We start from the raw sequence: 115343 nt of genomic DNA, 5'->3' as shown, positions 1-115343 counted from the left end.
ACTCCTCCAGCTTCCCGAGATTGGCCGGCGACGAGAGGATCGCCATCAGCTGCGGTCGCCCTTCGGCCGTCGTGCCGATCGTGTCGAGCTCCATCCGCGGCGATTCCACCGCCAGCTTCTCCCACCACCGTTGCAACTGGGTGTAGGTCGCCAACTGGTAGTCGGCGCCGATCTTGAAGCCGAGCGCCTGCTCCGGCGTCGTCAGACGGGCCTGGGCCGGGAGCGAGAACGGAAGCGCGAGCAGAAGCAGGAGACGGAGTGGGAGGCGCATGCGTGGCTCGAGAAGAGAAAGGGATGATCGATGATCGATCATCGATGATCGATCCGTGCTGGTGAACTACGAGACTCGGATGGGCGGCGTGGGACTCGGATCACCGATCATCCATCATCAACCATCGATCATCGATCATCGATCATCGATGCCACCGCGCCCAACCCCGCAAGGCGGCCGGTGACCCACGCCCAGACAAAGTTGTAACCCCCAATCGGCCCGAACGCATCCAGCAGTTCGCCGGCGAGGAAGAGTCCGGGATGGATACGGCTCTCCATGGTGGCCGGTTGGACCTCGCCCAGAGCCACGCCGCCGCCGGTGACCTCGGCCTTCTTGTAGCCCTCGTCGCCGCTCCAGGGGAGCGGGTAGCGGGTCAGGGCGGCCACCAGCGCCTTGCGCCCATTGCGCGGGAGCTGCGAGAGCTTCCGGGCCGGGTCGATGCCGACGTCGGCGAGCAGGCGGTCGGCGAGGCGCGTGGGCAGCTCCCGGCGGATCACCGTCCCCACCTGGTGCACGGCCGGGGCGAGGAACGCTTCCCACGTCGCGGCATCGTAGGCGGTCCACTGCACCGTGATCGTCGCCGGTGGCTCGTCGGCGAGGCGACCGCGGACGGCGACGTGCGAGATGTCGAGGACGGCCGGCCCGCTGTAGCCGCGATGGGTGAAGAGGAACCCGCCACTCGCCTCGCGGCGTTCCGTCGCGTTCTTCGCCTCGATGGTCACCGGGAGCGAGACGCCGGCGAGGTCCGCAAAGATCGGCGGGTCGAGTGTCAGCGGGGTGAGGGCGGGGTAGGTCGGATGGATGGTGTGGCCGAGGCGCGCCGAGGGCACGCCGTAGGCGAAGCCGTCCGAGCCCGTCTTCGGGACGGAGAGGCCACCGGTCGCCACGATCACGGCGTCGGCGCGGATCGTCCGGCCACCCGCGAGGGAGATGCCCCACCCGGGCGTGAGCGGATCGAGCGCAGTGACTTCGACGCCTGACTGCCAGTCCACGCCGTGGGCCTTCGCGGTCCGCACCAACCCGTCGCGCACTGCGCGCGCGCTGTTCGCCACCGGGAAGAGCTTGCCGGTCTCCTCTTCGAGCCGGAGCGGCAAGCCGACCTCCTCCTCAAAGAACAGTCGCTGGTCCTCGAGCGGCCACCCGCGCAGGATCATCCGGAGCGAGTTGGGGGAGGAGGCCGTGACATAGCGGGTGGTGTCGAGATGCGACGGCAGCACGTTGCAGCGCCCGCCCCCGGAAATCAGGATCTTGCGTCCCCCGTCCGGGGTACGCTCAAGCAGGACGACGCGCGCGCCGCCCTTGGCCGCATGGATGGCGGCGAGGAGCCCGGCGGCGCCGGCGCCGAGGACGGCGACGAGCGGAGGTGAAGTGGACACTCGCGAAACCTAGCCACCTGCGGGGCTATTTTTCTCCCATGACCCAGCCAGCCCTCCCCCGGCGCCCCGCCCCGTCACCTGTCCGACCATCGCCCCTGGTCGATGTCGCGGCGCTCAAGGCGCTGCTCGACGGCCCCGAGGTCGGGGTTCGGGACTACGTTCGCCAGCGGCTCACCGATCCGCGCTTTGCCTACGTCTATGGGCTCTCGCACCATGAGTACCGCGAGGTCGTTCTCGGTTGGCTGCGCGAACTGGCGAAGGATGGCCTGGGTGCGTTGGCGGTGGCACCCCAGTACGGCGGTGCCGGCCGGCCACGGGACTTCCTCGCCTCCTTCGAGACGCTGGCCTTCCACGACCTCTCGCTGACCATCAAGTACGGCGTGCAGTTCGGGCTCTTCCAGGGCAGCGTGATCCTCCTCGGCACCGAGTGGCACCACCGCACCTTCCTCCCGAGCATCTCCAGCGGTGAACTCCTCGGCGCGTTTGCGATGAGTGAGCTCGGCAGCGGCTCGAATGTGCGCGACCTCGAGACCACCGCCACGTACGACGCCGCGACCGAGAGCTTCGTCATCCACACGCCGCACGGCGGCGCGCACAAGGAATGGCTCGGCAACGTGGCGTGCCACGGCGCGATGGCGACGGTCTTTGCGCAGCTGATCGTCGGCGGCACGCGCCACGGCGTGCACGCCTTCCTGGTGCCGATTCGCGAGGCCTCGGGGGCCGCCGCGCCGGGCGTGCGCATCGGCGACACCGGCATCAAGGAAGGGTTGAACGGCGTCGACAATGGCCGGCTCTGGTTCGACCAGGTGCGCATCCCCCGCCTGCACCTCCTCGATCGTTTCGGACACGTGGCCGCCGACGGGACGTACAGTTCGCCGATCGAGAGCCCGGCGCGGCGCTTCTTCACGATGATCGGCACGCTCGTCGGCGGCCGGATCACCATCGGCCTGTCGGCACTCTCTGCGGCGAAGAGCGCGCTCACCATCGCGATTCGCTACGGCAATCGGCGGACCCAGTTCGGCCCCGAGGGCGGCAACGTCACCAAGCTGCTCGATTACCGCACGCATCAGCGGCGACTCCTCCCGGCGCTGGCGTCGTCGCTCGTGCTCGACATCGCGCTCTCCCGCCTCGTCGATCGCTTCGCCGCCTTGCAGGATGGCGGCGGGCACGAAGGCGAGAGTCGCGAGGTCGAGGGACTGGCGGCGGGCCTCAAGGCCTACACCGCGTGGCTGGCCCAACAGGCCGTCACCGACGCGCGCGAATGCTGCGGCGGGCAGGGCTACCTGCAGGTGAATCGCCTCGCGGTGCTGCGCGGCGACATCGATGTCTGGACGACGTTCGAGGGCGACAACACCGTCCTGATGCAGCTGCTCGCGAAGGGACTGCTGACGGGGTACAAGCAGGAGTTCGCCGAGATGGGGGTGATCCGGTTGCTCACGCGGCGGGCCCGGGCAGCACTCAAGGCGATGAACCCGGTGACGGCGCGCCGTGACGACGAGGACCACCTCCGCGACCCGGTGCAGCAGGCCGACTTGCTCCGCTACCGCGAGGAACGGCTGCTTGATGCCGCCGCGCGCCGGTTGCGCGCCGGGATGAAGAAGGACCCCCTCGGGGCGATGCAGGATGTGCAGGACCACCTGATGCACCTCGCCACCGCGCATGTCGAACGCGTCGCCTTCGACGCCGTGCAGGAAGAGATCGAGCGGGCGCAAACCTCCCTTCGTCCGTTGCTCATGCTCGTCCGCGACACCTTCTGGGCGTCGGCGGTCGAGCGCGACATCGGCTGGTTCCTGATGAACGGCGTGGTCGAGACGCCGAAGGCGAAGGCGATCCGCTACCTGGTGAACAACTGCATCCAGGAGATGCGACCGATCGCCGAGCAGATCACCCAGGCATTCGCGATTCCCGACCAGGTGCTGGCGGCGCCGATCGCGTTTGACGCGCTGCCCACGCGGGACGCATGATGGCGGACGGCGAACAGCGAACGGCGAGTCCGCTGCGATGCCATCCTTGTTCACGCCAGGGGGAATTGCACGCTGGCAGGCGCACCTCAACGGCTCGGCGGTGTTCGCCGAGGCCGCCGCGGGATGGGTCGGGACGCTGGTGCTCGTCGCCTCGGATGTGGAACCACCGTCGCACACCCTCGTCCGCGTCGATGATGGGCGCTGCACTGAGGCGAGAACCGCGGATGTGGCTGATCGGGATCCCGCCGATTTCGTGCTCGCCGCGACCACCACGACCTGGCTCGCGCTCATTGCCGGTCGCACGACCCCGACAATGGCTGCGATGACCGGTCGCCTCCACCTCGAGAAGGGCGACCTCTTCGCCCTGATTCCGCATGCGAAAGCGGCGGCCGAGCTTCTCGCTGCGGCCGCCGACTAGATCCGTTCACCCCGCGGCTGAAGCCGCGCATCACCGCGGCTAAACATCACCCTTTCTTGAGGGTGATCCCACCGTTCACCGTCTCGATGCTGAGCCGGCGCCCACCACGACCGATCTTGCCGTTGAATGACTTCGGGCCCCACTTCCCCTCGATCGTGACCGGGAAGTCGCTGGTGATGCCGCCGTTCACGGTTTCGCCGCTGATGTCGGCATCGAGGCCGGCGGGGAAGACGAGGTCGACGCCGCCATTCACCGCCGAGACCTTCAGCGTGCCGTCCCAATCGGCCTTGGTGAACTTGGCCTTGATGCCGCCATTGACCGTCTCGAGGTGGCTCGCCGTCGTTCCGCTGAAGATGATCGCGCCGTTGACGGACTGCAGCGCGGCCGATGCCTCGAGCCCGGTCGCGGTGATGTTGCCGTTCACGCTCTCGGCATCGACCAGCACACCGGCCGGGACGCGCACTTCGTAGCGCATCTCGACCTGGTCATAGTTGTCGCGGCCGCGCGACGGGGAGGAGTTCTCCCCCTTGCACGTCTTCCGGTTCGGATCGCGGTTGGTGTAAATGGTGCAGATCCGCACCTTCCCGCCGCTCTCCTCCATGATCGCCTTCACGTAGGAGCCGTCGCCCTTGATCACCCGCTTGGTGACGATCACCTCAGCGGTGCGCCCGGTGCCCTGCGTGATCACCATCGGCCCGTTGATGTTCTCGAGGGCGAGCGTGCCCCCGGCGGCGATCGTCGGGGTGAAGCGGGTCTCCTGGGCCGCCAGGGGGGCGGCGGCCACGAGGAGGGAGGCGAGCAGGGTGCGGCGCATGGGCAAGCTCCGAAGAGGGAGAATCGGGGTTCCTGACTGAGACGTGGGCGACCCGTGAATGGTTGCAGGCTACCGCTTCTGCAGCCGGATCGCCCCATCCACGGTGCTCAGCCGCAACGCTGGCCCGCCGTCGCCGAGCGTGCCGCGGAACTGGCGCGGGCCCCACTTCCCCGAAGTGGTCAGCGGGAAGTCGCTGCTGAAGGTCCCGTCGACGGAGGAGCCGGAGACGTCGAGGCCGACACCAGACGGGACTCGGACGGTGATGGCGCCGTCGACCGTCCGGTAGTGCATGCCCGCCTTCGGCATCTCGTCCATCGTGACGTCGATCTCGCCGTCGACGGTCGAGATCGATTCCGGCGCCCGCCCGGAGACGATGACGTCGCCGTCGACGGTGGTGATGGTCGCCTTCCCGGTCAGGTCGGAGACGTGAACGTCGCCGTCGACCGTGGCCACCTGCAGCGCCGCACCCTCGGGGAGCCGCACCTCGTACGCCATCTCGACATCGAGCGGATCGCGATATCCGGCTGCGGTTGCGGTCGCGGCGGCCGGTGCAGCTCGTGCGATCATCATCGGTGTCGTCGAGGTAGAGGGTGCAGACGCGGATGCCGTCATCAGCTTTCCTCCATCACCGCCTTCACCAGGGCACCATTGCCCTTCCGGACCGTCTTCCGGGCGATGATCTCCGCGGTGCGGCCACTCGCCGGCGTGACGCTGATGTTGCCGTCGATGTTGCTCAGGGAGAGTGTCGCACCGCGCGCCAAGGCGTGGGTGAAGCGGGTCTCCTGCGCGGTGAGCGGGGCACTGCTCGCGAGGCTGCCGAGCAACAGGACGGTCAGGGCGATCGGGCGGGACATGGCTTCTCCTTGGCGGTTCGGTCGGAACGGAGTGATGATTCCCTCTGACGCCGGAGCCCCCCCGCAGGGTTGTCACCCCAGGAGCCAGCCATGTCCCAGCACTTCGACCGCCGGACCTTCCTCGGCCTCGCCACCGCCGCCGGCCTCCCGATCGCACTGGCCGACCAGCTGTGGGCCGATGTGGTCCCGCCGGCTGCCAACGCACCAGAGGCCGTTCTGGCACTGCGGGCACTCACGAAGGAGCAGCTCGCCGCCGCCGAGGCGGTGCTGGGGATCAGCTTCACCGATGCCGAGCGCGAGATGATGCTCTCGACGGTCGACGGGACGCTTGCCTCGCTCGCCAAGCTGCAGCAAGTGCCGCTGCCGAACTCGGTCGTACCGGCGCTCCACTTTGACCCGCGCCCGGCGGGGGCGACGGCCGTCGGTCAGCCCATCACTGCGCGGGTGCCGCTCCGACGACCCAATCCGCTGGTGCTGCCGACCACCGACTCGGACTTGGCGTTCGCCTCGGCGGAACAGCTCGGGCGCTTGATCCGAGCCGGGCACGTGACCTCGCGGCAACTGGTCGATCGCGCGCTCGCGCGCTACGCGCAGTTCGACCCGATCCTCAAGTGCGCCATCACGCTCACGCCGGAGCGGGCGCGTGCGCAGGCCGATGCGCTCGACGCCGAGGCGAAGCGCGGGAGCTTCCGCGGGCCGCTGCATGGCGTGCCCTACGCGGCGAAGGACCTCTTTGCGGTGCCGGGCTATCCGACCACCTGGGGGTCTCCACTCTTCAAGGAGCAGCGGCTTGAGGAGACGGCCGCGGTGGTCGAGCGGCTCGACAAAGCGGGCGCCGTGTTGGTGGCGAAGAGCTCGCTCGGCGAATTCGCGCAGGGTGATGTCTGGTTCGGCGGAATGACGCGCAACCCGTGGAACACGGAGCAGGGATCGAGTGGGTCCTCGGCCGGGTCGGCGAGCAGCGTGGCGGCGGGCCTCGTCCCGTTCGCGATCGGCACCGAGACACTCGGCTCGATCGTCTCGCCCTGCACGCGCTGCGGCGTGAGCGGTCTGCGTCCGACCTTCGGCCGGATCTCGCGGCATGGGGCGATGGCGCTCTCGTGGACAATGGACAAGGTCGGCCCCATTGCTCGCCATGCAGGTGACTTGGCACTCGTCTTCGACGCCGTGCACGGCGCCGACCCGCGCGACCCGTCGACGCGGACGATGCCGTTCCGCTACGAGCCCGATCGGTCGCTCGCGAACGTGCGCATCGGCGTACATCCCTCGCTTGTCGAGCCGGCGGCGGTTGCCCTCGGCACCGCAGCGCGCTGCCTATGCGGCGCAACGGCCCGTGCTCGACGCGCTGATCAAGGCGGGCGCAACGCTCACGCCGATCACCTGGCCCGAGACGCTGCCGACCGATGCGATGCGCACCATCCTCACGGTCGAGGCGGCCGCGGCGTTCGAAGAGATCACGCGCACCAATCGCGACGACCAGATGGTGCAGCAGAATCGAGGTGCCTGGCCCAACACTTTCCGGGCGGCGCACATGGTGTCCGCGGTCCAGTACGTCCAGGCCAACCGCGCGCGCACGCTCCTCATGCAGCAACTCGCGACACTCTACGCGACGGTCGACGTGATCATCGCGCCGACCAATGCCGGATCGGTGCTGACGGCGACCAATCTCAGCGGCCATCCGACGGTGGTGGTGCCGAGCGGTTTTTCGGAGCAGGGAGCGCCGCGGGCGATCACGTTCGTGGCGGCGCTGTGGCGGGAGGATCTGGCGTTGCGGCTGGCGGCGGCGTGGCAACAGGCGAGCGACATCCACCTGCGTCGCCCGCCCAAGTTCAGCTGAGGTCTACTTCGCGGTCTTGACGCGAATCGGGCCGTTGAACGATTCGACGCTGACGCGCGCCTCGCCCTTGCCGTAGGTGATGGTGAAGTCCGATTCCTCCCTGAAACCCGGCACCGGCGGGACGGGCGGCGGTGCCCGCCCCTTCCCCGGGCGTGGCGTGGCGGGCGGGGCCATCGGTGCCTGCCGTCCCCCGACGTCAGCATCCCCTTCAATTCGGTCTCGAAGTCGCCCATCACCGTCGAGACGCGCATCTTCGCGCTGGTGTTGCTCGGCAGCGTCAGCGTGATGCCGCCATTGTGGCTCTCGAAACTGTAGTTCCCGTCCGGGTCGAGACTTCCCGTGAAGTCGACGGTGGAGTTGACCGACGACGCGGTGACCGACGCCGCGTGCACCCCGCGCATCCGCACGCCGGCGTTGATGCTCTCGGCCTCGAGCCGGCCCTCGACATCGACATTCTCGAGCGAGACGACCCCGGCGACCGCGTTGATCGAGAGCGACGCGCCCTTGTAGTCGACCACCGTCACCGTCCCCGCCACCGTCTCGAGTGCCGTGCGTCCGCTGCCGTTGAGCAGCCGGATGGAGCCGTTCATGGTGGTGATGTCGAGACGATCCGTGGCGCCGGTGACCGTGACCCCGCCCGAGATGCAGTTGATCTCGAGGCGACTCGACGGCGGAACGGTGATGGTCAACATCCCCGACGGCGATCCTTCGCGGCCGCGCCCCATCGAGAGGATGTCGCAGTTGACCTCGGCACTGCGGCGGTCGGACTCGAGGCTGCCGCCGGTCACGTTCAAGCGCTCGTCAGTGCCGACGCGGACCGTCACGCCGCAGGTCGGCGCGTTGATCTCGATCGTGGCCCCGCTGCCGAGCCGGACGGCAGTGTCCGGCGCGGTCAGGCCGCTGGCGGCGACGGTGGCGAAGAGCAGGGTGGCGAACATGGCAATCTCCTCGGGACCCGGTCAGGTCCGAATGGCCGTGCGGCGCGTCACGGTGCGCAGCACCTCGAGCTTCTTCTGCAGCGCGGACGTCAGGTAGTGGGCGCTCCGCGGATCGTCGGGCGTCGCGCGTCGCCGGGTGGCGGCATCGGCGATCACCTGGTCGAGTGCGGCGAGCGAAGCACGAATTCCCTCGCGGGTCTTCGGGTCGAGCGTCGTTTCGGTGCCGGCGAGATGCGCCTCCAGCTGACCGATGGCCTGCTGGAGCGCCTGATCGGCCGGCGTGTGCGACGCCGCCACGCTACTGGCGGGCGTGACCAGGGCCGCCTGCGCGGACGTGGCCGCGGGCGGCACCACCGTGCCCGATCGGAGCAGGAGCATCGTGCCGCCGATCGACGCGGCGGCGATCACCAACCCGGCCGCAATCGCGGTCGGCCAGCGCAGCAGGAACGTGCCAGCCGGATGCCGCGGCGTCAGCTGCGGCGCGATCTCGGGCCAGAGATCCTCGGCGGGTGGCGTGTCGCGCAAGGTCGCGACCGCCTCCAGTAGCCGGGGATCGAGCGGGTCGTCGTCGTTAGTGGCCATCGAGCATCCTCCGGAGCGCGGCGCGGGCGCGCGACAACTGCGACTTCGAGGTGCCGACCACCAGCCCGAGCCGGTCGGCGATTTCTTCGTGCGTCCATCCTTCCACGTCGTGAAGGATGAACACCTGGCGCGAGCCATCCGGAAGCCGACGGATCGCGGACTCGAGATCCATCGCCACGGCCGGGTGCGGAGTGTGCCCAGCGGCCTGCCCGAGGGCGAGCTCGTCGTCCTGGATCCACTTCCGCTCGCTCTGCCCGCTCCGATGCCTGGAGAGCACCACGTTCACGGCCAGCCGGTGCAACCAGGTCGAGAAGGCACTCTCGGCCCGAAAGGTCGGCAGCTTCTGCCACGCCCGGATGAAGACGTCCTGGGTCAGGTCATCGGCCAGGTCGTCGCCAGCCATCCGCCGCACCAGGGTGTGGATTCGCGCCACATGCCGCCGGTACAGCCGCTCGAACGCCCCCTCGTCGCCCCCCGCCGCCGCCCTGGCGAGGGAGACTTCGATGTCGAGGGCCGGCGTACCAGCCAGGGGGGTCGAGAGCGTCATGGCGGCGGTCACGGAACTGAGACGGGGCGGGGAGCCCGAATGGTTGCAACGGACGGCGAACAGCGAACGGCGATGGACCGCCCTTCAGGCGCCAGCTGTTCGCTGTTCGCCGGCCGCCGTTCGCCGTCTACTCAGGCCCCTGCTGCGTCAGGCAATGAAACGCCCCCAACCCCCAGATCAGCGCCGTGCAGTCGATCACCACCACCGTGCGGGTCGGGAAGAGCGCCTGCAGCGTGGCACGGGCGATCTCGTCCCGCTCGGCGTCGTAGCCGGGGAGGAGGACCACCTCGTTGCCGATGTAGAAGTTGGCATAGGAGGCAGGGAGCCGCTGGTCTTCGTAGACCACCGGGCGCGGCATCGGCAGCGTGACGATCCGGAACGGCTCGCCGTCGACGTCCGTCATCGCCTCGAGGCGCATCAAGTTCGCCAGCAGCAACGCGTAGTTCTCGTCGGACGGGTCATCCTCGAGCACGGTGACGATCGTGTGCGGATCGACGAAGCGGGTGATGTCGTCGATGTGGCCGTCAGTGTCGTCGCCGACGATCCCCTCGCCGAGCCAGAGGATCTTCTGCACGCCGAGATGGTCCTTGAGCGACTGCTCGATGTCGCCCTTCGAGAGCTCCGGATTGCGATTCGGATTGAGGAGGCACGCCTCGGTGGTGAGCAGCACGCCCTCCCCGTTCACCTCGATGCTGCCGCCCTCGAGGATCATCCCGGGCGACAGCCGCGCGATGCCGTACTCCTCGGCGACGAGGCGCGGGATCTCGTTGTCGAGATCGTACGGCGGATACTTGCCACCCCAGGCGTTGTAGCCCCAGTCGAGGATCAATTGCTCGCGCGTGCCGTTGGCGTCGCGCTGCACGAAAATCGGGCCGTGGTCGCGACACCAGGCGTCATTGGTCGGGAAGTGATGGAAGAAAACGTTCGCGGTCGGCACCTTCGCCTCGGCGAGCACCGCACGCGCCTCCGCCTCCATGGCGTCGTCGGCCACGTTGACGTGCACCTCCTCGCCAGGAGCGAGGTGGCGGATCATCTCCGCGATCACGTAGGGCACCGGGAAGAAGTTCCCGGGCCAGCTCGATTCGCGGTGCGGCCACGACAACCAGGTGCCCCGGTGAGGCGCCCACTCCGCTGGCATCACGAATCCGCGCGCGGCGGGAGTATCAGTCAATGTACCGCCGTGTCAGGTCGCCGTAGGCATCGATGCGGCGGTCCCGCAGGAACGGCCAGTGCGTGCGCACCACGTCGACATTGCCGAGATCGCAGTCCGCGACGAGGATCTCCTCGTCCTGACCGGCCTTGGTCAGGATGCGGCCGTTCGGGTCGGCGATGAACGAGCCGCCCCAGAACTCGATCCCCGGCGCGTCGGCCGCGCTCCCCGGCAGTACTTCGTGGCCCGTCCGGTTCACCGAGCAGACGAAGCAGCCGTTGGCCACCGCGTGACTTCGCTGGATCGTCTCCCACGCCGCCTGCTGTCGTTCGCCGTACTCCGCCTTCTCGGGTGGCAGCCAGCCGATCGCCGTCGGATAGAAGAGGATCTCCGCGCCGCTCATCGCCGTGAGGCGGGCCGCTTCCGGATACCACTGGTCCCAGCAGATCAGCACGCCGATCTTGCCGTACTTCGTGTCCCAGGAGCGGAAGCCGAGGTCGCCGGGCGTGAAGTAGAACTTCTCGTAGAACAGCGGATCGTCGGGGATGTGCATCTTGCGGTACTTGCCGAGGTAGCTGCCGTCGGCGTCGATCACGGCGGCCGTGTTGTAGTAGAGTCCCTGCGCGCGTCGCTCGAAGAGCGAGGCGACGATCACCACGCCGAGTTCCTTCGCGACGGCCGAGAGACGGTCGGTCGAGGGGCCGGGGATCGCCTCGGCGAGCTGGAAGAAGTCGTGGTCTTCCCGCTGGCAGAAGTAGTACCAGCCGAAGAGCTCCTGCAGGCAGATGATCTGGGCGCCCTGGGCGGCGGCCTGGCGGATCCCCTCGATGGCACGATCGAGGTTGCCGGCGGGGGTGGCCCCCACCCGCTGCTGGACCAGCCCGACCCGGACGGTTCGCGAAGTAGTCATGGCGACTAAAATAGTGCTGGCTCCCGGCGGCGGCATCCATTGGCCGGGATTGGCTTCCTTGGCGCTCGAGGCTCCCATTCGCGTCCCGACCCGACTCCTGGCCCTCTCGCTCCTCCTCCTGGCCCCCGGCGTGGCCACCGCGCAGCGCCTCGACTGGCGTGCCCGGGTGGCGCTCTATGGCGACAACACCGAGTTCTTCACCCCCTATCGGGTGGGCGAGACGATCCTCGGCACCCAGCTCCAGACGTGGCTCGAGGCCAAGCCGGGGCGGCGGACCGAACTGCGTCTCGGCTTCTACGCCGACCGCCGGCTCGGCAGTGAGCAGTTCACCGACACCCTGCTGCCCATCGTCGCCTTCCGCTATCGGACCGAGCACTCGCAGGGAATCATCGGCACCCTGGAGACGGTGCGGCGGCATGGCCTGCTTGAGCCGCTGATGGTCACGACGCGCGAGCTCACCACGCCGGTCGAGTCCGGCATCCAATGGATCGAGACGCGCGGCATCTTCCGAGGCGAGGCCGGGTCAACTGGCAGCAGCTCAACACGCCGACGCAGCGCGAGGCGTTCGAGATGGGCGCCGTGCTGCGCGTCGAGCCGACCGACTGGGCCACCATCGAGGCGCAGCATCTCTGGTCACACCGCGGTGGACAGCTCTACGACGCCGGTGTGCCGGTGAGCAACAACCGCGTCACCGCGCTCGGTGCCACCGCACGGCGCACGCTGCCCGCGCTCGGCGCGTCGTCACTGTCGGCGTGGCGGTTCTGGAGTGACGGGAGCATCGATCCGAACTATCCTGCCGACCGCGCCTCGAAGGGGCACGGCACCTACCTGCGGGCGAGTGTCACGCCGCGCGGGTGGGTCGAGGTCTTCGCGATCCATTGGCGCGGGCACGACTTCGTCGCCGCGGCGGGCGACAACAACTACAACTCGACTGGCCACGATCCGGCCTTCTACCGCAGCCAGCGGAAGTACACGGAGCTCGGCCTGCTGCGGCGCACCCCGATCGGCGGCGGCGTGACCTTCGATGCCGAGGCTCGGTGGCACCGGATCGACAACGAGAAGAGCATCGCCTTCTTCAACACGCCGTGGGAGCTGAGCTACCGCTTCATCGTGCGGGCACCGATCGACGTGGCGGTGCGGCGGCGCTGACTGCGCCCTCGCGCCCTCGCGCCCCCGGCGCTATTCTCCCTCCTCTACCCGACACATCCTGCTGGAGCCCCGCCATGAAGGCCCCTTTGCCGTTCGCCCTGCTCGTTGCCGTGTTGCTGGCCCCCGGCTGGCGGCCCGGCCCCGGCACGCACCGGCAGCTCGGCCGCCGACGTGAAGTTCATCACCGGAATGATCCCCATCACGCCCAGGCGGTGCAGATGGGTCGCTGGGCGCCGACGCACGGGGCGAGTGCCGCGCTGAAGCGATTCGCCGAGCGGATCGTGGTGGCCCAGCGCGACGAGATCGCGGCGATGCGCACTGGCTCCGACAGCAGGGCCAGCCGGTGCCGGACACCAACGCCACCCATGTCATGATGAAGATGGACGACATGGACCACGCGATGCTGATGCCCGGCATGCTGACCGATGAGGAGATGGCCAAGCTCGATGGCCTGCGCGGCGTCGAGTTCGATCGCTTCTTCCTCTCGTCGATGATCAAGCACCACGGCGGCGCCATCTCGATGGTGGATGAGCTCTTCGCGTCCTACGGCGCAGGGCAGGACGAGTTCGTCTTCCGCTTCGCTTCCGACGTCTTCGCCGACCAGACCACCGAAATTGAATTCCTGCAGGGAATGCTCGATGCCCTGCCGCCGCCTGCCGCACGTCCCTAGTCCCTCCGCCTCTCTCCCGCCCCCGCCGAGGATTCCGCGATGTTCCCTTACTGTTTGTCTGTTCGCCGAGCGTTGCCGCTGCTCGGACTCGCGCTCGCACTGGCTGCCGTCCCCGCGGCCGCGCAGCAGAAGATCAAGACCACGCCCTCGCCCGATCCGCGCGAAGGGCTCAAGGCCGGGAAGTTCGACGCCGGCATCGCGATCTGGAACATGAAGATGCTGTCGACCACGCCGTCGCCGGGGCCGTTCGCCCTCAACACCAACAGCGACCTCGCCTTCTCCGGCACCAAGGTCTATCAGGGCAACTACGACGGCCTGATGATCTGGGACATCGCCAATCCCGCCAAGCCGTATCTGGTGAACTGGGTGCACTGTCCGGCGTCGCAGAGCGACGTCTCGGTCTACAAGAACCTCGCGTTCGTCTCGGCCGAGGGGCTCACGGGGCGGATGGACTGCGGGACGGGGGGCGTCCCTGACCCGGTCAGCAAGGACCGCGTGCGCGGCATCCGGATCTTCGACATGACCGATCCGCTCAAGCCGAAGTACGTCGGCAACGTGCAGACCTGCCGTGGCTCGCATACGCACACCGTGGTCACCGACAAGAACGACCCCGACAACGTCTACGTCTACATCTCCGGCTCTGCGGGTGTCCGTTCGGCCGACGAGTTGCCGGGCTGCTCGGGGCTCGCCCCCGATGCCGATCCGAACTCGGCGCTCTTCCGGATCGAGGTGATCAAGGTGCCGCTGGCTGATCCGTCGAAGGCCGCGATTGTCTCGTCACCGCGGATCTTCACCGACCTCGCGCCGGCACCGACGCGGTTGACGCCGGCCGCGCCGTCGCCGAATGCGGCGGCGCGTGGCGGGGCGGGTGCCCCGGGTGCCCCGGGTGCCCCGGGTGCGGCTGGTGCAGGTCGCGGGGCCGGCGGCGGTCGTGGGGCCGCGGGTGGCGCGCCACGCGTCCGCACCGGTCCGAACCAGTGCCATGACATCACCGTCTATCCGGGCGCCGGGCTCGCTGGTGGCGCGTGCGGCGGCTACGGTCTGCTGCTCGACATCAGCAACCCGGCCAATCCGCGGCGCATCGATGCCGTCGCCGACACCAACTTCTCCTTCTGGCACTCGGCCACCTTCAGCAACGATGGCAAGGCCGTGCTCTTCACCGACGAGTGGGGCGGGGGTCGTGCGCCACGCTGCCGCGCGAGCGACCACTACGAATGGGGCGGCAACGCCCTCTTCAAGATCGTCGACGGGAAGATGGTCTTCCAGAGCTACTACAAGATGCCGTCGCACCAGACCGACTGGGAGAACTGCGTCGCACACAACGGCTCGCCGATCCCGATCCCGGGGCGCGAGGTGATGGTGCAGGGGTGGTACCAGGGCGGCATCTCGATCTTCGACTGGACCGATCCGGCGTCACCGTTCGAGGTCGCGTTCTTCGACCGTGGGCCGCTCAAGGATGGCGAGCTCACCAGCGCCGGCTCGTGGTCGGTGTATTGGTACAACGGCGTGATCGTGAACTCCGAGATCGCGCGCGGCCTCGACGTCTTCGAGCTGGCGCCGAGCAAGTACATCTCGCAGAACGAGATCGACGCGGCGAAGACGGTGGTCTTCACCGAGCTCAATCCGCAGGAGCAGCCGAAGATGGTGTGGCCCGCGAGCTTCGCGAAGGCGCGCGCGTTCGTCGACCAGCTCGAGCGGTCGAAGGGGCTCAGCGCGGCGCGGATCGGTGCAGTTCGCGGTGCGCTCACTGCCGCCGAGCGAGCGAGCGGCGCGGCGCGGAAGACGGCGCTGACCAGGCTCGCGGGGCAGGTCGATGGTGATGCCAAGGCGTCGAGCGACAAGGCGAAGGTCGCCATGCTCGGTGAGGCCGTGCGGGAATTGGCCCAATAGCGGCCGAGTCGCGGCTTTAGCCGCGTTCCATAGGGCGCGGTAGATAGGCGTAAAACGGTGTGAGGCACTCCGACTTGGAGTGCCTCACACCGTTCGCTTTGGCGGGCGAGGCGACCACCTGTGCTTCATACCGACGCGTGTCAGGAGCCGATACGATACCGCACCACGTTCTCCAGGCCGTCGGCGTCTTCCTCAGTTCCCCAAAGCGCCGTTCGAGTGCCCGCCCAGAGGAAGAAGGTTGGCGGCAGCGTACGTTGACCGAGCGGCGCCCCGGTCGGAGACAGCACCAGCCAGAAACGCCGGGCCGAATCGGGGCGCCGTCGATCCAGTTCCGTCAACCGGCGCTGTAGACCAGGACGCGATTGTCGTCCCGCCGACCGACGGCGCTCCAGCCGCGGAGGGATACGCAGAGGGAGGAAACGGGCTCGGGTGACGGGTGACCCAGGAGACCGCGGACGACGGATAGTTGCCCAGGCGCAGCCCGCGCCATGGCACTCGGACAGCGGAACAGGGTCACCAGGCAGATCACCGTCGTTTCGGGCGGAGCACATTGGGCAGACAGGTTCACCTGCCTATTCGATATCGCACCACGCTTTCCACGTCATCGGAATCGCGCTCCGTACCCCAGAGTGTGGTTTGCGTTGCCGTCCAGAGGAAGAACGTTGGCGGCAGCGTCACTTCCCCGAGGGCCTCGCCTCTGCTCGATACCAGGAGCCAGTGACGACCCCTGGAATCTGGTCTAAGCTCGAGCAGTATGGAGTCGTCCATCCCCAGTACCACTCGGGAAAAATGTCGCAGGGATGGTGCCACACCGAGGCGCTCGCAAGCGCCCTGACGCTCGGGCTGGGGATTCTGCTTCTTGCAGAGCTGTCTCGCACTGTCAGCCACATGGCGCGGAACAGGTTGGCCGATGTAAGGGAGGTCCCGCCTGATCAGTGTGTCCCCGCTCGCGTCGATCCGCAACAAACGAAGCACGGTGTTCCGAGTGCCCCGTGTCGCTGGAGTTGCCGACACGAAGCCTTCGCCGCTGGGCGAGAAGGCCGTCAACCCGACCTGGCACTCAATGGTGACAAAAGAGAACGGCCCCTCAGTGCAACCGCTGTTCCGTGTCGGGAGTGTGCCAAGAAATGCCTGCCTGCGACCACCGTCGGTTGCGGACCAGACCGTGTAGAGAGCACCTTCAAGCTCACCTCGCCACAGGTCGGTCTGAGGAACTCCGGCGATCCCCGCAGCGAGCAGCAGTCCTCCGTTTCGCCGAACACCGGCCACATAGACATCACCTTGTCGTGGGGGCGTGGGCGGAGAAGTCTGGCTGGCCGAGTTCGACGCAGGGAAGGTAGTCACCCGCGCCAGGCGGCCGGTGGGCCCGATGAGAGAGACGCGGCGGAGTGCTGCGTCCACCACCCATACCGAATCCGCATTCCACCCCGACCATGCACCTAGTTGACGAAACTCTCCGGGGCCCTCGCCGCCGCGCCCGAACTTGAACAGCTGCTGACCGTCGGCGCGGAAGACGAGGACGCGATTGTCGTCCCGTTGACCGACGGCGATCCAGCCGCGAGGGGAGACGGCGATCGAGGAGATTGGACTCAAATCGCTCACGGTGCCGGAGATCTCGAGTTCGCGCACGACAGGGAGCTGTCGGTGTGCAGACTGCGCTGCCGCGCGCGAGCCGTGGACCACGGTCACGAGGTAGATCAGAGCCACCGCAACCCTAGTATGTGCGACAGACAGGGTCACCTCCCAATTCGATACCGTACCACGTTCTCCAATTCATCAGCGTCGGTCTCCGTGCCCCATGCAGCCGTTCGGCTGGCCGCCCAAAGGAAGAAACGCGTCGGGAATGTCATCCTGCCGATCGGCTCACCAGTGGGTGAAAGCGTGAGCCAGTGACGCCCTCTCATGTCTGGCTGCAACTCTAGCCAGATAGTGCTGTCGAGCCCAAGCATCACGCGATGGATGTACCGGAGCTGTGGGGAATGCGACAAATCGTTGCACGCGGCCATTCGTGCGGCCGTCGATTCCCGGGCCCGGCAAGCTGCCTTGCTGCTGTCGACGAAACTGCGTGGGATGGGAGTGCCCGAGTACCGGACAAGTCGGTGGACGAGTGAATCACCGCGCGTGCCTGTGACGGTCAGCCAGAAGCTTCCGTCTTTGGCCGTGACTCGCCCCGGTCTTGCGACGACATACCGGTCGCCAGTCGGGCTGAAGGCAGTGAGGGTCAATGGACAGGCGATTTGGTAGTAGCTATACGCCCCTTCGGTGCAGCCGTTAGTCCGGTTCGGCTCGAAACCCAGGAATGTCGCCTCCGTGCCGTCGAGCGACTGAAGCCAGATCGTTGACTGGAGCGCCTTGGGGTCCGCTCGCCAGAGGACGCGATTGATACTCCGACGAGGCTCGAGAATGCCATCGCTGTGCCGTTTGCGCCAATCCCCGTGATGTACATTTCCCCTTGTCTTGGAGCGGAAGCAGGAATTCTTCGTGAGGCAGAGTTGGGTGCCGGATTTCTGACAGTCCGCAGCAGCGTACCATCAGGGTGAATAAAAGTCAGTCGTCGAAGGGACACGTCTGTGGCCCAAAGCGTGTCTCCCACCCAGCCGACGAAGCCACCAAGCATCTGGAATTCGCCGGGCCCCGCCCCCCTTCGACCGAATCGGAAGAGCGGGCGCCCGTCCTCGCGGAACACGAGGATCCGATTGTCGTCGCGCTGGCCGACAGCAATCCAACCACGTTGTGAGACAGCCACGGACGAAATCGGACTCAGGTCATTTTTCGTGCCGGACAGCTCCAGGTCGCGCACGACTGGCAGGTTGCGGTAGGGCGTTTGGCCCTGCACCGGCGACGTGACCGTGAGGCAGACAAGCCCAGGCCAAATACCTCTCCGCGAAAGCGCGCGACAGAGCCTGCGGTGGAGGCCGCTTTGGCATCGTCCAGCTCTTGTTGACTTGTTCAACCGCGCCTCCGATATCTGGGGTATGGCGAACTGTTGGAACCCGATACGGTGTGCGTCTGGTCCGTCTCCACCACGAAGGGTTGAACCGGTATCCTATAATCTATCAATCCGCCCCCGGCCATTCTTGCCGCTCCGGCAGGGATGGCCGGGCGCTACCGTAGTAGGTCCCCTAGTAAGCGGTTGTGAGTCAATGGCTTACAATTCGCCTCCCGGCGGTGTAGTTCTTGCGATTTCGCACGGCGACCTCTGATCGGAGTCGCCGTGCGTCGTTTCGTCCTGCTCGCTGTTGCCGTCCTGCTGGTGCCCACCACCCGGGCCGCCGCCCAGACCACCACCGATACCACCGCGGTGGTCTGCCCGACCGGCCTCTCGGCGGCGGGCACCAAGGTCTGCACCGCGGCCCTCGACGGGATCACCATGATCCACCCGCTCGCGGCGCTGCTGATGAATGGCGGCAACCCGCGACTCGGGAGTGCGGGGGTCATCGGCCGCTTCGGCCACATTGCGCTCGGTCTCCGCGCCACCACGGCGATGGCCGTCGTCCCCGACCTCACCTGGGCCGGCAATACCGACACCGTTCCCGTCGGCCGCCGCGTGCAGCTCTATGCGCCGCGCGTGGACCTCGCGATGGGCCTCCTCCAGAAGCAGATGCCCACCGGCGTCGTCGGCATCGACTTCATGCTCTCGGCGCTGGTGATCCCGCGGAACCGCACCAACCTCTTCACGCCGGTCCCGGGGAGCCGCACCATCCAGGACGCGACCGTCGCGCTCGACTGGGGCATTCGCGCCGGGATGTCGAGCCCGAAGCTGCCGACCGTCTCGCTCTCGATCATGAAGCGCTCGACGCCGACGGTGCAGATGGGCGGCACCACCAATGGCCAGACGACGGCGTGGACCTTCAACGCCTCGGCGATCGACGTGCGGCTCTTCACCGGCAAGCGCTTCGGCTGGTTCGAATTCGCGGCCGGCGCTGGCGTGGATCTCCTCTCGGGGAAGGGCGAGGTCGCCTACCGCGATCCTGGGACCGGCACCGTCGGCGAGGTCCTCGAGCCGAAGCTCTCCGGGATGCGCATCGTCACGGCGCTCAACCTCGGCGTGCACGTCGGCCCGCTGCATTTCGTGGGAGAGGGGGGCTACCAGGTCGGGTCGAACCTGGCGCTGACGACGCGCTACGCCGAGAACAACCCCAACGCGGGCAAGTTCTTCGGCGGGCTGGGAGTCGTGCTGGCGCGGTGACCGATGATCAGCTCACCGCCGCCGCTTCACCCACGCCTTGCGTGGATTGTTCAGGATGTAGTGGTGCACGCGGATGGAACCCGTCCGCGACAGGATGAATCGCACGTCGAAGCTGCGCTGCCAGAGGCGATCCTCAGGTTGGAGCAGCCCGGCGGCGCGCGCGCGCCTGGTGGCATCGCACTTCATCCCGTTCACCACGATCGATAGCGATCCCGCGCGGTCCCGTGGCACCGATATCCACGACAGGACGCCGTGGATGTGGTCCGGCATCAGGGTGAATGTTCCCAGGCGGACCCACGGACGAAAGGTCGGGATCGCCAGCCACGCGGCCTCGACGACGCTCCCGATCGGGGACGGGATCAACGCGGCATCTCGGACACGACCAAGCAACGCCCGACGCTCCGCCGTCACGATGGTGACGAAGTAGCAACCGGGCGCTGCGTAATCCATTTCGGGAAGTCGGTGCCTGCGGCCCATGCGGGAACATCGCGCGACGCCGTGAAATCCGCCTGACCGGCGAATGCGCGCTGGCACTGAATCGCGCGCCGCACGCAGATCGCGCCGCGACCAGCCGCGGCCGTCAACGCGCCATCGTCGGCGTCGCGGACAGATCGTCCCGCCCCAGCCGCGGCCGTCCACGCGACATCGTTCGCGCCGCGGACAGATCGTCCCGCCCCCAGCCGCGGCCGTCAGGCCGCGGCAACCTTCCGAATGCGCCGCGGCCTGACGGCCGCAGCTGGGGCCGGTACGATCGCAACGTGTCGCGGGCTATTTCGCCTTCCCCATCCCCGACACCGTCAGATCGACGTTATGCGTCACGCGGATGCCGAAGATCCCGTCCGTCGACGCCAGCTTGTCCGGCCCGACCGTGATCGCCTTGTCGAAGCTCTGCACCGCCGTGCCGTTGACCACGCACGACGCCGTGCCGCCCTTCACGCGCCAGCCGACCGTGTTGGTCGACTTGCCGGACGCGTCGGCCTTCTTCACCGCGGCGTGCTCGACCGGCCCGGCGAGGGTCGTCACCTTGGCGCCGTGGAAGGTCTTCACCGCGTAGGTGCCGTTGCCGTACACGATGCAGTACATCAGCGACTCGGTGTCGGTGTCGAGCCCCGCACCGCCGATGAAGAGGCCGTACGAGTGCGGGTGTGACGCCGTCATCTTCGACTCGGTAAAGGTCGCCTTCACCTCGTAGTCGCCCTTCGCCACGTCGGTGTCGCGCCAGTAGTCGCCGGCGGGACCGATGGTCAGGTGAAGGTCATTCCCCATTGCCATGAACTTCGAATCCTTGATCGTCTTGCCGGAGGCGGCCGCCTTCCGGTCGATCCGGCCCTTCCACCCCGGCGCGCTGATGCCGCCACCGGCCACCGAGCGATCGGCGTCCTGGGCTGCGAGCGAGGTGGCCACGCACGAGGCAACCAACAACAAGGCGAGTGAACGCATGCGGAAACTCCTGAGGGGGGGAGGGGAACAGCGGCAGGCCATGCAGGAAGAATACGCAGGGATCCGCGGCTCGGTGTCACCCCGGCCAGCCGAACCCCCCGTGGCCTCCCGACCGGGGCCGTTCCGGGCTATCCTCAAGGCCTCACCCTGAGGATCCCCCATGCGCCTGTCCCGTCGAATCGCCCTTGCCCTCACGCTCGTCGCGGCCGCCCCGCTCCCGGCCCAGGAGCCGGTCAAGCCGGCCGGACAGGCAGAGATCCGCCCCAACCAGTTCCGTACCCCCGAGTTCCCGGCGCCGTCGATCCTCGATTACCTCCCGCGCAACACCCTGGTGGTGCCGACCCACATGGTGCCGCGGGCCAAGTATCCGGTGGTGGACCTCCATGGCCATCCGCCGACGCTGGTGCTCCCCGAGATCATCAACGGTGTGGTGCGGTCACTCGACTCACTCAACGTGCGCGTGATGATCAACGCCTCGGGGTCGTCAGGGACGCGGCTCACCCAGCAGATCGCGGGCGTGCAGGCGGCCGGTCAAGCCGAGCGGTTCCGCTTCTTCACCACGCTCAACCTGCGGGATGTTGGACCAGGGTCGGGCGCGACGATCGCCGCGCAGCTGGAGACCGACGTGAAGGCCGGCGCCGTCGGGGTGGGCGAGATCGGGAAGCAGTTCGGCGTCTCGACCAAGAAGCGCGACGGCACCCGCCTCCAGATCGACGACCCGGAGCTCGACCCCGTCTGGGAGATGGCCGCCAAGCTCAAGATTCCGGTCTTCATCCATGTGGCCGATCCGGCCGAGTTCTGGTCGCCGTTGGACTTCCGCAACGAGCGCTGGCTTGAGCTCGCCCTCTTTCCGGACCGCCGCTACCAGGACCGCAGTCGCTTTCCGGATTTCGAGACGCTGATGGGCGAGCGCGATCGGTTGTTCGCGAAGCACCCCAAGACGACCTTCGTGATCGCCCACCTCGGCTGGCATGCCCAGGACCTCGCGCGCCTCGGCAAGCTCTTCGACCGTTTCCCGAATCTCCACTCCGAGATCGGCGCGGTGCTCTATGACCTCGGCAGGCAGCCGCGCGCCGCGCACGCCTTCTTCGTGAAGTACCAGGATCGGATCCTCTTCGGGAAGGATGCGTTCTACCCGGAGGAGTACCCGTACTACTGGCGCGTCCTCGAGACCGAGGACGAGTACTTCGATTACTACCGCGGCTATCACGCCTTCTGGAAGATGTACGGCATGGGCCTGCCCGACAGCGTGCTGCAGAAGCTCTACTTCCGGAACGCGCTCCGCATCATCCCCGGCATGCCGCGCATCGGCTTCCCGAAGTGAGTGGCGCCGACACCTCGCGCTTCCGGCGCACGGCGGGGCAGGTCCTCCTGGTGCAACTGGTGACGCTGCTGCTCCTCTGGTGGCTGCAACAGCACTTCACCTCGTGAGGCGCGCCCCATGCATCCGCTGAACTGGGCGATCATCATCGGCTACCTGGTCTACGTGATCTGGGATGGCCTGCGCCGCTCGAAGAACACCACGAATATCGAGGGGTACTTCCTCGCCAACCGCTCGCTCCCCTGGTGGGCGGTGGGGCTCTCGGTCATGGCGACGCAGCTCTCGGCCGTGACGATGATCGGCACGACGGGGCAGGGCGCCACCGATGGCATGCGCTTCGTGCAGTTCTACTTCGGGCTGCCGCTGGCGATGGTGATCCTCGGCGTGACGCTGGTGCCCTTCCTCCACGGCGCGAAGGTCTTCACCGCCTACGAGTACCTCGAGAAGCGCTTCGACGCCAAGACCCGCTCGCTCACCGCGTTCCTCTTCCTGCTGTCGCGCGGGATGTCGTGCGGCACCATCATCGCGGCGCCGGCTGTGGTGTTCTCGGCGATTTTCGGCTGGAACATCGCCTGGTGCGTGGCGCTGATCGGCATCCCCACTGTGATCTACACCATGTTCGGTGGCGTGCAGGCCGTGACCTGGGCCGACGTGAAACAGATGGTGCTGATCGTCTTCGCGCTGGTCGCGATGGTGATCGTGTTGCTGGTCAAGATGCCGGTCTCGCCGGTGGACGCGTTCGAGCTGGCCGGTGCCACGGGGCGGCTCCGCGTCTTCGACTTCTCCTGGGACCTGACCAAGACCTACACCTTCTGGTCGGGCATCCTGGGCGGCACCTTCCTGATGCTCTCCTACTTCGGGACCGATCAGTCGCAGGTCCAGCGCTACCTGACCGCCAAGTCGGTCGACGACGCTCGCACGTCGCTGCTCATGAGCGCCTACTGGAAGATCCCGCTGCAGGCGCTCGTACTGATCATCGGTGTCCTGATCTGGGTGTTCAATCTCTTCAACACGCCGCCATTGCTGGTGAACCCTGCCGCAGAGCGGCAGGTGCAGGCTGCGCGTCCGGCGGAGTATCAGGCACTGCAGCAGCGCTACGTGGCCGCAGCGAACACGCGCCGCGCAGACGCCAACGGTGCCATCGCCGGCGACCTCGGTATCGGGGCGGACCGGAGCCTTCCCGACCGGGCGGCGTTCGTCGCGTCCGAGGCGAAGGTGAACGCCATCCGTGGCGAGGCGCTCGCACTGGTGACGGAAGTCACGGGTGAACCGTCCAGGGACGTCAACTACATCGTCCCCTATTTCGTGCTGCACTGGCTGCCCCTCGGCCTGGCCGGACTCTTCATCGCGGGCGTCATGGCGGCGGCGATGTCGAGCATCGCGGCGGAGTTGAACTCGCTCTCCACCGCGACAGTGATCGACTTCTATCGCCGCTGGTGGCGTCCGGAAGGCAGCGAGGCCGAACTGCTCCGCGTCTCCAAGCTCTCGACCGGCCTCTGGGGGATCTTCGCCTGCGTGGTGGCGTCCTACGCCGCCAACCTTGGCTCCCTGATCGAGGTCGTGAACCGCTTCGGCTCCTTCTTCTACGGCTCGATCCTCGGCGTCTTCATCCTCGCCATGCTGCCGCGCACGAGTGGGACTCCCGCGTTCCTCGCGCTGCTGACCGGCATGACGGCCGTGGGAGCGGTGTCCTTCGGGATGCCGGAGGTGTCGTTCCTCTGGCACAATGTGGTGGGGGCGGTGACGGTCGTGGTGGTGGGATCGCTGCTGTCGGTGGCGATGCCGCGGAAGGCGGTCGGCTGACGCGCTAAAGCGCGATCAAGAGCCGCGCGGCGAGGGTCTCGCGCGTGGGTGTCGCGCCCAGCGGGGCGAGTGCCTCGTACGCAGCAATCCGCGCCGACTCCGGGAGCGGGACCTCGGCGAGATCGAAGAGGTCGAGCGCCGCGTGCACGACGATGCCGGCGTCGTCGAGGCCATCCCGGGCCACGAGTGTCCACGCACCGGCGAGTGCCGCCGCCAGCGCGTCGGGCAACGGAAAGAGCCCATCGGCCAGCGCATCGCGCGCGGCCGGTCCGAGCGTCGCGTCAAACACCATCGGGTGCGCCGCCTGCGCGAGCAGCGCGCGGACCGGACGCGGCAGGCAGGCCAGCGGCACAACGTCGGCCGGCAGTTCCGGGGCGTCGACACGCCGGACGTGCACCCGCACCGGGATGACGCCGGGGATCACCGACTCCGCGCGCCAGCGGAGCTCCTCGCCCGTGCGCACCTGGCGGATGACGATGTCGTCGCCCTCCAGTCGGAAGGTGTGCACGGGAAGCACCAGGTCGTCCAGCGCATCGGGGGTGACGTCGCGCAGGGCCGCAATGCCGGCAGCGAGGCGCGCGGGCCCGTGCGCGTCACCCTTCACATCCCGCTGCCAGATGGTGATCCCGTCGCCCTTGGTGGGGTCGTTGCTCTGGGCGCGGCCGAGCATCTCGAGCAGCGTTGTTTCCGCGGCAGGCTGTGCTGTCGGTGGCAGCCACTCGATGGCGCGCGCGGCGTGCCGCATCACGATCGGCGGTTCGATGCGGGCGATGTCATCGAAGAACCAGCCACACGAGGTGAACATCGCCAGCGCGTGACGCTCCGCCTCGAGCAAGCGCCTCGCGGCGCTCGGCAGCTCGCCCGCCCCGTCGAGCTCCGGCCCGGCGAGGTCGCGGGTCGTCCACGGATCGCCGTGCCCTTCGGGCCAGACCCCCTCGACCACGGTGTGGACCATCTCCGCCAGCCGCTCCAGCCCGACCCGGAGCGGCGTCCGCCACGCCTGCGAGGTGTTGCCATCCATCCGGCAGCCGCAGTCGCCTTGCCAGCGCCCCAGCGAATGCGGGCAACTCCAGGCGGTCCGTTCGACCAGCACGACATCCTGCACTGGCGGGTGCGCGGCGAGCAACGCGCCGAAGTTGGTCATCTGCGTGGTGGGGTCCTGCTCGACCTGGTCGATCAGCGCGGCAAGGGCAAGATCTCCGCTGTGATGGTGATGCCCGAAGGTCTCGCCATCGGTGGCCACCGAGGTGATGGTGGGGCCGTCGTCGGCCATCGGCATCGCGGCGATGCGGGCGTGCCACCCAGTCGTGTCCCGGAGGACGTCGCTGAAGGCGATGTCGTGGGCGAGCGCGCCGTCATAGCAGAAGATCGCCAGCTCGTGCGCGCCGCTCCGCCACCGTCCCGGTCGGCCGTGCGGGGGCGGCGACGTGACCTGATGCGGCGAGAGGACGGTGAAACGAATCCCCTCCTGTGCCAGGACCTCGAGCGTCTCGCTGTCCACCGCAGTTTCGGGAAGCCACATCCCTTCCGGATCGCGGCCGAAGCGGCGGCGGAAGTCGCGGATGCCCCAGCGGACCTCGGTGACCTTGTCGCGACGCGAGGCGAGCGGGAGGATGATGTGATGGTACGGCTGGGCGATCGCGTTGCCGACGCCGAGCCGGGCGACTGAGGCGCGATCGCCGTCGACGATGGCGGCGCCGACGTCGGGGGCGTGCCAATCCAACCAGCGGAAGAGCGTCGGGCCGACGTCGAAGGAGCACCACGCGTAGGCGTTCACGGTGCGCCGGAGCAACCCCTGCGGCGTGAGCACGCGCGCGGCGGCCAGCGGCGCATAGCATTCGCGATTGATCCGTTCGTTCCAATCGTGGGCCGGGGAGGCGCTGCGCTCGCGCCGGACGAGTTCGAGCCAGGGCTCTTCGCGCGGTGGCTGATAGAAGTGACCGTGCACCACGACATCGCGCTGCGGAACGGTCATGGGTCGACGACGTCCGAGGCGGCCGCGATCGCGCCGATCAGGTCGGGGAAGGGACCGTCGATCAGGGCGAGCTCCGCGGCCAGCGTGAGCGCCGCCTGCCGATCGTGACCCGGATCTTCAAGGGCGGCGAGCAGGCGTGCCAACGCCTCGCAGTGCTCGACGAAGCGCTTGGTGGCGTAGTCACCGGCCGCGCCGGTCGAGATGATGAACTGCCAGTCGGATGATTGCGCCAGGAGCAGTTCGCGCGCGGCCTGTTCGAGCACCGGCCAGAGCCCGGGATCGTCGAGTGCCTGCGGCGCGGCGTCCCAGAAGCGCTCCTCGAGCGGCCAGAGCATCTCCCAGGTCCAATTCGTCTGCGGGCCGATCCACATCGAGAAGTCACCGTTCGCGCCCCATGAGCCCGGGCCCAGACGGATGGTCGTGTTCGGCGGCGACTCGTCGAGCATCGCACCCGCGCTCAGCGCACGGACGCGGCTGCCGTGCGCCAGTTCGCCGAAGAGCGCCTCCAGGAAGTCGACGCCCTCGAACCACCAGTGGCCGAAGAGCTCGGTGTCGAATGGCGCGACGATCGCCCGATCGCCCGGGCGGGCGGCCTGATTCACCGCCTCGAGCAACGAGGCGAAGTGCTTGGCATGGAGCCCCGCGGCGACCCGCGCCTGATCGGGGTGGTAGGGTCCCTTCTCGGCGAGATCGGCCTTGGTATCGGTGACGCTCCAGAGCTTGAGCCCACCGGGATACCGGATCTTGTGGAACTCGAGGTAGCGGCCGTCGCCCGGGTAGCCACCATGCCGGCTCCACACCTGCTCGGTCGTGCGCGGGTCGCGGACCAGGACGTGCAGCGGGCGCCCGCGCACGGGCGTGCCGAGCTGATAGGCCCGATACGGCGAGCGCGGTCCGCCCAGCCGAGGCTTGGTCGTGCCACCACCATAGAGCTCCGACGCCTCACCGGCCTCGGCGAGGTGCGCGTCGACATAGAACCAGCGGAAGCCGGCGAATCGGAGGTGATCCTCGATGCCACGACGTACGGGCACGGCGCGCGCCGACGGCAGCGGCTGCCATGGCCCGCGCGGGCGATAGGCACACTCCGGCACCCAGCAGCCGTGCGGGAGTTGGCCGAAGTGCCGCTGATGCTCCGCGCGGCCCACCAGGAGCTGGAAGCGAATCGATTCGTCGCGCCCAAGCAGCGGGAGGAAGCCGTGCGTGGCCGCGGACGAGATCAGCTCGAGGCGTCCCGCCTCCGCATGGCGTCGGAACTCGCCGATCAGGTTGCGGTCGATGGACTCCCAGATGCGCTGCAGGCCGCGCAGGTGCTGCTCCCACCAGGGGACCACCTCGAGCAGATCGAGGTCGCCGGTCTCGCGCAGCGAGGCAGGGGCTTCGGCCAGCGTTTCGAAGCGGTGGGCGAAGTAGGTGTCGAGTTCCTCACGGAACGAGGGATGCGCCAACTGCGCCGCCAGGATCGGCGTGATGCCGAGCGTGATCGGCGCGGCGATCCCCTCCGCCTCCAATCGGCGGAGTGCGCCGACGAGGGGGAGATAGGTGTCGAGCGCGGCCTCACAGATCCAGTCGCTGCCATGGGGCCAGCGACCGTGATGCAGCACCCACGGCAGGTGGGAGTGCAGCGTGAGGACGAAGCCGAGGCTCATCCCGGGCGACCGGCCCGATGGGCGATCGCGCTGGTGTAGATCGAGAGGTACTTCTCGGCGACGCGATCCCAGCCGAAGTCGCGGGCCATCGCCTCGCGCTGCATCGCCTGCCAGGCGCGATGGTCGCGCTGCTCGGTCAGCGCGCGCCAGACGCCACCCACCACGGCACGATCCTCGTAGGCATCGAAGAGGAAGCCCGTCACCCCATCGTCGATGGTGTCGGCGAGGCCGCCGACGCGCCGTGCCACCGGAATGGTGCCGTAGCGTTGCGCGCGCATCTGCGTCAGCCCGCACGGCTCGTACTGCGACGGCATCAGGAAGAGGTCGGCGCCGGCCATCAGCACGTGCTCGAGCTCGTCGGAGAACTTCCCTTCCACGCCGATGCGATGCGGCATCGCGCCCCGCAGTTGCTGCATCGCCGTTTCGTAGCGCGCCTCGCCGCTGCCGAGGAAGACGAACTGCGCCGCCGTCTGGAAGAGGGCGTGGTTCCGCACCACGATGTCGAGCCCCTTCTGCGTCACCATGCGCCCGGCCAGCGCGATCACGGGGATGAACGGATTCTCGGGCAGCCCGAAGCGGCGCTGCATGTCGGTCTTGCAGGCGCGCTTCCCGGCGAGATCGTCGGACGAATAGCGCGCCGCGAGGTGGCGATCGGTGCGCGGGTCCCACGCGTCGACGTCGATGCCATTCAGGACGCCGGTGAAGCGATCGCCCATCGACTGATAGACACCCTGCAGGCCGAAGCCGCCTTCGGGGGTCCGCAGCTCGACCGCGTGCGCCGGCGACACCGTGGTCGCCATGTCGGCGTGCGTCAGGCCGCCCTTGAGGAGGTTGACCTTGCCGTACCACTCGAGCGCGTCCGGCGTGAAGAGCGACCACGGCAAGCCGAGCTCCGGCATGACCTCGGCCGGAAAGTGTCCCTGGTAGCCGCCGTTGTGGACCGAGAGCACGACCGGAATGCGATCGAACCACGGGTCGCCGCCAAACCAGCGGCGCAGATACACCGCGGCAAGCGAGGCATGCCAGTCGTGCGCGTGGAGCACGACCGGGCCGTCCGTGAGGCGAGGAAGCGCGGCCACCGCGGCCGCCGCGAACGCCGCGAAGCGTCGATGGTTGTCGGGGTAGTCGCTGCCACCCTCGCCGTAGATCCCGGCGCGATCGAAGAAGCCATCGTGCTGGATGAAGTACGTCGGGGTCTCGGAGGCCGGGTCGTGGTCACGCCAGAGCCGGAAGCGCTCCTGCCGCCCGCCGAAATCGAGCGTGTACGGCTCGCCCACCTGCTCCATCGCGTGGAGATGCTGGTGCGCCACGCGGTAGAGCGGGAGGATCGCCGCGGTCTCGAGCCCGCGGCGCGCCTGATAGCGGTGCAGGCCCCACGCCGCCTCGGCCAGGCCACCGGTGCGCGCGTACGGATAGTACTCGGCGCTCAGGTGGACGAGCATCGGGGGTGTCCCCTCGATCGGGGGCAGCTCGAGCAGCGGCAGGGTCGTCATGCGATCATCCGAGTGGCGGGTCGTCGGGGAAGGGGTCCCCTCGGAGGATCGGCGCGTAATAGCTGTTGGCGTAGTCCTGCAGCATCCGGCGCGCGGAGAACCGCCGGCCGGCCACCTGGATCGCCGACTTCATCCGCTGGACCCAGCCCCGCGGGACGCCACGGTCGTCGCGATCGTAGTAGAGCGGCACGACCTCCTCGGTCAGCAGCCGATAGAGCTGTTCCGCGTCGGCGACATCGGCGTCCTCGCCCTCGGCCGCCTTGGGGATCGCCCAGCCGTTGCGGCCGGTATAGCCCTCTTCCCACCAGCCGTCGAGCGTGCTGAGCTGGGGCACGCCGTTGAGTGCGGCCTTCATCCCGCTGGTGCCCGAGGCCTCCAGCGGCACGCGCGGCACGTTGAGCCAGAGGTCGACGCCCTGGACCAGCACGTGGGCGAGGTGCATGTCGTACCCCTCGAGGAACGCGACGCGTCCCTCGAACATCGGGTCGCGGGCGAAGTGATACAGCTCCTGCAACACTTCCTTGCCAGGCGTGTCCTGCGGGTGCGCCTTGCCGGCGATCACCAGCTGCACGGGCCGCCGCTGGTCGGTCAGCAACGCCTTCAACCGGTCGATGTCGCGGAAGAGCAGGTTGGCGCGCTTGTAGGTCGCGAAGCGTCGCGCAAAGCCGATCGTGAAGGCATGCGGATCGAGCAGCGTGCCGGCCGCCACCACCTGCGCGGCCTCGTGCCAGTTGCCGGTCCAGCGCCGACGCGCCTCCTCGCGGATATAGCGGAGCAGCGAGCCCTTCAGCTCCTCGTGCGTATGCCAGAGTTCGCGCGCATCGAGGCCGAGCACGGCGTCCCAGGTCTCCGCCTCGTCCAACCGTTCGCTCCAATCGGGGGCGAGGTGGATGTCGAGGAGCCGCAACATCGGATTCGCCATCCAGGTGGCGAGGTGCACGCCGTTGGTGACGGCACCAATCGGCACCTCGTCGACCGGGCGGTCACCCCAGAGGTCGCCCCACAATTCGCGCGACACGACGCCGTGCCGCTGCGCCACGCCGTTCACATGCCCGGCGAGGCGGATGGCGAGGACCGTCATCTGGAACTGCCCCGGCTCGCGCGCGGGATGCACGCCCAGTCGGGGCACCCGCTCGACATCGGCGCCGAAGTCGTTGAGGAAGCTCATCCCCATGCAGGAGAGGACCTGACCCACTTCGAAGGCGTCGTGACCTGCCGGGACCGGCGTGTGGGTCGTGAAGATCGAGCTGGCGCGGACGGCCTTGGCGGCATCATCGAAAGAGACGCCCTCGAGGATCTGCTCCCGCACGCGCTCGAGGAGCATGAAGGCGGCGTGACCTTCGTTGGCATGCCACGCCCCGGGCGTGATGCCGAGGGCACGCAGCACGCGCACGCCGCCGACGCCAAGAATCCATTCCTGGCGCAGGCGCATCGGCAGGCCGCCGGCGTAGAGCTTCGAGGTCAGCTCGCGATCGTCAGGGTGGTTCGCCTCAAGATCGGTGTCGAGCAGATAGAGCACCGTGCGTCCGGCCGAGATCGTCCACGCGCGGACGTGGATCGGCCGACCGAAGGTCTCGAGCACCGTGAGCCACGGCGAGCCGTCCGGTGCAGTGACCGGGACGAGCGGTGTCGTGTCAGGACTGACGGCGTCGTCGCTGTCTTCCTGCCAGCCATCGGGGCGAATGCGCTGGTCGAAGTACCCCTTGGTATAGAAGAGGCCGATGCCGACAAGCGGGATGGCAAGATCGGAGGCCGTCTTGCAATGATCGCCGGCCAGGACGCCGAGACCGCCCGAGTAGATCGGCACCGAGGCATGGAGGCCGAACTCGGCGCAGAAATAGGCGACGGGCCGCGAGCTGTCGAGACCGGGATACTGCTCCAGGAACCACCCGGCGGGCGCCGACCGTTCGACCGCGAGCCATTCCATGACTTCGTCGTAGTGCGCACAGAAATCGGCGTCGCGCGCCAGCGCTTCCAGACGCTCCGGCGGTGCCTTCTGGAGCACGATGATCGGGTTGTGGTGTGACTCGCGCCAGACCGCGTCGTCGATCCGTCGGAACAGCGCCCGGGCCGAGCGGTGCCAGCTCCAGGCGAGGTTGGTGGCCAGCGAGGCGAGCCCCTCCAAACGGGGGGGCAGGGCGGGGATCTTGCTTCGGAGTGGAGTCATATCAGGGGAAAGAGGCGAAAGACGGCACGGGGCGCAAGGTCTTCCTTGCGCCCCGTGTCACGATCGCCCGGAAAGGCGCGTCCCGACTCACTCTTCGTCGGTCGCGATCTTCTTCTTCTCTTCGGCCGGCTTGTTGGCGTTCTTGACGTACTTGTCCAGCCAGGCCACCCAGCGGCCCCACTGGTCGAGGACGGTTTCCTTGGCGATCGGACCGTGGTCCTCGTACGGGTACATGTACAGCGACACCGTCTTCCCGAGCCCTTGCAGCGCGTGGTAGAGGCGGGTCGAGTTGATCGGGTCGGTGCCGACGTTCTGGTCGTCGGTCGAGTGATAGAGCAGCAGCGCCCCGTTCAGCTGGTCGGCATAGAGGAACGGCGACATCTCGAGGTAGGTGGTGCGCCCCTGCCAAAGGTCGCGCTGCTCGCTCTGGAAACCGTTCGGGGTGAGCGTCCGGTTGTAGGCGCCGTCACCGGCGATGCCGGCCTTGAAGAACGGGGTGTGCACCATCGCGTTGACGGTCGAGAAGGCGCCGTAGGAGTGGCCGCCGATGCCGAGGCGATGCCGATCGATGTAGCCCAGCGAATCGAGCGCGTCGATCGTCGCCGCCAGGTTGTTGCGGAGGTCGACGACGTAGTTGTCGTTCGGCAGCTGCCCCTCGGACGCGAAGATCGGCGCATCGGGTTCGATCACCGCGTATCCCACCGTGGTGAGGAACGCGAGCGACCGGGCACCGAAGGTCGGGAATCGGGTGGGCGGGTCGCCGGCGGCGGCGGTCCCGCGGTTGTAGGCCTCCTGCGTGGCATACTCGGACGGGTAGAACCAGAACATCGCCGGAAGGCGCGTTCCCTCCTTCCAGTCCGCGGGCAGGGTCACCTTCACGCGGAAGGTGTAGCCGTCGGCGCGCCGCGCCATCACCGTCTTCTTGATCGTGTTGCGGATCTCCGGCATCAGCTCGTCGTTCCGGGTGAGCTGCTTCGCGTCCTTCGTCGCCAGCGTCAGGAGATACGACTGCGGCACGGCGGTCGGCGATTCGCGCTGGATGATGGCGGTGGCGAAGTCGTCATCGAGCGGTGCCGAAATGGTCTCGACGAGGTCGCCCTTCCCCTCGTAGAGGCGGGTGCGCGTACCCGTCGCGAGTTCGACGCGGTCCACCCACGGCCGAGCGATCTTGGTGGTGGAGTCGGTGGTGCTGCCCTGCAGGAACGTCGACTTGCGGTCGGTGGAGAGCATCACGACCGGCGCACCGCGGCTGCCGAGCCGGGTCACGATGCCCGCGGCGCCGGCCCCACCGCGGCCACCGGGCGCACCACCCGCGCCACGCCCGCCGGCAGCGTTGGCCGTGTCGCCCGCCGCGCGTGGCGCGGGCGTCACCAGGGCGACCTTGCGGTTGCTGTCGGCGAGGAAGACGGCGTACTCGAAGGTGCCGCGCGTCGCCGTCTCGGTGGTGAAGAGGATGCTGCCATCTTCCGAGAACCGCGCGTTCGCAATGCGATTGTCGGTCTGGTACACCAGCGTGGCCGACGTCGAGTCAAACGGTGGCAGCCAGTGCATCAACCGGTCGGGACGCGTCGCGGCGGTGCCGTTCGTGCCGCGTCCACCCGCGGGCGCCGGCGCCGGTGCCACCGCTGTGTCGCCGGCCGCACGCGGCGGGCGGGCGGGTGCCCTGAGCTGCTGCACGTACAGCATCCCGGGCTTGAAGGGGTGCCAGGCGAGGTTGCGCTTCGCCGTGTCGGCGGCCGCGGCCGCAGCGGCGCCGGCGGCAGGTGCGCCTGCGGGACGGTTCGCGGTGCTGTCGCCGAGTTCGTTCTCGCGCAGGGGCCGATTGCTGAGTTCCCGCACGAGCTTCCCGGTTCCGTCGAGGATCACTTCGCGCGATCCGAACGACGACACCGGGAGCACGTACGAGAACGGCTTCTCCTGGTAGGTGATCCGGAAGAACTTCGCATCCGGCGACGCGTCCAGCGTCCGGATCATCCCCGGCGCCCCGATCTTCGTCGCCGCCCGGCTCTTCACGTCGATGACGGCGAGCTGCCCCACGCTGTAGTACTCGACCAATGCCTTGTCGTGGCTGTTCTCGAGCAGGTCAGCGTACGTCCGGGTCTTCAACTTGGCGCCTTCGTTGACGCGAATCATCGGCTCCGTCGCCACCGGTGCCGGCTTCGGTTCGGCCGTGTGACCGTCCGGGAGCAACACTGCCACGATCGACTTCCCATCCGCGGTCCACTCGAAGCTCGTGACGTGCGTCGCAAGGAGCGGCGTCTTCGTCAGCGGCCGGGACCGTCCGGTCGTCGGGTCGGCGAGGTAGATATGCGTCGCGTCGTCGAACAGGGCGTGGAAGGCGAGGGTGCCGCCATCGGGCGACCACGCGGTGGTGCCGACGCGCGCGCCGGCCGGGATCTGAATCGGAAGCGTGGTGCCGCTGGTCCGATCATACAGCTCGATCCCCGCGCGGCTGCTGGTCGTCATGCTCCGGCTGCGATTGCCGCGGATGTCGACCTGGAACCCACCGAGATTGTGATAGGGCTTCCCCATCAGCGCGAGCGTCGGCATCCCGTCGCTCACCGAGCGCACGAACCAGCGGCGCGTCACCGGACTTGGGCTCGCGTAGCTCACCGCGTTTTCGCGCGGCGCCGTCACGAGGCGCGCCACCTCGGCGGGCGGCGTGACGTAACGTTCGGCGACGATTGTCGAATCGGCCCAGGTCTTTGGTCCGGTCGGCGCAGGCTTGGCGTTTTGCGCCGAGAGCGCGGAGGTCGAGAGAAGGCCGATGGCCAGGGCGAACAGCGCTGAGCGACGCATGCGTGGGACTCCAGGTAGATCGGAGGATGGAGCGGGGATGCAGGAAGGTACCGCCGGAACAGAGAGGAGGGAACAGGGCCGTGTGTCCGCTCGGGGCCCGATCGCGTCACCTGAAGAAGCGCGGGCACTGTCCGGTGTCCCGCCGAGGTCATTCCATCGGTGGCGCTCCCCGCTGAGCGCGCCGAGCCCCGTGGAGGAACCACCTATGCTGCAGACCGTCGCCATTGTCCTGATCGTGCTCTGGGCCCTTGGATTGGGGACCGGCTATGCTCTCGGCGGGTTGATCCACATCCTGCTGGTGGTTGCGCTGATCTCGTTGATCATGCGATTCGCGTCGGGGCGGAAGGTCGTCTAGCGAGAAGCGAGAAGCGAGAAGCGAGAAGCGAGAAGCGTGGCCCGGCGGGGAGATCTGTCCGCTGGGCCACGCTTCTCGCTTCTCGCTTCTCGCCCTAGTGCGTCAACTTCCGATACTTGATCCGGTGCGGCTCATTCGCCGCCATCCCCTTCCGGCGCTTCAGGTCGGCCTCGTAGTCCTGGTAGTTCCCCTCGAACCACACCACCTCGGAGTCACCCTCGAAGGCGAGGATGTGCGTCGCGATGCGATCGAGGAACCAGCGATCGTGCGAAATGACCACGGCGCAGCCGGAGAAGGTCAGCAGCGCGTCTTCGAGCGCGCGCAGCGTGTCGACATCGAGGTCGTTCGTCGGCTCGTCGAGGAGGAGCATGTTGCCACCGCTCTTCAGCAGCTTCGCCAGGTGCAACCGGTTCCGCTCGCCGCCCGACATCAGGCCGACCTTCTTCTGCTGGTCGGAGCCCTTGAAGCCGAACCAGCCGCAGTAGGCGCGCGAGTTCACGGTGCGGGTGCCGAACTGCAGGTTGTCGTAGTCGCCGGCGATCTCCTGGTAGACCGTCTTCTCCGGGTCGAGCGCCTCGCGTGACTGGTCGACGTACGACGGCACCACCGTCTTGCCGACGATCAGTTCGCCGCCATCGGCCTGCTCCGTCCCCATGATCATCCGGAACAGCGTCGTCTTGCCGGCGCCGTTCGGGCCGATGATGCCCACGATCCCGGACCGCGGCAACGCGAAGTCGACATTCTCGAAGAGCAGCTTGTCGCCGAACGCCTTGGTGAGCTTCTTCGCGATCACGACTTCATCGCCGAGGCGCGGCGCGGGCGGGATGAGGATCTCGTGCCCGGCCACATCGGCCTTCGCCTCTTCCTCGACCAGCGCCTCGTAGGCGCCGAGTCGCGCCTTGCTCTTGGCCTGCCGCGCCTTGGGGCTCATCCGCACCCACTCGAGCTCGCGCTCGAGCGTCCGCTTCCGCGCCGAGGCCTGCTTCTCCTCGGTGGCGAGCTTCTTCTCCTTCTGGTCAAGCCACGACGAATAGTTGCCCTTCCAGGGCACGCCCTCGCCGCGATCGAGCTCGAGGATCCACTCGGCCGCATTGTCGAGGAAGTACCGATCGTGGGTGATCGCGACGACGGTGCCCGGGAAGTCCTTGAGGTACCGTTCCAGCCACGCCACCGATTCGGCGTCGAGGTGGTTGGTGGGTTCGTCGAGCAGGAGCATGTCCGGCTTCGAGAGCAGGAGGCGACAGAGGGCAACGCGCCGCTTCTCACCACCGGAGAGGGTGTCCACCTTTGCATCGGCCGGCGGGAGCCGCAACGCGTCCATCGCGATGTCGAGCGTCCGGTCGATCTCCCAGGCGTTGGCCGCGTCGATCCGGTCCTGCAGCGCGGCCTGCTTGTCGAGGAGGACGGTCATCTCGTCGTCGCTCATCGGCTCGGCGAACTTCATCGAGATTTCCTCGAACCGCGTCAGGAGCGCACGCGTCTCGGCCAACGCCTCCTCGACGTTGCCGCGGACGTCCTTGGTCGGGTCGAGCAACGGCTCCTGCGGGAGGTAGCCGATCTTGACGCCGTCCGCGGGCTTTGCCTCGCCGAGGAAATCCTGGTCGACGCCCGCCATGATCTTGAGGAGGGAGGACTTGCCGCTCCCGTTCGACCCGATCACGCCGATCTTGGCGCCCGGGAAGAAGGAGAGATAGATCCCCTTGAGGATCTCGCGCTGGGGGGGGACGATCTTGCGAAGATCCCGCATCGTGAAGATGTATTGGTGGCTCATGGACGAGAAAATAGTCGAAGGGGCCCCCCTACGACTTACGACCTACGACCTATGACCCTCCACCGAGACCCAATGCGACTCCTGACCCTGCTCCTCCTCCTCGCCACCCCCCTCTCCGCACAGGGCCGCGACTGCGACGGCTATCTCACACCGCTGGTCGTGCCGGCCGGGTTCTGTGTGCGGCCCTTCGCCGAGAAGGTCGGGCCGGTCCGGCACCTGGTGGTCCATCCGACCGGCGTCGTGATCGCGGCGACCAAGCTTCCCCCCGGACTGGTGTCGCTCGCCGACACGAGCGGCGACGGGCAGGCCGACGTCGTCACCCGCCTCGGTCCCGGGGAAGGGGGCACCGGCGTGGCCTGGCGGGCCGGCTGGCTCTATTTCGCCGCCGACATCGGGATCTATCGCATCCCCTGGCCAGCCACCTCGCGGGCGCCGACGGGAGCCGGCGAGTGGATCGTCGAGCGGCTCCCGGCTGGTGGCAGCGGCTGGGCGCACTACATGAAGGGCATCGTGGCGGCCGCTGATGGGGCGCTCTACGTCTCGATCGGATCGGCCAGCGACAACTGTCAGGCGGGCAGCGGCGAGCGGGCGATGCGCGTCCCCGGACAGTGGCCCTGTCCGGAACTCACCACTCGGGCAGGGATCTGGCGTTTCGTGCCGCCAGCGCCGGGGAAGGCGGGGTGGGTGGGGAGTCGTTACGCCACCGGGCTCCGCAACGCGATGGCGATGACCCAGGACGCTGCGACCGGGACGCTCTGGGCCCTCTCCCACGGCCGGGACTTCCTCAATCGAACGTGGGGCGTCGGCGACGAGGAATCGGCCGACCAGCCTGCCGAACTGCTGGTCCGCGTTACGTCGGGCGCGGACTTCGGCTGGCCGTACTGCATGGGGCGCTGGCGATCCAACTCGCCGGCCACGCTGGTGGTCGCCCCGGAATACGCCAACCAGGCGGGGGCGGCCTGTGCCACGAGAACGCAGCCCGCGCTGGGATTTCCTGGGCACTGGGCGCCGATGGCCGTCGCGATGGCCACCGAAGCGATGCCCGAGGGGTGGCGTCACGGGCTGCTGATCGCCTTCCATGGCTCCCGGAGCCGCTCGCCACTGCCGGAGGCGGGGCACCAGTTGCTCTACCAGCCTCTCGATGCCGCGGGGTTGCCGGCCGGCGAAGCCAGGATCCTGCTTCGGAGCAGCGATCGCCCCGGGACCCTCCGGCTTGCCGGGGTGGCTGTCGCTGCCAATGGCATGGTGTACCTCGCCGACGATGACTTCGGCCGGATCATCCGGATCGAGAAGCGCTGAGCGCTATATTTCGGGGTTCCGCGCTGACCTGCGCGGCCCTTCACCCCGACTCTGATAGGTGGTTCATGCGCCGTTCCTCCCTGCTCGCTGCGCTCCTCTTTGCCCCGGCCGCCATGGCGGCGCAGGGCCCCGCCGTCGGCGACGTCGCGCCGGCCTTCTCGATGACCCTGTCGGGGAAGGACGGGACGATTGCCGAGCCGGTCACCTTGGCGTCACTCAAGGGCAAGGTGGTGGTCCTCGCCTTCTTCCCGCGGGCGCGCACCTCGGGCTGCACCATCCAGATGAAGGCGTACCGCGATCGCTACGCCGAGCTCTTCGGCAAGGACGTGGAGCTGATCGCCATCTCGACCGACACCCCCGAGGCGCAGGCGTCCTGGGCCAAGGATGAGGCGTTTCCGTTTCGCTTCGGCGCGGACGTGAACGCCCGGGTCGGCAAGGCCTACGAGGTCACCACGGCGGCCGGCATGATGGATAGCCGGGTGCTCTTCGTCATCGGCAAGGATGGCAAGGTCGCCAAGGTGATGCGGCCGTTTCGGGAGATCGATCCGACCTCCTACACCGAGCTTGGGGTCGCCATCGCCGCCGCCCGCAAGTAGGCCGGGTGCAACAACTGTCCGGCGCCCCGCGTAGAGCGGGGCATCCGGACCCCCATTCCCACCCACGCAGGAGCTCCACCCCATGATGCAGCGCCTGGCCGGTCGCCCCGGCCTTCTCTTCGGCCTCGTGGTGGCCGGTGCCACCGTCGCCCTTGCCACTCCCGTCGTGGCGCAGGATCGACTCAAGAGCATGCCCGGCTACGAGCAGTACACCCGGATGGCGCCCCAGCTGAATGGCACCGTCAAGCTGGGCACCGTGCTTGGTGGGTGGGTGGATGCTGGCAAGGCCTACGAATACACCGCCGACGGCAAGCGCTATCGCTTTGACGCGGCCACGAAGAAGATCGCCGAGACGACCGTGGCCGGCACGCCGGTGACGCCGCCGGCCGGTGGGCGTGGCGCGGGAGGGCGCGGTGGCGCCGGCATCGAGCGCGGGCGGCAGGCGACGGAAGCGATCTCGCCTTCCGGCAAGCTGAAGGCGGTCTACCGCGACCGGAACCTCGTCCTCACCGACAGCAGCGGTGGCAACGGGGCGCCGATCACGACCGACGGCAGCGAGAAGGAGCGGATCAAGTACGGAACCGCGAGCTGGGTCTATGGCGAAGAGTTGAGTCAGACCACCGCGATGTGGTGGAATCCGGCCAGCACCAAGGTCGCGTACTACCGCTTCGACGAGAAGCCGGTCCCCGATTACTACATCCAGATGGATCAGACCAAGGTCCAGACGTCGCTCGACATCGAAGCGTACCCGAAGGCCGGCGTCGACAATCCGATCGTCGACCTCTTCGTCTATGACGTCGCCTCGAAGCAGTCGATCAAGCTCGACATTCGCGACGGCAAGCCGTGGAGCAACGACGTGGTCGGTCACTACGTCTACAACGTGCGCTGGTCGCCCGATGGCAAGGAACTGCTGGTCAATCGCACCAACCGCCGCCAGAACATCCTCGAGTTTGCGGCCTGCTCGCCCGAGAGCGGCAAGTGCCGCGTCGTCATTCGCGAGGAGTGGCCGACGGGCTGGGTCGAGAATCGCCCCGCGATGACCTGGCTGGCCGACAACAACCGATTCCTCTGGGTCTCCGAGCGGAACGGCTTCAAGAACTTCTATCTCTATGACCTCTCCGGGAAGCTGATTGCCCCGGTGACGCAGCATCAGTTCGAGGTCGTGAACATCGTCAAGCTCGACGAGGCGGCGGGCGTGCTCTGGTACACCGCGCGCGACGGCGACAACTTCCTCAAGGTGCAGCTGCATCGCGTCGGCCTGAACGGCAAGGGCGACGTGCGCCTGACCGACAAGGCCTACACCCACGCGGTGACGCTGTCGCCCGACGCGAAGTTCATCGTCGACGTGGCCCAGGCGCACGACGTGCCCCCGTTCACCCGGATCCTCGATGCCACCGGCAAGGTCGTCGCGGAGCTGGCCAAGTCGGACATGACCAAGTTCAACGAACTCGGCCTGAAGAAGTCCGAGGTCTTTACCTACCTCGCCGCCGATGGCAAGACGCCGCTGCTGGGGATGATCCAGTATCCGTCGAACTTCGATCCCTCCAAGAAGTATCCGGCGCTGCTCTCGATCTACGGCGGCCCGGCCTCCGCGGCGACGCGCGAGACGTGGACCCCGCCGACCGCGATGGCCGAGTACGGCTTCCTGGTCCTGACCCTCGACTCGCGCGCCGCCCCCGGCATGGGCAAGCGCACGCTGGACGATCTCTACATGAAGCTCGGGCAGACCGAGATGAACGACTTCGCCGAAGGGCTCAAGGAGCTCGGCAAGCGGCCCTACTTCGACGCCAAGCGGGTCGGCGTCTTCGGCACGTCCTACGGTGGCTACACCTCGGCGATGATGGTGCTGCGCTTCCCGGATCTCGTCGCGGCCGCCTCGGCCTCGTCGGCAGTGACGGCATGGAATCACTACGACACGATCTACACCGAGCGCTACATGTGGATTCCGCAGGAGAATGCGGAGGGCTACACCAAGGGTTCGGCGATGACCTATGCCAAGGACCTCAAGGGCCGGCTGCTGATCTACTACGGCACCGCCGACAACAACGTGCACCCGAACAACTCGATGCAGCTCATCAAGGCGCTGCAGCAGGCGGGGAAGAGTTTCGAGGTGCAGGTCGGGCCGGACGCCGGGCACACCGGCGTCAACAACCAGCGGATGATGGAGTTCTTCATCGAGAACCTGGTGATGAAGATCTCGCCAGTGTCCTGAGCGTCGACCAGGAGCGCATGCACAACGGGGGGCCGCAGTCGCGGCCCCCCGTTGGCGTTCCTCCTGCTGGCTACTTCGCGAAGATCTGGGTCGGGTCCTGAAACGCCTTGAATTCGAGCGCGTTGCCGGCAGGGTCGAGCAGGAACATCGTGGCCTGCTCGCCGACCTGTCCCACGAACCGGATCCCCGGCTCGATGATGAACGCGACGCCTGCCGTGCGGAGTCTGTCCGCCAGCGCGTGCCAGGCATCCCATCCCAGCACCACGCCGAAATGCCGCACCGGGACGGCGTGGCCGTCGACCTGGTTCGCCGCCGTCTTGCCCAGCTCGTCGGGGGCCAGATGCGCCACGATCTGGTGGCCGTGGAAATTGAAGTCGATCCACTGGTCGGAGGAGCGGCCCTCCGGGCACCCGAGCAACCCGCCATAGAAGCGGCGCGCGGCCTCGAGGTCGTCGACGGGGAAGGCGAGGTGGAACGGAGGGATCGTGGACACGGGGCGCCTGGGTAGAGGATGATCGATGATCGATGAGCGATGGTCGATGGTCGAGAACCGATGATCGGCTGGGCAGCTCGCCCCGTCAATGGGGTCAATGGGGATATCGATCATCGGCCATCGATCATCGATCATCGGCCATCGATCATCGATCATCGATCATCGACCCCCTTGACGACCCTCTCCCCCCTACGTACAATCCATCCACAATCGATGGTATCCGTGGTGATTTGCCGCTGCTTGCAGCCACGTTAAATAAATGCTAAAGTGCACAGGACGCCTGGCGGCAGTATGCCCCCGGCGTTTTTCGTGTGCGGGGGTCCTGATTCATCGACGGAGCAGGGAATGACCTGGCAGCCACGGCATCGCCGAATGCACATGCGAATGCTTCTTGTGACCGGAACTCCCATGGGAGACACGGCCAGGCTGTTGCGCATCCCTGCGTAGCACACACCAACCGACGCAAGTCGGCTCGGCGCCCTGGCTCTCTCTCACGAGACGGCCGGGGCGCTCTGGTTTTCCCCCCATGCACGAGACCGAGGACCCGATGACTTTGACGACGATCTTCCGGCGCAGTCCCGCGACGCCGAGTGCTGCTGAACTTCCTGCGGTTGCCGGCCACCACGGCGGGCTCCTGCCACTCTCCCGCCTGCGCGTCGAGGCGCAGGGCCCCGTCGACGGCCCCGTCGTCGTCGTGCTGGGTGGCATCTCTGCCTCCGCGCATGTCGCCGCCCATGCCGGCGACCCGACGCCTGGCTGGTGGGATGCCATCGTGGCGCCCGGCGGCGCGATCGACACCGCGCGATGTCGCGTCGTCAGCATCGATTGGTTGACGATCCCCGGCCATCCCGTCGACGCCCGCGATCAGGCGCGAGCGCTCGGCGTCGCGTTGGATCGCCTCGGCGTGGCCACTGTCGAGGCGATCGTGGGTGCATCGTACGGCGGCATGGTCGCACTGGCCTTTGCCGCACTCTACCCGGCGCGGGCCGCGCAGTTGATCATCCTCTCCGCCGCGCACGAGAGCCACCCGATGGCCACCGCCCTCCGTTCGATCCAGCGTGGCGTGGTGCGCCTCGGCATCAAGAGCGGCCGCGCCCACGAGGCGGTGGCGCTTGCCCGCGCCCTCGGCATCACCACCTACCGCACGGCGGAGGAATTCGCCGATCGTTTCGGTGCCGCCCCCGTGCGCACCGCGTCGGGCTATCGCTTTCCCGTCGAGGACTATCTGGAGCATGGCGGCACCCGCTTCGCGATCGGGTGCGAAGCGGAGCGCTACGTGGCGTTGTCGGAGTCCATCGATCTGCACCGGATCGATCCGGCCGAGATCTCCACGCCGACGACCTTGCTCGCGGTGGAGGGCGATCAGCTCGTCCCGATCTGGCAGGTGCACGAGTTGTTCGGCCAGCTTGCCGGTCCCGGCCGCGTGGTCGAGATCACGTCGCGCTATGGACACGACGCCTTTCTCAAGGAAGTCGCGGCCGTGGACGGATTGATTCGCGCGGCCCTCGCGCAGGGGGTGCGTCATGCCGCGTAATGGCCACGCGACCGCAACGCGCGCGGTGCGCGCCGGCATCGCGACCGATGGGCAGCACGGCGCCGTGGTGCCACCGATTCATCTCTCCTCGACGTTCCGGTTCCCCGCCTTCGGCGTGAAGGGGCGCTACGACTATTCGCGCTCCGGGAATCCGACGCGCGATCAACTGGCCGAGGCGCTCGCCGTGCTCGAAGGGGGCGCCTCCGCGGTGGTCACCGCCTCGGGGATGGCTGCGGTGACGCTCGCTGTGCAGCTGGTCCAGCCGGGTGAACTGATCGTCGCCACGCATGACTGCTATGGCGGCACGCATCGACTGCTGACACACCTGGCTCGACGCGGCCACTTCGACGTAGCGTTCGTCAACCTGAGCGATCCCGCCGCCGTCGCGCCTGCACTCGCGCGGAAGCCACGCCTTGTCTGGATCGAGACGCCGAGCAATCCATTGCTGCGTATCACCGACATCCGCACGGTTGCCGACGCCGCGCACGCCGCGGGTGCGCTGGTCGTGGCCGATAACACCTTCCTGTCGCCGGCATTGCAGCAACCGATCGCCCTCGGCGCCGACATCGTGGTGCACTCCACCACGAAGTACATCAACGGTCACAGTGACGTCGTCGGCGGCGCGGTGATCGCGGCGCATCAGGGGCTGGGTGAGGAACTGGCCTGGTGGGCCAACTGTCTCGGCCTCACGGGCGCCCCGTTCGACTCCTTCCTCACGCTGCGCGGCGTGCGCACGCTCCATGCGCGGATGCGCATTCACGAGGAGAACGCCCTCGCCATCGCGGCGGCACTCTCTGCGCATCCCCTGGTCGAGGCGGTGCACTATCCCGGCCTGGCCGACCATCCGGGACACGCGCTGGCGGCTCGGCAGCAGCAGGGCTTCGGCGCCATGCTCTCGTTCGCCGTCCACGGCGGCCCGGCGGCGGTGGAGGCCGTGGCGACCGGACTGGAACTCTTCACCTTGGCCGAATCCCTGGGCGGCGTCGAGAGCCTGATCGCCCATCCGGCCACGATGACCCACGCGGCGATGGACCCGGCAGCGCGGACCGCTGCGGGCATCGGCGACGGGCTGCTGCGGTTGTCGGTGGGGATCGAGCACGGAGCCGACCTGGTAGCCGACCTCCTCGCCACCCTCGATCGGGTCGCGGCGACGGCGTTGGTGCAGGCGTCCATTTGAGTCCGCGGTGGGGAGGGCGCGTCGAGCCGCCTCCGGGCTAGATTTCCCGGGTGATGGACCTCCTCCCCAATGCCGATTGCCGCACCCCAGTCGCCCCCGACCACCCCGAGCTGATCGGGGGCGGTCGGCGGTGGACAGGGGTCGGCACGTCTGACCCGGAGTCTGCATGAGTCCCCCGAAGATCCCTGAGGGCAGCCGTCGTGGCTGGATCATCCCGATCGGGGGTGCCGAAGCGAAGGTAGGAAACGTCTCGATCCTCGAGCGTTTCGTCGCCCTCTCGGGTGGCCGTGATGCCCGCATCGGCGTGATCCCGACCGCCTCCCAACTGTCGGACACCGGTCCGCGCTACCACACGCTCTTCCGCGAGTTGGGAGCGGCCGAGGTGCTGGTGATGGACTTCGACACGCGGCGCGACTGCGAAGAGCCCGCACGGCTTGCGGACCTCGCGCGGTGCGACGGGGTCTTCCTGACCGGTGGCAATCAGTTGCGGCTCTCCACCCTGCTCGGCGGAACCTCGGTCTCGCGCTTGCTGCGCACGCTCAACGCGGCCGGGGCGACGATCGCGGGGACCTCGGCGGGGGCCGCCTTTCTGTCCGAACACATGATCGCCTTCGGCGCGGAAGGCGCATCGCCAACCGCACGTGGCGTGACCCTCGCACCTGGTCTGGGCCTCACCAACCGCGTCATCATCGACCAGCATTTCCGGCAGCGCGATCGACTGGGCCGACTGCTGAGCGCCCTCGCGTACAATCCGTTCGCGATCGGCCTCGGGCTCGACGAGGACACCGCGGCCTTCATCGGGCCGGATGAGACGGTGGAGGTGGAGGGCAGCGGCGCGGTCACCGTCCTCGACTCGGGTGGCCTCACCTTCTCCTCGATGGACCGTGTCCAGGAGAACGAGCCGGTCTCTCTGCTCGGGATCCAGCTGCACATTCTCACCCGCGGGGCGCAGTTCAATCTGCACACCCGCGAAGCCGTGGCCGGCTCGCTGGCAACCAGCAAGAGCTGACCGGCGTGTCCTCAGGGGGCGACATGAAGATTCTCGATCGCGCGGTGTATGTCGGTCCCTCACGCTACGCCCATTTCCCGGTCATCCGCCTGCGGCTCGATCTCGGCGCCCTCGAAGCGTGGCCGACCTCCCGCCTCGGCCCCGAGTTCATCGAGCCGCTGTTGGCTGCCCTCCCCGGTCTGCACGAGCACGGCTGCAGCTACGGCGAACCAGGGGGCTTCATCCGCCGACTCACCGAGGATGAGGGGACCTGGCTCGGCCACGTGCTCGAGCATGTGGCGATCGAGCTGCAGAACGTCGCCGGGATCAAGGTGACCTTCGGCAAGACGCGCGGCGCCGGTCCCGAGGGCGTGTACGACGTGGTCTACGAGTACGAACAGCGGGACGAGGGGCTGGAGGCCGGCGAACTCGCGCTGCGCCTGCTGCTCGCGCTGCTGCCGGATGCCTTCCGCCCCGACGGCGCGCGGCCCCCCGATTGGGACTTTGCCCGCGAGCGCGATACCTACATCCGGTTTGCGCAGCGCCGCGCACTCGGGCCGAGCACGGCCTCGCTGGTGCACGCCGCCGAAGCGCGCAACATCCCGTGGATGCGCCTCAATGCGTATTCGCTGGTGCAGCTCGGCCTCGGCAAGTATCAGCAACGCATCCAGGCCACCGTCACCGGCCGCACCTCGCATATCGCCGTCGAGATGGCCAGCGACAAGGAGGAGACCAACAAGCTCCTCGGTGCCCTCGGACTCCCGGTGCCGCGCCAGGAGTTGGTCCAGCGCGTCGAAGATGCCGTGCGCGCCGCCAAGCGCATCGGGTTTCCTGTCGTGGTCAAGCCCTACAACGGCAATCATGGTCGCGCGATCTCGATCCACCTCACCACCGACGAGCAGGTCGCGACGGCGTTTGCCCTGGCGCAGGAGGTCTCGCGCTCGGTCATCGTCGAGAGTTTCGTCACCGGCGACGACCATCGGCTCCTCGTCGTCGATGGCGTGCTGGTTGCGGCGACCCGGCGCACGCCGGCGCACGTGGTGGGCGACGGTCGCTCCACGATCGCCGACCTCGTCACCGAGGTGAATCGCGACCCGCGTCGTGGCATCGGCCACGAGAAGGTGCTCACCCGGCTCGAGCTGGATGCCAAGGCGGTCGAGTTCCTCGCGGCCAATGGCCACAGCCCATCGACCGTGCCGGCGGCCGGCGAGCGCGTCTATCTCTGCGCCACGGGGAACCTCTCGACCGGCGGCACCGCGACGGACGTCACCGACATCATCCACCCCGACAATGCGGAGATGGCGGTACGCGCCATCAAGGCCGTCGGACTCGACGTGGGCGGCGTGGACTTTCTCTCGGCCGACATCAGCGAGTCGTACAAGAGCCACGGCGGCGGGATCTGCGAGGTGAACGCGGCACCGGGCTTCCGGATGCACTCGGCGCCAAGCGAGGGGACCCCGCGCGACGTGGCCGGCCCCGTGATCGACATGCTCTTTCCGAAGGGGACGCCGAGCGTGGTGCCGATCGCCGCCGTCACGGGGACGAACGGCAAGACGACGACGGCGCGCATGCTGGCGCACATCTGCCAGATGGCGGGCTTCACGCCCGGCCTCACCACCACCGACGGCGTCTACATCAACGGCCAGCGCACCGTCGAAGGGGACATGACCGGGCCCGCGTCGACGCGCATGGTGTTGAGCGACCCGAGCATCGACGTGGCCGTCCTGGAGGTCGCGCGGGGCGGGCTCCTCCGGGCGGGCATGGGGACGCGCTACGTCGACGTCGGCGCCGTGCTGAATGTCCGTGCCGACCACCTCGGCCTGAAGGGGATCGACACCCTCGAGCAACTCGCTGAGGTGAAGCAGGTCGTGGTCGAGGTGGCGCGCGACACGGCGGTCCTCAATGCCGACGATCCGCTCGTGCTGCAGATGGCCTCGGAAACCGACGCCAAGCATCTCTGTTACGTCACCACGAACCCGGCGCATGAACTGGTGCGTGAGCACATCCGCGCCGGCGGTCGGGCCTGTGCGCTCGAAGCGGGTGTGAACGGCGAGATGATCACGCTGTACGACCACGGCGCCCACATCCCGCTGCTCTGGACCCACCTGATTCCCGCCACGCTCGATGGCCGCGCGCTGCACAACGTCCAGAACGCCATGTTTGCCGCGGTGATGGCCTTCTCGATGGGAATCAAGCTCGACAGCATTCGCACCGGGCTGCGGACGTTCGACACCTCGTTCTTCCAGGCGCCGGGTCGGATGAACGTCTACTCCGACCATCCGTTCCGCGTGATCCTCGACTACGGCCACAACGCGCACGCGGTCGGGGCGATGGTGGAGCTGGCGGCTCGGCTCGATGTGCGCGGACGCCGGATTGTGGTGGTGGCCGCGCCGGGCGACCGCCGCGACGAGGACATCCGCGCGATCGCCGAGACGGTCGCGGGGCACTTCGACGCCTACATCTGTCGCCGCGACGACACCCTGCGGGGGCGCGATGGCGATGAGGTCCCGCGCCTGCTCGCGCGGGCGCTCGCGGCATCCGGCGTCCCGGCCGATCAGGTCCAGGAAATTCCCGATGAACAGGCCGCGATCGACCATGCCCTGCGGATGGCACGCGCCGGCGACCTCGTGCTGATCTTCGGCGACTCGCTGCAGCGGTCGTGGGATCAGATCACCTCGTTCCGGCCCGACGGCAGTGAAGCGCCGCTCCGCACGACGGGCGAATTCCCGGTCGCCTCCGTGGCGCCAACACGCCAGCCGAGAGTCTCGCTCGATGGGGCCACGCTGGTGCGTGACGAGCGGGGCGTGCGCCTCGCCCGGGAGAGCGACGACTGACCGACATGGCCCAACCTGAGCTGGTGGCGCCGGCCTGGAGTGATTCGCGTCGACTCTTCGGGCCGTCCAGGTGGCTCGAGGCACCCGGTGTCGTGCTCGAGGGCGTCGTCGACGGCGAGCTGGCCTCGACCGCTGCCGATGCATGGCGCGCCACCGTCCAGCGGCTGGCAGCTGCGCTCGGCTGGCCCGCACCGACCTGCAGCGTGACGGGCCGGGCCGGCCATCTGGTGCTCGCCTTCACCGCCCCCGGCGACCGACTGCTGACGGCCACCGAGGTGAACGAGTGGGCCTGGGAGTCGGCGCTGCGTGCCGCCGGGGTCGCATCGGCACCTGCGCTTCTCGCCCCGGGCGACCTTCCCCGCGACGAAGCGTCCGCGGTCAGGCAACTCGCTGTCCTCGCGACCCTCGAGGCACAGGCGCCATCAAGCGACCTCGCGGTCGTCGCGAGGCCCGACCAGCGGGTCGCGCTCGTCACCGGATCCAATGGCAAGACCACCACGACGCGATTGATTGCGGCGATGACCATGGCCACCGGCCAGCATACCGGCTGGTGCTGCACCGACGGCGTCTTCATCGATGGGGTGGCCGTCGAGGCGGGTGACTGGTCCGGCCCGGCCGGAGCCCAACGGGTCGTCGGCGCCCCCGCTGTCGAGTGTGCCATCCTCGAGACGGCACGCGGCGGCATCCTGCGTCGTGGACTCGGTGTCCTCGGTGCCGCGGTCGCCGTGGTGACCAACATCGAAGCCGATCACTTCGGAGAGTACGGTGTCGAGACGCTTGCCGATCTCGCGCTCGTCAAGCTGGTCATCGCGAAGGGACTGCGGGGAGGCGGCGTGCTGGTGCTGAATGCGGACGACGCCGCGCTCCGCGCCGCAACGCTCCCCGCCGGCGTCACGGTGGCGTGGTATTCACCGTCCGGCGCCACACGCCAGGTCGGGGAACAGCCCGCCACCGCATGGCGCGACGGGGACCACCTCTGGCTCGCGGCTCCGCGCGGCGTGGAGGATCTCGGCGACCTCCGCACCATGCCGCTCACCGCGGCCGGTGCCGCCGAGTACAACCTCACCAACATGCTGGCCGCTGCGCTCGCGGCGCATCACCTCGGTGTGGTGCCGTCGACGATCACTACCGTCTTGGCGCGGTTCGGGGCACACCCCGCCGACAACGCCGGCCGCCTGAGTCGTTTCGAGCTGCACGGGGCGACGATTCTCCTCGACTACGCGCACAATCCGACGGGGCTCACCGGGCTCCTCAAGGTGGCCCGCAGCCTCCACCCGACTCGGCTGCTGCTGCTGCTCGGTCAGGCGGGGAACCGCGATGACGGCGCACTCGCCGACCTGGCCGCCGCCGCGTGGGCCGCTCGGCCCGATCGCATCGTGCTGAAGGAACTCGACGGCTATCGGCGCGGGCGCACCATGGGCGAAGTGCCGGCGTTGCTCGAGGGTGCCCTGCGGACACTTGGCGCGCCCACCGACCGAATCGTGACGGTCCTCGACGAAGTCGAAGCGGTCGAGGCCTCCATCGCCTGGGCGCAACCCGGTGACGTCCTCGTGCTGCCGGTCCATTCGCTCGACGCGCGGACCGAGGTGCTGGCGCGCCTCGCCGCCATGGGTGCTGTCACGCCCGCCTGACCCGGACCCCTCTCCTGGAGTTGTGCGATGCATCGCCTTCGAATCCTGTTGGTGCTGACGCTGGGGAGTGCGGCCTGCGCGCAGCCGGCGCCTGCTCCCACCGCCCTCGATCCGATCGCGGTTCGCTACGTCGGCCTCGTCCTGCGACTCGGTCACCACGATGCCAACTATGTCGATGCCTACTACGGCCCCGACTCCCTGAAACAGCTCGCAGACCGTGATTCGATGTCGGTGGCCGCGATCGGTGCCGCCGCCGATTCGCTGATTGCCCAATTGGGCGACACCGTTCCCGCGTACACTGACTCGCTGGTGCAGCTGCGGCATCGCTACCTGCGCACCCAGCTCGGCGCACTCTCATCCAGAGCCGCGATGCTCGGTGGCAGGCGGTTCACCTTCGACGAAGAGGCGAAGGCGTTGTACGATGTCACGCCGCCGACCCTCCCCGATGCTCACTTCGATTCGCTGGTGTCACGCCTTGACGCGCTGATCCCCGGCCCCGGGAGTCTGGCGTCACGTTATCAGCGCTTTCGCGACGGCGCGATGATTCCGGCCGGGCGAGTGGATACCGTCTTCAAGGTAGCGATTGCCGCGTGTCGGGCCCGCACACTGGCGCATCTCCCGCTCCCGGCCTCGGAGCGGTTCGACCTGGAGTATGTGAAGGGGACGTCGTGGAATGCCTACAACTGGTACAAGGGTGAGTATCACTCGCTGATCCAGGTGAACCTCGACTTCCCGATTCCGGTGGATCGCGCGGTGGATCTGGCGTGCCACGAGGGCTATCCGGGGCACCATGTCTACAACGCGCGCCTCGAGGAGGCGTTGGTGCGGGGGCGCGGCTGGGTGGAGATGTCCGTCTATCCGCTCTTCTCGCCGCAGTCGTTGATCGCCGAGGGGAGTGCCAATTACGGGATCGAGATGGCGTTCCCGGGCGAAGCACGGACCGCCTTCGAGCGTGACTCGCTCTTCCCGCTCGCCGGGCTCGACCCGGCGCTGGCAACCCAGAACGCCGACGTGCGCGCCGTGATGGAGCAGCTGAATCATGCGCGCAATGCGGTGGCGCGCCGCTACCTGGACGGCGCGCTCGACTCGGCGGGTGCCGTGGCGCTGATGGAGCGGTGGTGGTTGCAGTCGCCCGAGGCGGCGGCGAAGACATTGCGATTCATCCAGACCTATCGCAGTTATGTCATCAACTACAACCTGGGCCGTGATCTGGTGGCATCGTACGTCGAGCGGGCGGGGAACGATCCGGCGGCGCGGTGGCAGGCGTTCGGGGCGCTGCTGTCGTCGCCCCGGCTTCCCGGCGGCCTGCAGTAGCCGTCAGGGGACGATGAGCAGATAGACCGCCACGCAGACGCCCACGCCGAGCCCAAGGGCGATGAGGCCGAGCGTGCGGCGCTTCGGCAGCGCGATCCAGAGGGTGATCCCGGTGAGTGCGCCGAGCAGCAGCAGGATGGCGGAGAGATCGATCAGCCAGCTCCACGCGGTGCCGCTGTCCTTGCCGCGGTGGAGATCATCCATCCGGATCAGGAAGGGACGCATCTCCTTCGTGATCGTCATCGCGCCGGTCGCGAGCGTGATCACCGCCTCGAAGCGGCGGCCGGGGCCGCGCAGCTCCACGCGAAGTTCCTCGCCATCACTGTCGAAGGTGGAGAGTGCGCCCAACGCGCCGTAGGTGGTGCGCAGCGTCTCGATGATCCCGGCGGTGTCCGGCTCATGCGTCAGCAGGGCCATCGGCAGCGTGCCGGTGGTCTCGACCGGCGCGGCCTCGCTGGCGGACACCCACTCCTCGTGATTGAGGAGCAGTCCGGTCGCGGCGAAGAACACCATCAACAGCATCGCGAACACGGTCAGGTAGATGTGCACCGTGCGGGTGGCCGAGACCACCCGGTTCCACTTGCGGGACATCGCTTACTTCGCGGCGCTGCAGGTGACCGTACCGCCGGCGAAGGCGGGGGTCGTCTCGAACTTGCCCGTCACCGCGCCATTGGTGCAGTTGAGTGCGGCGCTCCGGAGCGAGTGCGGGCCATTCTCGAACGACTCCTCGAACCAGAACGTGTATTCGCCGGCCTTGACCGCCGTGCCGTGGTCATCGAGGCCGTCCCACTCGAGGGTGTACTCGCCGACCGGACGGGTCGCGCGGGTCACGGCATCGATCACGTCCCGGGCACCGGCGGACATGACGCCGTACCACTTGCTCATGTCCGGGATGTACTTCCGCTTCGTGCCCCAGAAGGCCAGCGTGCGGACCGGCTTCCCCTCGGTATCGGTGACCCACACCGCGACATAGGGGCGGTGCCGGTTCGGGTTCGTCGGCGTGATGTCGATCGTCACGGTCGCGGTGACGTTCCCCGTCGCCGTCGGTGCCGACGAAGCGACCTCATAGGCCGCGAACCCCGCCGTGCGGTGCAGCACGCCGTCGGCCCCGACGATCATCGCCTCGACACCGGGCGTGGCGGCGGCGAGCCGCATCCCCTCGGCCGGCGTCAGCACCGATAGCGTCGTCGCGAGCGCATTGGCCGTGGCGTTGTCGCGCGCGATGACCGTCGTGGCCGCGACGGCGTTCGCCGGCAGGCCCGTCCGCGGATCGAGGATGTGCGAGTAGTGCACGCCGTTGATCGTGAAGCCACGTGCGTACCGACCGCTGCTCGAGACGGCCCGATCACTGATCTCGAGGACCGTCAGCGGCGCGGCGTTGTCGGCCGGCGCACGTGGGTCGGCCACGCCGATCCGCCAGGCGGAACGCTCGGCCGACGCGATGCCCCACGTGCGAATGTCGCCGCCGAGGTTGATCACGCCGCCGAGCAATGTCGGCACGGCGGCCTGCGCGGCGGCCAACGCGTGATCGATGATGTAGCCCTTGCCGAGCGAATTGAGGTCGAGGCGGTCTGCCGTCAGCAGCCGCACGCCATTGGCGTCGATGGTCCAGGCCGGAGTCGCAATCCGCGCGGTGACCGTCGTCAGCTCATCGGCTGATGGCAGGCGGCCAGCGGCTTCTGCGGCGCGCCACAAGGCGGAGAGTGGCGCGACGCGGGCCGAATAGGCGCCGCCGCTCTGCTGATTCCAGAAGGCATACCGGTCGAGGACGGCCGTCAGGTCGGCAGAGGGCCGCGCTGACCCGCCAGACACCAGCAGTCGGCTGACTTCCGAGGAGGCGTCATAGCTGCTCAAGACCAGCCGCAGGCGTTCAATCTCCGCCAGCGCGGCGCGCTCCGCCTGGGCGGCGGCTTCCGGGGTCGCGGCGGTGAAGGTCAGGTCGAGCGAGGTGCCGAGTACGCCGTCATGGGCGAAGTGATATGCCTGCATCGTCGGCGCCGGGGTCGGGCCGAACAGGGTCGTCAGCAACAAGGCCAGATGCGAAGCGAAGGGCAGCGCCACGAGTCATATCCGAGTGAGGGAGTCGGCTAAACACCAATGCAATCAATGAGATACGCGGTTCCGAGGCTCGAAGTTGCTCCGCGCTCGTCAGTGCCCGGCCGCCGCCGATTCCGCGGCAATCGTCTCTAGCGCTTCCCAACGCGTGGTCAGTTGGGTCAATGCGTGTTCGACCGCGGCGAGTCGGGCACGCGCCGTCGCGACGGCCGCACCGTCGCGGAGCACGCTCGGGTCGGCCAGGGTCGCAAAGAGCTGCAACTTCTCCGTCTCGCGGGCGTCGATCTGCTCCGGGAGTGCGGCAAGCTCCTGCTGCTCCTTGAAGGAGAGCCGACGCACCTTGCCCGCCTTGGCGGCCTTCGACGCTGGTGCCGCCGCAGTCGCCTTCACGGTCCGGCTTGCGCTGGCCGCCGCAATCACGGCCTGGCGCTGCCGAGCCCAGTCGCTGTAGCCGCCGACATACTCGCCGACCTTGCCACCGCCTTCCATCACCAGCGTGGAGGTCACCACGTTGTCGAGGAAGGCACGATCGTGGCTCACCACCAGCAGCGTCGCCTTCAGGTTGGACAGGAGATCCTCGAGCAGGTCCAGCGTCTCGATGTCGAGGTCGTTGGTCGGTTCGTCGAGAATCAGCACGTTGAAGCGCCGGGTGAAGAGGCGCGCCAGCAGCAGGCGATTGCGCTCACCACCGGAGAGCACGCGCACCGGCGTGCGGGCGCGCTCCGGCGAAAAAAGGAAGTCCTGCAGATAGCCGAGCACGTGCTTGCGCGCGCCGTTGATCTCGATGAACTCGGTACCGTCGCCGATGCTGTTGACCACGGTCTGCTCGGGGTCGAGCTGTTCGCGCAGCTGGTCGAAGTAGGCCACTTCGAGATTGGTGCCGAGGCGGACCGTCCCTTCCTGCGGCTCGAGCTGTCCAAGCAGGAGGCGGATGAGTGTCGTCTTGCCCGAACCGTTGGGGCCGATCAGGCCGATCCGATCGCCGCGCGCGATGGTGGTCGTCAGATCGCGCACGATGGTGCGCTCGCCGTAGCCGAAGGTGACGCCCTTCGCCTCGATCACCAGCCGCCCCGAACGCTCGGCCTCCTGCGCCTGCAGCCGCACGGTGCCGACCTTCTCCCGGCGAGCGCTGCGCTCCAGGCGCAGCGCTTCGAGTGCCCGCACGCGCCCCTCGTTGCGCGTCCGCCGCGCCTGGATGCCGGTGCGGATCCACACTTCCTCGCGGGCGAGCTTCTTGTCGAACTCGCTCCATTCCTTCTCCTGACTCGCGAGCGCCGCCTCTTTCCGTTCGAGGTAGGTGTCGTAGTCAGTGCCCCAATCAATCAACTGCCCGCGATCGAGGTCGACGATCCGTGTCGCCACGCGGCGCAGGAAGGTCCGGTCGTGGGTGACGAAGACCAGCGTGATGTTCCGCGCGATCAGGATCTCCTCGAGCCACTCCACCGCCTCGACGTCGAGGTGGTTGGTCGGTTCGTCGAGGAGCAGCACGTCGGGATCGCGGACCAGTGCGCGCGCCAGCAGCGCCTGCCGCTTCCGACCGCCGGAGGCCGCGGCGAACGGCGCCTCGGGGTCGAGGCCGAGGTGCTCGAGCACCGTCTCGACGCGGCTCTTCACTTCCCAGGCGTTGGCGGCATCGAGGGCGTGGTGCAGGCGGTCGAGCTCGTTGAGCGCGGCGTCGCTGTGGTCGGTCGCGACGCGGTGCGAGGCGTGCTGATACTTGGCGAGGAGGCGGCCGGCATCACCGAGGCCATCGGCGACGATGTCGAACATCGTCCCGGCGACGTCGCCGGGGACTTCCTGCTCGAGCCGGGTCACCGACACGCCGGTCTGCCGGACCAGTTCGCCGCGGTCGGGACGGATGGTGCCGTCGAGCAGCTTCATCACGGTGCTCTTCCCGGCGCCGTTGCGGCCGAGGAGGCAGACGCGCTCGCCGCGCTCGATGACCAGGTTGGCCTGATCGAGCAGAGGGGCCGCGCCAAACGCGAGGGTGATGTCCTGCAGGGCCAGCAATGCCATGCCACGTCCGACGCCGGGGTCTCCCTCCGTGCGACGGCGGGGCGCGCGTCGCGGGGAGGGAGGGGGAAACTAGCGGGGTCCCGGCACCGCGGCCCCGGAGGGGGCGTCCCGGTTGAGCCAGAGCGACACGGAGAAGGTCCGCTCCCGGGCGGTGTTCTTCCCGGCGATCCCGCCGTAGTACCCGGCCTGGATGCCCACCCCCTTCGACACCTTCCAGACCGCCGACCCGCCCACCTTGGTGGCGCTGTAGGCCACGCCGCCGTCCTGGAACGCCGCCACGTTGAACGACTGCGCCATGAGCAGCAGCCTGGGTGCGGCGTCGAGGCCGATCGTCAGGTCATAACGAAACTCGTCGGCACCGGTGCGCCAGGCCGCCCCACCCGCCGAGGCGCTCACGAAGCCGCGCGTCCCCAGCGCCCCGAAGCCGTTGCCATAAAGCAACCGGATTTCGGCGTCGGTGCTCACGGGCCCGAGCACCGGTCGGGCCTCGGTGTCGTAGAGCAGCGGGATATCGACTCGAGGCTGGATCGAGAGGATGCCGCCCTTCCCCTGCGCGAGCCGCTTCATCACGAAGAGGCCGGTCGCCCCGAAGCCGGTCGTGACGGTGGACTGGCCATTCCGCTTGTCCTCGAGCCGGGCATAGCCCTGCCCGAGGCCGAGCGAGAGGCCCTCCTTCCAGCCGTAGATGAAGTACATCCCCCAGTCGCGCTTCTCGAGGGCATTCTCGGTGGCACCGGGGCCGGCCGAGAAGCGATCCGGAAAGCGGCCCGCATTGAAGCCGTGTGACATGAACCAGCCGCCAGGCTTCACGGTCCACTGCGCATGCACCGCGGTCGGAGCCAACAGCAGGGCGATCAACAGGCGATGGTTCATTCGGTCGGACCTCGCGCCTCGGGAACGATGGTGGCATCGAACCGCACCGGGAGGCGCGGCGCGGCAGGACGTCGGTACAGCGTGTAGCCACTCCAACTCCACTCCTCGATGAAGCCCACCGGCGGGCGACGATCGGCGTCGAGCGTCAGCCCATCGTCGTCGGCCGTGACGAGGACATACTGCACGGCATTGGCTGGCAATGCCAGCGCAATATCGAATCCGGTATCGCGCGTGGTAAGGTACGGCGCAAACGAGGGCGTCCACTTCAGCAGTCCCTCGGCCCACCGGTCATCCAGCAGGATGCTCCGTGGTGGTGCCACCGCCAGTGCCTGCGCGATGGCACGATCTCGGCGGTCGGCATCGGTCGGCGTCGGCCACGGCAGCACGACCCACGCGGCAATCGCCTGCGCGCCGCCAATCACCGCCAGTGTCCAGCGCTGCCACCGGGGCAGGTCACGCGGCAACGCCACGATCGCCACCAGCATCAGCAGCATCGCCGCGAAGGCCAGGGAGAAGTGCCAGCCGGTCGTCGTCGCGGCCGCCAACAGGAGGAAGGGCAGTAGCATCCCGGCCGTGGTCGCTTTCGGGCGCGCCAGCGCCATCGCGGAGACCACGAGGTAGGGAATGGTCCAGCGCAGGATTTCCACCACGTCGGGGGAAGCGCGCTCCCACGGCGTGAACGGGAAGGCCACGCGTCCGGTGAAGATCCACGAGAGGTAGGCCCACGTCACCGTGGCGGCGAAGCCCGGGAAGACGAGCAGCACCATCTGCGACGCGAACGGCGGGATCTGCAGTCGCGGGAAAAGAATGGGCAGCACGGCACCGGCCACCAGCGCGAGGCCGAGGCCGAGCGGCGAGGTGTAGAACGCGAGGCCGAGCCACAGTCCCGTGTAGAGGCCATGAATCGTCTTGCGGGTCGCCCACCAGCGCCGATAGTGGCGCCAGCCGATGAAGAGCGCCGCGAGTCCGAGCCCTTCGTTGAAGTTGCCGGCGGTGAAGTGCAGCCCGAGCGGTGTCCAGAGGACCGCGAGGAAGAGCAGGTACGGCAGCAGCGTGCGCCGGGAAGTGCACTCGTCGATGATGCACCAGGCGAGTCCGGCCATGCCGAGGGTGCCGAGCACGATCGTCCACGCATCGGTCGGCGATGGCAGCAGCAGCAGAAAGGGCAGGGGCGGATACTCGAATCCCAGCAACTCGAGGCGGCCTCGGTCGGCCGCGAAGAGCACCCGCTGCAGGAAGGCGCCGTGCGGATCGCTGCGCCACCCCTCCCCGGTCAGCAGCCACGCCGCAACCGCGGGCGGGGCTGCGGCCAGCACGGCCAGCAGCGCCCGGACCCACCAGGCCGCGCGCGGCTCAGTGGCTGCTGGCGGGGTGTCTGGTGAGACCATGCGTGGTCTTCTCCCAGTAATAGGGGCGGGTGAAGAGCTGGCCGAGTGCCTTGTACGAGGCGATCGAGTGCAGCATCCAGTAGAGCGGATTCAGCAGCGCAAAGAGCACCAGCGGATGGAGCCGGCGCTTGAAGACGGCGAACATGTTGATGTAGATCGCCAGCGCGTTGCCCAGCAGCAGGTTGAAGAGCGAGAGATAGAGGATCGCCGGCGGAAAGAGCGGATCGAGCGCGGTGGTCCGCGTCACCACCCACACCAGCGTCAACAGGATCGAGATCGGCTGGAAGAGAAAGATCAGCGGCGTGCCGCCAATCAGCAGCGCGAAGCCCAGCGCCTGCCGCAGCCCGGCGCGGCGCACCAGGCCGATCGGGTCGCGCGAAAAGACCAGCGCGGTCTGCATGTAGCCCTTGATCCAGCGCGAGCGCTGCCGGAGCCAGTTGCCGAGGTGCTTGTTCGCTTCTTCGTACGTCGTCGAATTGACGATGCCGACACGATAGCCGTGCATCGCGGCCCGAATGCCGAGGTCGGCGTCCTCGGTGACGTTGAAGGGATCCCAGCCGCCAAGCTCGCGGAGCACCGGGGTCTTGAAATGGTTGCTCGTGCCGCCCAGCGGGATCGGCATCCGCAACTTGTCGAGCCCCGGCAGCAGGTAGTCGAACCAGAACGAGTACTCGAGCGTGAACATCCGCGTGAGGAAGTTCTCGTTCCAGTTGTAGTAGTTCAGCGCGGCCTGCAGGCAGATCAATTCCTTCGGCCCGCGGCGGAAGGCGAGCACGGCCTTCTTCAGCTGGTCCGGTTCCGGCTGGTCCTCGGCATCGTAGATCACCAGGTATTCGCCCTGCGCGAACAACAGCCCGACGTTGCACGCCTTCGGCTTGGTCTGCGGTTGGCCGCTCGGCACCACCAGCAACCGCACATTGGCCCCCGGCGACGCCGCCTTCGCGGCGGCGAGCGTATCGGCGTCATCCTCCTCGAGCAGCAGCAGGATGTCGAGCTTGTCGGCGGGATAGTCGAGGGCCTTGAGCGAGGTGAGCAGGCGTCCGATGACCGCCGCCTCGCGATAGGCCGGCACCAGGATGCTGTACGACGGCAGGTCGCGATCCCGCAGCGCCTGCACCTCGTCGTCGGTGATCGTCACCGTCGTTTCGGCCGCTGCGCCACTCACGCCCACGACGGTGCGGAACGCCACCACCGTGACGAAGAAGAGCGTGATCGGGACGTTGAGGGCGAAGAGCGTGGTCAGCGGCGCGGCCCAGAGCCCGAGCATCAGGGCGATCAGCGCGGTGCCGAAGAGCAGGTACTGCGGCAGCGTGAAGACCGTGAAGGCGCTCTCCGCCTGGTCGCGGAAGTAGAGGCCGTAGATCGAGGTGTCGACCACCTTGCGGCGGTTGGCGATTGCGATCGCCTGGTCGATGTCCCATTCCGTGGTGACCCGCACGTCGAGCACACGCCCCGGATAGACGACGGCGAGGGTCTCGCGCAGGTCGGCCGACGGCTGGTCGGCGACCGCCACCGTGAGCGTGGTGCCGTCGTCGCGGATCGGCACGGCGCGGAACTTCAGCGTCGCCTCGAGCGGGAAGCGCTGCGCCACCGCCGGCGACACCGTCTCCGGGGTGATCATGATGAACGGGAGTTGCCAGAGCTCGGCGAGGGCGCGCCCCAGATCCAGGCGGCGGATGCTGCCGAGGATCAGGAGCAGACGGCCGAGTCGCTCGCCGGTGCGCTCCTGCTGCTGGAGCGCCACGGCGAGCTGCATCTCGGTGATCAGCCCACGCTGGACGAGATGATCACCCAGCCGGGTCGAGCTCACGCCTCACCACACGCGGGTAGAGCCACCAAAGCAGGCCGAGGACGACGAGAACGGAGACCACCAGGATCACGGTGCGGTACCGCGCAAGCCAACTCGACGTGGTGTCGGGGAGCCGTTCGATCCGCCAGCCGGCGTTCGCCAGCGTCAGCGGCCGCGCCGGCCCGTTCACACCGCGGACGACGACGTCCCCGCGCGTCCCGAACCAGCCGTACGAGGCGAGTGTCTCCTCCAGCAGTTGCTGCAACGGCATGCCGTTGTCGCCGGTGTGGTGGAGGAGGAGAATGTCCCGGCCTCCCGCCGACCAGCCCTGCATCGCCGCATAGGGCGCATCCGGCGTGAACTCATCCCACAGCCGGCCATCCTTGTCGCGGAGTCGGAAACCCCCGGAGTGAATCGGGGCCACCAGCACATCCGCGAGGTTGCTGGTGCCGACCGCGAGCAGCGGCCCCACCGCTTCCTTGGCGTCGCGTGCGAGTGCCGGGGCCAACGGCGTGTGCGTGGTCTGCTGCATCGCGCCGATCGTGGCCGCGGCCAACTCGACGCGGAAGCGGTCGCGCGGCTCGAGCAGGACCGAGAACGCCGGGACGAACGACGACGGGAAGCGAGCGAAGCCCGGCGCGAGTGGTGCGCCGCGTTCGGTGACGAACGCAGACGCCTCGTCGATGGTGGCCGTGAAGACCGACCCGCCGAGGACGCAGGCGCCGTCGCCAAGGGTGACCTGGAAGCGCACTTCGAGCACGTTGTCACGACGCAGCAGATAGGTCGGCAACGGCACCGTGACATCAAGCGCCGCGCGGTCGAGGGCGCGGGACTGGATCAGGCTCCCGTTCAGGTGAATGCGCACCGAGCCGTTGCCGTTCGGCGGGAGCACCGAGTGGCGAGCGACAAGGCGGAACGACGTCGGCATCGTGCCGCCGCCGAGGTCCGCGAGGGCGAACGGATAGGCGCCGATGAGCAGCGAGCTGCCCTCGAGGGTGCGGCTCGCGAAGCCCAGGTCGGCGAAGGTCAGGCTGCCGGCCCCACCAATGGGCGTGTTGTGGTCCAGCGAGACGGTCGTCCCGCGGAAGCCGTTGGCCGCCACCAGCGCATCGCCGTCGGCAAGGGTGAACAACTGCCGGGCGTCGCGGCGTGCGGAGAGTGCGAGCATGGTGCCGTGGGTGCCGTTCTCCTGCACCAACGCCGTGGTGCCCGCCGCCGACCAGACCAGGGCGCGCGAGAACGGGCCCGGTTCGGTGATCGGCGTGCCGTCGGCCGGCAGCGGCTTGATCACGAAGCGGGTGGCCATGCCGCGATAGCGTCGCGCGACGAAGGCCGATGCATCGAGCGCGGCCTGGGCCGCGTCGAGCGAGGGCTGTTCGGCGAGGTAGAAGGTGACGGTATCGACCCACGGGGCGAAGAAGCCGTTGATGCCGCCCGGCGCCGTCGGGACACCGGCGAAGGCCACGCGGCTCTCGCCCGTCAACACGGTGCGGTAGTAGCGCTGGGCTTCGCAGACATCACGCCCGGGCACGGCCAGCGCGAGCGAGAGGCTCGCCCGGCCGTCGACCACGGTGACGCCGGTCAGCGGGAAGGTGATCGAGGTCGTCGTGTCGGAAAGCGCGCGCTGGGCCAGAATGCGATCGCGTTGCTGCAGGATCAGGGTCGCGGCGGGCATCCCCGGCGTCGGAATCACCGTGAGCGTGAGTGACGTCGGCGCGAGTCCGGGATTGACGGGGATGGTGAGCGCGGCTTCGTCGAGCGAGCCAAGGAGCGTGATGCCACTGGGGTAGCCGATGGCCTCGAGTCGCAATCCGAAGGGCGTGGTGGCCGCTGCCGTCCAGGCACTGTCATGTGGCAGCACCGTCGGGCGCGTCTCGCTGGAGGCCGTGGCGACTCCGCCGCCGGCGCTCGCGGCCGCCGTGCCCGCGAGGGAATCGGTGGCGGCCGGTGTCGGCGCCTTCGCGCCTTCGGGCTCGGGTTCCTTGCGGCCCGTGCCGCAAGCGACGATCGACATCGTCGCCGTCAGCAGCGCCAGGCGGGACAGGCCGAGCAAACTCCATCGTGTGTGCGTCACGGCTTCCTCCATTCCGTCATGCGGCACTATCGGCGCCGCCAGATTTCCAGTCCATCCTGCTCGAACCGGCGATCAAATCGCTCCGCAAAGGCCGGGCGGTTGGTGATGGCATCCGCCACCACGTTCGGTCGGGCACGGCGGTCGACGATGACCCAGTCGACCTCCTGATCGGGTGCCGCCAAGGCGGCTGGCCCCAGTTGCCACGTCCAGCTGTAGATCCGGTCGCGCAGCGCGATCCGGCTGCGTGGCGAGATGTTCACCGCCGGGTCGACGAGGACGCGGCCCCGATCGTACTGCGCCGCGAGCCAATCCGAGGCGGCCTGCTGCCGTGGATCACCGTCGCGGATCGCGAGGCCCTCGCGCAGGGCGCCAATCTGGCGCGTCCCCGCAAGGGTCCAGAGCCCACCCTGGGCCAGGACGACCACTCCAAGAGCGAGGAGCGTGCCCCGATGCCAGCCCGGCCCGCGCTGCATCAGAGAGCGGGCGGCAAGGACGATCCCGGCGGCGAGGGCAGGGAGGAGCATCAAGCCATACCGGAGATTGGCCAACCCCGGCGGATCGGACCACGGCAGGGAGAGCGCGCTCTGCCCGCCCACCAGCGCCAGGATGTTGAACGGCAGCGCCGCGTAGAGCAGCAGGGCGCCCGCAAAGCGGCGTGGGTGGCGGAGCAGGACGAGCAACCCGAGCAGTCCGAGAGCGCCGAGCACCATCCCGGAGGAGAGACCGACCGCGCCGAGGTAGGTGTTCGTCGCCACGCCGAGGTGGCCCTTGGTGGGCAACAACCCCTGCGCCGCGAGCGCCGCCTGTTGGCTCTGGGCGGACCAGGCGCCGCGCTGGAAGGCCAGCGGGTCGCCGAAGTAGGCCGCGTTGTAGCCGAGCCAGATCGCCACCATCGCCGCACTTGGCCAGCCGAAGCGCCACGCGGCCCGGAACCACCCCTCGCCTCGCCGATGGGCCAGCCACGCGACGACCGGGGTCGCCAGCATCACGTAGAACCAGCCATCGTACCGTGTCCCGACGGCAAGCGCCGCGCACCACCCCGCGAGCCCGAGCGAACCCCCCGGGTGGTCAGGATCGGCCCAGCGATCCAGCGCCGCGACCGAGGCGGTGAGGAAGGCGAGGAGTAGCGGTTCCGTCATCGCGGTGGTCTGCAGGTACAGCAACGACGGATTGGCGACGACCATCACGGTACCAACCCACGCGAGGCGCGGATCGCCGGTCCGACGAACCAGCAGGTCGTGGATCGAGGCGGCGATCACCACGAATGCTGCGAGGCCCACCAGACCCCCGGCGAGGCCATTCCACCACCAGGCGTCGACGAGCGTGAAGGGCAACAGCAGGAGATGCGGTACAGGCAACCACACCGTCCCCAGCATCTGCACGCCCGGGGTGACCGAGTCGACCACCCGACGCGCGATGTCGAGGTGTGCCTGCGCATCCCAGAAGGCGAAGACGAGATGCCGTTGATGGGCGACGACTTGCGCGAGGACGCCGGCCACGAAGGCAACGAGGCCGGCCTGCATGGCCGGCCTCGTCAAGAGTGCCTGGGTGCCGGCGCGAACGCCTGCACGTGCATCAGACATCCGGAGCAATCCGGCGCCGCTTGCGGGCTGCCGCGAGGCCGATCAGGCCGGACCCGATCAACGTCATCGTCGCCGGTTCCGGGACGACATCGGTCGGCGGGGAAATGCCGTCGCCGTTGACCGCGAAGATCGCGTTGTCGAAGTCCCAGTCGCTGTTGTTGTAGTAGACGTCCTCGAAGCCGAACGCATACAGGCCCTGGGTGCCGGGGATCACCCCGACGCCCTGGTTGCCCGCGACCCCGGCGGTGCCGAAGTAGCCGACGTGGCCGAGACCATCCGCATTGCGCGAGGCGGCGCCGGAGAAGAACCACATCCAGTTGTTGTTCATGTTGACTTGCAGCGCCAGCACCAGCTCGCTGCCCGCCAGCCACGTGAGGTTGTAGGTCAACGGCGGGGCGGGGTTCGGCTGCACGAGGTATGGATTGGTCGCCACGCCGTAGTTCTTGGTGAACATCGCCGTGCCGGTGCAGCTGCCGCCGCCAGCCCACGCGTAACAGTTGCTGCCCAGGTTGTTGCTGTAGTCGGCAACCGTCATGGCCCAGAGGGTGTGACCGTAGACCGTCGTGTTCTCCCAGCCGTAGTACGAGAACGTCAGCGGATCGCCCGTCGCGATCAACGGCGTCGTGGTGCCGAAGTTCGCCGGCAGCTGCCCGGAAGCCCCTTGGGGGGTCATGGGGACGAGCAACGCCGTCAGGGCGAGGAAACGAGCGTATGTGGACAACCGCATATAGACCTCGGGTCTCGGCACCGGGATGGCGCCTCGCCCCTCCTCATTTGCAAGGCCGGGGCCAGATCCGGGGACCAGCGCACAAACCATTGGCTGAGCGAGTCTTATGCAACACATGTTGCTCTGGAGCCACCACGATTCACCGCAGGTTGTTGCGGTGTTGCGCCGTCTGAGCAGGTACGTGTTGCGGCGGCGCTACAGAATTGTCATTCCTCTCCCGCGAGCGCCGCATCGAGAACACGGCGGACCGCCTCAATCTCGGGCGCGATGCGGATCGGGCGATTCGCCCAGGCCGGCGGGGGTTCGGTCTCCTGGTGCATCGTCTGCAGAATTCCGGGGTCCTTGAGGACGTGCCCGGTGAGGACGCCGACCACCCGCTCGCCCGGCCGGATCACCCCCTCCGCCCGGAGCTGGCGAATCCCGGCAAGGGTGGCGGCACTGGCCGGCTCGCACCCCACCCCGGCCGCATCGATCGCCGCCTTGGCCGCCAGGATCTCCGCATCGGTGACCGAGCGGACCACGCCATGGGTGGCTCGGATCGCTCGAACCGCCCGGTCGTAGCTGGCCGGCGCGCCGATCTTGATGGCGGTGGCGACGGTATGGGCCGCCATCGGGACGAGCCGATCGAAGTCCCGGGCAAACGCCTGGGCAAACGGCGAGGCCCCCTCCGCCTGGATCGCCGCCAGCCGGGGCAGCCGCGGGATCAGCCCCCACTCGTAGGCCTCCAGCAACGCCTTCCCGAATGCCGCCGTGTTGCCGAGGTTGCCGGCCGGGAGGACGATCCACTCCGGCACGTCCCACGCGAGCTGCTGCAGCATCTCGAGGACGATGGTCTTCTGGCCCTCGAGGCGAAACGGATTGATCGAGTTCAGCAGGTAAATGCCCAGCGCCTCACTCGCGTGCTGCACCAGTTGAAGGCAGGCGTCAAAGTCCCCCTCGACCAGCAGCGTCTGTGCGCCGTAGGCCAACGACTGGGTCAACTTGCCGAGGGCGATCTGCCCCTCGGGCACGAAGACGAGTGCCGGCAGCCTGGCCTGTGCAGCATACGCGGCGAGCGAGGCGGACGTGTTGCCGGTCGAGGCGCACGCCACCGCTCGGGCGCCGATCCGCTTCGCCTGCGTGACGCCGACCGTCATGCCGCGATCCTTGAACGACCCCGTCGGGTTGTGTCCCTCGTGCTTCAGCAGCAGCTCATCAACGCCGGCGAACGCGTCGAGTGCAGTGCGCGTGATCAGCGGGGTGTTCCCCTCAGGGTGGGTGACGGCGACATGCGCGGCCGTCGGCAGCACCACCTCGGCGAACCGCCAGACGCCGGACGCGGTGCGGCTGGGCCGCGCGCAACACGCCGCATCGAATCGCGCGCGGATCGCGCGGGCGTCGCCCAGTGGCGCCGTATGCACGATGGCGAGCAATCCCCCGCAGGCGCGGCACCGCGGCGCGGCATCGCGCTCGTCGTACTCCGCGGCACATGCGTCGCAGCGCTGCCAACTCTGTCGGACCTCGCTCACAGCTCCCTCGCTCCCTGAAAGTCCACCTCGGCCACCCGTCCGCTCGTCGGCATCCCGGCTGCTGCGTAGGCCCGTTGCATCGCGTCGAGGACTCGCGCTCCGATGATGTCGTCCTCGACCAACGCGAAGGCGGTTGGGCCCGCGCCGCTGATCGAGCCGCCCAGGGCGCCCGCGATGCGTGCGGCACGCTGCGCCTCCTCGAAGCCCGGCAGCAGGCGGCGTCGCGCCGGCTCCGCGATGCGATCATCGAGCCCGCGTCCGAGCAATTGCAGGTCGCCGAGACAGGCGCCGGCCACCATCGCCGCCACGTGTGCCGCTTGATGCAATGCAATGTCACGAGAAACGTCTGCCGGCAGGACCGCGCGCGCATCGCGCGTATTGAGGCGCTGCTCCGGCTGCACGAGTACGACGCGCAGCGACGCGGGGAGGGGAAGTTGCACGACATCCATCGGCTCGACGCTGCGCACCAGGACCAGGCCGCCGAGCAGCGATGGCGCCAGGTTGTCGGCGTGGCGCCCGGCGACGCTCGCCTCGGCCTCCATCGCACACTCGAGCAGCGCGTTGCGGTCGAGCCCGGCCCCACAGAGAAGGTTCGCGGCCACCGCGCCGGCGACCGCCGAGGCGGCGCTGCCACCTTGGCCGCCGGAAAGCGGCAATCCCTTGGTGATGTGCAGGGCGATCCCGCCAGCAATGCCGGCACGACGCACCACTGCCTGCGCCGCGATCGCCGCGGTGTTGCGCGTGGGATCGGTCGGGAGGTCGGGGTGTCCGGCATCGCGCACCACGATGCCGCGCCCCTCGGACCATTCGGCGCGCACCGTGTCACCCGCGCCGGCAATCGCGAGGCCGAGGATGTCGAGGCCGGGGCCGACATTGCCGACCGACCCAGGCGCAAAGACCGAGACCGACTCGCGGGCCGTCATCCCGCCAATGCCCGCAGGTCGGCGAGGACCCCTGTTGCGGTGACCTCGGGGCCGGCGCCGGGGCCGGTGATGACGAGGGGCGAGTCGTGATAGCGGTCGGAGGTGATCACCAACTGATTGGCGGCACCGCGGAGCTGGCCGAGTGGTGATTCGCGCGGGACCGCGCGCAGGCCGACCTCGATGCTGGTCGGCGTGACCGCCGCGACATAGCGCAGCGCGGCGCCCTCGGCGCGTGCCGCCGCGGCGCGTTCGGCCCACCAGGCGTCGTCGCGTGCGAGGCCACTCAACCACTTCTCGACGGAGAGCGACGCGCCCCGGCGCACCAGCGACTCCGGCGTGATTGCGTCGAACTCGCGTCGTTGGCCCAACATGCGGCCGAGAATCAGCGCCTTCCGCGCCACGTCGAGGCCGCTGAGGTCGTCGCGCGGATCGGGCTCGGTGTAGCCGCGCGTCAGTGCATCCTGGACGGCGACCGAGAACGGCGTGCCTGCCTCGAGCGCGGAGAGGACCACGCCCAACGTGCCCGAGAGGCAGCCTTCGATGCGTCGCACGCGATCGCCGGTGCCGACGAGTTGTTCGATCGCGGCGATGGTCGGGAGGCCGGCGCCGACGGTCGCCTCGAAGCGGAGGGCGCCCCCTCGTGCAGCGATGACACCCCGCAGCGCCTCGACGTCGGCGAAGGCGGCCGCCAGCGGCTTCTTGTTCGCGAGCACCAAGTCGAAGCCCGCATCGGCGGCGTACTTGAGCAGCGACAGCGTCTCGTCGGCCGTGACGTCGGCGAGGATCGGCCGCACCAGGGCGCGATGCGTGAGGTCGTGGAGCACCTCGCGGGGTGTGCCATGCCGCGCCCCCGGGAGATCGCCGAGCGATCGGCCCTCGCGCTTCGCGGCGGCGATCGCGAGGAGGGTCTCGCGCGACAGCCCCTCGGCGTCGATCAGCGCGCCGCGGCGATCGACCACGGCCACGATGCGCAGTCGCTCGAAGCGCGCCGGATGCGCGGCCAGGAGGTCGAGCACGGCACGCCCGATGGTACCCGCCCCGAGCAACACGACGTCACGGCCGGCACGACGCCGCGGGCGCCCGCCGCCGACCTTGCCGAGCTGGAAGGTGTCGTGAATGCGTCGCAGTCCCTCGGCGGCGGAGCGCTCGTCCACGGCAACCGAGATGTTGCGCTCGCTTGAACCCTGCGCAATCGCCACCACGTTCACGCCACCCTCGGCGAGCGCATCGAAGACGCGCGCCGCGATGCCGGGATGGCCGGCCATGCGCAATCCGACGATGGCGATGATGGCAATCCGGTTGCGGACCTCGACGCCGTTGATCTCACCGGTGCGGATCTCCGCGCGAAAGGCGCGCCGCAACACCTGCACCGCCTCGGTCGACACCGACGCCGGCATGGTGAAGTCGATGGTGTATTCCGACGACGCCTGCGCAATGAGCGAGACCGAGATGCCGGCTTCCTGCAGTGCGGCGAAGGTGCGCGCGGCCATCCCCGGCACGCCGAGAATGCCGGAGCCCGAGATGGTGACCAGCGCCTGGTCGGCCACCGCCGAGAGGGCGCGCACCGGCGAGCGGTCGTCGTCGCGTCGCGCGGAGATCTCCGTCCCGGGCGCGTCCGGCTCGGCAAACGGCCGCACGAAGAGCGGGATGCGGCGCCCGGCGAGCGGCAGCAGCGCGCGCGGGTGCAGCACCTTCGCCCCGTAGTACGCCAACTCGGCCGCCTCATCGAGGTGGAGATGCGGCAGCAAGCGGGCGTCGGGGACCACTCGCGGATCGGCCGTCAGCAAGCCGGGTACGTCCTTCCACAACGTCACCTGCGAGGCGTCGAGTGCCCGCGCGAGCAGAGTCGCCGTGAGATCGGAGCCGCCGCGGCCGAGGGTCGCGGTGCCGTCGTCCGGGGCGCGTCCGAGGAACCCTGGGACGACCGGCAACTCCCCGCGCGCCAGCAGCGGGCCGAGGAGTCGTCGCGCCGCGCGGCGCGTCCCCTCGAGGTCGGGCACCGCGCCGCCATACGGCCCAGCGGTGAGGATCACGTCACCCGGTTCGATCAACGTGGCGGGGTGGCCGGCAGCCTGCAGCGCGGCGGAGACGAGCAGCGCGCTGAGGCGCTCGCCGCGGCCCAGGATGTGGTCGCGGACGCGGGCGGAGGCCTCGCGGAGGACGGCGAGCGACGATGCCAGCGCCTCGAGTTCGTCGGCGGCCGCTTCGATCGGCCCGAGGACAGCCGGGCGCTGTCGTGCCGGGAAGAGCTCGGCAGCCACCTCGTGATGGCGCGCGCGGAAGGCGGCGACGCGGGCGATGGCGCCGTTCGCATCGCCTGCGGTGGCCAGGGTCACGATCTCAAGGAGGAGGTCGGTCACCCCGGCGAGCGCTGAGACGACGACGACGCGGGGGGCTGGGCGGCTCGCAATGATCGAGACAGCGCCCCGGATCGCCGAGGCATCGGCGAGGGAGGCACCGCCGAACTTGTGGACCGACGGGCGTGCAGCGCGAGGTGTCATCTGAACAATCCTGCCCTCGCTCGTGTTGAAAGTCCACGGACCCTCCGGTAGCTTGCCCGGGCGCGCGGCCCCCGGACCGGACGATCAGGTCACTCTACCGCCAGGCGCAGTCCCGCTCCGGAGGAAGGTCTCTACCATGCGTATTGGAGTGCTGAAGGAAGTGGCGCCACGGGAGCATCGCGTGGCCCTGACCCCCGAGGCCGTGGCCAAGTTGATCAAGGCCGGCGCCACGGTGGTCATCGAACGCGGGGCGGGCGACGCCGCCTATTGCCCCGACGCCGCCTACGTGGCGGTCGGGGCTGAGTGCGTCGATTCCGCGACGGCGCGTGGTGCCGATCTCGTCTGCGCGGTGCAGGTCCCAGAGCCAGCCGCGATCGCGGACTGCCGACCCGGCGCAACCCTCGTGGCCCTGGTGGGGCAGGCGGCCCAGGCCAGCCTCACGGCCTGCGCCGAACGCAAGGTGAACCTTCTCGCCCTGGAGCGGGTCCCCCGCATCACCCGGGCGCAGTCGATGGACATTCTGTCGTCGCAGGCGACGGTCGCTGGCTACAAGGCCGTGCTGCTCGGCGCGTCGGCCTCCGCCCGCTTCCTGCCCATGCTCACCACCGCCGCTGGCTCGCTGACGCCGGCGAAGGTCCTGGTGCTCGGCGCCGGTGTGGCGGGCTTGCAGGCGATCGCCACGGCGCGCCGTCTCGGCGCGGTCGTGACGGGATTCGACGTGCGTGCCGCCGCCGCAGAGCAGGTGCTGTCGCTGGGCGCGAAGTTCCTGGCCCCGGAGGCGGTGGCTGGTGATGCGGAGACCAAGGGTGGCTACGCCAAGGAACTGGCGGACGAGCAGCAGCAGAAGGTGCTCGAGGCCGTCGGTGGGGCCGTCACGGTCTCGGATCTCGTCATCTCGACGGCCGCGATTCCGGGCCGTCCTGCGCCACGCCTCATCACTCGGGTCATGGTCGAGAGCATGAAGCCGGGTTCGGTGATCGTCGACGTCTCCGCCGAGACCGGCGGCAATTGCGAGCTGACGGTGCCGGGCGAGACCGTCGTGCACGGCGGCGTCACCATCCTCGGTCCGCTCAACCTCCCGAGCACGCTTCCGCTGCATGCGTCGCAGATGTTCGCGCGCAACGTGCAGACTCTCATCGAGCACCTGCGCAAGGACGGCGAGGTGGTGCTCGACGTGACCGACGAGATCACCGGTGCCATGTGCCTCGTGCACGATGGCTCCCTCCGCTGATGCGAGGCCTCGAATGAACGCCACCACCGTCATCCAGCTCTACGTCTTCGTGCTGGCCGGCTTCGTCGGGTACCAGGTGATCAGCCGCGTCCCGCCCCTGCTGCACACACCGCTGATGTCCGCCACGAACGCGATCTCCGGCATCTCGCTGGTCGGCTCGCTGGTCGCGGCCGGCTCCGGCGACCACCGGATCAGCAACATCCTCGGCTGCATCGCCGTCGCCTGCGCCATGATCAATGTCGTGGGCGGCTTCATCATCACCGACCGGATGCTGAAGATGTTCAAGCGCGCCGACAAGCCCGAAGGGGGCAAGTGATGCGCGAACTCTTCACGCAGGCCACCTACCTCGCCGCCTCGGTCTTCTTCATTCTCGGGTTGCGCTCGCTGGCGCACCCGGACCGCGCGCGCGCCGGGATGAACCAGGCCGCGATCGGCATGCTGCTCGCCGTCCTCGGCACTGTCTTCGTGCAGGAGATCGTCACCTACGAGTGGATCGTCGCCGGCCTGATCATCGGCACGGTGATCGGCGTTCCGCTCGGCACCAAGGTCCAGATGACCGCGATGCCGCAGGTGGTTGCCATCTCGCACGGCTTCGGCGCGCTCGCGGCGACGCTGGTCGGCATCAACGAGTGGATCGTCCTCGACTTCGGGCACAGTGTCTCGTCGGGCACGATGGCCGCCCTCGGCTTCGAGACGCTCTTCGGCGCCCTCACCGTCACCGGCTCGGTGATGGCGTGGGGCAAGCTGCAAGAAGTGCTGCCTGGCCGGCCCATCGTCTGGCCGTTCCAGAACTTCATCAACCTCGCGATGCTCGCCGGGACCTTCGGACTCTTTGGCTGGCTGATCTACGATCCGACCAACGCCGTCGCGTTCTGGGTGATGCTCGGGCTCTCCTTTGCCCTCGGCATCCTGATGGTGCTCCCGATTGGTGGCGCCGACATGCCGGTGGTCGTCTCGCTGCTGAACAGCTACGCCGGCCTCGCGGCCTCCGCGACCGGCTTCGCGATCGGCAACAACGTGCTGATCATCTGCGGCGCGCTCAATGGCGCCAGCGGCCTGCTGCTCTCGATCCTGATGTCGAAGGCAATGAACCGCTCCCTCTCCAACGTGCTCTTCGGGGCGTTCGGCGGGGCGGTGGCATCGAACGCCGCCGGTACGGCCGGCCTGACCGTCCGCAGCACGACGGCCGAAGACGTCGCGGTGCAGCTCGCGTACGCCTCCTCGGTGATCATCATTCCGGGGTACGGCCTCGCGGTGGCGCAGGCACAGCACGTGGTCCGCGAGCTGGGCGAGCTGATCGAGAAGAAGGGTGGCGAGGTGAAGTACGCCATCCACCCGGTGGCGGGGCGGATGCCGGGCCACATGAATGTGATCCTCGCCGAGGCGAACGTCCCCTACGACCGCCTGTACGACATGGACGAGATCAACGACCAGTTCGAGCAGTGCGACGTGGCCATCGTCGTGGGCGCCAACGACGTGGTCAACCCGGCTGCCCGGAGCGACCCGGGGTCGCCGATCTTCGGGATGCCGATTCTCAACGCCGACAAGGCTCGCAGCATCCTGGTGCTGAAGCGGAGCATGAACGCCGGCTTTGCCGGGATCGAGAACGAGCTCTTCTACGACCCGAAGACCGCGATGCTCTTCGGGGACGCCAAGGCCTCCCTCACCAAGTTGGTGGCCGAGATCAAGGCGCTGTAGGGTGGGCTAAGTTGGCGAGATGTAACATTTTCGGGGCCCCGGGCGTCTCCTACTACAAGGCGTCCGGGGCTTCGTCATACCGGTCGGGAACCGAATGGTCCATTCGGTGGTTCAACACAAAGAGCGATAGGGCACCGTTTCACGTCTGAAACCGCGTTCCAAGCCCATGTTTCACAAGATCTTGCAACGATAATTGCGTAAAACGCTTACGGCCGTTAGATTTCTGCGGTTTATTGATGCTTTCGCCTCTCCGGGCCGCTCCACCATATGGGCTGGCCGACCGGAAGGCAGCTGATAGGAGTTCGACGTGACGATTCGTACCCGCGGGAAGCGGCGGTCCCTCCGCCCGGCGCAGATTGCCCGGGCGGTGGATGAAGGGCGCGAGAGCCTCGACCTGTACCTCGACGAGATCTCCCGAGTCCCCCTGCTGAACCGCGAGGAAGAGATGGAACTGGCCCGGCGCGCCTTCAAGGGCGACGTCCTGGCTCAGGAGCGGCTCGCCCGCCACAACGTCCGCTTCGTGGTGTCGGTGGCCAAGAAGTTCCAGAACCGGGGTGTCCCGCTCGTCGACCTGATTGGCGAGGGCAACCTCGGCCTGATGACGGCTGCCCGGAAGTTCGACCCGGATCGCGGCGTCAAGTTCATCTCCTACGCCGTGTGGTGGATCCGCCAGGCCGTGCAGGCGGCGATCGCCCGGCACGGCCGCCCGGTGCGCGTCCCCCTCAACCGCACCGCCGACCTCTCGCGTCTCGGCAAGACGACCACGCTCCTCAAGGAGAAGCTGGGTCGGATGCCGACGACGGAAGAGCTGGCCCGCGCCACTGGCCTGACCGAGGAAGCGGTGCGGTCGTTGTCGTCGCTCAACACCGAAGCGGTGCGGCTCGACCATCCGACGCGGGATGGCGATGGCAACGAGCGGATGGAGCGCTTCGCGCTCGCCGAGCAGGAAGGGACCGACGCGCACACGATGGCGAGCTCGCAGAGCGCCGACATCGAGGCCGCGCTCGACTCGTTGCCGCCGCGCGATGCCAAGGTGTTGCGCCTCTACTTCGGGCTCGACGACGGCCAGCCGCGCACGCTTGAGGAAATCGGTCGGATGATGGGTGTGACCCGCGAGCGGATCCGTCAGCTGCGTGATCGGGCGCTGATTCGGCTCCGCGAAGGGGAGACGGGCGAGAAGCTCAAGGATCTGGTGGTCTGATGCGCCGCCTCTTGGTTGCGGTGGCGCTGATCGCGTTCGCGGCCCCCGTGTCGGCGCAGGCCGCCAAGCCGAGCTTCGTCGGCACCTGGACGATGGATGCGGCGCGTTCCGGAGTCCGAGGGAAGTGCCCTCCCGTCGGCGGTCGTCTGGACGATCGCGCAGCGTGGCGACACGCTGGTCTGGGGCCGCGAGACGACGTACGAGGCGGGCAGTGCGGCGCTGAGCTCGAAGGTCACCGTCGGGATGGACGGCAAGCAGTGGCTCAACAAGGCGCCCCAGCCTGATGGGACGACTCGCGAGGCGAACTACGCGATCAGCTGGGAAGGAGCCACGATGGTCGTGACGATCACCTCCGAGATCCAGGAGATGGCGATCATCCAGGTCGACCGCCTCACCAAGGGCGCGGACGGGGCAACGCTCTCGGTTGCCCGCACCCTCTCCGCCGATGGCGAGGAAGTGGCCAAGGCCACTATGGTGTTCGCAAAGCGCCCCTGATCGCGGACACCAGCCCCGCCAGGTCGACGCCCGCCGCGACGGTCATGTCGGGCGTCACACCACTCACCTCGTTCGTTCCATCGAATCGAATCCGCGCACAATCCGGCATCTTCACCTTGAGTCCGCTGTGGGGCAAGGTGAAGCCGATGCCGCCGTTGGTGTAGCCGCACCCCGCGCCATACGTGCGTTCGCCGACCACGCGCGCCGCGCCCGCATCCCGCAGTGCCACCACGAACTCTTCGCTTGCCGACGCGGTGCCGCCATCCACGAGCAGCACGAGTGGCCCCTGCCACACGCCCTCCTCATAGCGAAAGGCGAGTGGATGGAAGAGGCTCGCCGCGCCTGGCATCTCGCGCGCAGTGGCTGGCAGGTACTCGACGAAGCCGGTGGTGTACCCCTCGGTGGCCAGCTGCGTGCAGGCGTTCGGCAGCGGCGGTCGGAGCCAGAGCGGTCGCCGGTCGCACGGGGTGCGGACGGCCGTGAGCTGGGCGCGCGCACGCACGAGACCACCCTCCACCACTCGGTGCCACGCGGTGTCGGTCGTCGTCGCCGCAGCGGCCTGCAATTCGGCAATCTCCGCCTCGAGCGGGGCGACGTGGTGCCTATGTCGCACGAGCCCCGCGCGATGGCCGAGTAGCGGCTTCGCCGTAAAGAGGCGAGCGGCCGGCGTGACCCAGTCGTTGCCGCCACCATTGCCGCTCAGGTCCACGACGAGTGCCGTCGCGCCCGCCTCCTTGAGCCGGAGAATGCTGCGCGTCAACTCGGCCAGCAGCGAGTCGGAGGTCGCGAGCCAGAGGCGATCCTGGCAGCGCTCCTCGCACCGGGGACCGGCGTCGCCCCTGGTCGCCGCCGGCCAGACTCCTTCGCAGATGGTGCCGAAGCGATCCACTCCAAAGGCATCGATCCTCAGCACGCCGAGGCGATCCGCGCCCTCGCCGATCGTGCCGGTGGCGAAGGCGGCGTCCGTCGTGCCGATCGGTTGGTAGTTGTCGGCCGAGGTGAGCCGGGAGGCGGAGCGATCGTCGCGGTAGCCGAGCGCGGCACAGCCCGCAGCGGCCGTGGCGGTGACCAGCGGCGGCTCGCCGCGGCGTCCGGTGACCACCCGCTCCACCCAGCGCACCGCCGATGGCGTCGGGCGGCTGACCTGATAGTGACCGTCCTTGAAGGCCGCCGCGAAATCGATCAGGGCCGCGCGCGCCGTGCGTCGCGAGCGGGCGTCGCGGATCGCGATCTCGCTGTTGCGATGCAGTGCGACCGGATCGACCACACCCCGGGCCATCTGCCATTCGAAGTTGGCATAGCCGGCCGCGGTCGAGTCCTCGAGCGCCTGCAGGTCAGCGAGGAAGGGGGCAGGATCGTAGGTGACGCGGTCCCACCCGACCCAGCCGAGCGTGGCCACGGCGGCGGGGGCGAGGAGGAAAGCGAGGCGGCGGCGGAGACGACTGGGTCGGGCGGGCATCGGTGGTCCAGGGCCGGGGACCCTTCCGAAACGGACTCCGGCGGCCTCGAGTTTCACGTTGCATCAATGGCACGAAAAGTTCAGCCGCGCGGCGTCTTCCGCCCTCCCCGCACTTTCCGCCAGAGCCCTGACAACAGCCGTCGCGTTGCGGAGGGCCGGGCCCACACCGCCTCGCGGTAGGGGAGGATCTTCTTCTTCGCCGACGGGAGGACCCGTTGCACGTCCGCCGCATCGATCGGGTGGAAGGGCTTGAAGTCGAACGGATGCGACGCCGAGTCCAGGCGTTGGGCCATGATCGCCGGCATCGAGGCGGAGAGTTCCGGCAGCAGTTCGAGCGTGGCGCGGAGGAGTTCGCCGTTCGTCAGCGTCTCACCGAATGAGTAGGGGAGATAGCGCTCCTCGACGAGTTGCCAGAAGGAGGCGGTCGCCGATGAGATATCGACCGCGTCGTACTCCATCGCGGTGCAGATCAGCCCCCAGAGCACATGGCGCGCGCGGCCTTCCATGTTGCGCGTCGGGGATTCCGGCGCCTTCTCCCAGTGCCGCAGGTAGCCACCGTCCATGACGTAGCCGGTCGGGAAGCCGTGTCGCCACATCCGCAGATTGAGCTCGGTCCACTCGCCCCAAAAGCGTCGGCGATGGTTGAAGCCGCCAACATCGCGGAAGAGGTTGGTGTAACCGGCCGCGAGCATTCCCTGCACGGACATGTAGCGGAACTCCGGCGCAATCACGTGCGGCGTCTCGTCGCGCGGTTTGAACAGCACGTCGCTTCCTTCCACGTAGGAGCGCGCACCGACGATGCCCGCGGGCACCGTGCGGAGGGCCGCTTCGAGCGTCGGGAAGAGGTCGCCGTGCACCGTGACGTCGTCATCGACGAAACAGAGCAAGGGCGTCTTGCAGACGTTGAGCTGGAAGTTGCGCCCGCCACTGATCGTCGGGTCGCCGTTGTTGAAGAAGACGTCGCAGGCGTGGCGTTTGGACCAGCCGCGCACCCGTTGTTCGATGGCATCCTGCCCGTCGCGAATCGGCTTGTTGTAGACCACGGTGAGGCGTGCGCCGCCCGGCACCGTGAGCGCGTCGAGCGACTCGATCAGCTGACGGAGATACTCCTCACGCCCCGGAATCGTGAGGGCGGTGATGGTCCAGCGAGGATGGAGCATGTCGGCCCTCCGGCTCCGCGGGGAGCATCGGGGTGGTCGGCAGCAGGGACACCATCTCGGGCCAGCCCAGCGGGCCGAGGTGGGTCAGGAGGACGACGCCGGGAATCGTCGCCAACAGCGGGTGGTGGGTACCGTCCGCCTCGCGGATGGCGAAGCGCTGGTGTGCCGTCGACAGCAGTGAGTGATCATTGGCGCCGTTGCCGATCGCCGTCCACTCGGCGGCGTGCGCGTGGTGCATGAGGCGCGTGGCGGCGCGGCCCTTGTTCCATGCTGCATCGGTGATCGTTGCCCACCGTCCTCCCATGGTAACCCGAATTCCAACATCCGGAACCCCGTGGGCAAACTGTGACGCGGCCTCGGCGGGGATGAGGATACTCGCGAGACGCGCGGGGAGCGGTTGCATCACGGCGCGCACCGACTCACCGAGCGGCAGGGAATCCAGGCGTGCGAGCAGCGTCGCGGTCGTCATGCCGAGCACCTCGACCCGTCCCGACGCGTCCACCACGACCTGTCCGTCCTCCGCGATGCAGGGCACGGCGGGCCAGCCGAGCGCCGCCGCCACGTCGCGGATCTCCTCGACGGTACGACTCGAGGCCAGCACGACGCGATGCGTCGCACTGACCTCGGCGAGGAACCTCGGACTGAGCGGGCACCGTTCCGTCTCGTCCAGCAGCGTGCCGTCGAGATCGGTGACGATCCAGCGCGTGGTCATGCTATCCCTTCGCGAACATCCGCAACACGCGCGGCAGGATGCCGCCATGCTGCAGGTACTCCAGTTCCACCGGCGAATTCAACCGGACCACCGCCTGGAAGCTGGTGACCTTCCCGGTCGCCGCATCCGTCGCCGTGACGGTGACACGCCCGCCCGGCGCGATGCTGCCGACGCCGGTGATGCTGATCACCTCGGTGCCGGTGAGGCCGAGCGACGCCGCGCTCTGCCCCGGCTCGAAGCCGAGGGGCAGCACGCCCATGCCGACGAGGTTCGAGCGGTGGATCCGCTCATAGCTCTCCGCAATCACCGCCTTCACGCCGAGCAGCGTCGTGCCCTTCGCCGCCCAGTCGCGCGACGAGCCGGTGCCGTACTCCTTGCCGACCAGCAGGACGAGCGGCGTACCGACCTTGGCGTACTCCATCGCCGCGTCATAGATGCTCATCACTTCGTCGGTCGGCAGAAAGCGCGTCCAGTTGCCTTCCTTCTCGGGCACGAGGCGGTTCTTGATGCGGACGTTGCCGAAGGTGCCGCGCATCATGACGTCGTGGCTGCCCCGGCGCGCGCCGAAAGTGTTCCAGTCGGGCTGCTCGATGCCGTGCTCGCGCAGGTACTTGGCCGCGGGCCCGTTCTTCGGGATGGCACCGGCCGGCGAAATGTGGTCGGTGGTGACCGAGTCGCCGAGGACGGCGAGGACGCGCGCCCCGGTGATGTCGGTGAGGGTGTGCGCCTCGGGGGCGAGTCCCTGGAAGAACGGCGGCTCCTGCACGTAGGTGGAGCCCGGCGCCCACGCGAAGCGCGATCCGCCCGGCACGTCGAGCGCCTGCCACTGCGCGTCGCCAGCGAAGACCGCCCCGTACTGATTCCGGAAGAGATCCGGGCCGAGGGCGGTGGCAAGCGTCTCGCTGATCTCCTGCGGGGTCGGCCAGATGTCGCGCAGGAAGACCGGCGTCCCATCGTTGCTGATGCCGAGCGGTTCCCGGTCGAGATCGGCGTTGACCCGGCCGAGCAGGGCGAACGCCACCACCAGCATCGGCGACATCAGGTAGTTGGCACGCACCAGCGGGTGCACGCGCGCCTCGAAGTTGCGGTTGCCCGAGAGCACCGACGCGGCGACGAGCGAGTGCTCTTCGATCGCCTTGCCGATCGACTCCGGCAGTGGCCCGCTGTTGCCGATGCAGGTGGTGCAGCCGTAGCCGACGGTCTGGAAACCAAGCTGATCCAGGTACGTCGACAGCCCCGCGCGATCGAGGTAGTCGGTGACCACGCGCGAGCCCGGCGCCATCGACGACTTGACCCACGGCCGGCGCTGCAGCCCCTTCGCCACGGCCTTCTTGGCGAGCAGCCCTGCGCCGACCATCACCGACGGATTGGAGGTGTTGGTACACGACGTAATCGCGGCGATCACCACGGCGCCGTCGTGCAGGTCGAACTGTTCGCCGTCGAGTTCGCAGTCGTAGCTGGTCGACTCGGTCGTGACCGTCGCCGTGGCGCCGCCCTCGTTGCTCCATTCCTGCATCGCCGCCTCGGCCTGGGCCCGCCGCTCGACCGGCACGGTCGGCATCATCAGGCCCGGCAGCGAGGTGGCGAAGTTGCGGCGCAAGTCGGTGAGCGCCACCAGATCCTGCGGCCGCTTCGGGCCGGCGACGCTCGGCACGACGCTGCCCAGGTCGAGCTCGAGCACGTCGGAGAAGTCCGGGTCGCCGGCGTCGGCGGTATGCCACATCCCCTGCGCCCGGCAGTAGGCCTCGACCAGTGCCACCGTCTCCGGGTCACGACCGGTGCGCTCGAGGTAGCGGACCGTTTCGGCGTCGATCGGGAAGAAGCCCATCGTCGCGCCGTACTCGGGCGCCATGTTGGCGAGCGTCGCGCGATCAGCGAGCGGCAACGCCGAGAGGCCCGGACCGAAGAACTCGACGAACTTGTCGACCACGCCGCGCGCACGCAGGCGCTGCGTCGCGGTGAGGACCAGGTCGGTGGCGGTGCAGCCCGGCGGCAGCGTGCCCGTGAGCTTCATGCCGATCACTTCCGGCATCACCATGAAGTAGGGCTGGCCGAGCATCACCGCCTCCGCCTCGATGCCGCCGACGCCCCAGCCCATCACGCCGAGGCCGTTGATCATCGTGGTGTGCGAGTCGGTGCCGACCAGCGTGTCGGGGTAGGCGGTCAGTTCGCCGTACTGGTCACGGAGCTGGATGCACGGCGAGAGATACTCGAGGTTCACCTGGTGCACGATGCCGGTGCCCGGCGGGACCACGCGGAAGTTCTCGAAGGCGCGCTGGGCAAACTTGAGCAGCTGATAGCGCTCGGTGTTGCGCTCGAACTCCAGCGCCACGTTCAGCTTGAACGCCTCCGGAGTGCCGTAGTGGTCCACCTGCACCGAGTGGTCGATGACCAGGTCGCAGGGGACGACGGGATTGATCCGTGCCGGGTCACCACCCATCCGGGCCATCGCATCGCGCATCGCGGCGAGGTCGACCACACACGGCACGCCGGTGAAGTCCTGCAGCACCACGCGCGCGGGCATGAAGGGGATCTCCCCCTTGCCGGCGGCGGCGGGCGTCCAGCCGCCGAGCGCGCGCACATGGTCCTCGGTCACGAAGCCGCGACCCACGTGCCGCAAGGCGTTCTCGAGCAGCACGCGGATCGAGAAGGGGAGGCGATCCAGGTTGATCCCGGCCTGCTTGGCGAAGGCGGGGAGGGAGTGGACCACGGCCGTCTTCCCGCCAACGGTCAGGGTCGTGCGGCTCTGGAACGGATCAGGATGGCTCATATTCGTCGGCTTCCCGGGTAGAATTCCCATATGAGCCCTGAAAATAACCGAATCACCCGCGGGGGCGCCGTGCTCCCTCGTGCCATCCGCCGTCGGGGCCCGATTCTCGAGGTCCAGTGGGACGATCAGGGCCACCTGGGCGCCTTTGAAACGCGTGCGGTGCGGCTGGCCTGTCCCTGTGCCGGCTGCGTCGAGGAGATGACCGGGCGCCCGCTCCTGGACCCCGCCACGGTCCCGCTCGATGTCACCGCCGAGGCCCTCGAGCCGGTGGGTGGCTACGGGCTGCGGATCCGCTGGAGTGACGGCCACAGCACCGGGATTTATACCTACGGCTTCCTGCTGGCCCGTTGCCCCTGTCCGGCATGTACGGCGAGTCGCGGCTGACCCCCTTGGCCGTAAGGTGCTCAACGGCTAGAGTTTGGCACCTCTTCCGCGCTCCGTCCCTCCCCCCGGACCCTCGATGATCGGAAAGCGCTACTGGATCTGGATCTGGTATGCCATCCTCGCGATTGGCGTCATCGGGTTGCTTGCCGCCATTGATTGGGGGCGGCAGATCAAGTGGCGCAACCTTGATGAAATCCTCCGCGGGATCGGCACCATCACCGTCTCGATCGGCATGCTCTTCCTCCTGAACGGGACCGGACGCGGTGCCGGCCAGACGCTCCTCCTCGCCTCGCTGATCGCTTTCATCCTTGCCTTCGCCGTGGGTCGCGAGCCCGCGCAGTCCCCTCCGCGGAAAGACGACGCGTCGTGATTCGTCGGCGCCTCACCGCAGTCGCGCTGCTCCTCGGCTTCGTGCTCTCCTCGGTCGCCCCGGCGGCGGGCCAGGATGCCGGTGCCGGAACCGGCGGCGCGATCCAGCGGGCGCAGGAAGCGCGGCTCGCCGGCACCTGGCGTCGGGTCCTGATGATCGGGGCGCACCCCGATGACGAAGACACCGAACTGCTCACCATTCTCACCCGCGGGCGCGGGATCGAGACCGCCTATCTCTCGCTCACGCGCGGGGAGGGCGGCCAGAACCTCATCGGGAGCGAACTCGGTCGCGCCCTCGGCGTCTTGCGGACCGAGGAATTGCTCGCGGCGCGTTCGCTCGATGGCGGTCGCCAGTTCTTCACGCGCGCCTACGACTTCGGCTTCTCCAAGAGCGCCGAGGAGACCTTCCGGTTCTGGCCCCACGACTCGCTGATCAAGGACGCGGTGCGGATCATTCGCCGATTCAGGCCGCAGGTCGTGGTCGGGGTCTGGTCGGGCACCACGCGCGATGGCCATGGTCACCACCAGGTGGCCGGCATCGTGGCCCGCGAGGCGTTTGATGCGGCGGGGGATCCGGCGCGCTATCCGGAACTGCAGCGCGAAGAGGGTCTGGCGCCGTGGACGCCCGCGAAGTTCTATCGCAGCGGCCGGATGGATGCGGCGGCGCCAGCCGAGGGATTGGACGGCGGGGTGATCGACGCGGCCGAGGGGCAGTCGATGCACCAGATCGCGGCGCGCAGCCGGTCACGGCATCGCTCGCAGGACATGGGCCAGCTGGAGGACCTCGGGCCGTCGCGCGTGCGCGTGATCCTCGAGGCCACCGCCCCGGGAATCGTGGCCAACGGCGACTCGCTCTTCGCCGGGATCGCGCCCTCCGCGCCGTTGCCGAACGATCCACATCGTGCCGTGGTCGCCCTGGCCGACGCCGGCGTGATCCTCGACGCCACGACCGATGACGACGAAGTGGTCCGGGGCCAGGAACTCACGGTCACCGTGTCGGTGTGGAATGGCGGCCCTCGGCCGGTGCAGGCCGACGTGTCGCCGCTCCGCCAGGACGGCTGGACCATGCGCAGCGAGGGCTGTGTCGGGGCGCTCGGCGTGATTGCCCCCGGCGAGCTCAAGAAGTGCAAGTATCAGGTGACCGTCTGGGACAATGCGCCCCCGAGCACGCCGTACTTCCTCCGGAACGGGCTTGAGGTGGCGATGTACCGCTGGGGCAAGGATGCCTCCTTGCTGGGCGAGCCGTTCGAGCCGCCACCGGTGCGCGCGCGCTTCACGGTGACGACGGCCGACGGCGAAGCGGTCACCACCGTGCGCGAGGTGCAGGCGCGTTCGCTCGACCAGGGATTGGGCGAAGTGCGCCGGCCGATTCAAGTCGTGCCGCGGATCGCCGTCGACCTCTCGCCCGACAAGCTCCTCTGGCCGGTCGGCGTGCGGGCGCGCACCTTCCGCGTCTCCCTCGAGCACCTTGCCAAGGATTCCTCGCTGGCCGAGGTGACGCTGGTGGTGCCGCCGGGGTGGACCGCACCGAAGCCGCAGCGCGTCGTGCTCCGTCGTGAGGGTGAGCGGGCCGCCGCCGACTTCGTGGTTGGCGTCCCGGCTCAGGCGCCACCTGGCGACTACGAGATTGCCGCGAGTGTCGCGGTCGGCCCCGACACGCTCTCGCTCGGCGTCTACCGCATTCGCTATCCGCATGTGCCGCCGCGGAACATCGTCACCCGCGCCATGAGCATCGTCGTCCTCGCGCCCGTGACGCTGCCGCGTGCGAGGAAGATCGGCTACGTACGCGGCGCCGCGGACCGCGTGCCCGAGGCGCTGCTGAACACCGGCGTGCCGGTGCGACTCCTCACGGGCGATGCGCTCGAGCGTGCGCCGCTGGATTCATTCTCGGTGATCGTCATCGGGGCCCGCGCCTACGAGGTCGATGCCTCGTTGCAGCGCGCGCACCCCAGGCTGATGAGTTGGCTGGAGCGTGGGGGGACCCTGGTGGTGCAGTATCAGCAGTATCCCTTCATCCGCGGCGGCTTCGCCCCGCTGCCGTTCACCATTGCCTCGCCGCACGACCGCGTGACCGATGAGGACGCGCCGGTGAAGCTCCTGGCCCCGACCTCGCCGCTGTTGCGCAGCCCGAACCGGATCGGCCAGGCGGACTTCACGGGGTGGGTGCAGGAGCGGGGCCTCTACTTTGCCCGCAGCTGGGATCGGACGTGGACGCCGCTCCTCGAGATGCATGACAGCGGCGACGTCGCGCGCGAGGGGAGTCTCCTCGTGGGCCGCCGTGGACGCGGCACCGTGATCTACACCGGGATCGCCTTCTTCCGTGAACTGCCCGCGGCGGTCCCCGGCGCCTGGCGCCTCTTCATGAACCTGCTCGATGCGGGTGCACCGCGCGCGGGACGACAACCGTGAGTCATGCCGCCGACGGGCACACCAAGAAGGAACAGCTGCGCCAGCTCTGGGTGTTGATCGCGGTCAATCTGGTCGACATGCTCGGCTTCGCGATGATCCTGCCGCTGCTGCCGTTCTACGCGCTCAAGCTCAAGGCGACGCCGGAGATGGTCGGCTGGATGATCGCCTCGTTCTCGATCGCCCAACTGATCGCCTCGCCGATCTGGGGCCGAGTGTCCGACAAGTACGGCCGCCGTCCGGCGCTGCTGATCGGCCTGCTCGCCTCGGCGATCGCGTTCCTTGTTTTCGGTCTCGCCAACTCCCTCTGGCTGCTCTTCCTCTCGCGCATCGTGCAGGGTGCCGGGGGCGGGACGACCGGCGTGGCGCAGGCGTACGTCTCGGATACCGTCGCCCCCGCCGATCGGGCGCGTGCCCTGGGTTGGCTCTCGGCCGCGACGGCGGCCGGGGTGATGATCGGGCCGGCGATCGGCTCGGCGGCGGCCCACTTCGGGCGGCAGATGCCCGGCTTCATTGCCGCCGGACTCTGTTTCCTCAACGTCCTCGCGGCGTGGAAGTGGCTTCCGGAATCGCGCCGCGCCGAGGATCGAGCCAAACCGAAGCCGCGGAAGCCGATCTGGCATGCGGCGTGGACTGTGGTTCGTCATCCCGCCGAGAAGGCGGCGCGGCTGATCTGGATTTACGGCACCGGCATGCTCGCCTTCTCGCTGCTCACCTCCGTGCTCGCGCTCTGGCTTGACGCACGCTTCGGGGTGACCGAGGAGAACATCGGCTACTTCTTCGTCTACAACGGCCTGCTCTCGCTGGTGCTGCGCTCGCTGCTCCTCGGCCCGGTGGTCGACCGGATCGGAGAGACGCGTGCCATGCGTCTCGGGGCGTTGATCCTCGCGATCGGCTTGATGCTCTACACGGTGGCGCCCTCCATCTGGGTCCTCGCGATCATCATCCCGTTGGTCCCGATCGGGACGGCGTTGCTCTTTCCCGCCTCCACCTCGCTGCTGTCGCATGCGACCGAGCCGGAGGAGCTGGGGACCACGATGGGCGTGGCGCAGACCTTCGCCGGCGTCGCCCGGATCATCGCCCCGATCGCCGGGACCTCGGCGTTCCAGCGGATCGGGGTGGACGCCCCCTTCCTGCTCGGGGGGGTGACGATGCTGGGCGTGGCCCTCCTCTCCTGGCGATTCGTCCGACCCCCAGTCCCGGCCGCGGCGTAGGGCCGCCGACCCGCGACCTCGCGATTATCATCCTCGAATGACTTCGACCCCCCTTCCCGAAACGGCCGCCGGCTTCGCCGACGCGACCTGGGCCGATCTGGCGGCCCGGTACGCCGAACTCGCCGCGGCGCCGGTCGACGCGACGACGCTGGAGCCGTGGCTCGCCCGCTGGTCCCGACTCGACGAGCTGGTCACCGAGGCCGCCTCGCTGGCGATGATCGCGTATACCTGCGACACCGCGGACGCCACGAAGGAAGCCGCGCACCTTCGGTTCTCGACCGAGATCCTCCCGCAACTCGAGGAGGCCGAGGTCGCGCTCGCGAAGAAGTTGGTGGCCGTCGGGACCGATCGGCCCGACTTCGTCACCACGCTGCGACGCTTCCGGACCGCGATCGAGATCTTCCGCGAGGCCAACGTGCCGCTGGTGGCGGAGGCCGAGGGACTCGCCGCCAAGTATCAGCAGATCACCGGCACGATGATGGCACCGTGGGACGGCGCCCAGGTTCCGTTGCCGCGGCTCTCGCCGTTCCTCAAGAGCGCCGACCGGTCGGTGCGCGAGGCCGCGTGGCGCGCGGCCACCGCACCGTACGTGGCGGCACGGGACGAGCTCGCGACGCTCTTCGATCGAATGGTGGCGCTGCGGACGACGATGGCCACCAACGCCGGCTTCGCCGACTATCGTGACTACATCTTCGCGGCGAAGTGCCGCTTTGATTACACCCCGGCCGATTGCGAGCGGTTGCACGAGGCGATCGCCGAGACGGTGGGGCCGGCGCTGTTGCGCGCGCTCGCCGCGCGGCGCGAGCGCCTCGGCCTCGACGCGATTCGCCCGTGGGACCTCGCGGTCGATCCGTGGCGGGACGCGCCCCCCGTGCCGTACCAGACGATCGCCGAGTTGCAGGACGGGGCGGCGCGGATCTTCACCGCCGTCGATCCGGTGCTCGGCGGGCAATTCCGGACCATGATGACCGAGGGGTTGCTGGATCTGGAGTCGCGCACCGGCAAGGCGCCGGGCGGCTACTGCGACACCTTGCATGCTCGCGGCCGGCCGTTCGTCTTCATGAACGCCGCGGGCGTGCCCGAAGATGTCACCACGCTGTTGCACGAAGCGGGGCATTGCTTCCACGCCTTCGCCTCGCACGCGTTGCCGTTCATCTGGCAGCGGCATCCCGGTGCGGAGTCGGCCGAGCTCGCCTCGATGTCGATGGAACTCCTCGCGGCGCCGCACCTCGGGCAACCGACGGGCTATTACGAGGGCCCCGACGCCGTCTCGGCGCGACTCGAGCATCTCGAGGACATCCTGATTTCGCTGGCGCACATCGCGTCGGTCGATGCCTTCCAATCGTGGATCTACACGGCGCCGGAAGGGCGGGATGCCGCTGCGCGGGACCAGGCGTGGCTGCGGCTGCGTGAGCGTTTCGAGCCCGGCACGGATTGGAGTGGCCTGGAGGCCGAGCGCGTCTCTCGCTGGTACCGGCAACTCCACATCTTCCTGTACCCGTTCTACTACATCGAATACGGGTTGGCGCAGATCGGGGCGCTCCAGGTCTGGCGGAACGCGCGCCGCGATCCCGTGGAGGCCGTCGCCGCCTACCGGCGCTTCCTCGCGCTGGGGGCAACCCGGCCCCTGCCCGAGCTGTACCAGGCCGCCGGCGTCGAGCTGACCTTCGACAAGGCGGTGTTGGCCGAGCTGGTGGCCATGGTGGAGGAGGAAATGGCGCTCCTTCGGGCGATGTTGCCCCGGGGCGGCTGAGCGTTCGGGCGCGGCGGCCATTGCGTCCACCACCCCGGGAGCCCATTTTTGCCCGTTGGGCCCGATGTGGCCCGGCGTTGGTATCCCACCGGACCGGAGATTGGATGGCGAAGGAAGAAGGGATTGAAATGGAGGGCGTGGTGCAGGAAGTCCTGCCAGATCGCAACTACCGCGTGCTCCTCGAGAACGGACACACCATCCTTGCCTACGCGGCCGGGAAGATGTCGAAGTTCAAGATCCGCGTGCTCGAGGGCGACCGCGTCTCCGTGGTGCTCTCCCCGTATGACCTGACCCGTGGCCGGGTGGTCTACCGCCACAAGTAGTGAGCTGCCGGTGGGCGCCCTGCCCGCCGGTCAGGTCCCGAGGATGCGCGCCGCGAGGCGCGCCAAGTCGCTCCCCCGCCGCCGCGCGCCCTTCAACACCGCCTCCTCCAGCGCACTCCGGAATTCCCCGGCCGATGCATAGCGTGCCTCGACGTCATTGCGCATGGCGCGACTGAGCACGTCCGCGACACCCTCCGGAATGTCGGGCCGCTCCTGCCCCAGATCCGGCACGATGTCCGAGGTCTGCTTGGCCAGGATCTGCTCGACGGTGGTGCCGGGGAAGGGCGTCCGGCCCAGCAGCGCGTACGTCGCGACCGCCGCGAGGGAGTAGAGGTCGGTGCGCTGGTCGACGCGCTCGCCCAGCAGCTGCTCGGGGGAGGCGAACTGCGGCGTGCCGCTCTGCGAGGTCGCACCGCCGAAGCGCCCCTGGCCCCGCAGCGCGAGCGCCAGGCCGAAGTCGGTGATCCGCAGCGAGCCGTCCCGTTCCAGCAGCATGTTCTCCGGCTTGATGTCGCGGTGGACCAGCCCGAGCGCATGGGCGTGGCCCAGTGCGGAGAGGGCCTCCCGCAACAGGCGCAGCACACGGTCGAGCGGCAGTGGGCCGTCGCGGTCCACGAGCTGCGCCACGTTCGGCCCATCGACGATTTCCATGGTGTACCAGAGCAGGCCGGACCGCCCGGCGATGTCGTAGATGTTCACGATGTTGACGTGGTTGAGTCGAGCGGCGAGCTGCGCTTCGCGTCGGAACCGTTCAACGGTCGCCAGGTCCTGGGTCAGGTGCGGATGCAGCACCTTGAGCGCGACTTGTCGCTCGAGGTGCAAGTCGCGCACGCGGTACACCCGACCGAAGCCGCCCTGCCCGAGTTGCCCGAGGAGCTCGTAGTCGTCGCCCAGTGCGCGGCGCATCCGCGCTTCCCAGTGCGGCCCGTCGGCGAGCTCGATGGAGAGGGTCGGCAAGGCCACGTCGACCGACTCGTACTCGCCCGCCTCGGAGGCGAAGTCCTCGAGCATCTCCGCCGCCGTGAGGTAGCGCTCGTCGGGACGCGGATCGAGCGCGCGGAGGATCACGCGCTCAAGCGCGGCCGGAATGACGCCACGGATCTGTCGTGGCGGCACGAGTTGCTGTGCGTCGAGAGGCGGCGTCGTCGCGGTCACGGCGAAATACAGCACCGCGCCGGCCGTGTACACGTCGCTGGTCGGATCGCCGGTCTTCCCGTCGCGCACTTCCGGCGCCAGGAAGGGCGAGCCGGTCGGCTGCTCCGCCGGCGGAATGTCCGTCAGCGTGAGGTTGCAGTACCGCAGGTCGGTGACGGTGCCGCGACCGGTCGTGGTGAGCAGCAACGACGCCGGGACGATGCGGCGGACGATGATGCCATGCGCATGCGCGTGTTCGAGCGCCCCGAGGATGTCGCGGGCCAGGCCGTGGACCGTCGGGATCGGCCGCGGACCACGCTGGATCGCATCGGCGAGCGACTCGCCGTCGATCCAGTTGCCGACGCGGTAGGCAATGTCGCCGATGACGCCGGCCTCGTAGACATGGCGGATCGCCGGGTGGTCGAGGCGCGCCAACGCCTCGGCCTCGCGGAGGAACCACCGCCGCAGCGCGTCACTGGTGTCGAGGTTGACACGCAGCGAGACGGTGCGGTTCAGCCGCCGATCATGGGCGCGAAAGAGCAGCCGCTCCGGCGAGACGGCCACCGCGGTGTCCAGGCGGAAACGCTCGCCGAGGGCGGCGGTGACACGGGAGAGTTGAAGCTCTGGGACGTCAGCCGGCATGCCTGAAAGATACCCGTGTGCTACCGGTCGCCGGCGGCGGCGGCGGCGAGGCGCTGCCGGAGGGCACCGAGTTCGTGCCGGAGGGCGCGGCCCGGCCAGTCGTCGCGCCGCGCGAGCGCGTCGTCGAGGTCGCCATACCAGGTCAGCATCAAGGCGGCCGGGGCGAAGCCCTGGGGCGGGAGGTACTCCACCCCCAGCCGCTCCACCAGCGCGATCGCGGTCCCGCACTGGTGAATCTCGTCGGCGCAGCGGATGTCGAGCGCGCGGGGTTCCATCGTGGCGAGCGCGGCGAGCAGCAGCCGCTTCCGTTGCGTCCAGGCGAGTCGGTCACCGCGCGTGTCGAGCGACGGCTCCACCGCATCGCGCGCCACGCCGAGCACCACCGACCCGAACTTCTCGCCGATCTTGCGGGCCAATTCCTCGCGGGCCTCGGCCTCGCAGACCTCGAGCACGTGGTGCAGGATCCCCGCGACCAGTGTGGTCTCGTCGGCACCGTGTCGGGCGAGGATGATCGCCACGTTGGCCGGATGGGCCACGAACGGCATGCCCCCATCGGAGGGTGCGCGCGGGGCGTGGTGCTTCGCCGAGAAGGCGAGGGCGTGATTGATCCGGTCGCTGTAGCCTTGCATGGGCGTGCTCACGGAATGGCGAGGAACTTGTGGGTTTGGAGCGACAGGCCCCACCGCGGATGGGCAAGGCAGTAGGCGAGCGCGGCCCGCGTGTTGGCCGCTTGCGCGGGGCCGTCCATGGGTTGCAACAGGTGGTGCCGGAAGTCGAGGGTCGCGAAGCGGTCGGGCATCGCGTCGGGCTGCGGGAAGACCAGCTTCAATTCATCGCCGCGCGTCTGCACCAGCGTGGTCCCCGCCTTCGGCGACACACAGATCCAATCGACGCCATCGACCACCGCATTCGTCCCGTTCGTTTCGATCGCGACCTCGAAGCCGACCGCATGCAGTGCATCCACGAGCGGCCGATCCAGCTGCAGGGTCGGTTCGCCCCCGGTGCAGACCACGTACGGTTGTCCTCGATCGCTGTCGACAGGCCACGCCGCGGCGACCGCGTCCGCCAGCGCCGCCGCGGTGCTGAACTTGCCGCCGCCAGGGCCGTCGGTCCCCACGAAATCGGTGTCGCAGAAGCGGCACGTGGCCGTCGCGCGATCCGCCTCCCGGCCTGTCCAGAGATTGCAGCCCGTGAACCGACAGAACACGGCGGGCCGACCCGCGTGGCGGCCTTCACCCTGCAGCGTGAAGTAGATCTCTTTGACCGAGTAACTCATGGAGGAAAGTTAGTCAGGTGGAAGTGACCAGTGACCAGTGACCAGGAAGCCAACGCCCGCGAGGAACCCCCGGTTCCTGGTCACGGGTAACTCGTCACAGGTTGGCGTAGGGCGCCGGATCCTCCAGCCCCAATTCCCGAAACCCCTTGAGTCGCAGCTGACAGGCATCGCAGTGGCCACAGGCGGCACCCGACGCGTCGGGGTCGTAGCACGTGCGCGTCAGTGAGAAATCGACGCCGAGGGCCAGACCGCGCTCGACGATCCCGCGCTTCGTGAGGGCCGCCAACGGCGTGTGCACGGTGAGTTCGGTGAGGGTGGTGCCCAGGCGGGCCATCTGCTGGAACGCCGCGATGAACTCTGGGCGGCAGTCGGGATAGCCGGAGTAGTCGAGGGCGTTGACGCCGATGAAGAGATCGCGCGCGCCGAGCACCTCGGCCCAGGCGAGCGCATAGCTCAGGAAGATCGTGTTGCGCGCCGGGACGTACGTGATCGGCACGCCAGCGCCGATCGCCGCCGCGTCACGGTCCTTGGGCACCGCGACGTCGGCCGTCAGCGCCGAGCCGCCGAAGGCGCGGAGGTCGAGGTCGACGATCCGGTGCTCGACAGCGCCGTGACGCCGGGCGACCCGGCTCGCCGCGTCGAGTTCGGTCGCGTGGCGCTGCCCGTAGCGGAAGGAGAGGGCGTATGGGGCGTAACCGTCGGCCGCCGCGATGGCGAGGCAGGTCGCGGAATCCATACCCCCGGAGAGGAGGACAATGGCGGGGCGGGGGAGTGGCATCGGGGAAATCTATCAGCCGCCCCGCACCGCGACGAGGCCTGTCACGGGGAACTCCCTCACCCGCACCACGCGACACCGCCGTGTGGCACAATTACCACCCCATCTCGGGGCGGCAGAAACGCCGCGACCGCGGGTCTGTCGCCAAACTCTCGCCGGGAAGTGCCTCGTGGTCCCCATGCTGTCGCAATATCTGGAATCGCCGTCGACCGAGTCGCTTTTCCAGCTTTGCCACTCGTGGCACGCCGCCCGACCGGCGTTGACGGTCCTGGCGCTCGTCTGCGAGCCCCAGGCGGAGCTGGTCGGGCCGCTGCAGGAGGCCACCTCCTCCGCCGAGATCAGGCTGCTCGGCGCGGTGGTCCCTGGGGTCGTGGCCGAGGGGACCTTCCGACGCACGGGCGTCCTGCTCCTCGGCTTCGCGGGGGCCACCCCGGCCCTCCTCGTCCCGGTGCCGCCGGCGGAACCTGAGGCGACCGAGGCGCCGATCGCCGCCCTCGCGGAGTTTGTCCACCAGCACGCCTCCGCGACACCCGGCGAGGACACGCTCCTCATCTTCGTCGACGCCATGGTGCCGAAGGTCGCCTCACTCCTCGACCGGCTCTATTTCGAATGCGGCGACCAGGTGCATTACGCCGGCAGCAGCATCGGCAGCGAACGTTTTGTCGCGATGCCCTGCCTCTTCGACAATACGGAGCTGGTCGGGGGCGCCCTCCTGGCGATTCTTCTGCCGCGGAACAGCGGTCCGACGATGGCACACGGCTACCAGGGTGACGTGACGCTGCGGGTCGCGACCGAGATCGAGGGGAACCGGATTCGGCGCATCAACGGCCGGATCGCCTTCGAGGTCTCTCAGGAACTGATGGCCGAGGAGTATGGCATTTCGCTCGATCGCCAGAACTTCTACGAATACGGTGTCCACTTTCCATTCGCCTTCAATCGCGTGAGCGGCGAGTCGCTGGTGCGGATCCCGGTCTCGGTGGAGGAGGACGGTTCCATCCTCTGCATCGGCGAAGTCCCCGAGAATGCCCTCCTGGGCGTGGTGCGCGCGATCGATGCCGGGGACACCAGCGCGGCGGCGGCAGTCGGAGGCGCCTCCGCCCTGACCGAGGCGCCCGGCGTGTTCGTCATCTATTGCGCGGGTCGCTACCTCCACCTTGGCGAGGCCGGGGCCGCGGCAGTTCTGCAACGCCACCCTGCTCGCGATTCCATGGCACTGAAGCAGCAGCAGGCGCTCACGGTCCTCTACGACCTGGCGATGACGATGGCGGGGGAGACCGACCCGCGGCGCCTCGCCACGTCGATGCTGCAGCGCCTGCTCGCCCACACCGGATACAGCTGCGGCGCAGTGTTGCTTGACCTCCGCGACGAGGGAGACGCGACGGTCTCGGCCGACCTCTACGTCACCATCGGTGCCCGGGCGCTCCGCGCGCTCGAGGGGACACGCGGTCTGTGGCCGGCGTCAGCGATGGCGGCTGGCCGTCTGGTGAATCCCTCCGGATGGTTCCCTGGGGGCGAGCGCTACCCGCACGCCATGCAGCTCCCATTGCCCGGCGTCGGCTGCGTCTTGCTGCTCGCCGCGAGCACCTCTTCGGCGCGCGAGGAGCAGGCCGTCGCGCTCCTGCCGCCGCTGCTCGCCAAGTTCAGTCAGGCGCTTCGCCATTGCCTGGAGAGCAAGGCGCGTGGTGAGGCACTGGCCGTGGCGCGCGACGCCGCCGAGGCCGCGAGTCGGGCCAAGAGCCGATTCCTGGCCAGCATGAGCCACGAGCTGCGGACGCCGCTCAACGGCATCCTCGGTTACGCCCAGCTGGTGGAACTCGAAGAAGGACTCCCGGCGCAGCTGCGAGATCACGCGCACGCCATCACCGCGGCAGGGCATCACCTGCTCGCTGTCGTGAATGACATCCTCGACCTGACGCGGATCGAGTCGGGACAGCTGACGATTCAGGTCGCGCCGATCGATGTCGCCCCGCTCCTTGCCGCAACGATCGCGCATCACGAGGCGGCAGCCCGGCAACGGGACATCCGGCTCGTGACGACGGGCAGCGATGCGTCGTTGCGTGTGCTCGCCGATGAGCACCGACTGCGTCAGGTGCTCGACAACCTGGTCAGCAATGCGATCAAGTACAATCAGTCCAACGGACAGGTCTCGCTGGTCGTGACGCAATCCGCGTCGGATCGGGTCCGGTTCACCGTCACCGACACCGGACGAGGAATCGCGCCCGAGCTGCAGGCGGAGCTGTTCCAGCCGTTCAACCGGTTGGGTGCCGAGACCGGAACGATCCAGGGCATCGGCATCGGGCTCCTGATCACCCGTCATCTTGTTGACGGCATGGGCGGCGCGATCGGGGTGGACAGCACCCCGGGGGTCGGCAGCACCTTCTGGGTGGACCTGCCCTCGGCCGAGCCGCGAGTGGTCGCATCGTCGGCTGCCGGGGGCTCGCGTCGTCGGCGCATTCTGGTGGCCGAAGACTTCGGGCCCAATCAGGCCGTGCTTCGGCTGCAGCTCACCCGACTCGGCTACGACGTCGACGTGACGTCAGATGGTGGGGAGGCGCTGGCACGGTGGCGTGCTGAGCCGTTCGACCTCCTGCTCACCGATCTCAACATGCCTGGCCTGGACGGATTCGACCTTGCCCGTGCCATCCGGGCCGAGGAGCGGGAGCGTGGTGGGCACCTGCCGATCGTCGCGATCACGGCGGCCGATCTCTCGAGCGAGCGTGAGCAGTGCCGCGACGCGGGCATGGACGACGTGCTCCCCAAGCCGATCATCCTGGTCGACCTGCGTCGACTGCTGGAGCGTTTGTTGACTGGCGAAAACGCCGCGGAGGCATCGCCCGATCCGCGCGCAGCCGCCGACACCGTCGCGGTGCTCGATCTGGCGCAGTTGCATCGCGTGCTCGGCGAGGTCAGCCCCGAGGAGTGGCGCGGCGTGCTCGGCACCTTCATCGATTCGGCGGGGCAGGGGCTTCGGCGGATTGCCGCCTCACCCGGCGACGTGCCGGCCGTGGCGCGCGAACTCCACAAGTTGAAGTCTGGTGCCCGGACGGTGGGGGCGATGCGATTTGCCGCGCACGTCGTGGCCATGGAAGACGCGGTCAACAACGGGCATCGGATCACCTTCAGCGCGCTGCGCGGCGCGCTCACGGACGTCGAGCTTGCCCTGGCCGGGCTGGCGACCGCTGCCCCCACGCCGCCCGCCAAGCCGGTGGTGCCCGAACCGATGCGGCCGCGGATCGCGTGTCGCTCCGTGCTGCTGGTCGACGACGATCCGGTGGTGATTCGTCACATGTCAGCGATGCTCTCCTTCGGCCTCGCGATCCCCGATGTCCTCACCGCCTCGGATGGTCGACAAGCGGCCGACCTGCTGGCCGCCCGCGACGGCGCGATCGACGTGGTCATCTGCGACCTCGAGATGCCGGAGATGGACGGCGTGGAACTGATCCGATCGCTCGGTCGCACGGGGTTCCAGGGCGGCGTGATCCTCATGAGCGGGGCCGAGGCGAAGGTCCTCAGCACGGTGGGCACGCTGGCCGGCATTCAGGGGCTGCACGTTCTGGGACAGGTGCAGAAGCCGGTGGGGCCGGCGCAGATGACGCAACTGCTGGCGCAGTTCGACGCCGAAGTGGCGCCGCAACGGGATCGGCGTGCGCTGGAGGAGATCACTGCGGACGCGATTCGAGAGGGGATTCGCCTGGGCGAGTTCGAAGTCTGGTTCCAGCCCAAGGTCGATGCCGCCACCCTCGCGCCCGTCGGGGTCGAGGCACTTGCGCGGTGGGTGCGCGGCAAGGCTATCCACGTCGCGCCGGATCGCTTCATCGTGGCCGCCGAGCGGTTGGGGTTGATCCCCGAACTCTCCCGCGCGCTGGTCGACGCCGCGCTCTCGGGCGCGGCGCGCCTCGCCGCGCACGGTGCCGGGTTGACCACGGCGATCAACATCTCGCGCCAGATGCTCGACGATCTCTCCCTGCCGGACTGGATCAGCGCACGGACACTTGCGGTCGGACTCACGCCGCAGGCCGTCGTCCTCGAGGTCACCGAGACCGGATTGAGCGAGGACCTCACCCGTGCGCTTGATGTACTGACGCGCCTCCGCCTGAAGGGCTTCGGGCTCTCGATCGATGATTTCGGCATCGGGTACTCGTCGTTCGAACAGCTCGGCCGGGTGCCGTTCACGGAGCTGAAGCTGGACCGGAGCTTCGTCAGTCGCGGATGCCAGGACCCTGCCGCTCGGGCGATTCTCGAAGGGAGCATGGGCATGGCCCGCAAGCTCGGCCTGACGACGGTGGCCGAAGGGGTCGAGACCGTCGAGGATCTTGAGCTGATCCGCTCCCTCGGCTGCGACCGGGTGCAGGGGTACCTCATCGCTCGCCCCATGCACCTTGAACAGTTGTTGACCTGGCTGTCGGACCGGCCAGCCGTTGGCACCGGTGCGGGTGGGGGAGTGCAATCTCCTTCGCCTAGGGGGTGACCTCGCGGTTGCTGTCCGTGCGCCGGCGCGGTACGTTTGCAGGATCGGCCCATGTTCCACGACTCCTCGCCATCGAGACTCCCCATGCCCCGTCTGCGCTCGTTCGCGCTGCTGTTGATGACTGCCGCCTGCTGGCCACTGCCGGCCCAGGAGAGTGTGCCGGCGGTCCGAATGGCGGCGCGTGAGCGGTATCGTGATGCCGGCTTCGGGATGTTCATCCACTGGGGCGTCTACTCGCAGCTGGGCCAGGGCGAATGGGTGATGAACAACCAGAAGCTCGCCATCCCGACCTACGAGTGGTTGGCCGGCACCTTCAATCCGGTCAAGTTTGACGCCAAGGAGTGGGTCGCGTTGGCGAAGGCCGCCGGGGTGCGATACATCACGATCACCTCACGGCATCACGACGGCTTCTCGATGTTCGCGACGAAGGCCAACCGCTACAACATCGTCGACTGGACACCCTTCCGCCGCGACCCGCTCAAGGAGTTGGCCGACGAGTGTCAGCGCCAGGGCATCGCGCTCCACTTCTACTACTCGCAGCTGGATTGGCACCACCAGGACTACTTCCCGCGTGGTGGGACCGGCGGAAGTTCGGGGCGGCCGGATCGCGGCGACTGGAACGCCTACCTGGCCTTCATGAACACGCAGCTGACCGAGCTGCTCACCAACTACGGGCCGATCGGCGGGATCTGGTTCGACGGCATGTGGGACAAGAAGGATGCGGACTGGCAGTTGGCGACGAGCTACGCACTGATCCACCGGTTGCAGCCGTCGGCCCTGATCATTCCGAACCATCACATCGCCCCGTTGCCCGGTGAGGACGTGCAGACCTTTGAGCAGGACCTTCCGGGCGCCAACACCGCGGGCTTCAACACCAAGACCATCGGGGCGCTGCCACTGGAGACCTCGCTCACCATGAACGGCGCGTGGGGCTACCACATCGCCGACCAGAATTGGAAGTCGACCAGCACGCTGATCGGTTACCTGGTGCGGGCCGCCGGGGCGAACGCCAATCTCCTACTCAACATCGGGCCTCGTCCCGATGGCACGGTGCAGCCCGAGGCAGCGGAGCGACTCCGTGCGGTCGGTGCGTGGCTCGGTCGCTACGGCACCTCGATCTACCAGACCCGTGGCGGCCCGGTGTCGCCGCGTCCGTGGGGCGTCACGACTCAGCGCGGTGACTCGGTGTTCGTGCACGTCCTGAATTGGCAGGACCGCGTGCTCGCCGTTCCGGACTTCGGGGCGCGGGTGCTCCGTGCCACGACCTTCGAGGGGGCGGCCGTGCCGTTCGTGCAGGGTCCGTCGGGGATCACGCTGACGTTGCCCACGGCGGCCGCCGAGAGCCCCGATCAGGTCGTGGTGCTGGTCACGGCCAAGCGGCCCTGAGCGGGGCCAACTCGTGCAACCTCGACGCGCCGGATTGCGTACCGAAGGTCTTCCCTCCCTTGTCGGAATCGCCATGCCCCGTTCGGCCGTTCGTCATCCGTCTGCGCTCCTGCTGGCCACCGTCCTCGCACTCTCGGTCCGGCCGGCTGCCGCACAACGCCCGGTCGCGGACTCGGTCTACCGACTTCCCGACATCACCCGCTCGATTCGCCGGGACAGCCTCGATCGGCTCCGCTTTGCCGGTGCCCTCTCCCAATTGCTGCTGGACCAGACCGCTGGCGTCTCCGGTCGGCTCGATCAGGCGTTCTTGTTGATTCCGGGGGTGTTGGCCCAGTCGCGTTCGGGCGGCGCCGACCTCCGGATCACGATCCGCGGCTTCGGGGCGCGTGGGGCCGGTGACCGCTCCAACGCCGGGACGATGCGCGGCGTGCGGGTGATGATCGACGGCTTCCCGGAGACGGAGCCCGACGGCCGGACCGCGCTCGACCTGATGGACCTCGGCACCGCGACCTCGATGCAGGTGCTGCGCTCGAATGCGTCGGCGACGTGGGGCAACGCTGCGGGCGGCGTGATCTCGCTGTCGACCATGCCGCTGGGGAGCGACCGCGATCCCAGCACGCAGCTGACGCTCGGCGGTTTCGGGTTGCGTCGCTCGGTCACCCGCTACGCCGCCTCGCTCGGTGGGAGCACGATCTACGGCGGCCTGACGCGTACCGTGCAGGATGGCTGGCGGAAGAATTCGAATGGTGCGCGCAGTCTGCTGAATCTTGGCTTTGCCGGCGCCGTGGGTGCCAACACGTCGTTGCGCGTCCAGGCCCTCGGCGCCGTGAACCAGTACAACATCCCCGGGCCGTTGACCGCCGCGCAGCTCGCGGCCGATCCACAGCAGGCCAATGCGACCTACCTCACCCGACGCGAACGACGCGACAATCAGACGCTCCGGATTGGATCGGAGGTGGTGCATCAGTTCTCCGAGCGTCTCGCCGTGTCGGCCAAGGTGTTCGTCGCGCCGAAGCACCTCGAGCGCTCCGAGCGCGGGACCTATCGCTACTTCGACCGCGTGCATCGCGGTGGCTCGCTCTTGGTCGAGGATGTGCTCGGCACCGCCGGGACCGTCTCGGCCGGTGTCGACTTCGCCCGCCAGGATGGCCCGGCCCACTTCTGGTCGTTGACGGCCGCCGGCGAACAGGGCACGACGATCGCCGCCTCGAAGAACGAGAAGGCGACCAACACCGGCGTCTTCGTGCAGCATGGCATCACGTTGGGGCGGCGCCTCTCGCTGACGAGCGGCCTGCGCTACGATGCCATCGACTACGGCCTGAAGACTCGCTGGCGCCGACGCTCAACGCGACGCGCCGCTTCTCGCAGGTCACCCCCAAGCTCGGCCTCTCGCTGCAGGTTGCCCCGGCGGCAGCCTTCTACGCCTCGCTGGGAGGCGGCGTCGAAGCACCGGCCGGCAACGAGACCGACGCCCCCGGGACGTTCGGTCAGGACACGGTGACGGGGATCTCCCCGCTGCTTGCGCCGATCCGCAGCACGACCGTCGAGGTCGGCTTCCGGCACAGCGTGGCCGCCCCGACCGGATGGCTGCTCGGGATGAGCTATGACCTCGCGGCCTACCAGACCAAGGTGCGCAACGAAGTGGTGCCCTATCGTGGCGGCCGCTTCTACTTCACCGCCGGTCGCGCCCAACGGCGTGGACTCGAGGCCTCGGCGCAGGCCGCCTTCACTGGTGGCGTCGGGGTGAGCGTCAGTGCGGCACTGCAGGATCACCAGTACACGCAGTATGTGGTGGACTCGGTGCACTACGGGAAGCCCGGCGCCTCGGCGAATTACTCCGGCAACAATGTCGTCGGGGTACCGCGCGCGCTCCTCGGCGGCGAGCTCCGGCTCGACCCCGCCTTCCTCCCCGGTGTGCGCGTTGCCTTCGGCGCACAGCACGTCGGCGACTACTTCGCCGATGATGCCAACCGTGTCGTCGTCCCGTCGAGCGTGACGGCCTCGCTCTCGGTGGCCACTCGCGAGGTGATCGCCATCGGTGGCGGGCTCGGCCTCCGCGGGTCAGCGACCGTGGCCAATCTCTTTGATCGCACCAACGTCGCCTCGGCGTTCCTGAATCCCGATCTGGTGGGCGGGCAGCCGGCCGCGTTCGAACCCGGACTGCCGCGGCACCTGATCATCGGGGTGTCGGTGGAGTGGCTGCGCGAGAAGTAGTGCCATCGAGCGGGCTCGGTGGTGCATGGCGGGCGGTGTACCTCAGGGTGCGCCGCCCGCTGTCGTGTGATGGCGGTCCCCGTGGGCAATGCCGACTCCAGCAATCCCCGATGAATGCTGGGTTTGCGGTTGCCGAGGTTCATCGTGCGTTCACCTTGTGGCGCTACGTTGCATGCAGACAGGAGGACGCCATGCCAATGAGTGCACGCTGGACCAAGACCCGCAGCACCATCACGCCGACGCTTCCCGTGGACGGCGATCGGGTGCGCCTGCTCGGTCGGGGGCTGGTGGTTGCCGAGCCGGGTCGCTGCGTGCAGTGCGGCATCTGTTCGCAAAACTGTCCGAGCGGGATCGACGTGCGGGCCGTGGCGCGTGAGGGTCGTGCCGTCACCGATCGGCGCTGCCTGCTCTGTGGCAGCTGCGTGACGCGGTGTCCGCGCGGCACCCTCTCGTTTCAGTTGCTGGAGGCGCCATGACCGCCCTGCACCACGTCCTCGTCGGCTCCGGCATCGCAGCGCTGAGTGCTGCCGAGGCGATCCGTAGCGCCGACCCACGGGCACGGATCACGATGGTGTCGCTCGAGGATGCGCCGTTTTACTCGCGCCCCGGGCTCGCGTACCTGCTCACGAACGAGCTGCCGGAGGCCGCCCTCGAAATTCGCTCGGCGGCGGAGCTTGCCGCCCTGCGCCTTGAGCGCGTGACCGGTATGGCGAGTCGCATCGACACAGGCGAACGACGCCTGGTGTTGCAGGACGGTCGCCGGATCGGCTACGACCGGCTGCTCATCGCCACCGGTGCCTCCTCAATGCCTCCCGACTTTCCAGGCGCCGCGCTCGATGGCGTAGTCCAGGTCGATGGCCTCAGTGAGGCGCGGGACTTCGTTGCCCGGAGTCGGCGGGCCAGCACGGCGATCGTGGTCGGCGGTGGGAGCACGGCGCTGGAACTCGTCGACGGGCTGCATGCGCGCGGCGTGACGACGCACTACCTGCTCCGTGGCGATCGGTACTGGTCCAAGGTCTTCGATCCGGTCGAGTCCGCGATCGTCGAGGCGCGGCTCCTCGCGGACGGCGTCCAGCTCCACCGCGTCACCGGCGTGCGCGAGGCGCTGGGCGCCAACGGCGTGCTGGTGGGGGTGACGACGACGGCGGGACGACACCTGGCGTGCGACCTGCTGGCGGTGGCGGTGGGGGTCCGGCCTCGCCTGGAGCTGGCGCGGGCCAGCGGTATCGCGATCGACCGTGGCATCCTCACGAATGAGTACTTGGAAACCAGCGTTGCTGGAGTGTTTGCCGCGGGCGATGCCGCCCAGGTCTACGACCCGGTGACCCACGGCGCGCTGCTCGACACATTGTGGGCCAGTGCGCTGCAGCAGGGGCGGATTGCCGGGCTCAACATGGCGGGCGTGCGCGTGGCGCACCGCAAGCATCCGCCGATCAACGTCACGCGCGTCGCCGGCATTACCGCGACCATCATCGGGGCGGTGGGCACGGCGGATGATCCCGACCTTCTCACCCTGACGCGTGGGCAGAGCGAGCGCTGGGCCACCGACCCCGATGCCTGGAGCGTCGCCGCGGCACGCCGGGGCGACCGCCTCCGCGTGGTGGTGAGTGGTCGCGCCATTGTCGGGGCCGTCGTGATGGGGGACCAGCGGGTCTCCCAGCCGCTGGCCCACCTGATCGGCGAGGAGGTCGACATCTCCGCCCTGCGCCCCGCGCTCGAGGCGGCGCCCGAGGACGCCATGGACCTGCTGCTCGCCTTCTGCGATGCGCACGTGGGGGATCATGCGGCGGAACACCGCTGAACTCGTCGGCGCGCTGAGCGCCGCGCTCCTCGCGACCTTCGCCTATCTCATCGGGCGCGAGGCAGGCGCGCGCTGGGCCGGCACCTGGCCGGGGCACCTGCTGGGCATCCTCGGGTTGGGGATGATGCTCTGGGCGGGCTTTGGCTACAGCTGGCGCAAGCGTCACCCCGCCTCCGGCGATGTCGCCATGCAGGTCGCGATGCAGACGCACATCGTGGCGGGGCTGGTGGGCCCGTATCTGGTCATCCTCCACTCGGGGATGGCGTTTCGCGGCCTCGCGGGGGTCCTGACCCTCGTGATGGTGATCGTGGTTGCCAGTGGTCTCGTCGGGCGCGCCATCTACACGGCGGTGCCCCGCAATGTGGCGGCGGCCGACCCGGTCCGTGCCGCCATGCTCGACGCGGAGCTCGCCAAGCTCGAAATCGAGCACGCCGAGTTGCTGCGGCAGGGCGATCCCGACCCTGCGGCCCGCGAGCGGCTGCGGCGCGCCATGACCGCGCTGCACCACGAGGAGGAGTTGTTGCGGTCGGAGTGGCGCCAGGTCGGAGGCGCCATGACGTGGCGCCGCATCTTCAGCATCTGGTGGTTCCTGCATGTGCCGGTGAGTGCCGCGCTCTGGGTGCTGGCCGGTGCGCACGTCGCGGCGTCGCTGTACTACGTCACCTTCGGCCAGTAGGGACCATGCCGAACCCCACCGCCTTCTTCTCGCGTGGAACGCTGACGGCCGCGCTGGTGGCGCTGGTCGCGACGGTGGCCGCCATCACGACGACCGGCGGCGCCATCTTTTCTCCCGGCGCGCTCCACGCTGGCGACAGCACGGCCGTGACGCTCGGCGGCGTCACCTCCCACGCCGGACTCGCGGGCCAGTGCGGGGCCTGTCATGCCGCGCCCTGGAGCGCCGAGTCCATGGCAGCACGCTGCCTGGCCTGCCACACCGACATTCAGGCGGAGCTTCGCGACAGTGCGGCGCTGCACGCCGGCTTGCCGGCGGCGTTGGCCTGCCTCGGCTGTCACGGCGAACATCTCGGCCCGACCGGCGAGCTGACGAGAATGGCGGGATCGGCGGCGGAGCACGCCCAATTCGGATTCCCGCTCGATGGGGCGCATGCAACCGTCGCCTGTCGGGCGTGCCACACACCCACGAGCAGCGGCGCGGGATTCAGCAAGGTGCCCACGACCTGTGTCGGCTGCCACCGTCAGGATGACCCTCACCGCGGCTCGCTTGGCGAAGACTGTGCCTCCTGCCATACCACCCGCACCTGGGAGGGGGCGACGTTCAAGCACGACGTGTTCCCGATCGACCACGGCGAGGGTGGGCCGGTACCATGCAAGACCTGTCACGACGACGTCAGCAACTACAAGCGCTACACCTGTTACGGCTGTCACGAGCACTCGCCGGCCCGGGTGCAGGCCGAGCACCGCGGCGAGGTGCGCACCACCAACCTCGACAACTGCCTGGCATGTCATAAGGGAGGGCGAGACGGCGAGCGGCGGGAAGGGGGCGACGAGCACTGACACGGCGACGCCTCCCTCGGAGCCGAGGGGGGCGGGCATCCTCCGAACGAACTAGAGCGTCGTGCGGCGGTAGACGATCACGTGCAGCAGGCGGTTGATCGCGAGGTGGAGCAGGCCGTACACGAACAACGCAATCAGGATCGGAATCGCCAGCGTGAAACCGTCGGCGATTTCGGGACTCTCGACGATTCCCCGGAATGGCGCGTAGAAGGGATTGGTCGCGCGGTCGACGAACTGCACGAAGCCGGAGCCGCCGCGAGCGTCGAAAAAGACCAGCAACACCCGCAGGAAGAGCAGCGAGTACAGCAGCATGAAGGCGTAATCGATGAACTGGGAGACACGCGCCAGCCCATGGCGCCTGGCAGGAGTCGAGACCTCGACGGGTTCGACACTCTCGATGTAGATCGGCATTGCAGACGCTCCGGTGAGGACATCGGGGGGACGAGTGGTGCGTGGGGCACCACACACCCGACGCCTCGCTATGTTTCGGCATGCACCCGCACCGTCCCCAGACTCGCCGCGAGGAAGTCGCCAATGCGCTGACCCACGGGACCGGCCTCGCCCTCTCGCTCGTCGGGCTGCCGATCCTCGTCCTCGTCGCCGCACGCCACGGCGATGTGCGGCAGGTCGTGGCCTGCAGCATCTTCGCCACCACGCTCGTGCTCCTCTACGCGGCCTCCACGGCGTATCATGCGGTGAGCGGCGATCGGGCCAAGCAGGCACTGCGCGTGGTCGACCACGTGGCGATTTATCTCCTGATCGCCGGGACCTACACCCCATTCGTCTTCGGGCTGCTGCGGGGCGTGCTGAGCTGGACGCTGCTCGGCGTCGTCTGGGGCTGGCGATCTTCGGCATCCTCTACAAGACGCTGCTCGGCTTCCGCTTTCCCCGACTCTCGACCGCACTCTACATCGGGATGGGGTGGCTGGCCGTCGTGGCTGTCCCCCCGCTGGCCCGCGCCATGCCACCGGCGGGGCTTGCCTGGTTGATTGCCGGCGGCCTCTGCTACACCGGGGGCGTGATCTTCTACGTGCGCGGGCATCGCCCCTACCGGCATGCTGTCTGGCATCTCTTCGTCCTTGCTGGCAGCGCGTGCCACTACGCGGCCGTGCTCGGCTATGCCACCGGGGTCGTGCGATAGGCGCACGCGGGCCCGGGGCGCGCGTAGATTGCGGTGCCCCCAGGCGTCGGTGAAGGAGTGACCATGATCCGCGCGGCGATGCTGCTGATGGTGACGGCCCTGACCTGCTACACCGTAGGGGTCTGGGGGGAACGCCTGGCCCAACGCCTCAAGCCATGGCACGCCATCCTGTTCTGGTGCGGTTTCCTCGCAGACACCACGGGCACCGAATTGATGCGCCGGCTTGCCGGTGGCTTCACGCCCTCGCTCCACACCGCCACCGGATTGCTCGCCCTCTCGCTCATGTTCGGCCACGCCATCTGGGCCACCATGGTGCTGCGTCGCCGCGACGAGTCCGCGATCCGGGTCTTCCACCGGATCAGCATCGTGGTCTGGGCAGTCTGGCTGATCCCCTTCCTGAGCGGGATGGTCGTCGGGATGCGGCGCGCGGGCTAGCGCGCCGACAGCCAGCTACTGCGTCTTGCGCTTCGATTCGATCAGCACGGCCCCGCTGTGACTGCCGAGGGTGTACGCCGATTGAAAGGTGCCCTCGACGCCGACGCGCGCGCCGACGCGTGGCGTCGAGCCGAGCGACTTGGTGACCACCAGCAGCGTCCCCGTCCCATCGTTCACCTGATAGCCACCGAGCCCCAGGGCACCGATGGATTGGGTGACCTCGCCAGCGATCCGGACCGTCTTGCCGTCGTACTGGCCCGGGTCGTCGAGCAGGGACTGGATGGTCTTGGCGCCTGGGCAGGCCGTGAGGGCCAACAGAGCCAGCGTGGCAAAGGGGAGCAGCGTGCGCATGCGCATCGGACAGCCTCGAAAGTTGGGGTGGAGCGGTCGGCGATTGGCGCAGGCCGATCATAGAGGAGACGGCGAGCGCATCCCGCCCCGCACAGCCACCGATCCATCCGAACGACTAGGCCGGAAATCGCTCTCCAGAGCGATACGCGCATACCGACCGGTGCGCGACCTTTGAGGGTGGTCGGTCGCGCCGCCTGCTGTGCGCGGTTCGGCGCGACCCGGCGTCCCAAGGGTATCACCATACCAAGCCGTCCGACTCTTCTCCGGAGTAGTAACATGCCACCACTGCGCATCATCCTGAGTTCAACCGCCCTTGCCTTCGTTCTGGCCGGTGGGCTCACTGCCCAAGGGCTCACCGCCCAAGGGATCACCGCCCCTCCCGCCAAGGTCGCCGCACCGTTCGTGGTGACTCCGATGCCTGCCAGGCTGGCGGCGCCATCCACAACGGCTGCCGTGGCAGCCGAGTTGGTGGCCGATGCGGGCGCGCCCTCCGCCGCTCGGGCTGCCCGTGGACAATCGAGCACCCTGATGATCGTGGGCGGGGCGGCGATCGTGACCGGACTCCTGCTCGATGAAGGGGTGATCACCTTTGTCGGCGCCGGCGTCTGGCTCTACGGATTGTATCTCTACCTGCGGTAAGCGGCCCGTTTGATGCACGGGGTGGGGTGAGGGAGGCATCCGAATTCCGGGGATGCCCCCCGCCACCCTCCAAGGAGCATCCCGTGCGGTCCTGTGTCCGGGAGTGCCGCGGCCACTCTCTCCTGCTCGCCGCCTGCGGCGGGGATGGGGACCGGCCCTGACCCCGAGGGCGGCGTGCAGCCCCCCGAACGGCGTCGCGCAATTCACCATCTCGCCACTCGACCTCGACCGAATCCCATTGCTGGTGCCGCTGGGTCATCTGGCGCCGCCGGGGCATGTCCTCCCCACCGATCACGTCTACTTCTACCAGGTCAACTTCGATCAGCGGCCGATCGTGCCGTCCACGGCGGTGCTGCCAGTGTACGCCCCCGCCACTGGCGCCGTGAATTTCATGCTCCATCAGGCCGGTGATGATTGGAAAGTCCAGTTCATCTCGACCAGGGACTTCTCCTACTACATCGACCATCTCCAGCCGCTCCCGACACTCAAGGTCGGATCGATCGTGCAGGCCGGCGACCAGATCGGGACCACCAACCCCGGTGGCTCGCTCGACCTCGGTGCGTACGACCTCCGCACCACGCGACGCGGCTTCCTGGTGCCCGCGCGGTATCCCGACCAAACGTCGCCGGGCGATTGGTCGGCAACTGGTTTGAGGAGAGTGTGCCGGTCGATCAGACCGCATCGGGCCCGGCGGGGTGGCCCAAGTCGTTGGCGTTCGTCTTTGACGAGGTCGATCCCCGGGTGGTGCGCATTTCGATCGGTGGCACGGTGGCACCGCCCGGGATCTGGGGCATTCCGGAGGATGCCCCGCCGCCCGCGACCGTCTCCGTCGCCTCCGGGCTGGTAGCGTATCGGCTGATGTACACCGAGAGCACCACGATCCAGTACGGGTTGATGCTGGTCCAGCTGACGGCCGACGATCGGCTCATGGTCGAAGTCTTCGTGGGCAATCAGCAGGGGGGTGGCGCGTTCACCACCGCAGCGCGGATCTACCGCCGATGACCCACGCGCGGCGCCACTTGTTGGCAATCGGCGATGGACCGGGTACTCTCACTGGGGATGTGAGAGAGACCACCGCCAGGGGTGACGCAGGATGAAATGGTCCGAGGCATTCGCGACTGGGGTCAGTCGCATCGATGACCAACACAAGATGCTCTTCGCGATGGCAGCCGATTTCCGGGACGCGCTGGATGAGTCGCGCGGCGAACGCGTCTACGCCGGGTTGTTGGAGTCGCTCGAGCTGTACGTGGTGAGCCACTTCTCGTATGAGGAGGGGTGCATGGCGCGCTTCGTCTGCCCGGTTGCCGCCGACAACAAGGTGGCCCATGCCATCTTCGTCGGGATGCTGGAGGAGTTCAATGTCCGGTACGCCGCGCGGCTTCGACGCGGCGGATGCGAGAAACCCTCGTGGACACGTTGGAGGGGTGGCTCGCCGACCACATCTGCCGGATTGACGTCAAGCTCCGCCCCCATGTGCCGGTGGCATGAGCCGCCTCTTCTCGCTGCTCGGCATGACGATTGGCGGCTGGCTCGGCTGGTGGCTGGGGTCGCTCGCGGGGCTCTTCACGGCCTTCATGGTGAGCATGGTCGGGACGGCGTTCGGCATGTACTACGGCAGGAAGCTCGCCCAGCACTACCTCCCCTGAACTAGGCCGCGCCGATGAGATCGGCGCGGCGCGCTTCCCACTCGGCCACCCACGGGACGATGGCGCTGCCGGCCATCGGCCGGGCAATGAAGTAGCCCTGCGCCACGTCGCACCGCAGCGACCGCAGCAGGTCCCAGTCATCGCGATCCTCGACCCCCTCTGCCACCGACCGGATGCCCAACTGGCGTGCCAGGCCCAGATTGGCCTCAAGGATGGCGCGGTTCGCACTGTCGTGGTGCGCCCCGTGCACGAAGCTCCGGTCGAGCTTGAGTTCGTCAAAGGGGATGTCGCGCAGCTGCGCCAGCGACGAGTGCCCGGTGCCGAAATCGTCGATCGAGAGGCCGATGTGTTTCAGGCGGAGGCGCGTCAGAATGTCGAGCGCCGCGAGGGCATTCGTCATCAATCGGCTCTCGGTCACCTCAAGGACGAGGTGCGTCGGCGGGACGCCGGCCGTGGCCAGCGCGCGGGCGACGAAATCAGGGAAGTCGAGCGCGCCGAGATTGTCCATGGAGACGTTCACGCCGATGTGCACGCGCAGCCCGGACTCGTCCCAGGCGCGTGCCTGCATCAGGGCCCGGCCGAGCATCGAGCGGGTCAGGTCGTCGATGAGGTGGTGCTCTTCCGGCCAAGGGGACGAAGTGCTCCGGACCGACCAGCCCGTCCTCCGGGTGCTGCCAGCGCACCAGCGTCTCGACCCCGACGACGTGGCCGGTGGCCAATTCCACCTGTGGTTGGTAGACGTTGATCAGCTCGCCCTGTCCGATCGCCTGCAACAGGCGGACAGGCGAATACTCGCGTCGTGGCGGGCGGATTGCACGCTCCGACGGCCGCGGCAGCTCTTCGAGCAGCCGCTGCAATTGGTCGGGCATCACCGGCTTGTGGAGCGCCCCCCGGACATCCAGGTTGTGCGCCCGGGCCAGCTTCCGGACCGTCTCGATGATTCGGCCATCTTCGGCGCTGATCAGGATCACGCATCCGGCGAAATGCAGTTCGCCAAGGTGCCGCGCAAACTCCACCCCGTCCATCTCCGGCATCTGCAGGTCCAGCAGGATCAGATCGACGGCGCGGATGTCCTGCTGGAGCAGCGCGAGCGCATCGGTCGCGCGCTCATGGGCGAGCACGTCCGCGAAGCCCAGGCGCCCGAGTTGGTGCGTAATCAGCCGCAGCGCAAACGGCTCATCATCGACGGCCAGGATCTTCATGCTGCCCCCACCAGGCGGTCGATGGCCACCTCGACGGCGGCGACGCTGCGCTCGAGCTCGGGGCACAACGTCGTCACGGCCTGCGCATCCCCAGCCGCCGCCGCGCCCTCGATCCGGGCACAGACGTCGCCGAGGCCGCCGGCGCCGATGGCGCGTGCGGAGGACTTCAACTTGTGGGTGGCTCGGCTCATGGTGACCAGGTCGCCGGCGGCCTGCCCACGGCGAAAGTCCGTCATGATGGCGCGCGCGCTGGTGCGGTACTGGAGGAGGAAATCCCGGACAATCTCGGGCTCGTGGCCGACCAACTCCTCGAGCACGCGCACGTCGACGATCACCCGTCCATCGCCGTTATCCGGCGGGGCGTGGGGGTCTGATGCTGACTGGTCTGGGGGTGGCATCCAGTGCATGCAGCGCTCCGGGACCGACTCGACGCGAACGGGTGGGGCTGGCCTGCCGCAATGGCCATCCGAAAGGTATACCCCCGCGCGTCAACGGGTGCCGCCACTCGCAGGCACCCGTCCCCTGCCCATCGGCTCAGCGTTCTGGGGCAAGCCGCTCCGGCGGCAGCATGGTGCGCAGTTCGCCGAGCGGAATCAGCCCCTCGTCCACCAGCATCAGCGCGTGGTCGCGGAGCGGGAGGAGGCCCGCCTCGAGCGCCACCCCTCGCAGTTCATCCACCGTCGCCCCGCGGGCAATGGCCTGCCGCAGCGCCGGCGAGGCGGGCAGGTACTCGATCGCGGCGATCCGCCCGTAGCATCCCGTCCCGCGACAGTGCTCGCATCCGGTGCCGGCGAAGAAGTGCATCGTGGCCGGCACGCCGCCGGGAAAGACCTCATCCACCATGGCCTGCGGCGGTGTGGTTGGCGCGCGACAACCCTCGCAGACGCGCCGGGCCAGCCGCTGCGAGAAGACGGCCAGCAATTCCGATCCGATGGAATTGCGATGCATGCCGAGATCGACCAATCGCTGCACCGCATCGACGGTGTCGTTGCAGTGCAGGGTGGAGAGCACGAGGTGTCCCGTCTGCGAGGCACGCAGCGCTTCGAGCGCGGTCTCGCCATCACGGATCTCGCCGAGCAGGATCACGTCGGGATCTTCGCGGACGAAGGCGCGCATGGCGTGCGCAAACTCGAAGCCGATCTCCGGCTTGACCTGCGTCTGCTGGATGCCGTCGAGGGCATACTCGATCGGGTCCTCGATGGTGATCACTTTGCGCGTTGCGTCGGCGGCGAGCAGCTGCAATCCGGCATAGAGGGTCGTGGACTTGCCGGATCCGGTCGGGCCGACGACGAGAATGAGGCCGCCGGGGGATTCGAAGAGCCGCCGATAGGTCTTGGCGATCTCGGGCGGAAAGCCGAGCTCGTCCACGCCGACGATCGTGGTGTCCTGCGGCAGCAGCCGCATCACCACGTGTTCACCGTGGAGGCACGGTTGGGTCTGCACGCGGAGGTCGAAGACCTGCTTGCCCGAGCGCGTGACGAACCGCCCACCCTGCGGCAGGCGGTGCTCGGCGATGTCGAGGTCGGCGCGCACCTTGATGACATTGACGAGTCCGAGGCGCTGCAGGTCGGTGAGTCGATAGTGCGTCAGGTCCCGGAGGTCGCCGTCGACCCGAATGCGGATCCGCGTCTGGCCTCGGTACGTCTCGATGTGGATGTCGCTGGCCCGCTCCGCGACGGCATCCAGCAGGAGTCCATCAAGCAACCGTTGCGCCGATTCGGTCGCGACCGGATCGACGAAGAGCAGATCGGCGGCCTGCCGTTGCGCCGGGGCCGGCTGCTGCGATCGTCCGGCCTGCTCCAGCGTGATCGCCATCCGCAGCCGTCGCAAGTCGGTTGGGGTCACGACAATGCGGCTGACCTGCTTGGCCCCGAGCGCCGCGCCGAGCTCCGGGACGAGGATCAGCGGGTCGCTCGTGGCCACCACAAGATCGTGGCCATCGAGCACAATCGGGATGACCTTGTGGAACTCCTGGAATCGCTGCGGCACGGCATGCGCCAGCGCGGGGTCGATGCGCGCGAGGAGGTCGTCGCTGTTCTGGAACGAGAGGCCGTGCAGCGCCGCGAGCGCGCGATAGACGTCGCGCTCCTCGGTGATGCCGTGGTCGATCAGCACCTCGCCGAGCCGGTGGTGACTCGCCTTCCCCTCGGCCGCCGCTGCAGTCAGTTCGTCGCTCGTGGCGAGCCCGGCGTCGAGCAATGCATCGCCGAGTCGCTTGTGCGGTGTCTCCGTCACGGACCACTCTCCCGTCGCGCGGTGCCTGCCGGTCGATCGCTCTCACTCGAAGATACCGGTGCCCGCGACGCGATGCACCGTGGACTCGTGCAATTCCCGCGGCACGAATCGGGATTGCGCTCCGTCAGGACGTACGCCGCCGCATCAGCGCACGATCGAGCGCCGCGGCGAAGGCCTGCTTGGCGCGCTGGTCGAAGGGCGGGGGACCGCCAGTGAGCACCCCGGCGCCTCGGAATGACTCCATCAGGTTGCGGATCGAGAGGCGCTCGCCGATGGTCTCTTCGGTGTGCTCCTCGCCGCGCGGATCGAGGACCGTGATGCCGGCGGGAACGAGTCGCGCGGCGAGGGGAATGTCCTGCGTGACGACGAGGTCGCCGGCCACCGCATGCGCCACGATGTAGTCATCGGCCACGTCGGCGCCGCCGTCGACGCGCACGGCGGTGATCTGCGGATTCCCCGGGGGCGTGTCGAGTCGTTGATTGGCGACCAGGATCGTGGGGAGGGCGAGTCGCTTCGCCGCGCGAAAGACGATCTCCTTCACGTCGCGCGGCGTGGCGTCGGCATCGATCCAGATGGTGCGGCTGACCTGCGGTTGCAGCACGCGCCTCCGGCGAGGGATTCCGATCGCCGAAGCATACTCACCCCGCCACTCACGGCGTCTTGACGGTCGGGGAGGGGAGCGCGAGGAGCCGTCGGCGAAAGGCCTGGAACGCGGTCGTTTCCTTGGTCAGTGCACGGAGCGCATTCGGGGGATAGGCGGCAATCAGTGCTTCGGTCGCCGTGACCCGATCCGCCGCGAGTGGGTGGGTCAGGAAGAATCCCTCGAGGGCGCTCCGGGTTGCGCTGCTGTTCGCTGAGCAGGATGCGGAACATCCCCGGGATGCCGCTGGGGTCGATCCCGGCCTTGATCGTGGTGGCCACCGCCTCGGCGTCGGCCTCGGACTCGTCGCGCCGCGAGAACTTCGCAAAGAGCGCGGTCCCTCCGAGGTTGATCGCCGCTTGCCCGGTGCTGCTGTTGCAGACCTTGGTGAGGGTGCAGAGCAGCGAGACGCCGCTGTTGGCGCCCTGGGCCTGCTGCATCTGCTGCACCGAGTGCCGCCGGGTGACGTGCCCGATCTCGTGGGCCAGCACGCCGGCGACCTGGCTCATGTTCTCGGCGCGCTCGATCAGGCCGCGATTGACATAGATCCAGCCGCCCGGCACCGCAAACGCGTTCACTTCGCGGCTGTCGACCACGGTGAAGTGCCAGGTCAGGCCGCGCGTATCGGTGGCGGCCGCCAACTGCTCGCCCAGCTGCGTGATGTAGCGCACGACCTGCGCGTCCTTGACCAACGGGAGTTGCGTCGCGATCTGGGCGCTGAGTCGGCGCCAATTGCACTTCCTGCTGCTGCGATGGCACAGCCGGCGCTGGCCATCGCCATCCACGCGACCGCAGCAGTCCCGCCAGGATCACTGTTGCCCGCCGGCCTTCGCCCGCGCCGCCGCGTTCGCGAAGATGGCGACCTCGACGCGACGATTGGCCGAACGCCCCGCTTCGGTCTCGTTGCTCGCGACCGGCTCCGACTCGCCGAGGCCCCGGGTCGCGATTCGTGCGCCGCTCACGCCCTGCGACGTGAGGTAGCGCGCGGCGGCGGCCGATCGCCGCTCCGAGAGGCCCTGATTGTAGGCCGAGGACCCGACCTGGTCCGTGTGCCCGATGATCACCAAGTCAGTGTCGGGGTACTTGTCGAGGCTGCCGGCCAGGGCGCGCAGATTCGACTGCGCCTCCGCCTTCACGGCGTCGGAGTCGAAGTCGTACAACAGCCCGGACGCGAAGGTGACCTGGATCCCTTCGCCGACACGCTCGACCGTCGCACCGGGGATGTTCTGCTTCAGCTCCTGCGCCTGCCGGTCCATGCGCGCGCCGATCAACGCGCCGGCCGTGCCGCCGACGACCGCGCCGATGATGGCACCCTTGGCGGTCGAGCCGGCCACCTTGCCGATCACACCGCCAACGACGGCGCCGCCACCGGCCCCGACGGCAGCGCCGGTCTGGGCGTTGGTGGCGCAACTCGCCAGGGTGGCGATGGTCAGAGCGAGAGAACGGTACCATGGGTTGAGCGGGTCATGCGGGCCTCCTCGGCCGGGTCATGCATGGACGTGCACGTTGGCGATCAACCATTCTTGCGCATGCCGGCCGCCACGACCACGACGCCGGCGATGATGGCCACGCCGCCCACCCAGGGCGGGATGGTCTGCTTCTCGTCGGCGGTCAGCTTCACGTCGCCGACTTCGAGGACGTCACGGCGCGTCGTGAAGGTGCCGCCGCGAATGAGCAGGAAGGCGCCGACGCAGATCAGGGCGATACCAGCAAGACTCAGGGGGCGCATGAACGCTCTCGGGTCGAAGGGACGGGTCAGGCGCGTCGCGGGCGGAGGGCCCGCAGCACGAGGAGCAGGACGACTGCGCCCACAAAGGCGACGAATATGGTGCCCGCAAGCCCACGAAACGGCGTCACGATGCCGAGCCAGCCGAACAGCCAACCCCCGACGAAGGCACCGACAATGCCGATGATGATGTCGCCGAGCAGGCCGTAGCCCACGCCGCCGACGGCAAAGGAGGCCAGCAGCCCCGCCAGGAGGCCGACGACGAGCCAAGCAACGATGTCCATGGGAGACGTCCTTTCGCGTGACGTCGACACCCCCGTGCGGGGGGCGGGACGAGGTCAGGCGGTTGGGCCTGGCCCCGTTGAAGACGTGCGTGGACTCCTAAGGTATGGCTAGGCGCGCGGAACAACCATCGGCCAAGTGGCGGAATTTCGGACTAGGCCCTGCTCCATCGAAGGAGCTACTGCGTTGGCCGATTGTGCGGATGCGTCGCGCCACCGCGGGTGAACGCCGCGACCTCGAGCCGGGTCCGCAGCGCCAGCTTTTCCAGGACGTTGTGGACGTGGCTCTTGACAGTGTGCACGGCGATATGCAGCCGCGCGGCGATCTCCTTGTTGCTCAGTCCGCTCCCGATCAGGTCGATGACCTGACGCTCCCGTTCGGTCAGCCCCTCCGTCTCGAGCACGCGCGGCTGTCCCTTCCGGATCGACAACGAGGCGATCTGGGAGAAGAGGGAGGTGGTGAGCTCGGGCGGGAGGACCTGCTGCCCAGCTGCAACGCCTAGAATCGTCGTGACGAACTGCTCAAGCGAGGCGTCTTTCATGATGAAACCGGAGGCGCCGGCGGTCACGAAGTCGGCGATGTCCTGTTGCGCCGGCAGGAGTCCCATGACGATCACCTTCGCGTCGGGCACTTCCTTGTGCACGGTGCCGGTGACGCGGAGGGAGTCGTGGTCCTCGAGCGAAAAGTCCAGCAGGACCACGTTCGGCTTCGCGTCACGGACCAGCTGGAGGGCATCGTCGATATCGGCGAAGGCGGCCAGCACAAGGAAGCCGGGTTGCTCCCGGATCAGGATGGCCAGCCCCTCGCGGAGCAGGCGATTGTCGTCGATGAGCACCACGGAAATCGGGGTCGGCATCGGCACCGCCTGTCAGGTCCCGCCGTTGGCATTGCACTCGGGAGCGCCGAGGGAGGCACGCGCACCGCTACCGACAATTCTACGCCGAAAACCTCCCGGTCGACCATCGACCGAGAGGTTGGCAGGGGGACTAGTCCGCTCCTCCATCGAAGGGGCTAGCTGGTTGCGCGGGTATCCGCATATCGGCTGATGCCCCGCGTAAAGGCCGCCACCTCGAGCCGCGTGCGCAGCGCCAGCTTCTCGAGGACGTTGTGGACGTGGCTCTTGACGGTGTGCACCGCGATGTGGAGCCGCGCGGCGATCTCTTTGTTGCTGAGCCCTTCGCCGATCAGGTCGATCACCTGGCGCTCGCGTTCCGTCAGGCCGACCGCCTCGAGCAGTCGCGGCTTCCCCTTCCGGATGGCCAGCGCGGCGATCTGGCTGAACAGCGAGTTCGTGAGTTCCGGCGGGAGGATCTGCTGCCCGGCGGCGACGCCGCGAATCGTGGCCAGGAAGTCATCGAACGACGCGTCCTTCATGATGAAGCCGGAGGCACCGGCCGTCACGAAGTCGGCAACATCCTCCTGGGCGGGGAGGAGGCCCATGACGATCACCTTCGCCTCCGGCACCTCCTGGTGCACGGTGCCGGTGACGCGGAGCGAGTCGTGGTTCTCGAGCGAAAAGTCGAGCAGGACGACGGAGGGCTTCGCGTCGCGCACGGTCTGGAGAACATCGTCGATGTCGGCCGAGGCCGCGAGGACGAGGAAGCCGGGCTGCTTGCGGATCAGGACCGCGAGACCTTCACGAAGGAGACGATTGTCGTCGATCAGGACGACCGAAATGAGGCCTGTCACGGGTGCCGCCTGGCTGGGTACTCCACCTGCAGCATCAGCGCGCGAGAGCGCACAGGGATGCAAGAGGGATGATAACGCCAGACGTTAATATTGTCAAGTTGAAATATTGCCGGATATAATTAAGGCCAAAGGGAAGTATTGTTATACGTAATTACTTGTAATATTATTGAGCTTGGGTATTACTACGCCCGCTTCCCGCATTCTGGTGTCTGCCATGCTCCGCTTCCGTCTCGCGGCGATCCTCAAGAAGAAGGGCTGGACGCCGTACCGCCTGGCCCAGGTCACGGGGCTCTCCGCCCCGACCGCCTACCGCCTGGCCGATCCCGACCAGCAGTTCGGCCGCTTCACGGCCGACACGCTGGACCGGATCTGCGAGGCGCTCGATGTCCAGCCCGGGGAGCTCCTGGAGTGGGTGCCGGAGCAACGGAAGAAGGCCCGGCCCGTCAAGTAGGCTCGGTCCTCACCCCGCCCCGAGCAGTTCGCGACGCACGATGGCCAGATGTGCGTCCGTCAGCCCTCCCATCTCGAACATCGCCACCCCACTCGCGCCACCCTCCCGTGCCGATCGCATGGCGCGCCCGAGAGCCTCCGGTGGCAGGTCGGGGAGGTAGACGCCCGCCACCAGCGGCGTCGCGGTCGGCAGTGCCGCCACCCCTTCCGCCACGCCCTTGCCGATCCACTCCACCGGCTCTCGATAGAAGGAGTGGTAGAGCATCGGGAAGACGAGGTCGAGCGGCCAGCGATCCCACTCCTGCCGCACCAGCGCGCGCGCAATCGTCGGCGTCGGGAAGACGGCCGCCGAGATCGCCTTCCCCTGCGCGTGGGTGGCGCGGGCCAGCACCTCGACGGTCTCGGTCACCATCCGCCAGCGGAAGCGGCGCCACTCGACGTCGGCCGCCGGGTCGGCGAGCGCCATCGGGTCCCGCCCGGTCTCCTTGCCGAACCGCTCGCGGCACGCCTCGCAATAGCAGAAGTCGTAGGGCGGCATCTCATGGTCCTGCACCAGCTTGTACTGCTCCCAGAGATTGCGCGGCAGGATCACGTCGGGGTGCCGGATGTAGTCGAGGTGCACCGCGTCCACGCCCGGCGTCGCCGCGATGCGGTCGATGACGCCCGCGAGGTATTCTCGCACCGGCGGCCGGGTGGGACAGAGCCACTGGTAATAGCCGACGTACGGAGGCGAGGTGAGTGAGCTCTTCCCCTCGCGACTCACCGAGAACCACGCCGGATGCGCCTCCTTCACCGCCTTGTCGCCACTCCGGTTCATCGTCCAGGTCCAGGCGTGCAGCACCATCCCCTCCGCATGGGCCGCCTCGGCATGCATCGCGAGGCTCCCGCCGCCCACCAGTACGCCGGAGATTCCGGCGGCGCGCAGTCGGGCGTAGCGCGTGCGCCACCCCGCTAGGTCCACGGCACCGCCACCATGCACCCAGGTCCAGGCGCTGAATTGGGCGCGGCCATCGATGCCCTGGAGCAGGGGGAGGGCGCGGCCGGCCACCAAGCCGGCGCCCACGGAGGCAAGGAACGAACGGCGATCAGTCATCGTGGCGCCTCATGGGGTGCGCGTTGGAGGGAGGAACTCAACGTACCCCCACTGTTCGGGGACGTGCATGTTGATGAGTCCCTGCGGTGTCCAGACCCAGTTGTGTTCGGGAAGGAGCTTGCCGTCGGCGCCGCGGCGTCGCGCGTACCCGCCGTCGATGACATCCAGATCCCACTCGACGCGGGAGAAGTTGATCCGCCACCGACTCCCGGGCGTCGGAGGGATGGTGGTGCGTCCGCCATCGGCGAAGGCCGCCCACGGGATCGCCAACTCGATGGTCCAGCCGCGGTCGCGGTCGCGCGGATCGTTGAGGGTGCCATCGAGGTGCACGGCAGAGCGCAGGCCGGTGATGGTCCAGGTATTGTCGGCCTTGCCGCCGAAGCGATACGGCTTGTCGAGGAAGAGGTCCCACACGGTGCCGAGGGCGTTGATCTCGAATTCGAAGTAGCGCAGCGCGTCGCCATCGGGATCGATGAACCACTCGAAATCGTGGTCATGAAAGATGACGGCATCGCGTGTGGTCAGCGTCGCCCAGAGATCGGGCTCCTCGAGGTCGGCGGCGATGTAGAGATGCCCGGCATCCCACGCGAGCTTCATGCGCGTTCGCCAGGTCGGCGCGGGTTTGGCGCTGCCCTCGATGTCGACGAAGGCGTCGCTCCAGGGGACGCCACGCCAGGCGGCTTCATCGAGCCGCCCGTCGATGCTCGGGGCCGAGACGAGATACGGGGCCTGATAGCTGCGAGGCTGGGCCTGCGCCGCCGCGTGCGCTGGGAGGCAGCAGGTCACGAGTGCCAGGCGGATCCATCGCCGCTGCATCTGCATTCCTCAGTGTCCGAGCAGGTGGCGCAGCGCTGGCTCGAGCGCGGGGTACCGGAATTGATAGTCGCTCGCGGACAGGACGTCAGGCCGGACGTGCGTGCTGGCGAGCAGCGTCGCCTCCGCCATCTCGCCGAAGAGCAGCTTCAACGCCACCGCGGGTACCGGGAGGATCGCCGGCCGCGAGAGCACGCGGCCCAGGGTCGTGGCGAAGTCGGCGTTGCGCACGGCGGTCGGTGCCACCGTGTTGACGGCCCCGGCGATTTCGTCGTGCGCCAGCAGGTGGTGGATCGCGCCGAGGACGTCATCGAGGGCGATCCAGCTCATCCACTGGCGGCCGCCGCCGAGCGGGCCGCCCAGCCCGAGGCGCGCGGTCGGCAGCATCTTCGCCAGTGCGCCGCCCTCGGGGGTGAGGATGATCCCGAAGCGCGGGTGCACCACGCGAATGCCCGCAGCGGCGGCCGGTGCGGCCGCGGCTTCCCATGCCTGCCCAAGTTGCCCGAGAAAATCGCCGGCAAGGGAACTCTGCTCCGTCAGCGCCTCGTCGCCGCGATCGCCATAGATCCCGATCGCGGAGACGGAGAGCAACACCCGTGGTGGCTGCGTCAGTCCGGCCAGCGTCTGGGCCAGCAGTTGCGTCGGGCCGATGCGGCTGTGGCGCAGCGCCTCCTTCCGGGCCGGTGTCCACCGCGCCGCCGCGATGTTCTCGCCGGCGAGGTGGATGACCGCGTCGAGTCCCTCGAAGTCGGCGGCGCGGATGACGCCTGC

Annotated in this window: 100 protein-coding genes, 3 pseudogenes and 1 riboswitch (2 of these 104 cut by a window edge); of the genes and pseudogenes, 48 read left to right on the top strand and 55 right to left on the bottom strand. The window is 68.5% G+C overall.

From position 1 onward, the window contains the following. Both IPG05_04505 and IPG05_04500 read right to left on the bottom strand, forming a co-directional pair. A pseudogene (locus tag IPG05_04505) lies at positions 1-271 on the bottom strand (peptidase) (it extends 2397 nt beyond the left edge of the window). A gap of 128 nt (positions 272-399) precedes the next feature. After that, the gene (locus tag IPG05_04500) at positions 400-1647 is read right to left on the bottom strand and encodes an aminoacetone oxidase family FAD-binding enzyme (GenBank protein ID MBK6494353.1); all 1248 of its coding nucleotides are present in this window, start codon (positions 1645-1647) and stop codon (positions 400-402) included. Between the two features lie 38 nt (positions 1648-1685). Between IPG05_04500 and IPG05_04495 the strand changes: the two genes are divergently transcribed. After that, positions 1686-3611: an acyl-CoA dehydrogenase family protein gene (locus tag IPG05_04495; GenBank protein MBK6494352.1), complete on the top strand. Its 1926-nt coding sequence runs from the start codon at positions 1686-1688 to the stop codon at positions 3609-3611. Between the two features lie 37 nt (positions 3612-3648). Then, positions 3649-4029 (top strand): SCP2 sterol-binding domain-containing protein, encoded by a 381-nt coding sequence (locus IPG05_04490; protein MBK6494351.1) that lies wholly within the window; start codon positions 3649-3651, stop codon positions 4027-4029. Between the two features lie 46 nt (positions 4030-4075). Here the strand turns inward: IPG05_04490 and IPG05_04485 are convergent, their stop codons facing one another. The 3 genes from IPG05_04485 to IPG05_04475 form a co-directional block, all read right to left on the bottom strand. Beyond that, positions 4076-4843, bottom strand: a complete 768-nt coding sequence (locus IPG05_04485; GenBank protein ID MBK6494350.1) for a DUF4097 family beta strand repeat protein — start codon at positions 4841-4843, stop codon at positions 4076-4078. 69 nt (positions 4844-4912) lie between these two features. Then, positions 4913-5413: a DUF4097 family beta strand repeat protein gene (locus IPG05_04480; GenBank protein MBK6494349.1), complete on the bottom strand. Its 501-nt coding sequence runs from the start codon at positions 5411-5413 to the stop codon at positions 4913-4915. A gap of 41 nt (positions 5414-5454) precedes the next feature. Then, entirely contained in the window at positions 5455-5697 is a 243-nt protein-coding gene (locus IPG05_04475) for a hypothetical protein (protein ID MBK6494348.1), read from the bottom strand. A 90-nt stretch (positions 5698-5787) separates the two neighbouring features. On the opposite strand from IPG05_04475, the gene IPG05_04470 reads away from it, so the two are divergent. Continuing rightward, a complete protein-coding gene (locus tag IPG05_04470) occupies positions 5788-7554 on the top strand; it encodes an amidase (protein MBK6494347.1) in 1767 nt (588 codons plus the stop codon). On the opposite strand, the gene IPG05_04465 is transcribed toward IPG05_04470, so the two are convergent. After that, the gene (locus IPG05_04465) at positions 7538-7708 is read right to left on the bottom strand and encodes a hypothetical protein (GenBank protein ID MBK6494346.1); all 171 of its coding nucleotides are present in this window, start codon (positions 7706-7708) and stop codon (positions 7538-7540) included. The two genes, IPG05_04470 and IPG05_04465, sit on opposite strands and share 17 nt — an antisense overlap. A gap of 165 nt (positions 7709-7873) precedes the next feature. Between IPG05_04465 and IPG05_04460 the strand changes: the two genes are divergently transcribed. Together IPG05_04460 and IPG05_04455 are read left to right on the top strand one after the other, a co-directional pair. Then, positions 7874-8044 carry a hypothetical protein gene (locus tag IPG05_04460; protein MBK6494345.1) on the top strand — a complete coding sequence of 57 codons (171 nt, stop codon included), beginning with the start codon at positions 7874-7876 and terminating at the stop codon, positions 8042-8044. A gap of 39 nt (positions 8045-8083) precedes the next feature. Continuing rightward, on the top strand, positions 8084-8569 hold the full coding sequence (locus tag IPG05_04455; GenBank protein MBK6494344.1) for a hypothetical protein: 486 nt from the start codon (positions 8084-8086) through the stop codon (positions 8567-8569). Here IPG05_04455 and IPG05_04450 read toward each other — a convergent pair. From IPG05_04450 to IPG05_04435, 4 genes are all read right to left on the bottom strand, one after another. Continuing rightward, positions 8494-9054 carry a hypothetical protein gene (locus IPG05_04450; protein MBK6494343.1) on the bottom strand — a complete coding sequence of 187 codons (561 nt, stop codon included), beginning with the start codon at positions 9052-9054 and terminating at the stop codon, positions 8494-8496. The two genes, IPG05_04455 and IPG05_04450, sit on opposite strands and share 76 nt — an antisense overlap. Next, positions 9044-9601, bottom strand: a complete 558-nt coding sequence (locus IPG05_04445) for an RNA polymerase sigma factor (protein ID MBK6494342.1) — start codon at positions 9599-9601, stop codon at positions 9044-9046. The genes IPG05_04450 and IPG05_04445 overlap by 11 nt, the downstream gene beginning before the upstream one ends. A gap of 127 nt (positions 9602-9728) precedes the next feature. After that, entirely contained in the window at positions 9729-10739 is a 1011-nt protein-coding gene (locus IPG05_04440; protein MBK6494341.1) for an agmatine deiminase family protein, read from the bottom strand. 25 nt (positions 10740-10764) lie between these two features. Beyond that, the gene (locus tag IPG05_04435) at positions 10765-11661 is read right to left on the bottom strand and encodes a carbon-nitrogen hydrolase (protein ID MBK6494340.1); all 897 of its coding nucleotides are present in this window, start codon (positions 11659-11661) and stop codon (positions 10765-10767) included. Here IPG05_04435 and IPG05_04430 point away from each other — a divergent pair. The 5 genes from IPG05_04430 (at position 11660) to IPG05_04410 (ending at position 15370) form a co-directional block, all read left to right on the top strand. After that, a complete protein-coding gene (locus IPG05_04430) occupies positions 11660-12337 on the top strand; it encodes a hypothetical protein (GenBank protein ID MBK6494339.1) in 678 nt (225 codons plus the stop codon). The two genes, IPG05_04435 and IPG05_04430, sit on opposite strands and share 2 nt — an antisense overlap. After that, positions 12241-12810, top strand: coding sequence for a hypothetical protein (locus IPG05_04425; GenBank protein MBK6494338.1), 570 nt, complete (start codon positions 12241-12243; stop codon positions 12808-12810). The genes IPG05_04430 and IPG05_04425 overlap by 97 nt, the downstream gene beginning before the upstream one ends. A 74-nt stretch (positions 12811-12884) precedes the next feature. Beyond that, entirely contained in the window at positions 12885-13184 is a 300-nt protein-coding gene (locus IPG05_04420; protein MBK6494337.1) for a DUF305 domain-containing protein, read from the top strand. Further along, positions 13154-13480, top strand: coding sequence for a DUF305 domain-containing protein (locus IPG05_04415; GenBank protein ID MBK6494336.1), 327 nt, complete (start codon positions 13154-13156; stop codon positions 13478-13480). Before IPG05_04420 ends, IPG05_04415 begins: the two co-directional genes overlap by 31 nt. A 39-nt stretch (positions 13481-13519) precedes the next feature. Then, positions 13520-15370: a hypothetical protein gene (locus IPG05_04410; GenBank protein ID MBK6494335.1), complete on the top strand. Its 1851-nt coding sequence runs from the start codon at positions 13520-13522 to the stop codon at positions 15368-15370. 564 nt (positions 15371-15934) lie between these two features. On the opposite strand, the gene IPG05_04405 is transcribed toward IPG05_04410, so the two are convergent. Then, entirely contained in the window at positions 15935-17077 is a 1143-nt protein-coding gene (locus tag IPG05_04405; protein ID MBK6494334.1) for a hypothetical protein, read from the bottom strand. Between the two features lie 1507 nt (positions 17078-18584). On the opposite strand from IPG05_04405, the gene IPG05_04400 reads away from it, so the two are divergent. Further along, positions 18585-19559 carry a hypothetical protein gene (locus IPG05_04400; protein ID MBK6494333.1) on the top strand — a complete coding sequence of 325 codons (975 nt, stop codon included), beginning with the start codon at positions 18585-18587 and terminating at the stop codon, positions 19557-19559. A 12-nt stretch (positions 19560-19571) separates the two neighbouring features. Here the strand turns inward: IPG05_04400 and IPG05_04395 are convergent, their stop codons facing one another. Then, on the bottom strand, positions 19572-20009 hold the full coding sequence (locus IPG05_04395; GenBank protein MBK6494332.1) for a hypothetical protein: 438 nt from the start codon (positions 20007-20009) through the stop codon (positions 19572-19574). Positions 20010-20327: 318 nt separating this feature from the next. Beyond that, positions 20328-20999 (bottom strand): hypothetical protein, encoded by a 672-nt coding sequence (locus IPG05_04390; GenBank protein ID MBK6494331.1) that lies wholly within the window; start codon positions 20997-20999, stop codon positions 20328-20330. 160 nt (positions 21000-21159) lie between these two features. Here IPG05_04390 and IPG05_04385 point away from each other — a divergent pair, with 160 nt between their 5' ends. Both IPG05_04385 and IPG05_04380 read left to right on the top strand, forming a co-directional pair. Continuing rightward, the gene (locus tag IPG05_04385) at positions 21160-22323 is read left to right on the top strand and encodes an amidohydrolase (GenBank protein MBK6494330.1); all 1164 of its coding nucleotides are present in this window, start codon (positions 21160-21162) and stop codon (positions 22321-22323) included. 117 nt (positions 22324-22440) lie between these two features. Continuing rightward, entirely contained in the window at positions 22441-24123 is a 1683-nt protein-coding gene (locus tag IPG05_04380; GenBank protein MBK6494329.1) for a sodium:solute symporter, read from the top strand. 4 nt (positions 24124-24127) lie between these two features. On the opposite strand, the gene IPG05_04375 is transcribed toward IPG05_04380, so the two are convergent. The 5 genes from IPG05_04375 to IPG05_04355 form a co-directional block, all read right to left on the bottom strand. Beyond that, the gene (locus IPG05_04375; GenBank protein MBK6494328.1) at positions 24128-26098 is read right to left on the bottom strand and encodes a DUF3536 domain-containing protein; all 1971 of its coding nucleotides are present in this window, start codon (positions 26096-26098) and stop codon (positions 24128-24130) included. Then, a complete protein-coding gene (locus IPG05_04370) occupies positions 26095-27744 on the bottom strand; it encodes a DUF1957 domain-containing protein (GenBank protein MBK6494327.1) in 1650 nt (549 codons plus the stop codon). The genes IPG05_04375 and IPG05_04370 overlap by 4 nt, the downstream gene beginning before the upstream one ends. After that, on the bottom strand, positions 27741-29237 hold the full coding sequence (locus IPG05_04365; protein ID MBK6494326.1) for a glycogen synthase: 1497 nt from the start codon (positions 29235-29237) through the stop codon (positions 27741-27743). The genes IPG05_04370 and IPG05_04365 overlap by 4 nt, the downstream gene beginning before the upstream one ends. 4 nt (positions 29238-29241) lie before the next feature. Then, a complete protein-coding gene (gene glgP, locus IPG05_04360) occupies positions 29242-31404 on the bottom strand; it encodes an alpha-glucan family phosphorylase (protein ID MBK6494325.1) in 2163 nt (720 codons plus the stop codon). Between the two features lie 87 nt (positions 31405-31491). Further along, positions 31492-34203, bottom strand: coding sequence for a prolyl oligopeptidase family serine peptidase (locus IPG05_04355; protein MBK6494324.1), 2712 nt, complete (start codon positions 34201-34203; stop codon positions 31492-31494). 205 nt (positions 34204-34408) lie between these two features. Here IPG05_04355 and IPG05_04350 point away from each other — a divergent pair, with 205 nt between their 5' ends. Further along, positions 34409-34558 carry a lmo0937 family membrane protein gene (locus tag IPG05_04350; GenBank protein MBK6494323.1) on the top strand — a complete coding sequence of 50 codons (150 nt, stop codon included), beginning with the start codon at positions 34409-34411 and terminating at the stop codon, positions 34556-34558. A 94-nt stretch (positions 34559-34652) separates the two neighbouring features. Here IPG05_04350 and ettA read toward each other — a convergent pair whose 3' ends face one another. Then, a complete protein-coding gene (gene ettA, locus IPG05_04345; protein ID MBK6494322.1) occupies positions 34653-36329 on the bottom strand; it encodes an energy-dependent translational throttle protein EttA in 1677 nt (558 codons plus the stop codon). 72 nt (positions 36330-36401) lie between these two features. On the opposite strand from ettA, the gene IPG05_04340 reads away from it, so the two are divergent. The 3 genes from IPG05_04340 to IPG05_04330 all read left to right on the top strand — a co-directional run bounded on the left by IPG05_04340 (position 36402) and on the right by IPG05_04330 (position 40436). After that, a complete protein-coding gene (locus IPG05_04340) occupies positions 36402-37628 on the top strand; it encodes a PQQ-dependent sugar dehydrogenase (protein MBK6494321.1) in 1227 nt (408 codons plus the stop codon). Positions 37629-37693: 65 nt separating this feature from the next. Next, positions 37694-38224 (top strand): redoxin domain-containing protein, encoded by a 531-nt coding sequence (locus tag IPG05_04335; GenBank protein MBK6494320.1) that lies wholly within the window; start codon positions 37694-37696, stop codon positions 38222-38224. Between the two features lie 85 nt (positions 38225-38309). Beyond that, positions 38310-40436 (top strand): DPP IV N-terminal domain-containing protein, encoded by a 2127-nt coding sequence (locus IPG05_04330; GenBank protein ID MBK6494319.1) that lies wholly within the window; start codon positions 38310-38312, stop codon positions 40434-40436. 70 nt (positions 40437-40506) lie between these two features. Here IPG05_04330 and IPG05_04325 read toward each other — a convergent pair whose 3' ends face one another. Further along, on the bottom strand, positions 40507-41043 hold the full coding sequence (locus IPG05_04325) for a VOC family protein (GenBank protein ID MBK6494318.1): 537 nt from the start codon (positions 41041-41043) through the stop codon (positions 40507-40509). A gap of 98 nt (positions 41044-41141) precedes the next feature. Then, a riboswitch (SAM riboswitch) is annotated at positions 41142-41216 on the top strand. A 260-nt stretch (positions 41217-41476) separates the two neighbouring features. Between IPG05_04325 and IPG05_04320 the strand changes: the two genes are divergently transcribed. The 6 genes from IPG05_04320 to IPG05_04295 all read left to right on the top strand — a co-directional run bounded on the left by IPG05_04320 (position 41477) and on the right by IPG05_04295 (position 50407). After that, the gene (locus IPG05_04320; protein ID MBK6494317.1) at positions 41477-42463 is read left to right on the top strand and encodes a homoserine O-succinyltransferase; all 987 of its coding nucleotides are present in this window, start codon (positions 41477-41479) and stop codon (positions 42461-42463) included. Continuing rightward, positions 42453-43640, top strand: coding sequence for a cystathionine gamma-synthase (metB, locus tag IPG05_04315; protein MBK6494316.1), 1188 nt, complete (start codon positions 42453-42455; stop codon positions 43638-43640). The genes IPG05_04320 and metB overlap by 11 nt, the downstream gene beginning before the upstream one ends. Before the next feature lie 166 nt (positions 43641-43806). Further along, complete coding sequence (locus IPG05_04310; GenBank protein MBK6494315.1) at positions 43807-44649, top strand: cyanophycinase; 843 nt, start codon at positions 43807-43809, stop codon at positions 44647-44649. Positions 44650-44672: 23 nt separating this feature from the next. Then, the gene (gene cphA, locus IPG05_04305) at positions 44673-47462 is read left to right on the top strand and encodes a cyanophycin synthetase (protein ID MBK6494314.1); all 2790 of its coding nucleotides are present in this window, start codon (positions 44673-44675) and stop codon (positions 47460-47462) included. A gap of 5 nt (positions 47463-47467) precedes the next feature. After that, the gene (locus IPG05_04300) at positions 47468-49093 is read left to right on the top strand and encodes a Mur ligase (GenBank protein ID MBK6494313.1); all 1626 of its coding nucleotides are present in this window, start codon (positions 47468-47470) and stop codon (positions 49091-49093) included. A gap of 27 nt (positions 49094-49120) precedes the next feature. Beyond that, positions 49121-50407 carry a hypothetical protein gene (locus IPG05_04295; protein MBK6494312.1) on the top strand — a complete coding sequence of 429 codons (1287 nt, stop codon included), beginning with the start codon at positions 49121-49123 and terminating at the stop codon, positions 50405-50407. Between the two features lie 3 nt (positions 50408-50410). Here the strand turns inward: IPG05_04295 and IPG05_04290 are convergent, their stop codons facing one another. The 12 genes from IPG05_04290 to IPG05_04235 form a co-directional block, all read right to left on the bottom strand. Continuing rightward, entirely contained in the window at positions 50411-50998 is a 588-nt protein-coding gene (locus tag IPG05_04290) for a PepSY-associated TM helix domain-containing protein (GenBank protein ID MBK6494311.1), read from the bottom strand. Positions 50999-51001: 3 nt separating this feature from the next. Then, on the bottom strand, positions 51002-52468 hold the full coding sequence (locus IPG05_04285) for a DUF2271 domain-containing protein (GenBank protein ID MBK6494310.1): 1467 nt from the start codon (positions 52466-52468) through the stop codon (positions 51002-51004). 87 nt (positions 52469-52555) lie between these two features. Further along, complete coding sequence (locus IPG05_04280) at positions 52556-54478, bottom strand: ATP-binding cassette domain-containing protein (protein MBK6494309.1); 1923 nt, start codon at positions 54476-54478, stop codon at positions 52556-52558. Positions 54479-54547: 69 nt separating this feature from the next. Further along, positions 54548-55351: a hypothetical protein gene (locus tag IPG05_04275; GenBank protein MBK6494308.1), complete on the bottom strand. Its 804-nt coding sequence runs from the start codon at positions 55349-55351 to the stop codon at positions 54548-54550. Next, positions 55348-56739, bottom strand: a complete 1392-nt coding sequence (locus IPG05_04270; GenBank protein ID MBK6494307.1) for a hypothetical protein — start codon at positions 56737-56739, stop codon at positions 55348-55350. The genes IPG05_04275 and IPG05_04270 overlap by 4 nt, the downstream gene beginning before the upstream one ends. Continuing rightward, complete coding sequence (locus IPG05_04265) at positions 56705-58549, bottom strand: glycosyltransferase (GenBank protein ID MBK6494306.1); 1845 nt, start codon at positions 58547-58549, stop codon at positions 56705-56707. Before IPG05_04265 ends, IPG05_04270 begins: the two co-directional genes overlap by 35 nt. Next, positions 58527-60602, bottom strand: coding sequence for a cellulose biosynthesis cyclic di-GMP-binding regulatory protein BcsB (locus tag IPG05_04260; protein MBK6494305.1), 2076 nt, complete (start codon positions 60600-60602; stop codon positions 58527-58529). The genes IPG05_04265 and IPG05_04260 overlap by 23 nt, the downstream gene beginning before the upstream one ends. A 26-nt stretch (positions 60603-60628) precedes the next feature. Then, positions 60629-62125 carry a phospholipid carrier-dependent glycosyltransferase gene (locus IPG05_04255; GenBank protein MBK6494304.1) on the bottom strand — a complete coding sequence of 499 codons (1497 nt, stop codon included), beginning with the start codon at positions 62123-62125 and terminating at the stop codon, positions 60629-60631. A gap of 52 nt (positions 62126-62177) precedes the next feature. After that, complete coding sequence (locus IPG05_04250; protein ID MBK6494303.1) at positions 62178-63029, bottom strand: PEP-CTERM sorting domain-containing protein; 852 nt, start codon at positions 63027-63029, stop codon at positions 62178-62180. An 89-nt stretch (positions 63030-63118) separates the two neighbouring features. After that, positions 63119-64420 carry a threonine synthase gene (locus IPG05_04245; GenBank protein ID MBK6494302.1) on the bottom strand — a complete coding sequence of 434 codons (1302 nt, stop codon included), beginning with the start codon at positions 64418-64420 and terminating at the stop codon, positions 63119-63121. After that, positions 64417-65343 (bottom strand): homoserine kinase, encoded by a 927-nt coding sequence (locus tag IPG05_04240; protein ID MBK6494301.1) that lies wholly within the window; start codon positions 65341-65343, stop codon positions 64417-64419. Before IPG05_04240 ends, IPG05_04245 begins: the two co-directional genes overlap by 4 nt. Then, on the bottom strand, positions 65340-67844 hold the full coding sequence (locus IPG05_04235) for an aspartate kinase (protein MBK6494300.1): 2505 nt from the start codon (positions 67842-67844) through the stop codon (positions 65340-65342). Before IPG05_04235 ends, IPG05_04240 begins: the two co-directional genes overlap by 4 nt. 136 nt (positions 67845-67980) lie before the next feature. Here IPG05_04235 and IPG05_04230 point away from each other — a divergent pair, with 136 nt between their 5' ends. The 5 genes from IPG05_04230 (at position 67981) to IPG05_04210 (ending at position 72469) form a co-directional block, all read left to right on the top strand. Further along, positions 67981-69075: an NAD(P) transhydrogenase subunit alpha gene (locus tag IPG05_04230; protein MBK6494299.1), complete on the top strand. Its 1095-nt coding sequence runs from the start codon at positions 67981-67983 to the stop codon at positions 69073-69075. A gap of 13 nt (positions 69076-69088) precedes the next feature. Further along, positions 69089-69391: an NAD(P) transhydrogenase subunit alpha gene (locus IPG05_04225; GenBank protein MBK6494298.1), complete on the top strand. Its 303-nt coding sequence runs from the start codon at positions 69089-69091 to the stop codon at positions 69389-69391. Beyond that, complete coding sequence (locus IPG05_04220) at positions 69391-70773, top strand: NAD(P)(+) transhydrogenase (Re/Si-specific) subunit beta (GenBank protein MBK6494297.1); 1383 nt, start codon at positions 69391-69393, stop codon at positions 70771-70773. The genes IPG05_04225 and IPG05_04220 overlap by 1 nt, the downstream gene beginning before the upstream one ends. Before the next feature lie 313 nt (positions 70774-71086). Next, positions 71087-71974 carry an RNA polymerase sigma factor RpoD/SigA gene (locus IPG05_04215; GenBank protein ID MBK6494296.1) on the top strand — a complete coding sequence of 296 codons (888 nt, stop codon included), beginning with the start codon at positions 71087-71089 and terminating at the stop codon, positions 71972-71974. A 96-nt stretch (positions 71975-72070) separates the two neighbouring features. Next, positions 72071-72469 (top strand): hypothetical protein, encoded by a 399-nt coding sequence (locus tag IPG05_04210; protein ID MBK6494295.1) that lies wholly within the window; start codon positions 72071-72073, stop codon positions 72467-72469. Here the strand turns inward: IPG05_04210 and IPG05_04205 are convergent. The 4 genes from IPG05_04205 to acnA form a co-directional block, all read right to left on the bottom strand. Continuing rightward, the gene (locus IPG05_04205; GenBank protein ID MBK6494294.1) at positions 72444-73928 is read right to left on the bottom strand and encodes a hypothetical protein; all 1485 of its coding nucleotides are present in this window, start codon (positions 73926-73928) and stop codon (positions 72444-72446) included. The two genes, IPG05_04210 and IPG05_04205, sit on opposite strands and share 26 nt — an antisense overlap. Before the next feature lie 80 nt (positions 73929-74008). Further along, positions 74009-75088: a glycosyltransferase gene (locus IPG05_04200; protein MBK6494293.1), complete on the bottom strand. Its 1080-nt coding sequence runs from the start codon at positions 75086-75088 to the stop codon at positions 74009-74011. Then, the gene (locus IPG05_04195) at positions 75039-75800 is read right to left on the bottom strand and encodes an HAD hydrolase family protein (protein MBK6494292.1); all 762 of its coding nucleotides are present in this window, start codon (positions 75798-75800) and stop codon (positions 75039-75041) included. The genes IPG05_04200 and IPG05_04195 overlap by 50 nt, the downstream gene beginning before the upstream one ends. Position 75801: 1 nt before the next feature. Further along, positions 75802-78570: an aconitate hydratase AcnA gene (gene acnA, locus IPG05_04190; GenBank protein MBK6494291.1), complete on the bottom strand. Its 2769-nt coding sequence runs from the start codon at positions 78568-78570 to the stop codon at positions 75802-75804. A gap of 30 nt (positions 78571-78600) precedes the next feature. Here acnA and IPG05_04185 point away from each other — a divergent pair, with 30 nt between their 5' ends. The 6 genes from IPG05_04185 (at position 78601) to infA (ending at position 85019) form a co-directional block, all read left to right on the top strand. Next, positions 78601-78954: a DUF971 domain-containing protein gene (locus tag IPG05_04185; protein MBK6494290.1), complete on the top strand. Its 354-nt coding sequence runs from the start codon at positions 78601-78603 to the stop codon at positions 78952-78954. A gap of 76 nt (positions 78955-79030) precedes the next feature. Then, complete coding sequence (locus IPG05_04180) at positions 79031-79324, top strand: hypothetical protein (GenBank protein MBK6494289.1); 294 nt, start codon at positions 79031-79033, stop codon at positions 79322-79324. Further along, positions 79321-81732: a PIG-L family deacetylase gene (locus IPG05_04175; GenBank protein MBK6494288.1), complete on the top strand. Its 2412-nt coding sequence runs from the start codon at positions 79321-79323 to the stop codon at positions 81730-81732. The genes IPG05_04180 and IPG05_04175 overlap by 4 nt, the downstream gene beginning before the upstream one ends. Then, complete coding sequence (locus tag IPG05_04170; GenBank protein ID MBK6494287.1) at positions 81729-82943, top strand: MFS transporter; 1215 nt, start codon at positions 81729-81731, stop codon at positions 82941-82943. The genes IPG05_04175 and IPG05_04170 overlap by 4 nt, the downstream gene beginning before the upstream one ends. 37 nt (positions 82944-82980) lie before the next feature. After that, positions 82981-84696: a M3 family oligoendopeptidase gene (locus IPG05_04165; GenBank protein ID MBK6494286.1), complete on the top strand. Its 1716-nt coding sequence runs from the start codon at positions 82981-82983 to the stop codon at positions 84694-84696. Positions 84697-84800: 104 nt separating this feature from the next. Beyond that, on the top strand, positions 84801-85019 hold the full coding sequence (infA, locus tag IPG05_04160; protein ID MBK6494285.1) for a translation initiation factor IF-1: 219 nt from the start codon (positions 84801-84803) through the stop codon (positions 85017-85019). Between the two features lie 30 nt (positions 85020-85049). On the opposite strand, the gene IPG05_04155 is transcribed toward infA, so the two are convergent. The 4 genes from IPG05_04155 to queC form a co-directional block, all read right to left on the bottom strand. Then, the gene (locus IPG05_04155) at positions 85050-86795 is read right to left on the bottom strand and encodes a serine/threonine protein kinase (GenBank protein ID MBK6494284.1); all 1746 of its coding nucleotides are present in this window, start codon (positions 86793-86795) and stop codon (positions 85050-85052) included. Between the two features lie 20 nt (positions 86796-86815). Continuing rightward, positions 86816-87436, bottom strand: a complete 621-nt coding sequence (locus IPG05_04150; protein MBK6494283.1) for an HD domain-containing protein — start codon at positions 87434-87436, stop codon at positions 86816-86818. Then, on the bottom strand, positions 87433-88071 hold the full coding sequence (gene queE / locus IPG05_04145; GenBank protein MBK6494282.1) for a 7-carboxy-7-deazaguanine synthase: 639 nt from the start codon (positions 88069-88071) through the stop codon (positions 87433-87435). Before queE ends, IPG05_04150 begins: the two co-directional genes overlap by 4 nt. Positions 88072-88165: 94 nt before the next feature. Continuing rightward, the gene (queC, locus tag IPG05_04140) at positions 88166-88849 is read right to left on the bottom strand and encodes a 7-cyano-7-deazaguanine synthase QueC (protein MBK6494281.1); all 684 of its coding nucleotides are present in this window, start codon (positions 88847-88849) and stop codon (positions 88166-88168) included. Between the two features lie 175 nt (positions 88850-89024). Between queC and IPG05_04135 the strand changes: the two genes are divergently transcribed. The 8 genes from IPG05_04135 to IPG05_04100 all read left to right on the top strand — a co-directional run bounded on the left by IPG05_04135 (position 89025) and on the right by IPG05_04100 (position 100230). Further along, the gene (locus IPG05_04135; protein ID MBK6494280.1) at positions 89025-93314 is read left to right on the top strand and encodes an EAL domain-containing protein; all 4290 of its coding nucleotides are present in this window, start codon (positions 89025-89027) and stop codon (positions 93312-93314) included. 84 nt (positions 93315-93398) lie between these two features. Then, positions 93399-94700 carry an alpha-L-fucosidase gene (locus IPG05_04130; protein MBK6494279.1) on the top strand — a complete coding sequence of 434 codons (1302 nt, stop codon included), beginning with the start codon at positions 93399-93401 and terminating at the stop codon, positions 94698-94700. A 73-nt stretch (positions 94701-94773) separates the two neighbouring features. Next, positions 94774-96201 carry a TonB-dependent receptor gene (locus IPG05_04125; protein ID MBK6494278.1) on the top strand — a complete coding sequence of 476 codons (1428 nt, stop codon included), beginning with the start codon at positions 94774-94776 and terminating at the stop codon, positions 96199-96201. Continuing rightward, on the top strand, positions 96198-96914 hold the full coding sequence (locus tag IPG05_04120) for a TonB-dependent receptor (protein MBK6494277.1): 717 nt from the start codon (positions 96198-96200) through the stop codon (positions 96912-96914). Before IPG05_04125 ends, IPG05_04120 begins: the two co-directional genes overlap by 4 nt. Before the next feature lie 191 nt (positions 96915-97105). After that, the gene (locus IPG05_04115; protein MBK6494276.1) at positions 97106-97390 is read left to right on the top strand and encodes a 4Fe-4S dicluster domain-containing protein; all 285 of its coding nucleotides are present in this window, start codon (positions 97106-97108) and stop codon (positions 97388-97390) included. After that, a complete protein-coding gene (locus IPG05_04110) occupies positions 97387-98715 on the top strand; it encodes an FAD-dependent oxidoreductase (GenBank protein MBK6494275.1) in 1329 nt (442 codons plus the stop codon). Before IPG05_04115 ends, IPG05_04110 begins: the two co-directional genes overlap by 4 nt. After that, positions 98678-99391 carry a hypothetical protein gene (locus IPG05_04105; protein ID MBK6494274.1) on the top strand — a complete coding sequence of 238 codons (714 nt, stop codon included), beginning with the start codon at positions 98678-98680 and terminating at the stop codon, positions 99389-99391. Before IPG05_04110 ends, IPG05_04105 begins: the two co-directional genes overlap by 38 nt. Before the next feature lie 5 nt (positions 99392-99396). Further along, positions 99397-100230: a hypothetical protein gene (locus tag IPG05_04100; GenBank protein MBK6494273.1), complete on the top strand. Its 834-nt coding sequence runs from the start codon at positions 99397-99399 to the stop codon at positions 100228-100230. A gap of 51 nt (positions 100231-100281) precedes the next feature. On the opposite strand, the gene IPG05_04095 is transcribed toward IPG05_04100, so the two are convergent. Further along, the gene (locus IPG05_04095) at positions 100282-100641 is read right to left on the bottom strand and encodes a YggT family protein (protein ID MBK6494272.1); all 360 of its coding nucleotides are present in this window, start codon (positions 100639-100641) and stop codon (positions 100282-100284) included. A gap of 80 nt (positions 100642-100721) precedes the next feature. On the opposite strand from IPG05_04095, the pseudogene IPG05_04090 reads away from it, so the two are divergent. Together IPG05_04090 and IPG05_04085 are read left to right on the top strand one after the other, a co-directional pair. Beyond that, a pseudogene (locus tag IPG05_04090) lies at positions 100722-101371 on the top strand (hemolysin III family protein). Between the two features lie 63 nt (positions 101372-101434). Then, the gene (locus IPG05_04085) at positions 101435-101806 is read left to right on the top strand and encodes a TIGR03987 family protein (protein MBK6494271.1); all 372 of its coding nucleotides are present in this window, start codon (positions 101435-101437) and stop codon (positions 101804-101806) included. A gap of 15 nt (positions 101807-101821) precedes the next feature. Here IPG05_04085 and IPG05_04080 read toward each other — a convergent pair whose 3' ends face one another. Continuing rightward, positions 101822-102163, bottom strand: a complete 342-nt coding sequence (locus IPG05_04080; GenBank protein ID MBK6494270.1) for a hypothetical protein — start codon at positions 102161-102163, stop codon at positions 101822-101824. A 270-nt stretch (positions 102164-102433) separates the two neighbouring features. On the opposite strand from IPG05_04080, the gene IPG05_04075 reads away from it, so the two are divergent. From IPG05_04075 to IPG05_04065, 3 genes are all read left to right on the top strand, one after another. Next, entirely contained in the window at positions 102434-102796 is a 363-nt protein-coding gene (locus IPG05_04075) for a hypothetical protein (protein MBK6494269.1), read from the top strand. Positions 102797-103456: 660 nt separating this feature from the next. Further along, positions 103457-103798, top strand: coding sequence for a hypothetical protein (locus IPG05_04070; GenBank protein ID MBK6494268.1), 342 nt, complete (start codon positions 103457-103459; stop codon positions 103796-103798). 91 nt (positions 103799-103889) lie between these two features. After that, on the top strand, positions 103890-104447 hold the full coding sequence (locus IPG05_04065; GenBank protein MBK6494267.1) for a hemerythrin domain-containing protein: 558 nt from the start codon (positions 103890-103892) through the stop codon (positions 104445-104447). On the opposite strand, the pseudogene IPG05_04060 reads toward IPG05_04065, so the two are convergent. The 10 genes and pseudogenes from IPG05_04060 to IPG05_04015 form a co-directional block, all read right to left on the bottom strand. Further along, a pseudogene (locus tag IPG05_04060) lies at positions 104444-105644 on the bottom strand (EAL domain-containing response regulator). The gene IPG05_04065 and the pseudogene IPG05_04060 overlap by 4 nt on opposite strands. After that, positions 105641-105979: an Hpt domain-containing protein gene (locus IPG05_04055; protein MBK6494266.1), complete on the bottom strand. Its 339-nt coding sequence runs from the start codon at positions 105977-105979 to the stop codon at positions 105641-105643. Before IPG05_04055 ends, IPG05_04060 begins: the two are co-directional and overlap by 4 nt. Positions 105980-106178: 199 nt before the next feature. Further along, positions 106179-107879, bottom strand: a complete 1701-nt coding sequence (locus IPG05_04050; GenBank protein ID MBK6494265.1) for a type II/IV secretion system protein — start codon at positions 107877-107879, stop codon at positions 106179-106181. 124 nt (positions 107880-108003) lie between these two features. Continuing rightward, a complete protein-coding gene (locus IPG05_04045; protein MBK6494264.1) occupies positions 108004-108447 on the bottom strand; it encodes a YaiI/YqxD family protein in 444 nt (147 codons plus the stop codon). Further along, entirely contained in the window at positions 108417-109211 is a 795-nt protein-coding gene (locus IPG05_04040) for a M48 family metalloprotease (protein MBK6494263.1), read from the bottom strand. Before IPG05_04040 ends, IPG05_04045 begins: the two co-directional genes overlap by 31 nt. Before the next feature lie 117 nt (positions 109212-109328). Beyond that, positions 109329-109952, bottom strand: coding sequence for an OmpA family protein (locus IPG05_04035; GenBank protein MBK6494262.1), 624 nt, complete (start codon positions 109950-109952; stop codon positions 109329-109331). An 80-nt stretch (positions 109953-110032) separates the two neighbouring features. Continuing rightward, positions 110033-110248 carry a hypothetical protein gene (locus tag IPG05_04030; GenBank protein MBK6494261.1) on the bottom strand — a complete coding sequence of 72 codons (216 nt, stop codon included), beginning with the start codon at positions 110246-110248 and terminating at the stop codon, positions 110033-110035. A gap of 26 nt (positions 110249-110274) precedes the next feature. Next, entirely contained in the window at positions 110275-110529 is a 255-nt protein-coding gene (locus tag IPG05_04025) for a GlsB/YeaQ/YmgE family stress response membrane protein (protein ID MBK6494260.1), read from the bottom strand. A 176-nt stretch (positions 110530-110705) separates the two neighbouring features. After that, complete coding sequence (locus tag IPG05_04020) at positions 110706-111383, bottom strand: response regulator transcription factor (protein ID MBK6494259.1); 678 nt, start codon at positions 111381-111383, stop codon at positions 110706-110708. Between the two features lie 155 nt (positions 111384-111538). Then, positions 111539-112216, bottom strand: coding sequence for a response regulator transcription factor (locus IPG05_04015; GenBank protein ID MBK6494258.1), 678 nt, complete (start codon positions 112214-112216; stop codon positions 111539-111541). Positions 112217-112430: 214 nt separating this feature from the next. On the opposite strand from IPG05_04015, the gene IPG05_04010 reads away from it, so the two are divergent. Continuing rightward, positions 112431-112667, top strand: a complete 237-nt coding sequence (locus tag IPG05_04010) for a helix-turn-helix transcriptional regulator (GenBank protein ID MBK6494257.1) — start codon at positions 112431-112433, stop codon at positions 112665-112667. A 9-nt stretch (positions 112668-112676) separates the two neighbouring features. Here IPG05_04010 and IPG05_04005 read toward each other — a convergent pair whose 3' ends face one another. The 3 genes in view from IPG05_04005 to IPG05_03995 are tightly spaced (at most 9 nt apart) and all read right to left on the bottom strand, a layout consistent with a single transcriptional unit that may run on beyond the window. Next, positions 112677-113759: a family 10 glycosylhydrolase gene (locus IPG05_04005; GenBank protein MBK6494256.1), complete on the bottom strand. Its 1083-nt coding sequence runs from the start codon at positions 113757-113759 to the stop codon at positions 112677-112679. A gap of 9 nt (positions 113760-113768) precedes the next feature. Continuing rightward, positions 113769-114581 carry a carbohydrate-binding family 9-like protein gene (locus IPG05_04000; protein MBK6494255.1) on the bottom strand — a complete coding sequence of 271 codons (813 nt, stop codon included), beginning with the start codon at positions 114579-114581 and terminating at the stop codon, positions 113769-113771. Positions 114582-114584: 3 nt separating this feature from the next. Next, on the bottom strand, positions 114585-115343 hold the 3' portion of the coding sequence (locus tag IPG05_03995) for a TIGR01777 family protein (GenBank protein MBK6494254.1). The gene runs 612 nt beyond the window's last position; the window shows 759 of its 1371 coding nt (coding positions 613-1371); the start codon falls outside the window, past its right edge; its stop codon occupies positions 114585-114587.

This window comes from Gemmatimonadota bacterium (genome assembly GCA_016704275.1).
GTDB lineage: Bacteria > Gemmatimonadota > Gemmatimonadetes > Gemmatimonadales > GWC2-71-9 > Palsa-1233.
Note: the sequence above shows the minus strand (reverse complement) of the source record. Positions and strands in the feature narration are given on the sequence as shown.

What these genes read in the sequence shown, in the direction of transcription:
- IPG05_04290 (MBK6494311.1), bottom strand. Translation starts at nt 50,998, where the DNA reads ATGTCCCGCAAGTGGAACCGGGTGGTCTCGGCCACCCGCACGGTGCAC.
- IPG05_04485 (MBK6494350.1), bottom strand. Translation starts at nt 4,843, where the DNA reads ATGCGCCGCACCCTGCTCGCCTCCCTCCTCGTGGCCGCCGCCCCCCTG.
- IPG05_04220 (MBK6494297.1), top strand. Translation starts at nt 69,391, where the DNA reads ATGCGCGAACTCTTCACGCAGGCCACCTACCTCGCCGCCTCGGTCTTC.
- IPG05_04440 (MBK6494341.1), bottom strand. Translation starts at nt 10,739, where the DNA reads ATGCCAGCGGAGTGGGCGCCTCACCGGGGCACCTGGTTGTCGTGGCCG.
- IPG05_04115 (MBK6494276.1), top strand. Translation starts at nt 97,106, where the DNA reads ATGCCAATGAGTGCACGCTGGACCAAGACCCGCAGCACCATCACGCCG.
- IPG05_04350 (MBK6494323.1), top strand. Translation starts at nt 34,409, where the DNA reads ATGCTGCAGACCGTCGCCATTGTCCTGATCGTGCTCTGGGCCCTTGGA.
- IPG05_04130 (MBK6494279.1), top strand. Translation starts at nt 93,399, where the DNA reads ATGCCCCGTCTGCGCTCGTTCGCGCTGCTGTTGATGACTGCCGCCTGC.
- IPG05_04100 (MBK6494273.1), top strand. Translation starts at nt 99,397, where the DNA reads ATGCCGAACCCCACCGCCTTCTTCTCGCGTGGAACGCTGACGGCCGCG.
- IPG05_04310 (MBK6494315.1), top strand. Translation starts at nt 43,807, where the DNA reads ATGAGTCCCCCGAAGATCCCTGAGGGCAGCCGTCGTGGCTGGATCATC.
- IPG05_04210 (MBK6494295.1), top strand. Translation starts at nt 72,071, where the DNA reads ATGCGGCGCGTTCCGGAGTCCGAGGGAAGTGCCCTCCCGTCGGCGGTC.
- IPG05_04375 (MBK6494328.1), bottom strand. Translation starts at nt 26,098, where the DNA reads ATGACCGTTCCGCAGCGCGATGTCGTGGTGCACGGTCACTTCTATCAG.
- IPG05_04445 (MBK6494342.1), bottom strand. Translation starts at nt 9,601, where the DNA reads ATGACGCTCTCGACCCCCCTGGCTGGTACGCCGGCCCTCGACATCGAA.
- IPG05_04020 (MBK6494259.1), bottom strand. Translation starts at nt 111,383, where the DNA reads ATGCCGACCCCGATTTCCGTGGTGCTCATCGACGACAATCGCCTGCTC.
- IPG05_04085 (MBK6494271.1), top strand. Translation starts at nt 101,435, where the DNA reads ATGATCCGCGCGGCGATGCTGCTGATGGTGACGGCCCTGACCTGCTAC.
- IPG05_04395 (MBK6494332.1), bottom strand. Translation starts at nt 20,009, where the DNA reads ATGGATTACGCAGCGCCCGGTTGCTACTTCGTCACCATCGTGACGGCG.
- IPG05_04000 (MBK6494255.1), bottom strand. Translation starts at nt 114,581, where the DNA reads ATGCAGATGCAGCGGCGATGGATCCGCCTGGCACTCGTGACCTGCTGC.
- IPG05_04300 (MBK6494313.1), top strand. Translation starts at nt 47,468, where the DNA reads ATGGCCCAACCTGAGCTGGTGGCGCCGGCCTGGAGTGATTCGCGTCGA.
- IPG05_04025 (MBK6494260.1), bottom strand. Translation starts at nt 110,529, where the DNA reads ATGGACATCGTTGCTTGGCTCGTCGTCGGCCTCCTGGCGGGGCTGCTG.
- IPG05_04135 (MBK6494280.1), top strand. Translation starts at nt 89,025, where the DNA reads ATGCTGTCGCAATATCTGGAATCGCCGTCGACCGAGTCGCTTTTCCAG.
- IPG05_04225 (MBK6494298.1), top strand. Translation starts at nt 69,089, where the DNA reads ATGAACGCCACCACCGTCATCCAGCTCTACGTCTTCGTGCTGGCCGGC.
- infA (MBK6494285.1), top strand. Translation starts at nt 84,801, where the DNA reads ATGGCGAAGGAAGAAGGGATTGAAATGGAGGGCGTGGTGCAGGAAGTC.
- IPG05_04030 (MBK6494261.1), bottom strand. Translation starts at nt 110,248, where the DNA reads ATGCGCCCCCTGAGTCTTGCTGGTATCGCCCTGATCTGCGTCGGCGCC.
- IPG05_04075 (MBK6494269.1), top strand. Translation starts at nt 102,434, where the DNA reads ATGCCACCACTGCGCATCATCCTGAGTTCAACCGCCCTTGCCTTCGTT.
- IPG05_04200 (MBK6494293.1), bottom strand. Translation starts at nt 75,088, where the DNA reads ATGCTCCATCCTCGCTGGACCATCACCGCCCTCACGATTCCGGGGCGT.
- IPG05_04240 (MBK6494301.1), bottom strand. Translation starts at nt 65,343, where the DNA reads ATGACGGCCCGCGAGTCGGTCTCGGTCTTTGCGCCTGGGTCGGTCGGC.
- acnA (MBK6494291.1), bottom strand. Translation starts at nt 78,570, where the DNA reads ATGAGCCATCCTGATCCGTTCCAGAGCCGCACGACCCTGACCGTTGGC.
- queE (MBK6494282.1), bottom strand. Translation starts at nt 88,071, where the DNA reads ATGAGTTACTCGGTCAAAGAGATCTACTTCACGCTGCAGGGTGAAGGC.
- IPG05_04110 (MBK6494275.1), top strand. Translation starts at nt 97,387, where the DNA reads ATGACCGCCCTGCACCACGTCCTCGTCGGCTCCGGCATCGCAGCGCTG.
- IPG05_04365 (MBK6494326.1), bottom strand. Translation starts at nt 29,237, where the DNA reads ATGACGACCCTGCCGCTGCTCGAGCTGCCCCCGATCGAGGGGACACCC.
- IPG05_04325 (MBK6494318.1), bottom strand. Translation starts at nt 41,043, where the DNA reads ATGATCGATATCCCCATTGACCCCATTGACGGGGCGAGCTGCCCAGCC.
- IPG05_04420 (MBK6494337.1), top strand. Translation starts at nt 12,885, where the DNA reads ATGAAGGCCCCTTTGCCGTTCGCCCTGCTCGTTGCCGTGTTGCTGGCC.
- IPG05_04275 (MBK6494308.1), bottom strand. Translation starts at nt 55,351, where the DNA reads ATGAACCATCGCCTGTTGATCGCCCTGCTGTTGGCTCCGACCGCGGTG.
- IPG05_04435 (MBK6494340.1), bottom strand. Translation starts at nt 11,661, where the DNA reads ATGACTACTTCGCGAACCGTCCGGGTCGGGCTGGTCCAGCAGCGGGTG.
- IPG05_04250 (MBK6494303.1), bottom strand. Translation starts at nt 63,029, where the DNA reads ATGTGTTGCATAAGACTCGCTCAGCCAATGGTTTGTGCGCTGGTCCCC.
- IPG05_04195 (MBK6494292.1), bottom strand. Translation starts at nt 75,800, where the DNA reads ATGACCACGCGCTGGATCGTCACCGATCTCGACGGCACGCTGCTGGAC.
- IPG05_04185 (MBK6494290.1), top strand. Translation starts at nt 78,601, where the DNA reads ATGAGCCCTGAAAATAACCGAATCACCCGCGGGGGCGCCGTGCTCCCT.
- IPG05_04180 (MBK6494289.1), top strand. Translation starts at nt 79,031, where the DNA reads ATGATCGGAAAGCGCTACTGGATCTGGATCTGGTATGCCATCCTCGCG.
- IPG05_04340 (MBK6494321.1), top strand. Translation starts at nt 36,402, where the DNA reads ATGCGACTCCTGACCCTGCTCCTCCTCCTCGCCACCCCCCTCTCCGCA.
- IPG05_04280 (MBK6494309.1), bottom strand. Translation starts at nt 54,478, where the DNA reads ATGGCATTGCTGGCCCTGCAGGACATCACCCTCGCGTTTGGCGCGGCC.
- IPG05_04255 (MBK6494304.1), bottom strand. Translation starts at nt 62,125, where the DNA reads ATGCAGGCCGGCCTCGTTGCCTTCGTGGCCGGCGTCCTCGCGCAAGTC.
- IPG05_04105 (MBK6494274.1), top strand. Translation starts at nt 98,678, where the DNA reads ATGCGCACGTGGGGGATCATGCGGCGGAACACCGCTGAACTCGTCGGC.
- IPG05_04370 (MBK6494327.1), bottom strand. Translation starts at nt 27,744, where the DNA reads ATGAGCCTCGGCTTCGTCCTCACGCTGCACTCCCACCTGCCGTGGGTG.
- IPG05_04385 (MBK6494330.1), top strand. Translation starts at nt 21,160, where the DNA reads ATGCGCCTGTCCCGTCGAATCGCCCTTGCCCTCACGCTCGTCGCGGCC.
- IPG05_04390 (MBK6494331.1), bottom strand. Translation starts at nt 20,999, where the DNA reads ATGCGTTCACTCGCCTTGTTGTTGGTTGCCTCGTGCGTGGCCACCTCG.
- metB (MBK6494316.1), top strand. Translation starts at nt 42,453, where the DNA reads ATGCCGCGTAATGGCCACGCGACCGCAACGCGCGCGGTGCGCGCCGGC.
- IPG05_04480 (MBK6494349.1), bottom strand. Translation starts at nt 5,413, where the DNA reads ATGATGATCGCACGAGCTGCACCGGCCGCCGCGACCGCAACCGCAGCC.
- IPG05_04495 (MBK6494352.1), top strand. Translation starts at nt 1,686, where the DNA reads ATGACCCAGCCAGCCCTCCCCCGGCGCCCCGCCCCGTCACCTGTCCGA.
- IPG05_04165 (MBK6494286.1), top strand. Translation starts at nt 82,981, where the DNA reads ATGACTTCGACCCCCCTTCCCGAAACGGCCGCCGGCTTCGCCGACGCG.
- IPG05_04155 (MBK6494284.1), bottom strand. Translation starts at nt 86,795, where the DNA reads ATGCCGGCTGACGTCCCAGAGCTTCAACTCTCCCGTGTCACCGCCGCC.
- ettA (MBK6494322.1), bottom strand. Translation starts at nt 36,329, where the DNA reads ATGAGCCACCAATACATCTTCACGATGCGGGATCTTCGCAAGATCGTC.
- IPG05_04490 (MBK6494351.1), top strand. Translation starts at nt 3,649, where the DNA reads ATGCCATCCTTGTTCACGCCAGGGGGAATTGCACGCTGGCAGGCGCAC.
- IPG05_04380 (MBK6494329.1), top strand. Translation starts at nt 22,441, where the DNA reads ATGCATCCGCTGAACTGGGCGATCATCATCGGCTACCTGGTCTACGTG.
- IPG05_04080 (MBK6494270.1), bottom strand. Translation starts at nt 102,163, where the DNA reads ATGCGCATGCGCACGCTGCTCCCCTTTGCCACGCTGGCTCTGTTGGCC.
- IPG05_04475 (MBK6494348.1), bottom strand. Translation starts at nt 5,697, where the DNA reads ATGTCCCGCCCGATCGCCCTGACCGTCCTGTTGCTCGGCAGCCTCGCG.
- queC (MBK6494281.1), bottom strand. Translation starts at nt 88,849, where the DNA reads ATGCCACTCCCCCGCCCCGCCATTGTCCTCCTCTCCGGGGGTATGGAT.
- IPG05_04355 (MBK6494324.1), bottom strand. Translation starts at nt 34,203, where the DNA reads ATGCGTCGCTCAGCGCTGTTCGCCCTGGCCATCGGCCTTCTCTCGACC.
- IPG05_04235 (MBK6494300.1), bottom strand. Translation starts at nt 67,844, where the DNA reads ATGACACCTCGCGCTGCACGCCCGTCGGTCCACAAGTTCGGCGGTGCC.
- IPG05_04335 (MBK6494320.1), top strand. Translation starts at nt 37,694, where the DNA reads ATGCGCCGTTCCTCCCTGCTCGCTGCGCTCCTCTTTGCCCCGGCCGCC.
- glgP (MBK6494325.1), bottom strand. Translation starts at nt 31,404, where the DNA reads ATGACTCCACTCCGAAGCAAGATCCCCGCCCTGCCCCCCCGTTTGGAG.
- IPG05_04430 (MBK6494339.1), top strand. Translation starts at nt 11,660, where the DNA reads ATGGCGACTAAAATAGTGCTGGCTCCCGGCGGCGGCATCCATTGGCCG.
- IPG05_04230 (MBK6494299.1), top strand. Translation starts at nt 67,981, where the DNA reads ATGCGTATTGGAGTGCTGAAGGAAGTGGCGCCACGGGAGCATCGCGTG.
- IPG05_04205 (MBK6494294.1), bottom strand. Translation starts at nt 73,928, where the DNA reads ATGCCCGCCCGACCCAGTCGTCTCCGCCGCCGCCTCGCTTTCCTCCTC.
- IPG05_04270 (MBK6494307.1), bottom strand. Translation starts at nt 56,739, where the DNA reads ATGGTCTCACCAGACACCCCGCCAGCAGCCACTGAGCCGCGCGCGGCC.
- IPG05_04465 (MBK6494346.1), bottom strand. Translation starts at nt 7,708, where the DNA reads ATGGCCCCGCCCGCCACGCCACGCCCGGGGAAGGGGCGGGCACCGCCG.
- IPG05_04005 (MBK6494256.1), bottom strand. Translation starts at nt 113,759, where the DNA reads ATGACTGATCGCCGTTCGTTCCTTGCCTCCGTGGGCGCCGGCTTGGTG.
- IPG05_04470 (MBK6494347.1), top strand. Translation starts at nt 5,788, where the DNA reads ATGTCCCAGCACTTCGACCGCCGGACCTTCCTCGGCCTCGCCACCGCC.
- IPG05_04320 (MBK6494317.1), top strand. Translation starts at nt 41,477, where the DNA reads ATGACTTTGACGACGATCTTCCGGCGCAGTCCCGCGACGCCGAGTGCT.
- IPG05_04295 (MBK6494312.1), top strand. Translation starts at nt 49,121, where the DNA reads ATGCATCGCCTTCGAATCCTGTTGGTGCTGACGCTGGGGAGTGCGGCC.
- cphA (MBK6494314.1), top strand. Translation starts at nt 44,673, where the DNA reads ATGAAGATTCTCGATCGCGCGGTGTATGTCGGTCCCTCACGCTACGCC.
- IPG05_04125 (MBK6494278.1), top strand. Translation starts at nt 94,774, where the DNA reads ATGCCCCGTTCGGCCGTTCGTCATCCGTCTGCGCTCCTGCTGGCCACC.
- IPG05_04330 (MBK6494319.1), top strand. Translation starts at nt 38,310, where the DNA reads ATGCAGCGCCTGGCCGGTCGCCCCGGCCTTCTCTTCGGCCTCGTGGTG.
- IPG05_04065 (MBK6494267.1), top strand. Translation starts at nt 103,890, where the DNA reads ATGAAATGGTCCGAGGCATTCGCGACTGGGGTCAGTCGCATCGATGAC.
- IPG05_04450 (MBK6494343.1), bottom strand. Translation starts at nt 9,054, where the DNA reads ATGGCCACTAACGACGACGACCCGCTCGATCCCCGGCTACTGGAGGCG.
- IPG05_04410 (MBK6494335.1), top strand. Translation starts at nt 13,520, where the DNA reads ATGTTCCCTTACTGTTTGTCTGTTCGCCGAGCGTTGCCGCTGCTCGGA.
- IPG05_04095 (MBK6494272.1), bottom strand. Translation starts at nt 100,641, where the DNA reads ATGCCGATCTACATCGAGAGTGTCGAACCCGTCGAGGTCTCGACTCCT.
- IPG05_04010 (MBK6494257.1), top strand. Translation starts at nt 112,431, where the DNA reads ATGCTCCGCTTCCGTCTCGCGGCGATCCTCAAGAAGAAGGGCTGGACG.